The following is a 93,797-nucleotide window of genomic DNA, read 5'->3' as shown; positions in this document are numbered from 1 at the left end:
ACCACGTTGATAGGCCAGGTGTGGAAGTGGGGCGACCCATGAAGCTTACTGGTACTAATAATCCGATCGGTTTGATCGTTTCTCAGCAAAACTCATTCGATGATTGCTCCTTGACCGAAGCAATCTCTGACAATGTCTTCTTCCCTGACCTCAAGTAGCGCGAATGCGCGATAGGTCAGGATTCATGTGTGCTTGGTTGACCTGGTGACTATGTCGGAGGTTCCCCACCCGATCCCATTCCGAACTCGGTCGTTAAGCCCTCCAGAGCCAATGGTACTTCGTCTCAAGGCGCGGGAGAGTAGGTCGTCGCCGGGTCTACCAAGCACACATGATTGTTCGCGCTAACGGCCTTCGGCCGACTTGAGCGCGCTTCTCGAACAGTTCTTCCTCACGAAACTACCGTTTGCCGCGGGATGGAGCAGCCCGGTAGCTCGTCAGGCTCATAACCTGAAGGTCGTAGGTTCAAATCCTACTCCCGCACCCAAATCAAAAAGCCCCGCCTGGTCACAGGCGGGGCTTTCTGGTGGCCAAAACCCCATCCAAAAGAACCCCCGATAAGCCGCGCGAAGGATTTTTGTGTCTATCGCGCAACTATTCGTCACCATCCGTCGGAAATCGGTGCGCGGCGACGATGAGGGGGCTGCGCCAAATCTTTCACCGAACTGTCAAGCCGAAGCCCGAAGCCTGGCGAGCGCGCTTCTGAGGCGAAACAAGAATCGCTTTGAGGTGTTTCGTGCGCCTCAAGCTGGATTTTCAGGAAATATGATCCGAATCACGTCGATTTGACGGCGGGTGCGGTGAGAATAGTTTCCTCCATGCCGGGGTCATTCTTCTGGGACCGGCCGGTTCAAACGCAGTGAACCGGGGGGAAGACGCGGCGTCGGCCAACGGCGTCGTGATCGGATCCACGCTCTTGGGGAGGAGCGTCGAAACCGATTTGTGAGGAGACTATCGTGATCCAGTCGACCAAGACGCGCGTCTTCGGATGCGCCAGCGCCTTGGCCCTGCTTGTCGCCGCGCCGGCTCTGGCGCAGACGGCGGAGCCCGCATCATCTCAGACCGGCCAGGTGGACGATATCGTCGTCACCGCTTCGCGCGTCGTTCGCGACGGTTTCCAGGCGCCGACCCCGACGACCGTCGTCACCGCTGAATCCCTGGCGCTGCAGGCGCCGCTCAACGTGGCGGACGCCCTGAATCAGCTCCCGGCCTTGCGCCCCACGCTTTCGCCTTCGGCCACCACTTCGCTGAGCTCGCATGGCGGCAACTACCTGGATCTGCGTGGTCTGGGCGCGACGCGCACGCTCGTGCTGGTGGACCGCAAGCGTTACGTCAATTCCCAGGTCATGGGCGGCGTCGACATCGGCCAGATCCCGCAGGCCCTGATCGCCGGCGTGGACGTCGTGACCGGCGGCGCCTCGGCCGCCTGGGGCTCGGACGCTGTCGCCGGCGTGGTCAATCTGCGTTTCGACCATTCGCTCGAGGGCTTCAAGGGCTCGATCCAGGGCGGAATCAGCGGGGAGAAGGACCGCGAAAACTATCTGGGTTCCGTCGCCTTCGGCCATCGGTTCCTGAACGATCGCGCCCACGTGCTGCTGGCGGGCGAGATCTCCGAGAACAACGGCATCGAGCATCTGTCGGACCGTGACTGGGGCAAGGGCTACGCCGTCATCTCCAATCCGGCCTACACGCCACAAAACGATGAACCGCAGAACCTGTTCGTCTCCAACGCCCGCTATGCGAACATGTCGCCGGGCGGAGTGATCAACTCGGGGCCGCTGCGCGGCACTCAGTTCGGCCCCAATGGCGCCCCCTACGCCTTCCAGTACGGCGACCTGGCCAGCAGCTCGACCATGGTGGGCGGCAGCGGTTCAGACTACGGCAGCTATATTCCGCTGGAGCCGTGGATGGCGCGCAAGAGCGTCTATGGCCGCCTGGCCTATGACGTCACGCCGTCGATCACCGCCTATGCCGAGGCCTCGCATGCCGAGTTCCAGTATGACTCGGGCAGCGGCAATACGGTCAGTTCGTTCACGATCCGTCGCGACAACGCCTTCCTGCCGTCCAACATCGGCGCGGCGATGGACGCCAACGGCATCTCGACCTTCTCCATGGGCCGGACCTTCCACGAGCAGTATCCGAAACTGCAGAACGACATCACGGCCCAGACCGATCGTTTCGTCGTCGGCGCCGACGGCGACCTGCCGGGCAGTTGGAGCTGGAGCGCCTATGCGACCTATGGCGAGGCCGAGAACGACCAGCAATTCTCGAACAACCGGCTGACGGCGCGCTTCACCCAGGCGGTGGATGCGATCATCGATCCGGCGTCCGGAAACGCGATCTGCCGCAGCGCCACGGCGCGCGCCGACGGTTGCGTGGCCTTCAATCCGTTCGGCGACAACTCGGTGTCGGACGAGGCCTATGCCTGGGTGTTCGGGTCAGGCTCGCGGACCTATTCGACCAGCCAGAAGGCGGCGTCCTTCAGCATCAACGGCGAGCCGATCTCCACCTGGGCCGGTCCGGTGTCGCTGGCGACCGGCGTCGAATGGCGTCGAGAGGAGGCGGGAGCGACCTCTTCCGAGCGGGCGATCAATCGCGAGTTCGCCAGCTACAACACGGCGCCCTGGAACGGGGTGGTCGAGGTCAAGGAAGTCTTCGCGGAAACCGTCGTGCCGTTGGCGGCCGATCAGGCCTGGGCCAGGTCGCTGGACCTGAACCTGGCGGGACGCGTCACCGACTACAGCACCTCGGGGCGGGTCACGACCTGGAAGGCCGGCCTGACCTGGGAGCTGAACGACGACATCCTGTTCCGCACGACCCAGTCGCGCGACATCCGGGCGCCGTCCCTCGAAGAGCTGTTCGGGGCCCCGACCAACCTTTACGCCACAGTCCTGGATTCGAAACTGGCCCAGAGCTATTCGACCCAGACCCTGACGGCGGGCAATGCGGACCTGGTTCCGGAGGAAGCGGACACCTTCACGGGGGGCGTCGTCTACAGACCGTCGTTCGCGCCGGGTCTGAAGCTGTCGGTCGATTACTATAGTATCGAACTGACCAATGCGATCATGACCTTCAACGCCGCCACGATCGTTGATCGCTGCAACAGGATCGGTCAGCTGTGTGAGCAACTGGATCGTGATCCGACCACCGACCTGATCACCTATATCCGCAATACGCCGCAGAACCTGCAGTCGCTGGAAACCTCTGGCGTCGACTTCGAGGCGGCCTATGACATGCCGCTGTTCGGGGGCGATCTGGGTCTGCGCAGCCTGATCTCCTATGTCGACAAGACGACCATCGATGATGGCGAAGCTGTCACAGAACTGGCCGGCGCCTCGCTGCAGATATCGACGTCAGGCCTGGGGGGCGTGCCGAACTGGCGCTATAATTCCTCGGCCGTGTTCAAGAAGGGGCCGGCCACCCTGGGCGTTACCTGGCGCTATATCGGCGGGGCCAATGTCAACAACGCCTATACTTCCAAGAACCTGAATATCCTCGAACACGAGGGGCAGAGCATCGTCGATCTGTCGGGTTCCTGGGATCTGCAGGTGGACGGCCGCGAGCTGGAGCTGTTCGGCCGCGTCGGCAATCTGTTCGACGAGGATCCGCCCCTGACCGGCGTCAGCACCTACGGCACCACCCGGTCCCTCTATGAGGTGATCGGCCGGACCTTCACGGCGGGCATGCGGTTCCGCTTCTGATCGAGATCCATCATCGCGGGCGGCCTTCGGGCCGTCCGCTTTTTCAATTCTGCAGTACACGGAGTATCAACATGCGCAGTCATCTGGGCGTTATCGCAGTCGCCGTCGGCGCGGTCCTGGCGGCGGGGCAGCCCGCCCAGGCCCAGGACGCGGCCTATCATCCGGCGCCCGAGCCGCTGCACGCCCTGCTGGCGGCGGCGCCGACGCCGGAACTGATCGTCGCCCCGGGCGGTCGCCAGGCCCTGGTGGCCCAGCCGCTGGGCGCGCGCTCCATCGCCGAACTGTCCGAGCCCGAGTTGCGGCTTGCGGGCGCGCGATTCAATCCGCTGAGCTGGACCGCGACGCGCGTGCCTTACGGGTGGAGCTACTACAGCGGCCTGTCGATCAAGACCCTGCCGACCGGCGCGGCGCGCCCGGTCACGGGGCTGCCCGAAGGCGGCAGGATCGTCACCCTGGCCTGGTCGCCGGACGGCAAGAAGGCCCTGGCCACCATCACCGCCTTTGAGGCGCGCGGCGGCGGTCATGGGGTGTGGATCATCGACGCCGCCAGCGGACACGCGCATCGTCTGACCGACCTGTCGGTCAATTCGGTTGCTGCTCCGGGGGAGATGGAACCGGCCTGCGTCTGGCTGTCCGGCAGCGCCGCTGTCGTCTGCCGCACCGTGGCGACGGATCGTGGCGCGGCGCCGTCCGGCGAGGCTGCGCCCGTGCCGGCCATCCAGCAGTCCGAGGGGCGCGCCGCGCCGGGCCGGACCTATCAGGATCTTCTGACCTCGCCCAAGGACGAGGCGATGTTCGCCTATCACGACGCCACCCAGATCGCGGTGATCGGTCTGGACGGAAAGGTGACCAAGGTCGGGTCGGTCGGGGTGCACGACATGGCCAAGCCTTCGCCCGACGGCGAATGGGTGTTGATCAGCGAACGTCGCGCGCCTTTCTCCTATCAATTTCCGCTGAACAAGTTCGCCCAGCGCTATACGGCCGTGCGCATCGCCGACGGTCATGAGGTGGTGCTGGCCGACAAGCCGCTGGAAAGCGACGTGCCGATCTCGTTCGACGCCGTCGGCAAGGGGCGTCGCGAGATGCAGTGGCGCGCCGATGCGCCGGCCGAACTGTTCTGGGTCGAGGCGGCCGACGACGGCGATCCGCGCGTTGAAGCCGAGGTGCGCGACCGCCTGTTCCTGCAGGCCGCGCCCTTCGTCGGCGAGGCCCGTCCGGTCGGCGGCCTGGCCAAACGGTTCGCCGGCGTCGCCTGGGGCGAGAATGGGGAGGCCCTGGTCGAGGAGGGCTGGCGCGCCACGCGTCTGCGTCGCATCCAGGCGCTGAACCTGTCCGACCTTTCGATGAAGGCCCTGTATGAGGGCTCCAGCCAGGACGCTTACGGCGACCCCGGTCATCCGCTGATGGGGGCCAACGCCCAGGGCGCGCCAGTGTTCGAGACAGCCGCAGACGGCGACGTCTGGTTCACCGGCGAAGGCTCGACCCCCGAAGGAGACCGTCCCTTCCTGTCGACCATGGACATGAAGACCGGCCAGCGCGACATCGTCTGGCGGTCGTCGGCGAGCCGGTATGAAGAGGCCGAGGATGTTCTGGCCGACGGCAGCGTCCTCATTCGCCGGGAGGGCGCCGAGACGACGCCGAACTATTGGCTGGTCAAGCCGGGCCGGACGACGGAGCAGGCGGTGACCGATTTCGCCAACCCCTATGGCGACGTGGCTCTGCCGCGGGGCCAGGTGTTGACCTATAAGCGCGCCGACGGCGTGCCGCTGACCGCCGTCCTGTTCACCCCGCCGGGCTGGAAGCCCGAGGACGGCCCTCTGCCCACGATACTGCACGCCTATCCGGTGGAATATGTATCGGCGGACGCGGCGGGGCAGATGACCGGCTCGCCGAACCGTTTCCCGGCCTATGCTACGGACTGGAGCTCGATCGTCCAACTGATGACGCTGCGCGGCTATGCGGTGCTCTACAACACCAGCCTGCCGATCGTCGGCGCCGAGGGCAAACAGCCCAACGACACCTATGTCGAGCAACTGGTCGCGGGCGCCAAGGCCGCCATCGACGAGGGCGCCCGCCTGGGTGTGGTCGATCCGAACCGAATGGGGGTGACGGGGCACTCGTACGGCGCCTTCATGACCGCCAACCTGCTGGCCCATTCGGACCTGTTCAAGGCCGGGGTGGCGACCTCGGGCGCCTATAATCGCACCCTGACGCCCTATGGCTTCCAGCGCGAGGAGCGGACCTACTGGCAGGCGCCCGAGCTTTATTACGAGATGTCGCCCTTCTCCTATGCGGACCGGATCAAGGCGCCCCTGTCGCTGATGCACGGGATCAACGACGACAACCAGGGCACCTTCCCGGTGCAGAGCGAGCGCTTCTACGCCGCGCTGAAAGGGCAGGGGGCGACGGTTCGTCTGACCATGCTGCCGCTGGAGGCCCACCGCTACGCCGCCTCGGAATCCCTGAACCAGATGGTCTGGGAGTGGGACGACTGGTTCGGCCGTTATGTGAAAAACGTCGCACCTGCGGCGGCCGGCCAGTAGGGGCGAGCGATGTTGAGAGCAAGCCTTCTCGCCCTGCTGATGGCGACCTCGGCGTCGGCGACCCTCGCTACCGATTCCTGGGCCGCCGATCCTCAAGCGGCTCTGGATGCGACCTTCGCTCGCTGGAACAGCGACGCCGCGCCAGGTTGCGCCGTCGGCGTCGCCGAGAACGGCGTCACCGTGGCCCGCCGCGCCTGGGGCATGGCCGAGCTGGAACACGGCATCAAGGCGACGCCGGACACCATCTACGAGGCCGGCTCCGTCTCGAAGCAGTTCACGGCGGCGGCGATCATCCTGCTGGCGCAGGATGGCGCGCTGAGCCTGGACGACGACATTCGCCGCTTCCTGCCGGAGATGCCGGACTATGGGACGCCGATCACCCTCAGGAACCTGATCAACCACACCAGCGGTCTGCGCGACTGGGGTTCGATCGGGTCTCTGGAGGGGTGGCCGCGCAGCTCGCGGGCGGCCGGCAACGACAATGTGCTGGAGATCGCGGCCCGACAGAAGGAGCTGAATTTCGCGCCGGGTTCGCACTACCTCTACAGCAACACCGGCTACAATCTTCTGGCCATCGTGGTTCAGCGCGCCAGCGGCCGAAGCCTGTCGGCCTTCACCGCCGAGCGAATATTCAAGCCGCTCGGCATGACCCATTCCCGTTGGCGCGACGACTATACCGCCATCGTGCCGGGCCGTGCGGCGGCCTATGACCGGGAGGCCGACGGCTATCACGAGGCCATGCCGTTCGAGAACGCCTATGGCAACGGCGGCCTGCTGACGACCGTCGACGACCTGCTGATCTGGAACCAGGCCCTGACGGACGACAAACTGGGCGTGGCCTTCACCGAGGCCATGCTTCAGCGCGGCGAGGTCACGCCGCATCGGCCGATCGCCTATGCCTCGGGTATTGTCCACCTGGAGCATCGGGGGTTCGAGGAGTTGTCGCACAGCGGCTCGACCGGCGGATACCGCGCCTGGCTGGCCCGTTATCCGGCGCAGAAGCTGTCGGTGGCCATGTTGTGCAACACCGGCGAAGCGGGCTCCGTGCGTCTGGGCCGGGCCATCGCAGACGCCTTCCTGCCGACGACGGCGGCGACCTCCTATACGCCCGCCGCGCCGGCGCCGACCGGCCTTTACGCCGAGGGACGGACGGGCGAGCCGCTGTTTGTCGCGACCGGCGCCGACGGCGGCGTCACGGCGGACGGCGAGGCTCTGGTCCCGATCGGGCCCGGTCGCTGGACCATGGGCGCCGATGTTCTGGAGTTCGACGCCGACGGCGGCCTGGTCCGGGTGACGCGAGAGGGCGAGCGTCTGCCCTATGTGAAGCGTGACGCCGTCACGCCGACACGCGCGGTGCTGGCGGATATGGTCGGCGCCTTCGTCAGCGACGAGGCGATGTCCCGTCTGTCCGTCGCCCAGACGGCCGAGGGGCTGTCCATCGGTCGGGTCGGCTGGCCCGCGACATCGCTGACGCCCGCCTATCACGACGTCTTCACCGGCCACATCGGCGTCGTTTCGTTCGAGCGGGATTCGGCCGGCAAGGTGACCGGGCTGCGCATCAACAATGGTCGCGCCCAGAACGTGCTGTTCGTCCGCCAGCCGTCCTGAGACGTCAGCGCGCCGCCGTCTGGTCTGGTCCTCGGATCGGCGGCGGCGCCAGTCCGACAGCAGGTCCTGGCGTCGCTGCTGGTCATGATTGGCCAGCAGGCTGGGGCCGACGCGGATCGGTCGACTGCGGAGGTCACGTTCGGCGATGTCGGGCGAGATGTCCGTCCGGACGGGCGCGATCCGCTCCTGAGCCAGCAGACGCTGGCCCTCGCGCGACAGCATATAGTCCAGAAACAGCCGCGCGGCGTTGGGATGCAGGGCCTCGCGGTTGATGAAGGCGACACGCGAGACGACGATATAATAGTCCTCGGGCCGCACCACGACGATGTCCGGATTGGCCGCTGCCCGTTGCGCGGCATAGGCCTCGACTACATTATAGGCGAACCGGTGCTCGCCGCTTTCGACCCCGGCCATCATGGCTCCAGCCGCGCGATAGAGGCCCGGCTGGCTGGCGGCGATGGCCGCGTACAGGGCTTTCCCATCGGGATAGAGCTGGAGGTCCTGGCTCATGTAGAGCAGGCCGACGCCGCTGGTTTCCGGATCGAACAGGGTCACGGCGCCGCGCCACCGGTCGGGCTCGGACTGCAACCGTTGCAGGAGCTGCGCATGGCTTCGTGGGGCCTCGGCGTCGGATGTCAGCCTGCGGTTATAGGCGAACAGCACCGGTTCGGCGGAGACGCCGTAACCCTGGTCGCGCCACTTGGCCCAGCCGGGCAGGGAGCCGGCCTCGGGAGACCGATAGGTCAGGGCGTGGCCGTCGTTGATCAGCTTGATCTGGATGTCCATCGCGGAGTTCCAGACCAGATCCGGAGGGGCGATTCCAGGCGGGGGCCCGTTGGCGATCTGACGCTGGATGTCCTTGGAGCCGATGTTCAGATAATCCACCGCGATCTCTGGGTAACGACGTCGAAAGCCGGCGACCATGGTCTCGCCCAGGCTGGTGTTCGAATAGATGCGGACCGCACCCTCGCGCCGAGCCGCCGACTGAACCAGGACGCTGGTATGGGGGCCGTCGCCCCGGTCGCTGCATGATCCGGTCAGGACCAACGCAGCGCCGAGAAAAAAGCCAGAGAGCAATCCGCGTGCGTGTCTGGCGGCTATCTGGTGCAGACGATGGCTCTGACGAGGCCTCATTCAGCGAGTTTGAGGCATAAACGCCTAAAATGTCGAGGCGGTTCGCTCCGGTTTGAAGTCGATTCACATACGGTTGATCGGGCCCGCAGGTACAGGGGAAGACGCGCCGAGGTCCCGAAGAAGGCGCTTATCGAGTCGGGGACGGTTCGCCTGTCCCTCACGACGATCTTCGGATGACGCCTGTTATCTTTTCTTTATGCCGGCCGCCTGAATCCGCATCGCGTCATTACGTCCCTCCGTGGTGTCTCCGCTCATCTTCAGCGTGAGGAGGCCGACGTGGCCGACATGATCTTTTTGGCGATCGGGGCAGGGGCGTTCATCGCCTTCGCCGCGCTCGCCGCAGCCTTGAAGCGGGTGTGACGATGATGGTCGCCATACTCTGGGGCGTCGGCGCGGTCGCCGTCGCCGTCTATATGGTCGCGGCTCTGCTGCGGCCCGAACGGTTCTGAACGGGGCCGATCGCAATGAATATTCAAGGATGGGGCGAGATCGCCCTGACCCTAGGGCTGGCCGTTCTGCTCGGCTGGCCCATCGGCGTTTACATGTCGCGCGTCTGGAACGGCGAGCGGACCTGGCTGGACCCGGTGCTGAAGCCGGTCGAGGCCGTCTTCTATCATACGGCCGGGGTCGATCCGAAGCGTAGCCAGGGCTGGCTGGGTTACGCCGGGGCGCTGCTGGCCTTCAATCTGGCGGGCTTCGTCCTGCTGTATGGGATCCTGCGGCTGCAGGGCGTGCTGCCGCTGAACCCGCAGGGGTTCGCAGGGGTGTCGCCGCACCTGGCCTTCAACACCGCCGTCAGCTTCGTCACCAACACCAACTGGCAGAGCTATGGGGGCGAGGCGACGCTGTCGACCTTCACCCAGATGGTGGGTCTGACGGTGCAGAATTTCGTGTCGGCCGCCACCGGCGCGACCATTGCGGCGGCTCTGGCGCGGGCCTTCGTCGCCAATCGCGGCGAGGGCGTCGGCAACTTCTGGGCCGACCTGACGCGCACCACCCTCTATGTGCTGCTGCCCCTGTCCATCGTCCTGGCCGTCGTTCTGGCGGGCCTGGGCGTGGTGCAGAGCCTGGCGGCCAGCGCCCATGCCGCCACGGTCGAGGGCGGATCCCAGACCCTGCCGCTGTTCCCGGCGGCCAGCCAGGTGGCGATCAAGCAGTTGGGCATCAACGGCGGCGGCGTCTTCAACGTCAACGGCGCCCATCCGTTCGAGAACCCGTCGCCCCTGACCAATCTGATCTCCGCCGTGGCGATCAACCTCATGGGCTGGGCCGCCTTCTTCGCCTTCGGGCGGTCGGCGATGGCCCGGCGCGACATCCGCGCCCTGGCGGCGGCGGCCCTGATCGTCCTGACCTTATCCAGCGCGGCCATGTACGCCATCGAGACCCAGCCGGCCCCGTCGCTGGTCGCCGCAGGGGTCGACGCCTCGGTCAATATGGAGGGCAAGGAGGTCCGCTTCGGCGCGCCCGCCTCGACCGTCTGGTCCGTCATGACCACCGGCGCCTCCAGCGGTTCGGTCAACTCGATGCACGCCAGCTATATGCCCCTGGGCGGCGGTCTGCAGATCTTCCTGATGCAGCTGGGCGAGATCCTGCCCGGCGGGATAGGCTCGGGCATCGCCGTCATGGTGGTGATGGCCCTGCTGTCGGTCTTCGTCGCCGGCCTGATGGTCGGCCGCACGCCGGAATATCTGGGCAAGAAGATCGAGGCGCGCGAGATCCAGTTCGCCATGATCGCCGTGTTGATCCTGCCCCTGGCCATCCTCGGCTTCTCGGCGGTGTCGGCGGTGTTTCCGACGGCGCTGGAGGGGCTGCTCAACGACGGCCCGCACGGCCTGTCCGAGATCCTCTACGCCTTCACCTCGGCGGCGGCGAACAACGGCTCGGCCTTCGCGGGCCTGACCGCCAACGCCCCCTGGTGGAACACCACCTTGGGCCTGGGGATGCTGATGGGGCGGTTCATTCCCGCCGTCGCCGTCCTGGCCATCGCCGGCAGCCTGGTCGTCAAGCCCCGGCTAGCGCCCAGCCCCGGCACCCTGCCCACCGACAACGGCCTGTTCATCGGCTTGCTGATCGGCGTGATCCTCATCCTCGGCGGCCTGCAGTTCCTGCCCGCCCTCGCTCTGGGACCGATCGTCGAGCACTTCCAGGTGCTTGCCGCGGTCGCCGGCGCCTGATCCTCCGGACATACTGACATGACACAAGTCACACTTGATCCCCGTGAGGGCGGCCGTTCGGCGCCGCTCGGGGGCGGTCTCTCGGGGGCCATGATCGGCCGCGCCGTCGGCGAGGCCTTCGTTAAGCTGAACCCCGCCAAACTGGTGCGGAACCCGGTCATCTTCACGACCTGGATCGTGGCCCTGCTGGCCAGCCTGTCGGCGGCTGCGGCCGTCGCGGGCGGCCAGTCGGCCGGCTTCGCCATCCAGATCGCCCTCTGGCTCTGGGCCACGGTGCTGTTCGCCAATATCGCCGAAAGCGTCGCCGAAGGGCGCGGCAAGGCGGCGGCGGACAGCCTGCGCGCCACCCGCGTCACCACCAAGGCCAAGCTGATCGTCGATCCGACGACCGGCGCGGTGGTCCCGACCAACGCCTCAGACCTCGAGGTCGGCTCGATCATCCTGGTCGAGGCCGGGGACGTGATCGCCTCGGACGGCGAGATCATCGAGGGCGTGGCCTCGGTCAACGAGGCCGCCATCACCGGCGAAAGCGCCCCGGTGATCCGCGAGAGCGGCGGCGACCGGTCGGCTGTGACCGGCGGCACCACGGTGGTGTCCGACTGGATCAAGGTGCGGATCACCGCCAAGCCGGGCTCGACCTTCCTCGACCGGATGATCGCCATGGTCGAGGGCGCGGACCGTCGCAAGACGCCGAACGAATTGGCGTTGGCCGTTCTGCTGGCCGGCCTGACCCTGATCTTCCTGATCGCGGTCGTGACCCTGGTCGGCCTGGGCGCCTATTCGGGCGTGGACATCGATCCGCTGGTGCTGGGCGCCCTGTTCATCACCCTGATCCCGACCACGATCGGGGGCCTGCTGTCCGCCGTCGGCATCGCCGGCATGGACCGGTTGCTGAAGGTCAATGTACTGGCCACCTCGGGCCGTGCTGTGGAGGCGGCAGGCGACGTCGACACCCTGCTGCTCGACAAGACCGGCACCATCACCTTCGGCAACCGCATGGCGACCGAGGTCATCCCGGTTCCCGGCGTGCGCCCGGACGCCGCCCTGACCGCCGCCGTCATGGCCTCGCTGGCCGACGAGACGCCGGAAGGTCGCTCCATCGTCGAACTGGGCCGCAACGCCGGGATCTCGGTCGAACAGCCGGCCGGCGCCACGGCCATCCCCTTCACCGCCGTCACCCGCCAGTCGGGTCTGGACGCCGGCGAGGACAGCTGGCGGAAGGGCGCGGTCGATGCGGTGCTGAAGGATCTGGGCCTGACAGACGGTTCGGCCCCCGCCGAGTTCCGTCAGGCCGTGGACCGGATCGCCCGCTCGGGCGGCACGCCCCTGGCGGTGACGCAGAACGGCGTCCTGATCGGCGTCATCCATCTGAAGGACGTGGTCAAGCCGGGCGTGAAGGCGCGTTTCGCCGACCTGCGCCGGATGGGGCTGCGCACCGTCATGATCACCGGCGACAACCCGGTGACGGCGGCGGCCATCGCTTCGGAAGCCGGGGTCGACGACTTCCTGGCCGAGGCGACGCCCGAGGACAAGATGCGGCTGATCAAGGCCGAACAGGCCAAGGGTCGTCTGGTCGCCATGTGCGGCGACGGCGCCAATGACGCGCCCGCCCTGGCACAGGCCGACGTCGGCGTGGCGATGCAGACCGGCGCCCAGGCCGCCCGCGAGGCCGGCAATATGGTCGACCTGGACTCGGACCCGACCAAGGTCATCGAGATCGTCGAGGTCGGCAAGCAGTTGCTGATCACCCGCGGCGCCCTGACCACCTTCTCGGTCGCCAACGACGTGGCCAAATATTTCGCCATCATCCCGGCGATGTTCGTGGTCTCGCTGCCGGCGCTCGGCGCGCTGAACATCATGCAACTGCACAGCCCCGAGAGCGCCATCCTGTCGGCGGTGATCTTCAACGCCCTGGTCATCGTCGCCCTGATCCCGCTGGCGCTGAAGGGCGTGAAGTATCGGGCCATCGGCGCCGGCGCCCTCTTGGGTCGCAACCTGCTGATCTACGGCCTGGGCGGTCTGATCGCCCCGTTCGTCGGCATCAAGCTGATCGACCTGATTATCTCGGCTCTGGGTCTGGCCTGATGCGCCAGGAGGTCGCCCGCATCCTCAATCTCGTCGTCGCGATGCTGGTCATCGCCGCCCTCTGGGGCGTGGCGACCATGCGGCAGACCGACACGCGCGACGGCCCGAACCCCAGAGCCATCCATCCCATTCAGAACGAGAACCCCAATGCGTAAACCCTTCTCCAAGGCGTCCGGCCGCAACGACGCCTGGTTCGCCGCCGCCTGTATCCTCGCCATCGCCGGTCTCGGCCTGTGCAGCGAAGCCAAGGCCCAGGACGTCTCCGCCAATGTCGCCGTCACCTCCGACTATGTCTTCCGGGGCGTCAGTCAGACGCTGGAGGACCCCGCCGTCTCGGCCGGGGTCGATCTGACCCGGAACGGCTTCTACGCCGGCGCCTGGGCCTCGAACGTCGATTTCGGGGACGGGGACACCAAGGCCGAGGTCGATCTCTATGCCGGCTATCGGCCGGAGATCGCCGGCCTCGCCACGGACTTCGGCGTGATCGGCTATCTCTATACGGGCCAGCCGGACGGCGCCGACTACGACTATGTGGAGTTCAAGGCTGCGGCCTCGCGCGCCGTTGGACCGGCGACCCTGGGCGCGGCGGTCTATTATTCGCCCGACTTCTTCGGCGCGTCCGAGGACGAGGCGACATACGCCGAACTGAACGCCGCCGTCAGCCCTGCCGATAAATGGACGATCTCGGGCGCGGCGGGGCGTCAGTGGGTGTCATCGCACCTCGACTACAACACCTGGAACCTGGGCGCGGCCTATCAGCTGACGGACAATCTGGCGGTGGACCTGCGCTATCACGACACCGACGAACACGACTTCGGCGACACCTATGGCGCGCGCGCCGTGGCGACGCTGAAGGCGGTCTTCTGAGGCGATGACGATGTTGAACCAACTTCGACCGGCCCTCGTGATGACGGCCCTCTTCACCCTGGTTCTGGGCCTGGCCTATCCGCTGGCCGTGACCGGGATCGCCCAGGCCGTCTTTCCGAGCCAGGCCAACGGCAGTCTGGTGCGCGACGCAAAGGGAGCGGTGGTCGGGTCGGCCCTGATCGGCCAGAACTTCGCGGGCGCGACCTATCTGCATCCGCGCCCGTCGGCGGCGGGCGACGGCTATGACGCCGCCGCTTCGTCGGGCTCCAACATGGGGCCGCTGAACCCGGATCTGGCCGCGCGTGTGGCGGAACAGGCCCGGGCTATCCGCGCCGAGGACGGGCAGGGCGTCATCCCCGCCGATGCGGTGACGGCCTCGGGCTCGGGGCTCGACCCGGACGTGTCACCGGCCTACGCTCGGCTTCAGGCCGCGCGGATCGCCCGCGCCAGAGGCGTCCCCGTGCAACAGGTCCAGAGCGTGATCGACAGCCAGACCAAGGCCGCCCTGCTGGGTTTCATCGGTCAGCCGCGCGTCAATGTCCTGCTGACCAATCGCGCCCTGGACGCCCGTTTCGGCGCGGAGGGCTGATTGCCCGAAACGGCGACCGATACGCCCGCCGCTTCAGCCGTTCCGCGCCGCAAGCGCGGGCGGCTGAAGGTGTTTCTCGGCATGTCGCCGGGGGTGGGCAAGACCTATGAGATGCTGCGCGCGGCCCGACGTCGAAAGGCGGAGGGCCTCGACGTCGTCGTGGGTCTGGTCGAGACCCACGGCCGCAAGGAGACCATGAGCCTGCTGCGCGGGCTGGAGGTCATGGCGCGCGCGCCGATCGACCGTCGCGGCCGGGCGTTGATGGAGTTCGATCTGGACGGCGCCCTGGTCCGCAGGCCCGAGCTTCTGCTGGTCGACGAATACGCCCACTCCAACGCGCCTGGTTCGCGTCATCCGAAACGGTGGCAGGACGTGGAGGAGCTGCGCGACGCCGGGATCGATATCTGGACGACGCTTAATATCCAGCATCTGGAGAGTCTGTCGGACGTCATCCTGCGGATCACCGGGGTGCGTCAGCGCGAGACGGTGCCGGACAGCGTCCTGACCCAGGCCGACGACATCGAGGTTGTCGACATCACCCCGGAAGACCTGCGGGTGCGCTTGGCCGAGGGCAAGGTCTATGTGCCCGAGACGGCGCGGCTGGCGTCCGAGAATTTCTTCAAGGTCGAGAACCTGACGGCCCTGCGCGAACTGGCCCTGCGCCGCGCGGCCCAGACGGTGGACGATCAGCTTCTGGCCCAGTTGCGAGAGCGGGGCGTACCGGGGCCGTGGGCGGCGGGCGAGCGGATCCTGGTCTTGGTCGGGGGCGACGCCATGTCGGCCTCCCTGGTGCGGACCGGGCGGCGGATGTCGGACATGATGATGGACGCCCCCTGGTCGGTGGCCCATGTCGAGCGGCCGTCAGGTTCGCGCGCCGACGCCGTTTCGGCGACGCGCCTGTCCGACGCCTTCAAGCTGGCGGAGCAGCTGGGCGCGCGGCCGGTGACGATCAGCGGCGACGACGTGGTGCGCGCCGTGCTGGACCACGCCCACCGCAACAACGTCACCCAGATCGTCATCGGCAAGACGCGCGGCGGCCGGTTCAGCGAATGGATGGGCCGCGCCCTGGCGACCGAACTGCTACGCAAGGCCCAGGGCGTCGCCGTCCATGTGGTGACCGAGGGCGATCTGTCGGCGCCGGAGCCGGTCGCCAAGTCGGGGCTGAAGGCGGCGCTGGAATGGCGCGGTTATCCGGCGGGGGCGGTCTTCGTCCTGGCGGCGACGGGCGCGGCCCTGCTGCTGGACACGCGTTTCGAGCGGGTCGATCTGGGCGTCATCTATCTGGCGGCGGTGGTGGCGGCCGGGGTGCTGAACGGGCTGAGGCCGGCGCTGGCGGCGGCGACCCTGGCTTTCCTGACCTACAACTTCTTGTTCCTGCAGCCGCGCTACAGTTTCCTGATCGGGTCGCCGGTCGATGTCCTGACCCTGGTTCTGTTCTGGGGCGTGGCCCTGGGCACAGGCGCCCTGGCGGGACGGGTGCGGGAACAGGCGCGGGCGGCCCAGCGTCGCGCCGCCGCCGTCTCGGCCCTGCTGGCCGCCAGCCAGACCCTGTCGGCGGCGGGGGATCGCGCCGTCACGGCCCGCAGTCTGGCCGAACAGGCCGCCGCCGCCGCCGGGGCCGGGGCGGTGGTCCTGCTGCCGGAAGGGGAGGACATCGCCGTCGTCGCCGCCAGCCCCGAAGGCGTGGTCCTGGGGGCCGACGCCATGGCCGCCGCGCGCTGGGCCTGGACCCACGGCGAGGTCGCGGGCCACGGCACCGGCACCCTGCCGCAGAGCCTCTGGCGGTTCCAGCCGTTGCAGGGCGTGCGTGGTCGTGCGGGTGTCGCGGGGATCGACGCTTCGGCCGTCTCGGCCGGATCGGACGAGGAACGGCTGGCCCTGGCCCTGCTCGATCAGGGGGCGGTGGCGCTGGAACGGGCCGATCTGGCGGGTCAGGCGCTGGCGACCGAGACCCTGCGCCGCGCCGACCGGTTCCGGGGCGCGCTGATGAACTCGGTCAGCCACGACCTGCGCACGCCCCTGTCGACGGTGCTGGGGTCGGCGACCACCCTGATCGACTATGGATCGACCCTGAAGCCCGAGGTGCGCGACGACCTGCTGCTGAGCATCCGCGAGGAGGCCGAACGCCTGTCCCGCTATGTCGGCGACCTGCTGGACATGACCCGGCTGGAGGGCGGGGGCCTGAACGTCCGCGCCGACTGGATCGACGTGCGCGACACTCTGAACGCGGCGGCCGAGCGGGTGTCGCGACGGCTGGGCGGGCGCAGGATCACGCGCGACTTCCCGGCCCAGCTCAGTCTGGTCGAGGTCGACCCCGGCCTGCTGGAACAGGCGGTGGTCAATATCCTTGAGAATGCAGTCGCCTACAGCCCCGACGGCACCGTCATCGAACTGGCGGCCTATGAGGATCGCGGCTCGGTGGTCATCTCGATCGAGGACGAGGGGCGAGGCATTCCCACCGCCGAACTGGAGCGGGTGTTCGACAAGTTCCGGCGCATGGAACAGTCGACCGACCGCACGCCCGACCGCGCCAAGGGCGCCGGCCTGGGCCTGGCCATCGCCAAGGGGTTCGTCGAGGCCATGGGCGGCCGGATCGCCGCCGCCAGTCCGATCAGGGATGGTATAGGCACGCGCATCCTGATCCGTCTGCCCAAGTCCATCGCCACCCATCCGGATCTTCTGTGATGTCCGCCGTCCGCCCCCAGGTCCTCGTCATCGACGACGAGCCCCAGATCCACCGCTTCCTGTCGCCGGCCCTGGACGCCGCCGGCTACGAGCCCAAGCGCGCCGACAGCGGGCAGGAGGGCTTGCGCGCCATCGCCCTGTGGAGCCCCGACGCCGTGGTGCTGGACCTGGGCCTGCCCGACATGGACGGCAAGGATGTGCTGAAACGGGCGCGCGAGTTCTACGAGGGCCCGATCATCATCCTGTCCGCGCGCGACCGCGAGGCCGAGAAGATCGCGGCCCTGGACCTGGGCGCCAGCGACTATGTCGAAAAGCCCTTCGGCGTCGGCGAACTGCTGGCCCGCATCCGGGCGGGACTGCGACAACGCGCGCTGAGGCCGGTTGCGGGCGGGGTGGTCACGGTCGACGGGATCTCCATCGACCTGGACCGACGCATCGTCAGCCGCGACGGCGAGCGGATAAGGCTGAGACCCAAGGAGTACGAGGTCCTGGCCTACCTGGCCCGCAATGCAGGCAAGGTGCTGGGCCACGTCGATCTGCTGACAACAATCTGGGGCGCAGGCCATGTCCACGACGTCCAGTATCTGCGGGTCGTGATCGGTCAGTTGCGGCACAAGCTGGAAATCGATCCAGCCCAGCCAGCCCTCATTCTGACCGAACCCGGCGTCGGCTATCGGCTGTCGATGGAGATCTGACCGGGACGGCGGGGGGGCGGGCCAGAGCGTCCGGGGCGAAGTCGTCGACGGCGACCACATCGGCCACGGCGGCGTCGGCGGCCTCCAGGCTGTCGCGCTCGGCGGCGGTCAGCAAACCCTGATCCCAGGCCTTGCGCCAGTCGCGGATCTTCAACTCCTTCATCCGGTCGTGCAGAGGCTGGGTCTCGACCACCAGACGGAAGGCGTCTTCCAGGCGCCCTACGGCCTGGTCGCCGATATAGACTCGTTCGGTCAGGCGATCGCGCGCCGGGCCGGGTTCCATGATCAGGCGGGCGCAGGCGCGGACCGTGCTGTCGCGCGGGCCGGAGCGGATGACGCCGAAGGGCAGGACGAACACCTTCAGCAGCCAGGCCGCCGGCCGGACCGGGAAGTTGTCGAGGATCTCCTTGAGACGGCGCTCGATCATCAGGAAGCCGTCCTGCATGACATAGTCGAGCAGGGGCAGGTCGTCGGACTGCTGGCCTTCGTCCTCCCACCTCTTCAGGGCGGCGCTCATCAGATAGAGTTCGGACAGGATGTCGCCGAACCGGGCGGACAGCATCTCGCGCCGCTTGAGCGAGCCGCCCATGGTCAGCAGGGCCATGTCCGAGGCCAGGGCGAAGGCGGCGGCGTAGCGGCCCATGCGGCGATAATAGCGGCGGGCCGGGCTGGAGCGGGGCGCGTCGCCGAACAGACCGTCCGTCCAGGCGCGGGTGAAGGCGCGGCGCGCGGTCCGCAGGGTGTGGACCACATGGGTCCAGAAGACGGCGTCGAACTGGGCCAGGCCGGTCTCGACGTCCTTCTCGGCCAGGGCCTGCATCTCCTTGAGAATATAGGGATGGGCGCGGATTGCGCCCTGGCCGAAGACGATCAGGCTGCGGGTCAGGATATTGGCGCCTTCGACCGTGATCCCGACCGGGACCGAGCGATAGAAGTTGCCGATATAGTTGTTCGGCCCGTCGATCACGGCCTTGCCGGCGTGGACGTCCATGGCGTCGTTGGCGGAGGTGCGCATCCGCTCGGTGGCGCCGTGTTTCATGATGGCCGAGACGACCGACGGATGATGGCCCAGGGCCAAACCGGAACAGGTGAAACGCCGCGCGGCGTCCAGCAGATAGGCGTTGGCGGCGATGCGGGCGAGCCGCTCCTGCACCCCCTCGAATTCGCCGATCGGGATGCGGAACTGCTGGCGGACCCGGGCATAGGCGCCGGTGGTCCGCGCCGACAGGGCGGCGCCGGCGGCGGACTGCGACGGCAGGGAGATGCCCCGTCCGGCGGCCAGGGCCGCGTTCAGCATCATCCAGCCCTGGCCGATCCGTTCTGGCCCGCCCAGTATGGCGTCCAGCGGCAGGAAGACGTCCTGGCCCTCGTTCGGACCATTGATGAAGGCCTGCATCGACGGCAGGTGGCGGCGGCCGATGGTCACGCCGGGCGTGTCGGTGGGGATCAGGGCGACGGTGATGCCCAGGTTCTCCTCGCCGCCCAGCAGGCCGTCGGGATCGCGCATCTTGAAGGCCAGGCCCAGGACGGTGCTGATCGGGCCCAGGGTGATGTAGCGCTTCTTCCAGTTCAGCCGCATGCCCAGCACCTTGCGGCCCTGGTATTCGCCCTCGCAGATCACCCCCTCGTCGGTCATGGAGGCGGCGTCGGAGCCGGCCTCGGGACTGGTCAGGCCGAAGGCGGGGATGTCGCGGCCGTCGGCGAGACGGGGCAGCCAGTGGTCACGCTGTGCGTCCGTGCCGAACTGCATCAGCAGTTCGCCCGGGCCGAGGGAGTTGGGGACCATCACGGTGACGGCGGCGGCGACCGAGCGGGTCGAGATTTTCCGCACCACTTCAGAGTGAGCATAGGCCGAGAATTCCAGCCCGCCGTAGCGTTTGGGGATGATCATGCCGAAGAAGCGCTCGCGCTTCAGGAAGGCCCAGACCTCGGGCGACAGGTCCATGTCCTCCCAGGTGATCTTCCAGTCGTCCAGCATGGCGCACAACTGGTCGACCGGGCCGTCGAGGAAGGCGGTCTCCTCCGCGGTCAGGGTCGCCGGCGGGATGTCGAGGAAGGCGTCCCAGTCGGGGTCGCCGGTGAACAGTTCCGCGTCCCACCAGACGTCGCCGGCCTCGATGGCTTCGGCCTCTGTGGCGGACATCTCCGGCAGGACGGTCTTGGCCCAGTGGTAGATCGGGCGGGTGATATGGTCCCGGCGGATGGAGGATGCGGACATGTGGGCTCCCTTGTTTCGTTGCTCAACGAGCCGGGGGCGGCAAAGGTTCAGGCGTCAGATCACCCGGTGAAGGACGGCGGCGGCGGCGATCTGGCGCATGACCGCGTCGCGGCCGGGGGCGTCGAGACGGGTGGACAAGCCTATGGCGCTGCAACCTTCGCGGGCCAGGTCGCAGGCGGCGGCGACCAGATGATCGACCAGGCTTTCAGGGTGAAGCAGGTCGAAGGCGACCAGGGTCTCGACGATGAACTGGCGCTCGCCGGCGGGGGTGACGGCGATGGAATAGGCCAGGATGGCGCGCACCTGGTCGCGCGAAACGGCGGCGATCACGCCCCCGTCGTCGGGGTCGCTGGCGACCACGGCGCGCCAGTCCGCCTGGCTGAGACGGGCATCGGCCATATGGGCCAGGATATAGGCGCGGTCGGCCTCGTCGGGGGCGAGGCGACGATACTGAAAGGGGCTCATCCTTTCGACCTTACGGCTTGGACGAAAGGTCCGCCTTGATCTCCATCAAGAGGGTTTGCGGAACCGGACGGGCGGGCATACCCTGCACGCCATGCTTGAACTCCGGTCCCTCCCCGTCGACTGCGGCAAGCGCAGAAACGACTCGGCCTGCTCCCATTGCGGCGCAAGGGCGTTCAGCGTCTGCAACAGCCTGGACGAGGGCGACCTGGCCGGCCTGGACGCCATCGCCGAACGGGTGGCGCTGAAGTCGGGCGAGGCCCTGATCCGCGAAGGCGATCCGGCGACTCACCTGTTCAACATCACCTCGGGTTCGGTGCGGATCTACAAGCTGCTGCCGGACGGGCGGCGACAGATCACCGGCTTCCTTTTTGCGGGCGACTTCGTCGGACTGGCGACCGGGCAGGACTACGCCTTCTCGGGCGAGGCCATCGAAGACGCGACCCTGTGTCGGTTCCGCAAGAGCGACTATCGCGCCCTGATCCGCGAGCGGCCGTCGCTGGAAGAGGCCCTGCTGGACCGGGCCACCCACGAACTGGCGGCGGCGCAGAACCAGATGCTGCTGCTGGGCCGCAAGACGGCGCAGGAACGGATCGCCTCCTTCCTGCTGGACTTGCCGACGCGCGATCCGTTACGGCCCTCGGCGGAGGACCAGGTGCGGCTGCCGATGACGCGGTCCGAGATCGCCGACTATCTGGGCCTGACCATCGAGACGGTCAGCCGGGTCCTGACCAAGCTGAAGACGACCGGGGTGATCCGTCTGCTGGCGCTGAACGAACTGCGGATCGAACAGCCCGAGCGGCTGCGCGAGATAGCCGAGGGCGAGGCCTGAAACCTGATCCTTCTCCCGTTGGGAGAAGGTGGCCCAAAGGGCCGGATGAGGGGGCAGGCGGTGGGCCAGTTCGCACCAGTGCGCCCCTCACCCTTTCAGGCTTCGCGCTGCTCTTCGGGTCGCGCAAGACCGATCGCTGCGCTCTCGGGCGCTCAAGCCCTCTCCCGCCGGGAGAGGGGGGCGAAATGCGAACCCAGCTTCACCCTGCCGTTTCCATCCAAGCCTTCGATCCGGATCACCCGCCCGCACAGCCGTGTCGGGGCGGGGCGGTGGCTGACGATGATCAGGCCCTGGTTCGCCCGGGTCAGGCGTCGATCGAGCGCGGTCAGGACCTGGGCCTCGGTTGCAGGGTCCAGGCCTTCGGTCGGCTCGTCCAGCACCAGCCAGGGGGCGGGACGCAGATAGGCGCGGGCCAGACCCAGACGACGACGCTCTCCCCCCGACAGACGTTCGCCGTTCGGACCGACGCGCGCGTCCAGGCCTTCGGGATCGGCGCGCACTCGTCCGGCCAGGGCGGCGTCTTCCAGCGCGCCCCACAACACCCCATCCTCGGCCGGGCCGGCCAGCAGCAGATTGTCGCGGATCGTGCCGTCGATCAGGCGGACGTCCTGGGCGGCGTAGGCGAACAGGGGGCGACGATCAGCCGGGTCGATCTCCGCAATGTCCAGACCTGACAGATCGGCCTCGTCGGGCAGGGCGTCACGCAGGCCGACCAGACGTTCGATCAGGGTGGTTTTGCCTGACCCCGACGGACCGATCAGGCCGAGACGGGCCGGCGGGGCGAGGCGGGCGCCGTCGGCGCTCAGGCGCAGGCCCGCATCCAGGCGCGCGGCGGCGTGGCGTGCGCGCGGCTCGCCGGTCAGGGCGTCCAGTCGGCGGGTCGCCTCGACGGCGGCGCCGTTCTGCTGCAGGGCTCCGACCAGACCGGCGGCGGATTCGATCCCCATGACGGCGGCAAGGGTGGCGAGCGCCGTCATCGGCAGTGAGGCGCCCAGGGTGGCGGGAACAACGGTCGCCACGGCGACGGCGGTGACCACGGCCTGCCAGGCGGCCATCCAGCCTCCGGCCTGGGTCAGGGCGATCTGGGCGTAGTCCAGGTCCGCAGCGGCCCTCGCGGCCTCCCCCGCGGCCCAGTGGTCCAGTCCGTAGGCCTTGAGCTCGGGCGCGACGGCCTCCAGCGCGGCGAGGCGATCTTTCAGGCGGCCCGTGGCGATTTGGACATCGCGCCCGGCAGGGGCGGCCAGACGACGGGCGATGAGGCCGGCGCCGGCCCAACTCAAGCCCATGACGCCCAACAGCAGCAGGCCTGCCAGCGGATGGGCCAGTCCGGCCAGCAGGGCGGCGGAGGCGGCGCCCGCGCCCATGGCCCAGGGGGCGGACAGGCGCACGAACAGGGTCTGGACTGCGTCCACGTCCTGCACCAGCCGTGCCGAGGCCTCGCCGGACGACAGGGCCAGGGCGCGTGTGGGAGGGGCGGAGGCCAGGGCGTCGAACAGCTGGGGCCGCAAGCGGGCCAGGGCCTTCAGCGCCGCCTCGTGGCCGGTGACGCGCTCGGCGTAGCGGGCGACGGTGCGCATCACGGCCAGCAGCCGGATGACGGCGCTGGGCATCATATAGTTGAAGGCCTGAACCGCCGCCGATCCGGCGATCCCCGCCAGGGCCGCGCCGGTGATGAACCAGCCGGACAGGCCCAGCAGGCAGGTCGCGGCGACGGTGACCAGGGCTCCGGTCGCGGCGGCGATCTGCAGACGGCCGCGCTGGGCGTGGCGCTGGGCGGCGATCAGGGCGCCGATGCGGGAGGTCGGTTGGGTCATAGGGTCACCACGCGGTCGGCCATGGCGGCGACGGCGGCGGAGTGGGTGGCGATCAGGGTGGTGCGGCCGCGCGTGGCCTGGCGGATCAGGTCCAGCATGGCCTCCTCGGAAGCGGGATCCAGATTGGCGGTCGGTTCGTCCAGCAGCAGGATCGGCGCGCGCTTCAGGATGGCGCGGGCCAGGCCCAGCCGCCGCCGCTCGCCGCCGGACAGGCCGCCGCCGCGTTCGTCGATGACGCGGTCCAGATCGCCGTGCAGACCGGCCTCGCCGGCCGCGACCAGCAGCCGGCCGGGGCAGGCGGACGGATCGGCCAGACGAATATTGTCGCCCAGGGTTCCGGGCACGACGACGGGGGCCTGGCTGGCCCAGGCGATCTGGCCGGCGAAGTCCCCGGCCCGGCTCAGGCGCGCGCCGCCGACCTCGATCTCGCCGGCGGTCAGGGGCGACAGGCCCAAGAACAGGTGCAGCAGGCTGGACTTGCCCGAACCGCTGGCGCCGACCAGGGCGACGATCTGGCCGGGGCGGACGTCCAGGTCGAAATTCCGGATCACAGGGGCGGCCTGACCATAGGCGACCGTGACGCCGCTGAAGCGGATGGCGGGCGGCTCGTCCGGCAGGATGTGGCGGTCGCGTACGACGGGCTCGGGCGTGATCAGGGCGGGCACGGCGGCCTCTGCAGCCTGCCGGTCGTGATAGGCGGCGGCGAGGCGGCGCAGCGGCTGATAGACTTCCGGCGCCAGGGCCAGGACGAAGAAGGCGCGCGACAGGTCCAGCGTCTCCGGCACGGGGATCGGCAGCAGCTTCAGCAGGTTGAAGCCGCAGTAGACGGCGATCAGGGCCACCGACAGGGCCGAGAAGAACTCCAGCACCCCGGACGACAGGAAGGCGATCCGCATGACGCGATTGGTGCGCTGTTCCAGTTCGTCGGAGGCGCGGCCGATCTCTGCGGTGGTGCGGGCGCCGGCGTCGAAGGCCAGGACGGCGGGTAGGGCGCGCACCCGGTCGATGAACAGGCCCGACAGCTGCTCCAGCGCCTGAAACTGGCGGCGGCTCTCATTGGCGGCGGCCGTGCCGGCCAGGATCATGCCGGCGATGAAGGGCAGTAGCGTGAACAGCAGTATGGCGGCCGAGACCGGGCTGGCGACGGCGGCGACGGCGACCAGCAGCAGGGGCGACAGGCCGGCCGCCATCTTCAGCGGGGTGAAGCGGGACATATAGCCGTCCAGAGCAGCGACGCCCTCGACCACGGCGGTCAGTCGGTCATCAGAACGGGCGCCGCGTCCGAACAGGTCGGTCAGCAGTCGGTTGCGCACCTCGGTCTTGATCGACAGGCCCAGCCGGGCGCCGACGACGACGGCCGCCTGACCGATCAGGCCGCGCGCGATCAGACTGACGACCGCCAGAAGCAACCAGGGCAGGGCGGCGAGGGGCGACGATCCGAAGCTGGATATGGCCATGGCCAGACCCGCCGCGAAGCCGACCGCCGGGACCACGTCGGCGACGGCCAGCAGACCGGCCAGGGTCGTCAGCCGACGCCAGGGGGCGGCGACCTGTTTCAGCCATGCCGCCGGAGTGACCGCAGCAGAGGAGGCGTTGATCGGCGCCGATGTCATTCTCGAACTCCAGCGCCGGAGGGGCTCCGTACGCTATTGGGCAAACCGTCGTTGGGCGAAATGTCCAAGGACGATCAGTCCACTACGACCGGGCGCACCAGGGGGCTTTGATCGAAATCAAGGCGACCGTCCCGCCATGCTTCTAGGGCGGATGAAACGTCGGTCGTCGTGGCCGGCGGCTTAGGAGCCCAAGCCATGATCGACCTCGCGGTCGTCGACCTATCCAGGCTGCAGTTCGCGCTGACAGCCCTCTACCACTTCCTGATCGTGCCCCTGACCCTGGGCATGTCCTTCATGCTGGTGATCATGGAGTCGATCTATGTGATCACCCGCCGGCCGATCTGGCGCACCATCACCCGTTTCTGGGGCGTCTGCTTCGGCATCAACTTCGCCCTGGGCGTCGCGACGGGCATCACCATGGAGTTCCAGTTCGGCATGAACTGGAGCTATTTCTCCCACTATGTCGGCGACATCTTCGGGGCCCCGCTGGCCATCGAAGGGCTGATGGCCTTCTTCCTGGAGGCGACCTTCATCGGCCTGATGTTCTTCGGCTGGGAGAAGCTGAAGCCGTCGGCCCACCTGTTCGTCACCTTCATGGTCGCCCTGGGCACCAATCTGTCGGCGGTCTGGATCCTGGTCGCCAACGGCTGGATGCAGAATCCGGTCGGCGCCGAGTTCAATCCGGACTCGATGCGGATGGAGGTGGTCGACTTCATGGCCGTGGTCTTCAACCCGGTGGCCCAGGCCAAGTTCGTCCACACCGTCAGCGCCGGCTATGTCCTGGCCTCGGTCTTCGTGCTGGGCATCTCGGCCTTCTATCTGCTGAAGGGCAAGCACGTCGGCTTCGCCAAGCGGTCAATGACGGTGGCCTCGGCCTTCGGTCTGGCGGCGTCCCTGTCGGTCGTCGTCCTGGGCGACCAGTCGGGCTATGCCCTGACCGATAACCAGAAGATGAAGCTGGCCGCCCTGGAAGCCATGTGGCGCACCGAGCCGGCGCCCGCCGGCCTGACCCTGATCGGCATCCCCAGCATGAAGGACCGCGAGACCCATTACGGCGTCCATATCCCCTGGGTAATGGGCCTGATCGCCACCCGCACCATCGACAAGCCGGTCGAGGGCATCTTCGAACTGGTCGCCACAGCCGAGGATCGCATTGAGTCCGGCGTCATCGCCTATGACGCCCTGGAGAAGGTCAAGGCCAATCCGGCCGACGCCACCGCGCGCGGCGTGTTCGAACTGCACCGCCGCGACCTGGGTTACGGCCTGCTGCTGAAGCGCCATGTCGCCGATCCGCGTCAGGCCTCGCCCGAGCTGATCAAACAGGCGGCGTGGGAGACGGTGCCGAACGTGCCGCTGCTGTTCTGGACCTTCCGTCTGATGGCAGGGATCGGCATGTTCCTGATCGCCATGTTCGCCACGGCCTTCGTCCTGTGCACGATGCGCAAGCACGAGACCAAATGGTTCCTGCGCCTGGCCCTGTTCGCCATGCCCCTGCCGTGGATCGCGATCGAGTCCGGCTGGATCCTGGCCGAGATGGGGCGCCAGCCCTGGGCGGTCGAAGGCGTGCTGCCGACCTTCCTCGGCGCCTCGTCCCTGAGCGTGCCGCAGCTGTGGGCCACCATCATCGGCTTCACCGCCCTGTACGGCGCCCTGGCCGTGGTCATGGTCAAGGTCATGCTCCTCGCCATCAAGAAGGGGCCGTTCCACGAGCAGGAACAGTTCGCGGCGCCTGCGCCTGACGCTCCGACCCAAACACCTGCGGGGCGCCCCGTCGCGCCGGCCGTGGCCTGAACCAGAGAGACTTAGGACATCCGACCATGGATCTTCCCCTCGACTTCGCAACCCTGCGGCTGATCTGGTGGGCCCTTCTGGGGGTTCTGCTGATCGGCTTCGCCCTGACCGACGGTTTCGACCTGGGCGTCGGCTCCCTCCTGCCCTTCGTCGCCAAGACGGATGAAGAGCGCCGCATGGTGATCAACACCATCGGCGCGACCTGGGAGGGCAACCAGGTGTGGTTCATCCTGGGCGGCGGCGCCATCTTCGCCGCCTGGCCCTTCGTCTATGCGGTCAGCTTCTCCGGCTTCTACCTGGCCATGTTCCTGGTGCTGTCGGCCCTGATCCTGCGGCCGGTGTCGTTCAAGTATCGCTCAAAGCGGGACTCGGCGGCCTGGCGGTCCTTCTGGGACTGGGGCCTGTTCATCGGCGGCTTCGTGCCGGCCCTGGTGTTCGGCGTGGCCGTCGGCAACGTCCTGCTGGGCGCGCCCTTCCATCTGGATAGCGATCTGCGCAGCTTCTACGACGGCACCCTGCTGGGTCTGTTCACCCCCTTCAGCCTGATCGCCGGCCTGCTGTCGGTGGCCATGCTGGTGCTGCACGGCGCCGCCTGGCTGTCGGTCAAGGCCGAGCAGGGGCCTGTGCTGGATCGGGCCCGCCTGATCGGCACGGTCGCCGGGGTTCTGGCCGTCATTCTGTTCGCCGTCGGCGGCCTGTTCGTCGCCCAGGGCGGCATGGGCTTCCGCATCGTCGGCGAGGTGGATGTCCAGGGCTTCTCCAACCCGCTGCGCACGACCGTCGAGGCCGCGCCCGGCGCCTGGATGGACAACTACGGCCGCTATCCGTGGATGCTGATCGCTCCGGCGCTGGGCTTCCTGGGCGCCCTGGCGGGGCTGGCGGGGATGTGGACCCGGTCCGCGCCCCTGGCCTTCGGCGGATCCTCGCTGTCCGCGGTCGGCATCATCTCGACCGTCGGCCTGTCGATGTTCCCCTTCATCCTGCCCAGCTCGATCGACCCGCAGTCCAGCCTGACGCTGTGGAACGCCTCGTCCAGCCACATGACCCTGTTCATCATGCTGATCTGCACGGTGATCTTCCTGCCGCTGATCCTGATCTACACCGCTTGGGTCTATCGCGTGCTGTGGGGCCGGACCTCGACCGCCGCCCTCAAGACCAACCCCGACCTGTACTGAGCCAGAGGAGCATCAAGCCATGTGGTATTTCGCCTGGATCCTGGGCCTCGGCCTGGCCCTAACCTTCGGCGTCCTGAACGGCGTCTGGCACGAGTTCCACCTGTTCGACGAGGGCGACCTCGGACAGTCGGTGGATGCAGCGGAAGAGGGCGATGTTCCCCTCTAGTCCCGCAGGCCTCTCGGTGCGTGAGCTGATCGCTCGCTATGACGCCCACGCGCCGCGTTACACCTCCTATCCGACGGCGGCGCAGTTCACGCCCGCCGTCGGGGCGGCCGACTGGGGGGCGTGGCTTCGCGCTGCGCCCCTCGACCGCGCCGTGTCCCTGTATCTGCACATCCCCTTCTGCAAGCGGCTGTGCTGGTACTGCGGCTGCAACACCCGGGCGATGAACCGGGTCGCGCCGATGACCACCTATGTCGACCTGCTGCTGAAGGAGGCCGATCTGGTGCTGGCCCGGATCGGCGATCGCCGCGTGCGGGTCGGTTCGATCCATCTGGGCGGCGGCACGCCCAACATGCTTCCGCCCGAGGAGCTGGAACGCCTGTTCGCCGGGCTGGCGGCGCGTTTCGACTTGGGCGACTGTTTCGAGATCGCGGCCGAACTGGACCCTGAGGTCCTGACACAGGACTGGGCCGAGGCCGCCGGCCGCATCGGCCTGAGCCGCGCCAGCCTGGGGGTGCAGGACCTATCGCCCCAGGTGCAGGCGGCGGTGAACCGTCCCGAATCCTTCGACACCATCCGCTGGGCCGCCGAGACCCTGCGCGCCCAGGGCGTGACCTCGCTGAACCTCGACCTGATGTACGGCCTGCCGCTGCAGGCGGTCGAGAACGTCATCACCACGGTGGCCCAGGTCGCCACTCTGAGGCCCGACCGGATCGCCTTGTTCGGCTATGCCCATGTGCCGTGGATGAAGCCGCACCAGAGGCTGATCCACGACCACGACCTGCCCGGCGCCGAGGCGCGCTTCGCCCAGAGCCAGGCGGCGTCCCGCTATCTGGTGCAGAAGGGTTGGCAGGCCATCGGTCTGGATCATTTCGCCTTGCCGCACGACTCCATGGCCGCCGCCGCGCGGGCCGGACGTCTGCGTCGCAACTTCCAGGGCTATACGACGGACGAGGCGCCGGTGCTGATCGGCCTGGGCGCCTCGTCGATCAGTCGCACGCCCCAGGGCTTCGTCCAGAACCTGACGCAGGAGCGGGACTGGCGCGCGGCGGTGGACGCCGAAGACCTGCCGGTCGCGCGCGGCGTGGCGGTCGATCCGCGTGACGCCTTCCTGGGCGAGATCATCGAACGGCTGATGTGCGACTTCACCGTCGACGTCGCCGAGGTCGCCCGGCGGCGGGGGCGGGAAATCTCCGAAGCCGCCTCGGCCTGGCCGCGTCTGCTGCGGTTCCAGCTGGACGAACTGGCCGAGGTGGACGGTTCGACCATCACGGTCACCGAACGGGGCAAACCCTTTGTCCGGGCGGTGTGCGCCGCTTTCGACCCGGCGGCCGCCGACATCGAGGGACGCCACGCCCGCGTCGTCTGACTGGACAGATTGTCCTACCATCCCAAGGGTTTGCGCTGGATCAAGGTCGGGGTGAAGGATGGGGCGCATCACCCCCTCCAAGACGCCCGGACAGGCCGCATGAGGCGGCAGCGGGCGTCGGGGATGAGCAAGATGAAACTGAAGACCCTGATCCTCTCGGCCGTCGCCGCCGCGGCCTTCGCAGCGCCCGCCATGGCCCAGACCAACACGGCCTGGGAAATGCCCAAGAAGGGCGACTGGATCGTCACAGGCCGCGTCACCGACGTCTTCTCCGAAGCCGACAACGCCATCACCACCGCCGCCGGCGCCGATTCCGGCCTGAAGGTCGATGTGGGCGACAGCGTGATGCCGACCCTGGGCTTCACCTATTTCCTGACCGACCATCTGGCGATCGAGGCGATCCTGGGCACGACCAAACACGAGATCCGCGCCCAGGGCGGCGACACCGACGTGGCCGTTCACGAAACCTGGGTCCTGCCGCCGGTGGTGACGCTGCAGTATCGTCCGCTGACGGAAGGTCGTTTCAGCCCCTATGTCGGCGCGGGCGTCAACTACATGCTGTTCTACAGCGGCGAGGACAAGAACGGCTTCACCGTCGATCTGGACGACGGCTTCGGCTACGCCCTGCAGGCAGGCGCCGACGTGGGCATTCACGGGCCGTGGAGTCTGAACGTCGACGTAAAGAAGGTGTGGTTCAACACCGACGCCGACGTGAACAACGGCGCGCTGAAAAGCGACGTGGATCTGGACCCCTGGGTCGTTTCCGTGGGGGTTGGCCGTAAGTTCTAAACACAATCGGAAATGCGTTCGAAAGAAAGCCCCGCCGGTCCGACCGGCGGGGCTTTCGCCTTTGAACCTGTGCGGTTCGCTCGACAAACGGCCAGACGGGTCTTAGGCGAGGAACGGCCGCATGTTGCGGCGCAACCTTCGAGGAACGCCCCATGCCGTCTGGACTGATCGCCCTGCTCGACGATGTCGCCGGGATCGCCAAGATGGCGGCCGCCTCGATCGACGACGTGGGCGCTGCGGCCGGCAAGGCCTCGACCAAGGCGGCGGGCGTGGTGGTGGACGATGCGGCGGTGACGCCGCGCTATGTCACCGGCCTGGAGCCCAGCCGCGAACTGCCCATCATCGGCAAGATCGCGGTGGGATCGTTCCGCAACAAGCTGATCTTCATCCTGCCGGCGGCCCTTCTGCTGAGCGCCTTCGCCCCCTGGGCCATCACGCCGATCCTGATGTGCGGCGGGACCTATCTGTGTTTCGAAGGGGCCGAGAAGCTGCTGGAAGCCTTCGGTCACGGCGGCCATGAGGAGGCCGCGCCGAAGACCGGAGACGCGGCGGCGCTGGAGAAGACCACAGTGTCGGGCGCGGTTCGCACCGACCTCATCCTTTCGGCCGAGATCATGGCCATCGCCCTGGCCGACGTGGCCGCCCAGCCGATCCTGACCCAGGCGGCGGTGCTGGCGGTGGTCGGCGTGGCCATGACCATTGTCGTCTATGGCGTGGTCGGCCTGATCGTGAAGATGGACGACATCGGCCTGCATCTGGCCCAGCGTCCGAACGGCGGGGTGCGCGCGCTCGGACGCGGCCTGGTCAAGGGCATGCCCATGGTGATGAACGCCCTGTCTGTCATCGGCACCGCCGCCATGCTGTGGGTCGGCGGCGGCATACTGGTGCACGGGACCCACACGCTGGGCTTGCATTGGCCGGCCGAGCCTCTTGAGCATCTGGCCCATTCGTTCGGCGCCGTCTTCGGTCCTCTGCATGGCGTCATGAGCTGGCTGGTCACGGCTCTGGGATCGGCGATCATCGGCGTGATCGTCGGCGGTTTGGTCGTCCTGCTGGTTCACCAGATCGGCCGGCTGCGATCGCGGGAATCGCACTAGGGAACCGCCGCCGGGGCTGTTGCTGTCACGCTACTGCAATCCTCGCCCGCTAGAGCCCCGGTCGCCCGTCGTTGGAGTAAGCTGATGTCCCTGCCGCGTACCGCCGCCCTTGCGGCCCTGGCCGCCCTCTCGCTGGGAGCCGTCACGGCGCCCGCTCTGGCTCAGACCGCGCCGGTTTCGCAGGCTTCCGCCGCCGCCCTGACGCCGCCCAAGCTGATCGTGACCATCGTGGTCGACCAGTTCAGCGCCAATCTTTTCGACCAGTATCGCGGCCGCTACACCGGCGGCCTGCGTCGCATGGCCGATCAGGGCCTGGTGTCGATCAACGGCTATCAGACCCACGGCTTGACCGAGACCTGCCCCGGCCACTCGACTGTCTTGACCGGCATGCATCCGGTCGAAACCGGCATTCCGGCCAACGACTGGATCGACGGCAAGACCGGCAAGGAGGTCTATTGCCTGGCCGCGCCGCAAAACCATCTGGCGCACGGTCGGGACGACACCGACAACGGCCCGGTCGGGACCGAGCAGTTGCGCGCCACGACCGTGGGCGACTGGCTGAAGTCGGTCAGCCCGGACAGCAAGGTCTTCGCCGTCTCGGGCAAGGATCGCGGCGCCATCAACCTGGCCGGTCATCAGGGGCAGGCCTTCTGGTTCACCGACGGCTTCGGCCTGACCACCTTCGTCGAACCGGGCCAGACGGCAGAGGCCAAGCTGGCGCCCGTCGTCGCCTTCAATACGAGGTTCAACGCCTGGATGGCGGCGAACCCGGTGCGCTGGGACTATCAGAACGAGGGCTGCCGCGCCCTGGCCGGCGACTGGACCATCCGCGGCCAGACCTTCCATTCCCAACTGCCGCCGGCCGGACTCAAGTTCGACAACTCGCCCCTGCTGGACGAGCAGACGCTGAAGGCCGCCGAATATTTGATGGACAGCCAGAAGCTGGGCCAGGGCGCGGCGACGGACATGCTGGGCGTCAGCCTGTCGGCGACCGACCGCATCGGCCACGCCTACGGCACCCAGGGGCCGGAAATGTGCGAGCAGATGTATCGTCTGGACGCCGCCCTGGGCGCCTTCCTCGACAAGCTGGCCCAGGTGCCGGGCGGCGCCCTGATGGTGCTGACGGCCGATCACGGCGGTTCGGACTTTGTCGAACGCCTGCACGCCCACGGCTATCCGCACGCCCGCCGTCTGGATGTCGACGCCATCCAGGCGGTCAACACGACGCTGAAGACCCGCTTCAATCTGGCGGCCGATCCGCTGCAGATGGGCGGCAGCGGCCTGATGGTGGCCGACGCGGACCACAAATCCCTGCCGGATTCGTTGCGGACCCAGGTGGCCGAGGCGGCGGTCGAGATGCTGCGCGTTCTGCCTGACGTCGCCTTCGCCGAGACCCGCGATCGTCTGCTGGCCGAACCGATCCCGGACAGCCGCCAGCCCGAGATGCTGACGATCCGCGAACGGATGCGCCTGTCGACCGTGGCCGAGCGGTCGCCGGACATCCAGTTCGCCCTGGCCCAGAACGTCAACGGCGGCGGCCGTGTCGGCGGCACCCTGTCGGGGCACGGCACGCCCTTCGAGTTCGATCGCCGCGTGCCGATCATCTTCTGGTGGCCGGGCGCCCACGGCGAGGAGCGGTTCCTGCCGATCCGCACCGTCGACATCGCCCCGACCCTGGCCCATGTCATGGGCGTTCCTGCACCTGAGGTCGAAGGCCGCTGCATCGACCTGAACGGCTTCGCTGTGGCCGACTGCCCGGCGACGGAATTGACGCCGGGGCGATAAACTCTCGTTTCGCGCTCGTAAACTCGTGTTTCCCGGCGGGGGCACGACCTTACGTTGAGGGCGTTTCATCGGCAGAAGGGGGCAAATCGTCCAGGTCGTCTCGTCTCGGGCGGCCCCCAGAAGCGAAAACAGGAAACGTCCCATGAACAGAGCCCGCCGCGCGCGCATCGTCGCGACCCTGGGTCCCGCAAGCCGCGCCCCCGGCACGGTCAAGGCTCTGGCCCAGGCCGGTGTCGACGTGTTCCGCCTGAACTTCAGCCATGGTTCGCACGAGGACCACGCCGCCGCTCTGAAGGCCGTGCGCGGCGCCGAGATGGCGCTGCAGCGGCCGCTGGGCGTGCTGGCCGATCTGCAGGGGCCGAAGCTGCGTCTGGGCCGGTTCAAGGACGTCGAGATCTCGGTCAAGCCGGGCCACACCATGCGCTTCGATCTGGATCCGACGCCCGGCGACGCGACCCGGGTGCAGATGCCCCACCCGGAAATCTTCAAGGCCCTGCGCGAGGGCATGCTGCTGCTGCTGGATGACGGCCGCGTGCGGCTGCGCGTCGGCAAGCGCGCCGACGACTGGGCCGATGTGACGGTCGAGAGCGGCTCGAAACTGTCGGATCGCAAGGGTGTGGCGGTGCCGGAGGCGGTGATCCCGGTCTCGGCCCTCACGCCCAAGGACCGCGAGGATCTGGCCTTCGCCCTGCGTCAGGGCGTGGACTGGGTGGCGCTGAGCTTCGTGCAGAAGCCCGAGGACATGGCCGAACTGAAGCGGATCGTGAACGGTCAGGCCGCCTGCCTGGCTAAGATCGAGAAGCCGGCGGCCCTGGCCGATCTGGAGGCCATCCTGGATTATTGCGACGGGGTCATGGTGGCGCGTGGCGACCTGGGCGTCGAACTGGACCCCGAGGACGTGCCGGTGGCGCAGAAGCAGATCGTTCGCGCCGCCCGTAATCGCGGCGTGCCGGTGATCGTGGCCACGCAAATGCTGGAGTCGATGACCAGCGCCCCGGCCCCGACCCGGGCCGAGGCGACCGATGTGGCCAACGCCGTCTATGAGGGCGCCGACGCCCTGATGCTGTCGGCCGAGACGGCCTCGGGCGACTACCCGCTGGAATCGGTGGGCATCATGAGCCGGATCATCGAGCGGGTGGAGAAGGACCCGATGTGGCCCAAGCTGATGGGGGCCGAGCACGCCGATATGGACGAGCACGACGTCGACGCTCTGGTGGCGGCTGCGGCCAAGGCGGCGAACGCCCCCTCGACCGGTTGCATGGTGGTGTTCACCACCCTGGGCGGCACGGCGCGGCGGATGGCGCGCGAGCGGCCGCTGAAACCGATTCTGGTGCTGACGCCCAATCCGAACACGGCGCGGCGCCTGGCCCTGGTCTGGGGGCTGGAGCCGCGACTGGGTCAGCAGCCGGACTCGCTCGAGGCCGTGACCGACGATGCGGTGAACAGCGCGGTCAAATATGGCCTGGCCGATCCGGGGCAGCGCATCCTGATCCTGGCCGGAACGCCGTTCGGGGCGCCAGGGGCGGCCAACCTGCTGCGGCTGGCCCATGCGCCGGCGGCCAAGGCCAGGGCGCGCAAGAAGTAGGCGCGGGCTGCGTCGTCTTGGGCTGGTAAGGGTAATGCTGGCGCACGGAACGTATGGCGCTACTGTGCCGGGATGAATCGGCGGCCTGCATGATCAAGTACATCGGCTCCAAGCGCGCCCTGCTGGGGCATGTGACCGGCGCGGTGGCGGGGGTGCTGCCGCAGGGCGGGCGGGTGTGCGATCTTTTTTCAGGCACGGCGCGGGTCGGGCACGCGTTGAAGAAACAGGGGTTCCAGGTCTGGTCCAACGACCTGAACGCCTATGCCCATATGCTGGCCACGGCCTATGTCCAGGCGGATCGTGAGCGGTGGATCGACAAGGCCGAGACGGTGCTGGACGAGCTGCGCTTGGTAAAGCCCGAGGCCGGCTGGTTCACTCAGGCCTTCTGCCACGACGCCCGCTTCTTCCATCCCGATAACGGGGCGGTGATCGACGCCATGCGCGACCGGATCGAGGTCATGGATCTGGAGCCCGAGTTGAAGGCCGTCGTCCTGGTCAGTCTGATGGAGGCGGCCGACCGCGTCGATTCCACGGCCGGGGTGCAGATGGCCTATATGAAGCAATGGGCCCCCAGGGCGCTGAAGCCGCTGGTGTTGCGTACGCCGGATCTCCTGCCGGCCGTAGGCGGGCCGTGCCGGGCGACGCGGGGGGACGCAGTCGAGATGGCCGAACAGGTCGAGGCGGACCTGGTCTATCTGGACCCGCCCTACAATCAGCATTCCTATTTGGCCAACTACCACTGCTGGGAAAGCCTGGTGCTGTGGGACCGGCCGGAAACCTATGGGATCGCCAACAAGCGGGTTGACGTGAAGACCCGCAAGAGCGCCTTCAACAGCCGACCCGGCATCGGCCCGGCCCTGCGGTCGGTGGTCGAGCGGATCAGAGCCCCCAATCTGATCGTCAGCTTCAATGACGAGGGCTATCTGAGCCGCGCCGATCTGGTCGAGATGCTGTCGTCGCGCGGTCATGTGCAGGTGGTGGAGATCGCCCACCCGCGTTACGTCGGCGCGCGCATCGGCATCCATAATCCCAAGGGGGTCAAGGTGGGCCAGGTGGGGCGTCTGAAGAACGTCGAACACCTCTTTGTGGTGACCGACCGGCCGTTGGAGTTGCCGGTCGCCGCCTGATTTCCCTTAAATCTACAGCCATCTGTGATGGGAACCCGACTCACGGGAGCCCGTTGTCACGGCATGGAAACGAGAGCGACATCCACAACCAGGCCCGCCCGCGAAGACGATTATCGCGTGGGTCCGGCCGCGCCGGGCGGCGAGGCGAAGTCGTGGGTCTCGGATCGGCCGGCCTCGCCGGAGGCCGTGCGCGAGCGGCCGCGGGTCTATACCCATACGGCCGAGAATTTCGGACGTTGCGACGCGATCAACGCCGAGAAGACTGAGGTTCCGGATGTCGAGCCCAGCCTGCGCCCGCCGCCGCAATGGATGTTGCTGCTGGCCGGTGCAGCGGTCGCGGCCCTGATGGGCGCCCTGCTGGGCGGAATGATGCACATCTGACTAATCGCTCCCGGCCGATCAGGGGGGGCGACCGATCTTGGCGACAAGGTCTCGCTCACAGACCGCTCGGCGACGCGTCGAGTGCGGTTCTCATGCTCGTTCCAGCAGCGTCTTGATCGGCGCCCAACTCCGACGGTGAGCCGGGCAGAGGCCCAGGGCGTTCAGGCCCGCTGTATGGGCGGGGGCGTTGTAGCCCTTGTGGCCGGCGAAGCCGTAGCCGGGATACTGGGCGTCCAGGTCGATCATCAGTCGGTCGCGGGCGGTCTTGGCCAGGATCGAGGCCGCTGCGATCGACAGGGACAGACCGTCGCCGCCGACCACGGTCTGGATCTCGCACGGCAGCTTGAACCGATAGTTGCCGTCCACCAGGGCGGCGACCGGCTGTAGCGTCAGGGACTCGATGGCGCGGCACATGGCCAGGCCCGTGGCGTGCAGGATGTTGAGTTCGTCGATCTCCTCGACCGAGGCGAAGCCGACGCCCCAGGCCAGAGCGCGGGCCTTGATCTCGGGCTCCAGTGCGGCCCGGCGTTTTTCGGTCAGGGCCTTGGAGTCGTCTATGCCCGGCGGCAGGTCGTCGGGGTTCAGGATCACCGCCCCCGCCGAGACCGGGCCGGCCCAGGGGCCGCGCCCTGCCTCGTCCACCCCGCAGACCAGACCGCCGACACGGGCGGACAAGGCGGTTTCCAGCAACAGGGTGGGGGGCGTCTTAAGCAGAGTCTTACGCGGGGTCTGGGCCATGGCCCGCCATCGCACGAACCTGGGCGTGGCGGAAGCAGGTCGTCTGGTGGTCGTTGATCATGCCGACCGCCTGCATGAAGGCATAGACGATCACCGGGCCGCAGAAGTTGAAGCCGCGCTTCTTCAGCGCCTTGGCCATGGCGACCGATTGCTCGGTCTGGGTCGGAGCCTGGCGGAAGTCGGCGTAGGGGGTGTGGATCGGTTCGCCGCCGACGAAGGACCACAGCCATTCGGAAAAGTCCTCGCCATTGTCGCGCATCTCCAGCCAGATCCGCGCGCCGTTGATGGCGGCGTTGATCTTGGCGCGCGAGCGGATGATGCGGGCGTCGCCCAGCAGCCGCTGGATGTCGTCTTCGCCGTAGCGAGCGACGATCTCGGGATCGAAACCGTCGAAGGCGTCGCGGATGCCCTCGCGCTTGCGCAGGATGGTGATCCAGGCGAGGCCGGCCTGGAAGCCGTCCAGCACCAGCTTCTCCCACAGGGCGCGGGCGTCGCGCTCCGGCACGCCCCATTCGGTGTCGTGATAGGCGACATAGAGCGGGTCGGTCCCGCACCAGCCGCAACGGCCCTCTGTGATCGAGTCGGTCATGATGCGATGTTGCTGGTTTGTTCGCGATATTCAAGACCCTCTCCCGCTTGCGGGAGAGGTAGCCCGGCGTTCGCGAAGCGAACCAGGGCGGAGAGGGGAGTTTCGCGAAACTCCCCCGATCGTCAGCCGTCTCGCTGCGCTCGCCGAGCTGCTGCTTCCCCCGCAAGCGGAGGAAGGTCTTCCTGCCTCAATCCCGCACCAATCCCCCGTCCACGACCAGGTTCTGTCCCGTCACCGCCCGGCTCCACGGCGAGGCGAAGAACAGCACCGCGTCGGCGAACTCCTCCGGCGTGGTCACTGACCGCAGCGGCGTCATGCCGGCGATCAGGTCGAACACCGCGTCCGGCGTCGCGGCGCTGGCGTCGGTGGTCCGTAGCAGGCCGCCGGAGACCATGTTGACGGTGATCCCCTCCGGCCCCAGGTCGGCCGAGGCAGTGCGGGTCAGGCTCAGCAGGGCGGCCTTGGCGGCGGTGTAGTCGTGATAGGGCACGACCGGGTTCTGGAACAGGTTGGTGCCGATATTGACCACGCGGCCGAACCCGCCGGCGGCCATGCCGGGCACCGTGGCCTGGATCAGGTTCAGGGCGCCGCGCACCACGGTCGAGAACTGGGCCGCCAGCTCGTCCCAGCCGATGTCGGTCATCTGGGACCGGGCGTCGCCGTTGAAACTGTAGTCCAGGGCGTTGTTGACGACGGTGGTCACGGGGGCGCCGAACCGGGCCTGGGCGGCGGCGACCATGGCGTCGACGGCGGCGCGGTCGGCCACGTCGGCCTGCAGCGCTACGGCGCGGTCGCCGATCTCGACGGCCAGGGCTTCGGCCGCATCCCCGCTGGCGCGCCAGTTGATCACGACGCGGGCGCCTTCACGCGCGAAGGCCCGGACGGCGGCGGCGCCGACGCCGCGCGCGCCGCCGGTGACGAGGACGATCTGGTCGGCGATCTTCATGGGACGACTCACGCGTTGGAGGAGGGGACCATGTCGTCGCCCATCCAGGCGGGCCGACGCAAGCGCACCGGACGGCCGTCGACGGTCAGGTCGCCGTCGATCCGGTCCAGCCGCACCAGGGCCATGACCGATCCGTCGCGCCCCGACAGAACCTCGCCCGCCCGCAATTCGCCCTTCAGCACCTCGGCGCCGAAGGCAGGCGGCGGCCCGTCGAAGTCGAGCGGCAGCATCCGGTTCTTGATCACGCCCCGCCGCTTCATCCGCGAGGTCGTCTCTTGACCGACGAAACAGCCCTTGTGGAAGTCGATGCCGTTCAGCAGGTCGAAATCGGCCTCGATCGGATAAGTCTTGTCCTGAGGCGCATCGGCGGCGGGGTCCGGCACGCCGACCGCCAGGCGGTGGACCTGATAGTCGGCTTCACTGGAGTCCGGAGCGGCCTCGCCGTACAGGCGGCCGCCCATCAGCGGGGTGCGGGGATCAGGGACAAAGCCCGGCGCGGGATCAGGCCAGGCGGCGAAAACCGGGCGTTCGTCGGCCGCGACCTCGACCTTGGCGCGAAGCCTGTACATCGACAGTCGCTGCAACAGGGCGTCGCGGCGTTCGGCGGCGACGTCCAGCAAAACGCCGTCGGCCTCGCCCAGAATGAACAGGTCGAACAGCAGGCGGCCGGGCGGCGACAGCAGGGCGGCGAAGCGGAGCTCGCCCGTGTTCAGCGTCTCCACATCCTGGGTCAGCAGATTGTGCAGGAAGGGTTTGGCCTCGTCGCCCGTAACGGAGATGAGGGCGCGGGTGTCGAGACGGGCGATGGGCATGGGGTCAAGATAGGGGCCGAGGTTCGGCTTCAGAAGCCTGTGGCGAGAGAAAAGCCGGCCGAGCGTGCGGCCGTGGGGAGCCTGCACCGCCGTGGCGCGTTGAGAGTGAATAGCGATACGCGAGAGACCTCATGTCCGAGCAAGCATCCGTCATCGAAATACAGGCCGAAGAGGCGGCGCTGAACCGGCTTTGGCTCAGCCACGGGTTCGGACAGCCGCCCGTGGATCACCTGGACATGAAACGCCAGTTCCTCAACCGGATCGGGGTGGGCGACGACCAGATCCAGGCCCTGGTCTGCCGAGAGATCGCCAGGTTCGAGGCCGAAGCCGCCGAATAGGGGGCTCAGGCGACGGCGGCGGCGTCCTGAGGCAGGGCGTTGCGCCAACCGCTGGCGGCCCAGGTCAGGACCAATTTGGTCAGTTCCAGGATGTTGATCGGCTTGGCCATGCAGTCATCCATGCCGGCCGCGGCGTACTCGGCCTTCTGTTCCGCCAGGGTGTTGGCGGTCAGGGCGATGATCGGCGTGGCGCCGCGATGGCCCGGCAGGGCGCGGATCGCGCGCGCGGCTGAAACACCGTCCATGACGGGCATCTGGATATCCATCAGGATCAGGTCCCAGTCGCCGCTTCGGGCCGCCTCCAGCCCCTGAGCGCCGTCCTCGGCCGTGGCGCAGACGATGCCCTGGGCGCCCAGGACCGCGACGACCAGGGCGCGGTTGCTGTCGTGGTCGTCGACATAGAGGACCTTGAGGGCGTCGACTTCATCATCCGCCTGGACCGTATCGACGGTCGAGGAATCCTGCAGGAAGGGCAGGGGCAGCAGGTCGTCGGCGTTCGGGTCGGCCGTGGGGTCGGCGGGCGCGTCGCCGACAGACAGGTCGATCATCTCGTTGACCACGGACAACAGGCGCTGCCCGGCGGTATTGATGCGGCCGACATGAGCGGCCTGCTCGAGGTCGAGGTCCGAGGTCGAGAGCAGGTCGGAGAAACCGATCACCGTGTTCAGCGGCGTGCGCAGTTCGTGCGACATGTCGGTCAGGAATTTCTGGCGCGCCTCGGCCATGGCGGCCTTCTGTTCAGCGGCGACGCGGGCCTGTTCGGCCTCGACTCGTTCGGTCACGTCGCGTTCGTTAAGCAGCACGCCGGACTGGCCCGTGACCGGATCGATGACGGGGCGAACGTCCAGATGGTGCCAGCGCAGGCCTTCGCGCGTGACGATCTCGCACACGTCGGTGGCGACGCGCCCGGCCAGGGCGGCGGCCAGCATGGGCTGGGCGCGTTCCGGCTCGGCGAACCGGGCCTCGAAGGCGTGTTCGGTCGAGCCGTAGGCGGCGAAGGCGGCGGGATTGGAGAAGACCGGGCTGCCCTGGCCGTCGAACAGGGTGATCAGGGTCGAGGTGTGGCGCAGGGCTTCGACGGCCCGGCGCTCCTCGCTCTCCACTTCGATCGGGGCGGCCTCGAACAGCAGGACCGGGGTGCCGTCGTCCAGCCTGTGGGTCGAGATGATCGCCGAGACCGTCAGGGGCTGGCCCTTTGGATAGAAGGTCCATTGTTCGGAGACGGTGTCGCCATAGGCGGTGACGCGGGCCAGGCGTTCGGTCCGGGCCAGGACCGCAGGCGACAACTGGCTGAAATCGCGGGCCAGCAGGGCTTCAAGCGTATCGGCGCCCCACAGTTCCAGCGCTGAGGCGTTGGCGTAGACGCCGCGCAGGGCCACGGGGTCGAACAGCCAGATCGGGCGGTGCAGGGCGTCCCAGGCATGCATTGGCGGCGCGCCCTTTCCGGACGGGATGGAAACCAAAGCTTACCCTGGGCGAAAGCTCTTAAGGATCGGCTAAACCGGGGTTAAGGGGCCGCGCCTAATGTCGTCCGGTCAAACGACGGCATAGCGGGCGGTGACGCCGTCCGGCTGGAAGTCGTGCTCGGCTAAAGTGTCCAGCGAGCGCAGGACACGGTCCAGGAAGTCGCCGGGATCGCCGGCCTCGACCGCCGGGCGCAGCCAGTCGGTGACCACGGCGCGGGCCGGATAGGTTCCGACCGGGCCGGGGATGCTGAGCGCAACCTCGATCCCCTCCGCGATCCAGCCGGCGAGGGTGGCGAAGAACTCTGGCGAGGCCAGGAAATCGGACGGGCGCAGGACGTAGAGGGTGATGATTCCGTCCTCGACGCCGTCGGGGCGGACGATGACGCCGCTGCGGTCGGGCCGCCAGTCGTCGGACAGTTCGACCACGCGCCACAGGCAGAACCAGACGCGACAGGTCTGGGGGCGGATCTCATGGACCGCGCAACCGGCGCCGTCGACGCAATAGGCGCACAGTTCGCCGGTCGGCTTGGCCAGTTCGGGCAGATCCAGCGGGATGACCCGGCAGCATTCGACGCAGCCGCCGCAACTCCGGTCCGGCAGCAGGGGCAGGCTCACCCTGCGTCATGCTCCAGACGGGCGATCCGGCGGTCCATGTCGGCGACGACGCCCTCCAGCCGGGCCTTCTCCGAGACCATGTCGACCGGCGTGCCGTCCTCGTAGGAAATGGTCGCGCCCTTGGCGATCAGGTCCAGCCGATAGATGGCCGTGACGCGCTGGGCCTTGAAGCGTTCCAGGGCGGCCTGGGCGGTCGTGTCGAGGGGGCTGGTCATGCGCCGCCCTGTAGAACATCGCGGCCTCGGGGGAAACCGGCTGTGGATAGGGGCGTTTGGCGCTGAACCTCTGATAGAATCCCTGTATCCGTGAGCTGATGATCGGGCGCTTTCCCATCCTCTATATCGCCGAGGCCGACGCCGAGGACGCCGTCCTGTCGTCAGGCGTGCTGGCGCATCTGGTCGAGAGCCTGCCCAACGCCAGCTTCACCGTGGTCGGTTCCGCCGCCAGCGCCCCTCTGTTCGCCGACACGCCGCGTCTGTCGAACCTGATCGTGCTGGAGCGCGAGGGCCATTTCGAATGGATCGCCCTGTGGAACCAGGTGCGGGGGACCAAGTGGGGCCTGGTCGTGGACATGCGCGGCTCGACCCTGTCGGGCAGGCTGAGGCGGGAACGGCGGGCGGTGCGCGGCGCCGACGCTCCGGGTCTGCATGCGGTCGAGGCGGCGGCGGCCGTGCTGAAGCTGGAACCGGATGAGATTCCGTCGCCCCGGCTCTACTGGTCCGACGAGACGATGAGACAGGTCGAGGCCCTGATCCCGACTGGCGGCGGCGACGGGCCGATCCTGGCGGTCGGACCGGGCGTGGAATGGATGGGCAAGCGCTGGCCGGCCGAACGCTACGCCAAGGTGGCGACCAAGCTGCTGGCCGACGACGGGCCTTTGGCGGGCGGACGGCTGATGATCGTCGGCGAGGAGATCGACCGCGAGGCGGCCCACACCATCCGCTACGCCGTGCCTCGGGCGCGGGTGATCGAGTTGCAGGGGAAACTGACCCGGCTGCAGACGGTCGCGGCCCTGTCGAAGTCGGTGTTGTATGTCGGGGCCGACTCGATCTGGACCCATCTGGCCGTGGCCTCTGGCGCGCCTGTGGTCGCCGCCTTCGGCCCGTCCGACGAGACGAGGCGTGGCCCCTGGAAGGGCGAGGCGGTGCGCGGGCCGCGCAGCTTCGACGAGTTCAAGGCGCTGGATCCGCGGCTGAACCAGGCGATCCAGCACATGATGGATCTGCCGTGGGAACGGGTGCTGAAGGCCTCGATGCGAATGCTGAAGGCGCGAGGCTGAGGTCTCTCTTTTTCCGCTCATCCCCGCGAAAGCGGGGGCCCGGTTTTTTCGTTCGCAGATTGTGTCCGGGATTGCCTGGCGAGGCTCGCCTGGACATTGGAGCGCCCAAACCACTGGGTCCCCGCTTTCGCGGGGATGAGCGGATATGTAGTAAGGCCCCAAACCTTCTCATCGGAGCCGCCCCATGACCCAGACCTATGACCTGATCGTCCGTGGCGGCGAGGTGGCCAACCACGCGGGACGCGGCATGGCCGACGTCGGCGTGATCGACGGCAAGATCGCCTTCATCGGCGACCTGTCCCAGGCCTCGGCCGGCGAGGTGTTCGACGCCACGAGCCTGACGGTCCTGCCGGGCGTCATCGACACCCAGGTCCACTTCCGCGAGCCGGGCCTGGAGTGGAAGGAGGATCTGGAGACCGGATCGCGCGCGGCCGCCCTGGGCGGGGTCGTCGCCGTGTTCGAGATGCCGAACACCAATCCCAACACCACCGATCCCGACACCATGGCCGACAAGCTGGTCCGGGCGAAGGACCGGATGTGGACCGACCACGCCTTCTACGTCGGCGGCACGCATGAGAACGCCGACTATCTGGGCGAACTGGAGCGGCTGCCGGGCTGCTGCGGGGTCAAGGTCTTCATGGGCGCCTCGACCGGCGATCTGCTGATCGCCGACGACGACGGGGTGCGCAAGGTCCTGTCGAACGTGCGCCGCCGCGCCACCTTCCACTCCGAGGACGAGTATCGTCTGGTCGAGCGCCGCGCCCTGGCCCGCACCGGCGACTGGGCCAGCCACCCCGAGGTCCGCGACGCCGAGAGCGCCATCCGCTCGACCCGGCGTCTGGTCGGCCTGGCCAAGGAGACGGGGGCGCGCATCCACGTCCTGCACGTCACGACGAAGGACGAGATGGAGTATCTGCGCTTCCACAAGGATGTCGCCACCGTCGAGATCACGCCCCAGCACCTGACCCTGGTCGCGCCCGAGGCCTATCAGCGTCTGGGCTCCTACGCCCAGATGAACCCGCCGATCCGGTCACAGGAGCATGTCGACGCCCTGTGGCTGTGGGGCATGCAGCAGGGCGTGGCCGATGTGTTGGGCTCGGACCATGCGCCGCACACCAAGGAAGAAAAGGCCAAGCCCTATCCGGCCTCGCCGTCCGGCATGCCGGGGGTGCAGACCCTGGTGCCGCTGATGCTGACCCATGTGGCCAATGGGCGTCTGAGCCTGGAGCGGTTCATCGACCTGACCTCGGCCGGCGCCCAGCGGGTGTTCGGCACGGCCAACAAGGGGCGGATGGCCGTAAGCTATGACGCCGACCTGACCATCGTCGATCTGAAGGCCAAGAAGACTATTACCCACGACCAGCAGGCGACCCGCTGCGGCTGGACCCCGTTCGACGGCGTCGAGGCCACCGGCTGGCCGATGGCGACCATCGTGCGTGGTCGGGTGGTGATGAAGGACGGCGAACTGATCGGCTCGGCTCACGGTCAGCCGGTGCGGTTCATGGAGACGCTGTGAGTTTGATCTCCAAACAGGTCGTCACCCTCGGGCTTGTCCCGAGGGCCCACCTGTCCGCGTCTTCAGTTGGATGGGATCACGCGTCGGTGCTTCCGCGCCTTGGGTTGCGGGATTTCCACCGTAGGCCCTCGGGACAAGCCCGAGGGTGACGGAGACGAAGCAAAAACTCGGCCTGATCGGCTTCGGCGCCTTCGGGCGTCTGACGGCGCGGCATCTGTCGGACTGGTTCGAGGTGATCGCCCACGACCCGGTCGCGACCGATGGAGAGGGTGTCGCGACCCTGGCCGATCTGGCGACCGCCGCCGCCTGTCCGACGGTGATCCTGGCCGTGCCTGTCGAGGCGCTGGAGGCGACCCTGGGGGCGATCCGGCCGCATCTGGCGCCGGACGCTCTGATCATCGACGTGGGCTCGGTGAAGGTGAAGCCGGCGCAGGCCATGAAGACCCTGTTGCCGCCTGGCTTGCGCATCGTCGGCACCCATCCTCTGTTCGGGCCGCAGAGCGGCAAGGATGGAGTGGCGGGCCTGCGGATCGCGGTGTGCGAAGTGCGGGGGGCGAAGGACGCGCGTCGTGTCGCCGCCTTCTGTCGCTTGGCCCTGAAGCTGAAAGTGTTTCAGGTCACCCCCGAGGCGCACGACCGCGAGGCGGCGGTGGTTCAGGGCCTGACCCATCTGATCGCGCGGGTCCTGCTGCAGATGGAGCCCCTGCCGACGCGGATGACCACCTCCAGCTTCGAACGGTTGATGCAGGCGGTGGACATGGTCCGTCACGACAGCCCCGCCGTCTTCCGCGCCATCGAACGCGACAACCCCTTCGCCGCCGAAGTGCGCGAACGGTTCTTCGCCCTGGCCGACGAGGCGAGGGGGGAACTGGACTAGGGGCGGCTCGGCGCCTGGCAAGGGCTAGGCACGGAGGCGAGCCGGTAGAATGAGCCGACAGGGGTGTCGTAGCGGCGCAAGGCCATGTCCTCGCCGATCAGGCAGGAGATGCGGCGGTACACCTTGACCCTGGCGAGACGACCTTCGACCTGAACCATCGCCGCCGGTGCGTCACCTCGTCTGCTCGAGGCGATGTCGAACGACACCACCCGGCCCGTTGTGGACTGTGGCGCCTGCACGAAGATCAGGCCCGCCGCGATTACGGCGATTAAGGCGAATGCGACCAGCACTATGCCCAGAGGCGCATGATGGAGTGTCCAGAACAGTCTGATCTTGTGCAGCATGGTGGCTCAGGTCTCGTCAGGCGCTCTTCGCGCCGGATCGCAGCGACAGGCAATAGCCCACCGTCACCGCAATCCCGCCCAGCACGGCGCCGCAGCCGCCCGCCACCGCCACCGGGATCGGAGCAAAGGCCCAGAGGGCGGCGTAGATCAGGCCGCTGACCACCAGGGACCAGGCGGCGACGCGCCGGGCCTGGCGGGCGCAGGCGCCGGGGACGAAGGTCTTGGGCATTCGATTGCCCATCCAGGCGATCATCAGGCCGTTCAGGCCGACGACCACCCGCGTGGCCGTGTCGCCGTCCACATAGCCCAGTCTACGCGCCAGGGCGCCGGCCAGGGCGATGGCGACGATGGCGCCGGCCCAGGCGAAACTGCCGATCAGATCCCTGTTCATTTCATGCTCTCCCTCTTGGGCTCCGGCGTCTCCGCGTCGAGGCCGAACGACTGGACGAAACCCAGCAGCGCCTCTTCGAGCACCGAGAGTTTCAGGTGATAGAGGACGGACTTCCCGACCTTTTCCGCATGGACCAGGTCCGCCTCCTTCAGCACCGCGAAATGAGCCGACATGGTCGGCTTGGAGACGTTGAACCGGTCGCTGATCTCGCCCGCGCTCATCGGCCCCTGGCGAAGGAGCTGGAGCACCCGGCGACGGGTGGGATCGGACAGGGCCTTGAACACCGAACTCATGATATGATGATTAGCTAATCGTCGAAATGAGTCAAGCGGCGGTCGGTTGATTGCGCGTCCGAGGGTTTGCGGACATCAATCCATCCTGAACCGGAGGAGGACTTGATGGCTGACGAGAAGATCAAGGGACCGGCGTCCTATTTCCCCTCCATCGAGAAGACATACGGCCAACCGATCTCGGTCTGGCAGGGGCATGTGCGCGCCGCCTATCCCGCAAAGCACATGGAGTTGGTGGCCCTGCTGAAGGAGGCGCACGGCCTGGGGCACGGACACGCCAACGCCGTCGTCGCCTACACCCTGGCGGAGGACGGGCTGAAATAGGCGGGGGTCAGGGTGCGGTGTTCGCCCGGATGAAGACGCCGACGTCCTCGGCCACGCCGGGCGCGAGCGGCAGGGCCGGATCAGCATAGGTCGGCAGATTGAAGAGGCGATCGGCGGGAGCCGTCTTCAGCACGTGGTTCACGCCATCCCATAGTTTCAGCGTCGCCTCCGGATCGGCGGCGGCCAGCGCCTCGGCCTCGGAGACGGTGATTTGGAGGTCGGTGGTTCCCTGCCCGATGAAGACCGGCCCGTCATAGGCGGCGAGCAGGGCGGCTGGGTCCAGCGGCAACCAAGAGATCAGATAGGGCTGGACCGAGGGACGGAACAAGGCGGCCAGGGCAGCCGGCGGATCGGCGACGGTGCGGCCGGCCTCAAGCTCGGCAAGAACGGCATAGGCTTGGGTCTTTAGCGGTTCAGGGACAGGTGTCAGTTGTTCACGTAGAACCGCGCCGGCCGGGCGGCCTGCGCCGGATAGCAGGATCAGGCCGCACACCTTGTCGTTTCCGCCCTCGACCGCCTTCAGCGCGACCAGGGCGCCTTCGCTGTGGCCGATCAGCCAGGCGCAGGGGCGGCCCGTCAGCCGCGCCGCCTCGGCGGCCCAGGCGCGGGCGTCGGAGGAATAGTCGGTGAAGCGCAGGTCCGACTCGGTCGGGCCGGCGGCGGCGCTGGCGGCGACGCCGCGCTTGTCGACGCGGACCGTGGCGATGTCCTGAGCCGCCAGGCCTTCGGCCAGCAGACGGTAGGTCGAGGCGGCGACGCCCAGGGGGCTGTTTCCGTCGCGGTCGGTCGGGCCTGATCCCGGAATGATCACGGCGACCGCCGTTGCGGCCTCGGGCTTCAACAGGGTTCCATGCAGAGACGCGGGTTGCGAAGGCAAGGCGACTTCGGTGGCGGCGGGCGTGGAGGCGAGGGCGGCGGCGAGGGCGAGGCTCAGCATGACGGGCTCTGGGTTGTGAGACCACACCCTGTCACACGTCATCCGGTGCCGCCATATGGGACGGCGACTGTCGCTCATACGTCACATCCCGCCATTGCAAACCAGTCGCATCAGGGCGTATGGACCGCGCCATCTCCCTGCACTTGAGAATATGTTGCAAATCATGGTTCGCTCGACCCGCCTTGCCTGCGCCGCCAGTCTTCTGGCCCTGTCCATCGCCGTCCCCGCCCTGGCGCAGGAGGCGACGCCGACCCAACTGGACGAGATCGTCGTAACCGGCTCGCAGGTGCGTCTGACGGGGGCGGCCGCCGGCGGCCAGGTGGCCAGGGGCGGGCGGGTCGGTCTGCTGGGCAATATGGAGGTGATGGACACCCCCTTCTCGACCAGCAACTACACCGAGAAACTGGTCCGCGATCAGCAGTCGCGCAGCATCGGCGACGTGCTGCAGAACGACCCGACCGTGCGGGTGTCCAAGGGCTTCGGCAACTTCCAGGAGCTTTATGTGGTCCGGGGCTTCCCGGTCTATTCGGACGACATGAGCTATAACGGCCTGTACGGCGTGCTGCCGCGCCAGTTCGTGGCGGCGGAACTGGTCGAGCGGGTCGAGGTCTTCCGCGGCGCCAGCGCCTTCCTGAACGGCGCTGCGCCGGGCGGGACCGGCGTAGGCGGCGCCTTCAACCTGACGCCGAAGCGCGCGAACGGTCCGCTGACCCGTCTGACCGCCGGCGTGTCGGGCAATGACGAAATCTACGCCGCCGCCGACCTGGCCCGCCGCTTCGGCGCCGAGGAGGAGTGGGGCGCGCGTCTGAACATCGCCAGCCGCGACGGCGAGGGTTCGGTCGAGGACGAGAACACCCAGATGCGCGTCATCGGCCTGGGCCTGGATCGTCGCGGCGACCGCGCCCGCTTCTCGGCCGATCTGGGCTGGCAGGACCACCGCATCGACGCGCCGCGTCCCAGCGTGACGCCGGGAACCGCCATCCCTGACGCCCCCTCGGCCGACAAGAACTTCGCCCAGCGCTGGACCTACACCGACGAGGAGCAACTGTTCGGCGCCGTGCGCGGCGAGTTCGACGTCACCGACAGCATCACGACCTGGGCCGCCTTCGGCGGTCGTCAGGGCAAGGAAGAGAATGTTCTTGCTAACCCGAACGCAAACGCGGCCGGCGTGCTTACCGCCAACCGGTTCGACAATGTGCGTGAGGACACTATCTGGTCGGGCGACGTCGGTCTGCGCGCGGACCTGATCACCGGTCCGGTCAAGCATCGGCTGGTCGCCTCAGCTTCACAAGTTCAACTGAAATCCCGCAATGCTTGGGCCGGTAATTTCGGCGGCTTCGCAGTCGGCACGCTGGACAATCCGGTCTTCATTGCACCGCCGACCAACGTCAGCACATCGGGCGACTTCAACAACCCGCAGATTACCGAGCGGACTCGCACGTCCAGTTTCGCCTTGGCTGACATGATGTCCTTCCTGGATGGCCGCCTGCTAGCCACGGTCGGCGTCCGCTATCAAGAAATCAAAACCGGTTCTTACAGCTACACCGACGGCTCATACGGCTCGGGCTATTCCAGCGATGCGACGACCCCGGCCTTCGCCTTGGTCTACAAGCCCAGCGACAAGATCTCGCTGTACGCCAACTACGCCGAGGCCCTGGTGCCCGGAAAGACGGCCCCGACCCTGGTCAGCAGGGTGGTCGAAGGCTGGGGTGCGACCCCTGTCGCCGTGACCGTCACCAATGGCGGCGAGGTGTTGGAGCCGTTCCGCGCCGAACAGGCCGAGGTGGGCGTGAAGTATGACGCCGGTTCGTTCGGCGGCACGCTGAGCCTCTTCCGCACGACCCTGCCCAGCGAACTGTTCACCGTCACCTCGAACGGCAATCCTGCGACGGACGTGCGTCCGACCGGGGTCTATTCCGACGGCGGCGAACAGGAAAATCAGGGCGTCGAACTAACCGTCTATGGCGAGCCGGTAACTGGCCTGCGCCTCGTCGGCGGCGCGACCTGGCTGAACGCCGAGATCAACCGCTCGCTGACCGCCGCGAACGAGGGCAATTCCCCCATCGGCGTGCCGGACTTCCAGGCCAACCTGAACGTAGAATGGGATGTGCCTATGGTCACCGGTCTGACAGTCGAAGGCCGCGCGATCCACACCGGCTCGCAGGCGGCCAGCGCCGACAACAGCCTGGAACTGGAGAGCTCCACCCGTTTCGACGCCGGCGTGCGCTACGCCTTCGTCGCCGGCGGCAAGGATCTGACGGTTCGCGCCCGGGTCGAGAACGTGGCGGACGAGGATCAGTGGGTCGCGGTCGGTGGTTACCCCGGCTACAACTATCTGACTTTGGGCGCGCCGCGCACCTTCCGTCTGTCGGTCTCGGCCGAGTTCTGATTGCGGCGGGACCGACAGGTCCCGTCCATAGCGACACCGTGACGCCCCGGCCGAAGCCCGCCAAGGTTCCGACCGGGGCTGAGCCGTTCTAGAGACGACCGATGCAAGCCCGAACGATCCGCGCCTGGTCCTGGACGCACAAATGGTCGAGCCTGATCTCGACCCTGTTCCTGCTGATGCTGTGCGTCACGGGCCTGCCTCTGGTTTTCAGCCACGAGCTGAACGAGGTGCTGCTGCACGAGCCGTGGGAGCCGAAGAACCCCGACGGTCCGATGCTGAACCTGGACGAAGTGCTGGGGGCGGCTCTGGCCCTGCATCCGGGCGAGGTTCCGGCCTTCATGAGCTTCGATGTGGACCGGCCGGTGGTGAACGTCACCACCCGCGATCCGAACGGTCCGGCCGGCAAGTTCAACTTCGAACCGATCGACCAGACCAGCGGCGAGGTCGCCCCCCTGGTCGCCGGCCATCCGGTGATGGAATTCCTGCTTCAGCTTCACACCGACATGTTCCTGGGCCTGCCGGGAATGCTGTTCCTCGGGGCGATGGGCCTGCTGCTTGTCGTGGCGGTGGTGTCGGGCGTGGTGCTGTACGCCCCCTTCATGCGTCGCCTGCCGTTCGGCACGGTGCGGGTTGAGAAGGCGGCGCGGACGCGGTGGCTGGACTATCACAACCTGCTGGGCGCGGTGACCGTGGCCTGGGTGCTGGTCGTGGGCGTGACCGGGGTGGTCAACACCCTGGCGACGCCGATCCTGGCCTATTGGAAAGAGACCTCGTTGAAGGAGCTGACCCAGGCCTATGACCATCCGGCGCCGGCGGGGCGGAGGGCGTCGCTGGACGCCGCGGTGCAGCGGGCCAAGGAGGCCCTGCCGGGGATGCAGGTCCAGTTCGTGGCCTTCCCGGGCACCGACTATTCGACCGACCACCATTACGCCGTCTTCTTCCACGGCGACACGCCGCTGACGACCCATCTGACCACGCCCGCCCTGATCGACGCCCGTACCGGCGAACTGGCGGCCGTCACCCCCGCGCCCTGGTATGTGAAGACCCTGTCGCTGTCGCAGCCGCTGCATTTCGGCGACTACGGCGGACTGGCGCTGAAGATCCTGTGGGCCCTGCTGGACGTGGCCACCATCGTCATCCTGGTGTCGGGGCTCTACCTCTGGCTGGCCAAGAAGGGGCGCAAGTCATGAGCCGCCCAAACCCCAAGCGGAAAGACTTCAGCCTCTGGCGGATCTTCCGCATCCCCATCGTCCTGTTCGTCCTCAGCCTGGTCGGCCTGGTCGGCGCCCTGTTGGGGGATGGGGCGTGGGACGGGCTGTTCTCGACCCTGCTGGCCTCGACCGTCGTGGCGACGGCCTGGGCCCTGGTCAAATCGAAAAGCTGACGCCGCAGCCGCAGCTGGAGGCGGCGTTCGGATTGCGCACCACGAACTGAGCGCCGGCCAGTTCGTCGACGTAGGCGATCTCGGAATTCTTCAGGAAAGGAACCGAGACGGGGTCGATCAGGGCCGCCTGGCCGTCGGCCTCGATCCGCAGATCGTCATCCTCGGCCGTCTCGACCAGTTCGAACCGGTACTGGAAGCCCGAGCAGCCGCCGCCGTCGACCGCGACGCGCAGCATCAGGGTCTTGCCCTCGGCCGCGCCCAGTCTGGCCAGGCGTTTGGCGGCGCTGGCGGCCAGGACGATGCCCTCCGGCGCGCGCGTGGCGACCGAGAAGGCGGGTGTGGACGGTTCTGTGGATTGGACGGTGCTCACGCCTGTCTATATGAGGCGCGTAAGGCCATTCGCAAAGGCCCCCCGCGACAAAGCCGCTGCAAAGTTGATGACTTGAGCCAGATCGAACTCGCCTCCTACGCCGAACGCGCCGACCTGACCAAGGGGCGCCGCTATTTCGAGCCGCCCAGTCGCACCCGCACGGCCTTCGCCCGCGACCGGGACCGGATCATCCACGCAACGGCCTTCCGTCGGCTGAAAGAGAAGACCCAGGTCTTCGTGGCGCACGAGGGCGACCACTACCGCACCCGCCTGACCCATTCTCTGGAGGTGGCCCAGATCGCCCGGTCCCTGGCCCACGCCCTGCGGCTGGACGACGATCTGGCCGAGACCATCGCCCTGGCCCACGACCTGGGCCATCCGCCCTTCGCCCATGCCGGCGAGGACGAGCTGGTCATCCAGATGGCCGACCACGGCGGCTTCGACCACAATGTCCAGAGCTTCCGCGTCGTGACCGAGCTGGAGAACCGCTATCCGCAGTTCGACGGGCTGAACCTGAGCTGGGAGACCGTCGAGGGCGTCATCAAGCACAACGGCCCGGTGTCACACCGGCTGGACGAACCGGCCTGGTCGGTGGTGCGCCCCTATCGGACGGGCGGTGAGGCGGGCTGGGACCTGCGTCTGGACAGTTTCGCCTCGCTGGAGGCCCAGTGCGCCGCCATCGCCGACGACATCGCCTACAACAACCACGACGTCGACGACGGGGTGCAGGCGGGGCTGATCACGCTTCAGGACCTGGACCAAGTGCCGCTGATCGGGCCGATGCTGGCCGAGGTGCGGCGCGACTGGCCGGCCATCGACGATCGGATGCTGCGGATCGAGGCCGTGCGGCGGATGATCGGCGTCATGGTCGAGGACGTGCTGGCCGAGACGGCGCGGCGACTGGAAGAGGATCGGATCGTCACGACCGAGGACGTGCGGACGGCGAAACGGACCCTGGTGGATTTCTCGCGGCCGATGCACGCCGACCTGGCGATCCTGCGCAAATTCCTGTTCGAACGGATGTATCGCCACTACCGCGTCAACCGCACGCGCAGTCAGGCGCGGCGGGTGTTGTCGCAGTTGTTCGAGCTGTTCATGGCCGAGCCCGAGGTGATGCCGCCGGAATGGGGCGTGCCGGCCCTGACCGAGGATCGGACCCAGAGGGCGCGGGCCGTGTGCGACTATATCGCCGGCATGACCGACCGGTACGCCATAGAAGTGCACCAGAAACTGTTCAGCCTCGACCTCGCGCTCGATCTGTGATTCGAAAGATGACGGCGGGGCGTTAGGATAAGGGTTCGGCGCGCCGATTCGCGCGGCCGGACAGACGGCGGAGCGCGACATGTCTTTCGATGATGAAAACCGACCGGGCCGGGGCGCCTATACGCCCCCGACCGACGACGATCTGCCGTTCCGTCGCAATTCCTATGATCCGCGCGGGGGCGGACGCAATGTGGGTTCGGGGGGCGGCAAGGCGCCGCCGGTCACCCTGATCATCAGCGCGGTGGTTCTGCTGCTGCTGATCGTGGCCGTGATCTTCTTCTATCGGTCGGGGATGCGGTCCTCGACCGATGCGCCGCCCGCCGTCGGCCAGCCCGTGGGCGAGATGAAGACGGCCCCGCCCGTTGACGCCCAGCCGGTCGATCCGGCCGCCGGCGTGCGCGTCTATCGCGACGAGGCGGAGACGACCGACGCCCCGGTGACCTTCACTCCGCCGCCGGAAGCGCCGGCGCCGCGACCCGCTGCGCCGCCTGTCGCCGCGCCGACCGGCCAGGGCCTGCCGCCGGCCAAGGCCGCGACCCCGACTGCACCCGCCGCGCCTGCGCCGCGTCCGGCCACGCCGCCGGTTGCGACGACGCCCGCGCCGGCTGCTCCGGCTGCGGCGACTGGTACCGCTTCGGTGCAGATCGGCGCCTTTTCTTCGACCGAGATCGCCGATCGCGAATACGCCGCCGTCGCCGGCCGCTTCGGTCAATTCGCCTCGGGCGCCCAGAAGCGGGTGACCGAAGTCAGCACCTCCAGCGGTTCGACCCTGTACCGCACGGCCTTCTCGGGCCTGTCGCGCGAGCGGGCGGTCGCCTTCTGCAACGCGCTGAAGGCCGCCGGCCGGGACTGCATCGTTCGGTGACATCGGCCGCAATCTACGGCTGCGCCGGGCATCGGCTGACGGAGGACGAACGGGCCTTCTTCGCCGAGGCGCGGCCGTGGGGTTTCGTCCTGTTCCGGCGCAACATTGATACGCCGGAACAGGTGCGGGCGTTGACGGACGAACTGCGGGCCGTCGTCGGTGATCCGGACGCGCCCATATTGATCGACCAGGAGGGCGGGCGGGTCCAACGAATGGGGCCGCCGCACTGGCCCAAATATCCGCCGGGCGACGCCTATCTGAAGGCGACAGACGACCCTGCCCAGGCGCGTGAATTGGCCCGGTTGGGCGCACGGCTGATGGCGCATGATCTGCGCGAGGTCGGGATCAACGTCGACCTGCTGCCGGTGCTGGACGTGCCGGTGCCCGGCGCCCACGACATCGTCGGCGACCGCGCCTACGGCCAGGATCCGCAGACCGTGACCCTGCTGGGCCGAGCGGCGGCGGAAGGGCTGCTGGCCGGCGGGGTTCTGCCCTGTATCAAACACATGCCGGGTCATGGCCGGGCCTTCGCCGACAGCCACAAGGATTTGCCGACGGTCCATGCCGATTTCGAAACCCTAGACGGCTGGGACTTCGCCCCGTTCAAGGCTCTGTCGGACATGCCCTGGGCCATGACGGCGCACATTGTCTTCGACGCCGTGGACCGCAAGCGACCGGCGACCCAGTCGAAGAAGACCGTGCGGCTGATGCGCGAGCATCTGGGCTTTTCCGGCCTGATCATGACGGATGACCTGTCGATGCAGGCGCTGAAGGGATCGCTGGGCCAACGGGCGAATCAATCATTGAAGGCGGGCTGCGATCTGGTCCTGCACTGCAACGGGGACATGGCCGAGATGAAGGCCGTCGCCGAGGCGACCGGCAGGCTGAAGGGCAGGGCCAGGGCGCGCGCCGAGGCTGCGATGGCGAGGATCGTGCGGACGCCGGAACCACTGGACTCGGTCGCGGGCCACGAACGCTTCTCCCGCGCCATGGCGGGACGGGTCGAGGCGGCCAAGGGGCCGGACGTGGGAGAGGCCCAGGCCTGATCCCGCATGAGCGAAGCCTTCCAGCCCAATCTGGACTTCACCGCCGTCGCCGAGGTCGAGGAGCGCGAAGCCTTCGTCGTGGATCTGGACGGTTATGAGGGGCCGCTGCACGTTCTGCTGGCCCTGGCGCGGAACCAGAAGGTCGACCTGCTGAAACTGTCGATCACCCAGTTGGCGGAACAGTATCTGGCCTTCGTGCACGAGGCGCGGCGCAGGAACTTCGCCCTGGCCGCCGACTATCTGGTGATGGCCTCGTGGCTGGCCTATCTGAAGTCTCGCCTGCTGCTGCCGCGCACCGACAAGGGCAAGGGCGAGGAGCCCCCGGCCGAGGAGATGGCCGCCGCCCTGGCCTTCCGCCTGCAGAAGCTGGAGGCGATGCGCAAGGCGGTCGAGCAGTTGATGGCCCGTCCCCAGCTGAAGCGTGACGTCTTCACGCGCGGCGATCCCGAGGCGAAGGTTATCGTCCCGTCCGACCGGATTGACGCCAGTCTGTATGAACTGATGAGTGCCTATGTGGTGCAGCGGCGGCGCGAGGAGGCCAGACGCTATGCGCCGGGCCAGCGGGTCGAGGCCTTCCAGCTGGAAGCCGCGCGCGACTGGCTGCGCGAGATCATGCCGAAACTGGCCGACTGGACCCCGCTGGACCAGATCGCCCCGCACCGCGAGGACGGGGACGGCCCGACCCAGGCCAGCTATACGGCCTCGACCCTTTCGGCCAGTCTGGAACTGGTCAAGGAGGGGGCGATGGACATTCGACAGGCGCAGGCCTTCGCGGACCTGTATCTGAAGCGGCGCGGTCAGGGGCAGCCGCTGGAGCTGACGCCGTGAGCGATCTCTCCTTCCAGCCCGACGAGGCCGAGATCGAACGCCGGGTCGAGGCCCTGCTGTTCGCCGCCGCCGGCCCGCTGACCGCCGCCGAGATCGCCGCCCGCCTGCCGGAGGGCTGCAACGTCGCCCGCGCCATTTCCGGTCTGCGCGCCCGCTACGAGGGGCGGGGGGTGGAGCTGGAATGCGTCGCCGACCGATGGCGGTTCCGCACCGCCCCGGATCTGGCCTTCATGATGACCGAGGAGCGCGAGGAGCCGCGCCGCCTGTCCAAGGCCGCGTTGGAGACCCTGGCCATCATCGCCTATCATCAGCCCGTCACCCGCGCCGAGATCGAAAGCGTGCGGGGCGTGACCATCTCCAAGGGCACGCTGGACCTGCTGCTGGAGATGGGGTTCGTGCGGCTGCGCGGGCGTCGGCGCACGCCGGGGCGGCCGGTCACCTATGCGACGACGGACAAGTTCCTGGAACATTTCGGCCTGGCGACCCTGTACGATCTGCCGGGCGTGCAGGAGATGAAGGCGGCGGGCCTGCTGGACCTGTCGCTGCCGGTCGGGTTCGAGGTGCCGGACCCCAGCCGAGCGTCCGAGGCCGACGACGAGGACGGGAGCCTTCCGCTGGACGACGAGACGCCCGAGTTCGCCCAGGATTTCGTCGGCGAGGAACGGTAAGCCCCGTATCCACCCATTCATCATGTCTTATCTGACGTCGGGTAAGGCTCGGCGTCATGAGTGGCGTCGCATGGAAGTCTGGCAAGGGCGCCTGGGGGGCGTTCAGGATCGCCGTGATCCTGATGCTGGCGACCGTCATCGGCATGATCGGGGTTCTGGCCATCGTCAGCCGGGGCATCGACGCCCATCAGCGCGAGAAGGAAACGGCCCTGGTCGGCCTGCGGCTGGCGCGGTCGCTGGAAGTCGTCGGCGAGGATCTGACATCCGCCACCGTATGGGACGAGGCCGTCGAGAAGATGCGGGCGCCGACCGACGGCGCCTGGTTCGATCGGTTCCTGGGGGGCTATTACGCGGCCCAGCATCACCATTTGGCCACCCTGGGCTATGACGAGACCGGTCGGTTGGCGAAGGCCAGCCACGGGGGGCAACCGGCGCAGCCGGACGTCCGGGATCCCTTTGCGCAGGCCGCACGTCCCCTGATCGACCGGCTGCGCGCCGAAGCCCAGGGACGGGACCGTTCGACCCACGCCCTGGCGGGCGTTCGCGTGAAGGGCGCCTTTGTCGGTATCGACGGCGCGGTCTATGTGTTGGGGGCCTCCACCATCGTGCGTCACACGGCCGAGGGGCCGACGCCGGCGTCCGATCCGATGGTGGCCTCGTTCAAGCCCTTCCTGCCCGAACTCGCCGTCTTGCAAACCCGTCTGGCGCTGGGCGACCTTCATTTTCAGCCGGGGGCCGCCCCTGCGCCGGACGGCATGGCCGGCGTCCAGGTTCTGGACGCGGCGGGCAAGACCCTGGGTCAAGTCGTCTGGCGGCCCGAGCGACCCGGCTATCAGATCCTGACCGAGGCCGGGCCCTTGTTGCTGCTGTTGTTGGCGGTGCTGACGGTCGGCGGCGGCATGCTGCTGGGGCGGACGGCGTCGGACGTACGTAGCCTGCGCGCTTCGGAAACCGCCCTGTCGGCGGCGCTGGAGCGGGCCGAGGCGGCCAATGCGGCCAAGACGCGCTTCCTGTCCAACGTCAGTCACGAACTGCGGACGCCGCTGAACGGGGTGCTGGGCATGGCCGAGATCATCGGCCAGGATCTGGTCACGCCGAAGCAGCGCGAGCGGCTGGAAATTCTGAAGGCCTCGGGCCACCAGCAGCTGCGGATGATCGAGGAACTGCTGGACGTCGTGCGTCTGGGCGACGGCGCCGTCACCCTGGACGAACGCGCCTTCCGGCCCGACGCCCTGTTGCGCCGCCTGACGTCCGAGAACCGGGGGGCGGCGGCGACCCGGGGGCTGACCCTCAGATTCGAGGCCATGAAGGGCGAATGGCTGGGCGACGCCCTTCATATAGAAAAGCTTCTGTCGGCCCTGATCCACAACGCCATCCGCTTCACCACGACCGGCGGCGTGACGCTGCGCGCCATCGTTCACGACGGCCTGACCTTCGAGGTCCAGGACACCGGGCCGGGCATGACCCGGGCCGAGGCCTCGCGCCTGTTCGAGGCCTTCGCTCAGGGCGACGAGAGCAGCACCCGCGTCGCCGACGGCCTGGGTCTGGGCCTGACGGCCGCCCATGGCCTGGCGCGGCTGATGGGCGGACGGATCGAGGTCGAGAGCACGCCGGGCGTCGGCAGCATCTTCCGCGTCGTTCTGCCGCTGACGGCGGTGGTCAGGTCGTCAGCAGACGCGGCAGCTTGAACGTCACGGTTTCGCGGGCGCCGCCGTCCTCGGTCACCGTGGCGTCGAACCGTTCGGCGATGGCGTCCACCAGGGCCGCGATCAGCGGTTCGGGCGCCGAGGCGCCGGCGGTCACGCCCACGGTCTGAACCCCGTCGAACCAGGTCCAGTCCACTTGAGAGGCGTCATCGACCAGGCGTGCGTCGCGGGCGCCGGCCCGCATGGCCACCTCGACCAGCCGGGCCGAGTTGGACGAGTTCTTGGATCCGACCACCAGCACCAGTTCGCAGCCCTCGCCCAGCACCTTGACCGCGTCCTGGCGGTTGGTCGTGGCGTAGCAGATGTCTTCCTTGTGCGGGTCGGGCAGTTCGGGGAAGCGCCGCTTCAGCACCTTCAGGATACCCGCCGTGTCATCGACGGACAGGGTGGTTTGGGTCGCATAGGCCAGGGGGGCGTCGCCGGGCCGTTCGAATGATTCGGCGTCGGCCTCGGTCTCGATCAGGCTGATGGCGCCCTCGGGCAGCTGGCCCATGGTGCCGATCACCTCCGGGTGGCCGGCGTGGCCGATCAGAATGATGTGGCGGCCGGCGTCATGGTGGCGCTCGGCCTCGACATGGACCTTGGACACCAGGGGGCAGGTGGCGTCGAGGAACAGCAGCTCGCGCGCCCGGGCGTTGGCGGGCACCGACTTGGGCACGCCATGGGCCGAGAAGACGACCGGCCGGTCATCCGGGCATTCGTCCAGTTCCTTGACGAAGATCGCACCCATCGACTTCAGGCGCTCGACCACATGGCGGTTGTGGACGATCTCGTGGCGCACATAGACGGGCGCGCCGAACTTCTCGATCGCCCGCTCGACGATCTGGATGGCCCGATCCACCCCGGCGCAGAAGCCACGCGGCGTCGCCAGCCGCACCGCGATGGGACGGCGTTCAGGCGAGGGGGAGGGCACGTGCATATTCATGTGCGCCAACCTAGTCGTTCGCGCGCCATATCGCCATGCGGAGCGACCGAATCCCGCATATCGGACAGCGACGCATCGCCACGGCCAGGCTGTTTGAGACGAAAGTCTAGGCTGAACAAAGATTTAGCATCCGATCACGACGCCTTGACCAACCGGCCGCTCACGATTAGTTTCCGCGCCGAATTCAGACCCGCCCGGACACATCGTCTGGGCGCTGAACGCACAGGTCCTGTCCCCTATGTCGGAATCGCGCGAAGAGGCGATCAAACGCCTCCAAGACAGCGCATCCGCATTGGAGGCGCGGACGGCGGTGGAGAAGTCCGCCGAACTGACCGGCCACCAGGTGGCGGGACAGGCCTACAAGATCATCGCCGAGCTTCTCGGCGGCGTTTTTGTGGGGCTGGCGTTCGGGGCTATCGCGGATTGGGTCCTTGGGATCCGCCCGTGGGGTTTGATCGGCGGGGTCCTTCTGGGCTTCGCCTTGTCGATTTATATGGCGCGTCGCACAGCCAACCGGCTGATGGCGCAGGCTAAGGCGCAAGGAACGTCGGCTCCGGCCGAACCCTATGTCGAGGCCGACGAAGACGGGGAACGATAGGCTCGATGGCCGATCCGATTCATCAGTTTCAGATTCAGAAGGTCGTCGACCTTCCTGACGTGACCCTGCCTGTCCTGGGCACGGTCGATCTGGCGATCACCAATTCGCATATCGCGATGACGGCCGCCTTCGTGCTGATCGTCGGCTTCCTTGCCGCCGTGACATCCAACGCCCAGGTCGTCCCGGGCCGCCTGCAGTCCGCCGGCGAGGGCCTGTTCGGCCTGATCGACAATCTGGCCGACTCCATCATCGGTCACGATGGTCGCAAGTATTTCCCGTTCGTCTTCACCCTGTTCATCCTGATCCTGGGCATGAACATCCTGGGCCTGTTCCTGACCTTCACGGCGACCTCGCAACTGGCCATCACCGCCACCTTCGCCCTGATCACCTTCGGCCTGGTCCTGGTCGTCGGCTTCGCCAAGAACGGTCTGGGCTTCTTCAAGCTGTTCTGGCCGATGGGCGCGCCGCTGGCGCTGCGCCCGGTCGTCGGCCTGATCGAGTTCGTCTCCTTCCTGCTCCGTCCGGTCACCCTGGCGCTGCGTCTGTTCGGCAACATGCTGGGCGGCCACGTCGCGCTGAAGATCTTCGCCGGCTTCGTCGTGTCCCTGGGCCTGCTGGGCCTGGGCGGCGGCATCGGTCTGCTGGCCTTCCCGGTCGCGGCCCTGTCGCTGGGCATGGTCGTCGCCCTGACCGCCCTGGAGTTCCTCGTGGCCTTCCTTCAGGCCTTCGTCTTCGCCGTTCTGGCCTGCATCTATCTCAATGATGTGGTCAACCTGGACCACGCCCACTAAGGGCCGGACCAGTCTCTTCACCCCAACCACCAACGACTTTAATCTAGGAATACAATCATGGACGCTGAAGCCGCGAAGTACATCGGCGCTGGTCTCGCCACCCTGGGCATGATCGGTTCGGCCCTGGGCGTGGGCAACATCTTCGGCCAGTTCCTGGCCGGCGCCCTGCGCAACCCGTCGGCCGCCGCCGGCCAAGTCGGCAACCTGTTCGTCGGCGCCGCCCTGGCCGAAGCCCTGGGCATCCTGGCCTTCGTGCTCGGCATCCTGATGATCTTCGGCTGATACCAGCCGATACCGGCGCGCGGGGTTCGCCCGCGCGCCGTTTCATCTGATCCTGCAGTAGACGGTTCATGGCCAGCACCCACACCATCGACGCGGTCCCCCCTTCGGTCGAAGCGGACCTGCACGCCGAGACGGCGACCGCCGCCGAGCACGGCTCGGGCGGCCTGCCGCAATTCCAGTTCGAACACTGGGCGGGCCAGATCGGCTATCTGCTGATCCTGTTCGTCGTCCTGTACGTCCTGGTCTCCAAGGTCTTCGCGCCGCGCCTTCGCAAGGTGATGGACGAACGGGCCGACACCATTTCCAACGCCGTGGCCACCGCGCGTCAGGTCCAGGCCGAGGCCGCCGACCAGGCCGCCCAGGCCCAGGCCGAGGTCGCCAAGGCCCGCGCCGACGCCCGCGCCATGGCCGCCGCCGCCAAGGCCCGCGTCACGGAAGACGCCAACGCCCGTCAGGCTGCGGAAGAAGCCGTGGTCAACGCCCGCATCGCCGAGGCCGAGGCTGCGATCGCCAAGACTCGCGACGCCGCCATGGCCAATGTCTCGACCATCGCCGCTGACGCCACCGCCGCCATGGTTGAGCGCCTGACCGGCAAGGCCGCGACCGCAGCCGAGCTCGCCGCCGTCAAGGGAGCCGCCTGATGAACCTGATCTTCGAACACGGCATCTGGAGCTTCGCCAATGCGGAGATCTGGGTCGGCATCGGTCTGATCCTGTTCTTCGGCATTCTGGTCGCCGTCGGCGTGCCGAAGATGGCCGCCGCCGCCCTGGACGCCAAGGGCGCCAAGATCCAGGCCGATCTGGACGAGGCCGCCCGTCTGCGCGCCGAGGCCGAGGCCCTGCTGGCCCAGATCCGCAAGGAGAAGGCCGAGGCCGAGGCCCAGGCCGCCGAGATGATGGCCCAGGCGGAAGCCGACGCCCGTCGTCTGGAAGTCGAATCCAAGGCCAAGCTGGAAGAGACCCTCGCCCGTCGCCAGAAGATGGCCGAAACCCGTATCGCCCAGGCCGAGGCGCAAGCCTCCGCCGAGGTGAAGGGCGCCGCCGCCGACTTGGCCGCCAAGGCCGCCGAACAGATCCTGACCGCCCGCCTCGCCGGGAACGCCAAGGATCCGCTGCTGGACGCCGCCATCGCCCAGATCGGCGATCGCCTGAACTGACATCCGGCCTGACCGGCGAACAAAAAAAGGGCCCCGGCGTCGTCGGGGCCCTTTTCTTATGCGTGTACGATTGCGCTCAGTGCGCGGGGGCTCCGCCCACGAAGTCGGCGGCGTGGCGCTTTTCGCGCGTCACCAGCCGGGCATAGACATTGCCCAGGACTATGCCGAACACCGCATGGGTGACCAGCAGCCAGGCGATGGTGCCGAAGCCGGAGCCGGCCGTGAAGGTCCGGTAGTTTCCGAACATCACTATGGCGGCCATCATCACCAGCCAGGCGCCGACGGCGAAGACGATGCCCTTGGTCTCGGGCGTGTCGGTCGGCAGGCGGGGACACAGGACCGCGAACAACGGCCCCAGGATGAAGATCCCGCTGACGACATGGATGGCCCAGCCGACGGCCAGGTTGCCCGGCATGCCGATCATGCTGGCGATGACCCCCTGGAAGGGATCGAACCAGTTGAGGAACATGTTCGGGATCTCAAGCAAGGAAACGGCCACGGTCGCGGCGACGCCCGCGATCAGACCCTTTTGTACGCGTGACATCATGACCTTAGCGCCTCCCAACGCTTTAGTGGTTCTCTGATAACGCCCACACAGGATACGCCTGACCGGGGAGGACGGCGTTCACGTTCCTGTGGTTAGCGGTTGCGGCATCGCAACCGCGAAATCGTTCGCTAACTAGCGGAACATCTTCCGGAAATACCGGCGCAGACCCTTGCGGCCGCGGGTCAGGCGGCGACGCGACCGTTTCAGCACCATCTTTTCGGCGCGCAGGGCCTGCTGCCAGAAGACCGGGGCGAACTCGGGCTTCTTCCGCATGAGTCGGCGGAAGGGATAGATCCACTTGGGTCGGGCGTACTGGGCGCGGATGAACTGACGCTTGGCCCAGAAAGAGCTTTTCAGGATCAGCATCAGGCCGACGGCAATGACGGGAACGCCGCCGGGGCCGGGCAGGGGGGCGATCAGTATGCCCAGCAACACCACGAACAGGCCGCCCGCCATCAACGCCCAGCGCTTCACCGTCCGCAGCGTGCGGCTGCGAGGCTTGGACGGCTGGAAGAGGGCGAGGGGTGCGTAGGTCACGGATGCGCCAGATGGGGAGGAGGTTGGCCTGTGACAACGACCGCCACGTCCGACCGATCCCCTGTGATCAAAGGAAAGGTCGACCGTGGCGAGGCTGCCACATCCGCATATCCTCCCGAACTGGTGGCCGATCCATGTCCAAGGCATGAAGCTTTGGTCATGATCCGACACCGGTCGCGAATGTTGCCGTCAGGCCACGGAAATCAGCTCCAGCAGACGCCTGTCAGGGTTTCCGAGGCCTCCCACAGGCGGCGGGCGACGTCGGGGTCCAGCGCCTGGGACTTGATGACGGCGCGGCCTGGCCGCCCGGTCGATTCCTGGAAGCCCGTCGGGCCGTAGTAACCGGCGGGTGCGACCTGGGGCAGGGTGGCGGCCATCAGGATCGGCAGGGCGCCGTCGGCGGCCGAATGGCTGGCGACCACCGAAAGCAGCCGCGCCACGCGGGCGAACAGACCGGTGCGACCATCGACGGCGCCATTGGCGATCAGGTCGGTGCGGGCGAAGCCGGGGTGGGCCGCGACGCTGGTCAGCCCCCAGTCCTGGGCGTCGCTGCGACGCTGCAACTCGATGGCGAACATCAGCATGGCCAGTTTCGACTGCTGATAGACCGGCCACGGGCTGTACCCCTGCGCGTGGTTGAGGTCGTTCTGGCGGATGCGCCCGCCACGGTGCGCCATGCTCGACAACTGCACCACGCGCGCGCCTTCCTCCCGCGTCGGGCCGGCCGCCAGCAGGGGCAGCAGACGGCCGGTCAGGGCGAAGTGGGACAGGTAGTTTGTGCCGAACTGCAGCTCGAACCCGTCGACGGTCGTGTGGCGCGTCGGCACGGCCATGACGCCGGCGTTGTTGATCAGGATGTCGATGGGCCGTCCCGCCGCCAGATGCCGATCAGCGAAGGCGGCGACTGAGGCCAGATCGGCGAGGTCCAGCAGGTCGAACCTCACATCGGCGCCCGGATGACGGGCGCGGATCAGCCGTTCGGCCTCGGCGCCCTTCTGCGGATTGCGCCCGGCCAGCACCACCTCGGCGCCCTTTGCGGCCAGCACCAGGGCGGTCTCCAGCCCCAGTCCGCCGGTCGCGCCTGTGATGACGGCCAGCTTGCCGCTCTGGTCCGGAATATCGGCTGTCGTCCACGTCGTCATTGGCGCTATCCTATTTCCGAAGAGACTAGCCTCGAAAGGCTCCGGCTTGCATATCTGCATCCGGTGCAAATATGCAAGAAGTGCAAGATAACATTTTCCCCAGTGAACCCGGCCTGCGCGCGCGCAAGCGTCAGGAGACGCACGCCCGGATCCAGGCCGAAGCCATGCGGCTGTTCATCGACAGGGGTTTCGAGGCCACGACCCTGGACGAGGTCGCGGCGGCGGCGGACGTGTCGCGCCGCACCCTGCTGAACTATTTCGGCTCGAAGGAGGAGATCGTCCTCTCGACCAAGGCGGACTTTCCGCAACTGATCGTGGACGCCGTGGCGGGCCGCCCCAGGGACGAGCCGCTTCTGGACATGGTCGAGGGCGCTTTGGGCGAGGTCGCGGCCCGGTTCCAGACGCCCGAGACCCTGGCCCTGACTCGTCTGATCCACGAGACGCCCAGCCTGCAGGCCGGCGACCACGCCAAATACGAACGGGTGGAGCGCGTGCTGGCCCAGGCCCTGGCGGCGCGCAAGGAACTGGCGCCGGACGACGTCGCCTGCCGGGTCGTGGCCGGAACGGCCGTCAGCATCATGAAACTGGCCGGAGAGGCCTGGTTGGCCCATCCGGAGCAGGGGCCGGAGATGTTCGGGCGTGAAGCCTTCGCGGCCTTGCGGCGGGTCGCGGGCTAGAGATCGCAACCATTCAAGATCGTCATCCTCGCCCTTGTGGCGAGGATCCATACTTCCGTTGCGTCCACAGGGCGCACGGCCTTCAAAAACCGGGAGTATGGATCCCAGGGACAAGCCCTGGGATGACGGAAGTGAATAGCGAGCGAGTCCGCCTCAGGCCGCCTGGTTGGAACCCGCCGGAGCGGACCAGCGCAGCACCGGCGAGCGGGCCGCGCGGGTTTCGTCCAGACGACGCAGCGGGGCGTGGAAGGGCGCGCCCTTGAAACGATCTACGTCGCCGGCCTTGGCGGCTTCGGCCAGCAGGCGCATGGCCTCGATGAAGCGGTCCAGTTCGGCCTTGGACTCGGTTTCGGTCGGCTCGATCAACATCGCCCCATGGACGACCAGCGGGAAATACATGGTCATCGGGTGGAAGCCCTCGTCGATCATCGCCTTGGCGAAGTCGAGCGTGGTGATGTCCGTGCCCTTCAGCCATTCGTCGTCGAACAGGGCCTCGTGCATGCAGGGGCCGTCGGGGAAGGCCGGGCTCATCAGGTCCGACAGGCGGGCCTTGATGTAGTTGGCGTTCAGCACCGCGTCCTCGGCGACCTGGCGCAGGCCGTCCGAACCGTGGCTCATCATGTAGGACAGGGCGCGGACATACATGCCCATCTGGCCCTGGAAGGCGCACAGACGGCCGAAGGCCTGGGCGGCCTCGTCTTCCTCGCGCTCGACCAGCTTGTAGCCATTCTGGTCATGCACCACCCAGGGGGCGGGCGCGAAGGGCGCCAGGGCTTCCGACAGCACCACCGGACCGGCGCCCGGACCGCCGCCGCCGTGCGGCGTCGAGAAGGTCTTGTGCAGGTTGATGTGCATGGCGTCGACGCCCAGGTCGCCCGGGCGGACCCGGCCGACGATGGCGTTGAAGTTGGCGCCGTCGCAGTAGAAATAGGCGCCCGCCTCGTGCGTCAGGCGGCTGATCTCCAGGATGTCGCGCTCGAACAGGCCGCAGGTGTTGGGGTTGGTCACCATGATGGCGGCGACGTCGTCGCCCAGCTTGGCCGCCAGATCGGCCACGTCCACGCGGCCGTCCTCGGTCTGGGCGACCTCGACGACCGAATAGCCGACGAAGGCGGCCGTGGCCGGGTTAGTGCCGTGGGCGCTGGTCGGGACCAGGACCTTGCGGCGCTTCTCATGCTGGCCAGAGGCCTCGTGGGCGGCGCGGATAGCCATCAGGCCGCACAGTTCGCCGTGCGCGCCCGCCTTGGGCGACAGGGCGACGGCGGGCATTCCGGTCAGGGTCTTCAGCCAGTGGGCCAGGGTGTCCATCAGCTCCAGCGCGCCCTGCACCGTCGAGATGGGCTGCAGCGGGTGGATGTCCGAGAAGCCGGGTAGGCGGGCCATCTTCTCGTTCAGGCGCGGGTTGTGCTTCATCGTGCACGAGCCCAGCGGGTAGATGGCCAGGTCGATGGCGTGGTTCTTCTGCGACAGGCGCACATAGTGGCGCATGGCTTCCGGCTCCGACAGGCCGGGCAGGCCGATCGGATCCTTGCGGACCAGATCGCCCAGGTCCGAGGCGTCGGTCTTGGGTTCCGGCAGGTCGACGCCGGTCTTGCCCCAGCCTTCGCCCTCGAAGATCAGGGCTTCATTCTGCAGCAGGCCGCGGCCGCCGGTCAGGGTGGCGGGCTTCGAGGCGACCTGGTTCGGGGCGGTCGGGCGGCCGACGGTGTTCATGGTGCTCATGGTCTTGTCTCCGCTCAGGCCGCCAGCACCTTGGCGAGCACGCTCGCCAGGAACTTGATGTCGTGATCCAGGGTGGTCTCGGTCGCGGCGACCAGCAGGACGTCGTCCATGCCGGCGTCCGGCGCCAGCCGGCTGTAGGGCACGCCCGCCAGGATGTGATGGCCGGCCAGGGTGTCCACGACCTCGGCCGCGTTCTTGGGCAGGCGCACCGCGAACTCGTTGAAGAAGCGGTCGGTCAGGATCTCGACGCCGGGAATGGCGGCCAGGGCGTCGCGGGTGGCGACGGCCTTCTCGTGGTTCAGCAGGGCCAGTTTGCGCAGGCCCGTCTCGCCCAGCAGGCTCATGTGGATGGTGAAGGCCAGGGTGCAGAGACCCGAGTTGGTGCAGATGTTCGACGTCGCCTTGTCGCGGCGGATGTGCTGTTCGCGGGTCGACAGGGTCAGGACGAAGCCGCGCTCGCCGTCGGCGTCCACGGTCTCGCCGGTCAGGCGGCCGGGCATCTGGCGGATCAGCTTCTCGCGGGTGGCGAACAGGCCGACATAGGGGCCGCCGAAGTTCAGGGCGTTGCCGATCGACTGGCCCTCGGCCGCGACGATGTCGGCGCCCATTTCGCCGGGCGATTTCAGCAGGCCCATCGACACGGCTTCCGTCACCACGACGATCAGCAGGGCGCCGGCGGCGTGGGCGGCCTCGGCGATCTTGGTCACGTCGGTGGCGGTGCCGAAGACGTTGGGGGTCTGGACGACGACACAGGCGGTGTCGGGACCGATCTGGTCGATCACGGCGGCCTCGGCGTCGACGGCGGCGGGCAGGGCCTGGGTCTCGACGCCGACGGCGTGGACCACGGTCTCGGTCGCCTTGACGTAGTGGGGGTGGACGCCGCCCGAGATGATCGCCTTGTTGCGGCGGGTCACGCGGGTCGCCATCAGCACGCCCTCGGCCATGGCGGTCGAACCGTCATAGAGGCTGGCGTTGGCCACCGGCATTCCGGTCAGGTTCGCGACCTGAGTCTGGAACTCGTACAGGTATTGCAGCGTCCCCTGCGCGATTTCCGGCTGGTAGGGGGTGTAGCTGGTCAGGAATTCCGACCGCTGGATCACATGGTCCACGGTGGCCGGGACATGGTGCTTGTAGGCGCCCGCGCCGCAGAAGAAGGGCACGGCGCCGGCCGTGGCGTTCTTGGCGGCCATGGCGGACAGGGCGCGTTCGACCTCCAGCTCGCCCGCGACGCGGGGCAGGTCCACGGGGCCGTCCAGACGCGCGCTCTCGGGCACGTCCACGAACAGGTCGTCGATGGATTTCGCGCCGATGGCGGCGAGCATCGCCGTGCGGTCGTCGGGCGTCAGGGGGAGGTAACGCATTTTCTAATCCGCTCATCCCCGCGAAAGCGGGGACCTAGTGCTTTGGGCGACCGATGTGGCCGGAGGAGTTTCCGCCCATCCCAGCACTGTTCTCGCGAAAGAACTGGGTCCCCGCTTTCGCGGGGATGAGCGGAAGAGGAAAATCAGAGGGTGGCGAGGAAGGCGTCGTAGGCGGCCTGGTCCATCAGGGCGTCCAGTTCCGAGGCGTCCGACACCTTGATCTTGGCGAACCAGCCGTCGGCCTCGGCGGCCGAGTTGACGGTTTCCGGGGCGGTCGACAGGGCGTCGTTGGCCTCGATCACCTCGCCCGAGACGGGAGCATAGACGTCCGAGGCGGCCTTGACGCTCTCGACCACGGCGAAGCTGTCGCCCTTGGAGACGGTCTTGCCGACTTCCGGCACTTCAACGAACACCACGTCGCCCAGGGCGTCGGCGGCGTGTTTGGAGATGCCGACGGTGGCGATGTCGCCGTCCAGGCTGACCCACTCGTGATCCTTGGTGAACTTCATCTGTCTGTCCTCGCAAGACCCGCCAGGCGGCGGTCTGATTGTCTAACTCGTCATCCTAGGCCTTGTGCCTAGGATCCAGACTCCCGGTGTCGGAAGTCGTGATCCGACGGCGGGCGTCGGTGTTTCTGGATCCTGGGCACAAGGCCCAGGATGACGGAAGGAGAGGGCGTTACGCCTTCGGCTTCCGGTAATAACGTTGCGCCACGAAGGGCATGGCGACGACCTCGGCGGCGGCGGTCTTGCCGCGCACGATGACCTTCAGATCCGTGCCCAGCGCAGCGAAGGCCGGGGGGACGAAGCCCATGGCGATGTTCTTGCCCAGGGTCGGCGAGGGGCCGCCCGAGGTGACCTTGCCGATGACATTGCCGTCTGCGTCGGCGATCTCGGCGCCTTCGCGGGCCGGGGCGCCCTCCTTGACGATCAGGCCGACGCGGACGCGCGACGGGCCTTCAGTCAGTTCCTTCAGGATGCGCTCGGCGCCGGCGAAGTCCGCGCGTTCCTTGCGCGACTTGGACAGGGCGAAGGTCAGGGCGCCTTCGACCGGGCTGGTGGTCGGGTCGATGTCGTGGCCATGCAGCGGCAGACCGGCTTCTAGCCGCAGGCTGTCGCGAGCGCCCAGGCCGATCGGCTTGACGCGAGCGTCTTCCAGAATCGTGCTCCAGACCCACTCGGCCTGGTCGGCCGGGACTGAAATCTCGTAGCCGTCCTCGCCGGTGTAGCCCGAGCGCGAGACATAGCAGTCGACGCCGAACAGCATCAGCCGGGCGCATTCCATGAAGCCCATCTCGGCAAGGATCGGCTCGTGGGCGGCCATGACCTCGGCGGCCTCCGGTCCCTGGATGGCGATCAGGGCGCGGTCCAGCACGGTCAGCTTGGCGTCGCCTTCCAGGTTCGCGTCCCAGAAGGCGAAGTCCTCGTCCTTGTTGCCGGCGTTGACGACGACGAACAGGCCGTCATGGTCGGGGCGGCCGGCCATCAGGTCGTCGATGACGCCGCCCTCGGCGTTCAGCAGCAGCGAATATTTCTGCTTGCCGGCCTTCAGGATTTCGTAGTCGCCGGGCACGAACCGCTCGAACTGGGCGGTGGCGTCGGCGCCGGTGATCTTGCACTGGCCCATGTGCGAGACGTCGAACAGGCCGGCGTGTTCGCGGGTCCAGCGGTGTTCGGCCAGGACGCCCTCATATTGAACCGGCATGTCGTAGCCGCCGAAGCCCACCATGCGAGCTCCCAGGGCGCGGTGCGCGGCGTTCAGGGGCGTGGTCTTCAGAGCTTGGTCGGTCATGGTTCAGGCTTTCGCGGTCGCGTGTTGTGGCGGAGCTCCGCCGTCCTCGCGCCCCCGCTGTCCTGAAGCCTGAGAGATTCCGGCGGTCAGACCACCTTGCTCCGTCGGCGCGCCATGATCCCGGTAAGGGGGCGACTTTCCAGCGTCCGTATGCTGTCGCGGTCCGTTTGCCTGAGCGTTTCCGGGGCGGTTGCGCCTTCGGCGTCGAGCCCGGCGTTCCGGTCCCGATCTCTCCCGCGAGAGCGATCGACCTAAGCCATCGACTCTGACCTCAAGTCAAGCGGCGGCGGAACAAGCCTGCGTGGGGCGGGTTGTCGTGGGGAGCCCTCATCCAGACCCCAGGAATTCAAAAATGTCGATTATAGACAAGCTGTTCGGCGAATCCGACAAGCCGCGCACCCACCCCGCCAAGCCCGATATGCCGATGCAGAAGGTGTTGGATGAACTGGCCTCTCTCGGCGGCAAGCCGATCGAGACCCTGTCGCCGGCCGAGGCCCGCCAGCAGCCGACCCCGACCGACGCCGTCCATGCCCTGCTGCGCAAGGCCGGCAAGGAGCCCAAGGCTGACAATCTGGGCGTGAAGACCACCGACATCACCATCCCCGGCGCCGCCGGCCCGATCCAGGCCCGCATCTACAAGCCGCACGACCATTCCGAGGACAAGCTGCATCCGGTCGTGGTCTATTTCCATGGCGGCGGCTTCGTGATCGCCGATCTGGACGTCTATGACGGCGGCCCGCGCGGCGTGTCGAAGATGGCCGACGTCATCGTGATCTCGGTCCACTATCGTCAGGCGCCGGAACACAAATTCCCGGCCGCTCACGACGACGCCCTGGCCGCCTATCGCTGGGTGTTGGACAACGCCCAGAGCTTCCACGGCGATCCGCAGAAGGTGGCGGTGATGGGCGAGAGCGCAGGCGGCAACCTGGCCATCGGCGTGTCGATCATGGCCCGCGACGCCGGGCTTCCGGCGCCGGCGCACCAGGTTCTGGTCTATCCGGTCGCGGGCGTGGACATGGACAACGCCTCCTATGTCGAGAACGCCACGGCCAAGCCGCTGAACAAGCCGATGATGCAGTGGTTCGTGAAGCACATTTTCGAGAACGAGGCGGACGCCCAGGATCCGCGCATCAATCTGGTCGAGAACGCCGACCTGATCGGCCTGCCGTCCTCCACCGTCATCTGCGCCGAGATCGATCCGCTGCGCACTGAGGGCGAACTGCTGGCCGAGAAGCTGGAACAGGCCGGGGTGGAGGTGCGGCACAAGACCTTCCACGGCTCGACGCACGAATTCTTCGGCATGGCCCTGGTCCTGCCGGACGCCATGGCCGCCCAGACCTTCGCCGCGCACGAGCTGAAGCGCGCGTTCGACACGGCCATCCTGCCGATCTGACGACCTTCTTTCCTTCTCCCATCGGGAGAAGGTGGCCCGAAGGGCCGGATGAGGGTTGGGCGGTGGGCCAGTTCGCACCACCCGACCCTCACCCTTTCGCGCCAGAACGACGGCTTCGCCGCCGTGCGCTCAAGCCCTCTCCCGATGGGAGAGGGGGGCGCGTTAGCTTGGCCCTTGCCCTCGCGGCATCCGCCCGCCAAGAACGGGGGACGCTCCCAGCCGCACCGGACCGACCGCATGACCGCCGACCGCACCCGCCTCGACGCCCATATCGCCGCGCTGGACGCGCCGGACGGCCTGAAGACGGTTCTGACCGTCGTCGCCGCCACCTGCGCCGAGATCAGCGACGTGGTCGCCGGCGGCGCCCTGGCCGGGGCCCTGGGCGCTTCGGGCCAGATCAACGTCCAGGACGAGGATCAGAAGAAGCTCGACGTCATGACCAACGACATGCTGACCGACGCCCTGCTGGCCAGCCCCGCCGTCGCCGGGGTCGCTTCGGAAGAGATGGACGAGGTCCAGCCCGCCTCCAATCCGGCCGGCGAATATCTGGTCCTGTTCGACCCGCTGGACGGCTCGTCCAACATCGACATCAATGCTCCTGTCGGCACCATCGTCTCGGTGCTGAAGTCCGCCACGCCTTCGCCGACCGAGGCCGACTTCCTGCAGCCCGGCCGCAGTCAGGTCGCCGCCGTCTACGCCGTCTATGGGCCGCAGACCATGCTGGTGCTGACGACCGGCGCCGGGGTGAAGGGCTTCACCCTGTCGAACGACGGCGACTGGCTGCTGACCCACGACGATATCGCCATCTCGCCTGACACCAAGGAGTTCGCCATCAACATGTCGAACCTGCGCCACTGGTCCGAGCCGGTGCAGACCTATGTCGGCGACCTGCTGAAGGGCGCGGAAGGGCCGCGAGGCAAGAATTTCAACATGCGCTGGGTCGCCGCCATGGTCGCCGACGTCCACCGCATCCTGATGCGCGGCGGCGTCTTCCTGTATCCGTGGGACAAGCGCGAGCCGAACAAGCCCGGCAAGCTGCGTCTGATGTACGAGGGCAATCCGATGGCCTTCCTGGTCGAACAGGCCGGGGGCAAGGCCACGACGGACGGAACCCAGCCGATCCTCGACGTCCAGCCGACCCAGTTGCACCAGCGCATCCCGGTCGCCCTGGGCTCGGCCAACGAGATCGACGCCTACGCGGGCGCCTGATGCTTATCGGTCCCGCCGACGCCCTTCTGGTCATCGATCCGCAGAACGACTTCTGCGAGGGCGGTTCGCTGGCGGTCGAGGGCGGGGCCGGGATCATGCCGCTGATCGACCGGCTGGCGGCGCGGTTCGACCGGGTGGTCGTGACCCAGGACTGGCACACGCAGGACCAGATCAGCTTCGCCTCCAACCATCCGGGGGCTGCGCCCTTCACCGAGATCGAGGTCGTTTACGGCCGCCAGATGCTGTGGCCGGACCACTGTATCCAGGGAACGTCGGGCGCCGACTTCCATCCCGATATCGCCTCGACGGTCAGGAAGGCCCTGGCCGTGATCCGCAAGGGCTACAATCCGGCGGTCGATTCCTATTCCGGCTTCTTCGAGAACGACCACCGCACCCCGACGGGGCTGGCCGGCCTGTTGCGCGAACTGGGCGTCAAGCGCGTCTTCCTGGCCGGTCTGGCCTTCGACTATTGTGTCCGCTTCACCGCCGAGGACGCGGTGCGCGAAGGCTTCGAATCCGTGGTGATCGCCGACGCCAGCCGCGCCATCGCGCCGGAGACCGAGGCGGCGGCGCGCGAGAGTTTCCTGCGGTCGGGGGTGGCGGAAGTGTCAGCCTACCGACTTCTCACCTGACGCGCCTTTCCGTCATCCTCCGCCTTGTCCCGAGGATGACGGCTAGGCAAGCGGCGACGTCAGTGAGCCGTCGCGTAGGCCTCCAGCTCCGCGATCCGCGCCGCCTTCTGCGCCTCGCCCAGGAACGATCCCTCGAAACTGTTGCGCGCCATCAGGGTCACCTGATCCTTGGTCAGGCCCACCGCGGCCGCCAGGCGGCTGTAGTTGTCGTTCACATAGCCGCCGAAATAGGAGGGGTCGTCCGAGTTCAGGGTGACGTGCAGGCCCCGGCGCAGCATCTCGGGCACGGGATGGTCCTTCAGGTCGTCGACGACGCACAGCTTCAGGTTCGACAGGGGGCAGACGGTCAGGGTCATCTGTTCGGCGGCCAGCCGCGCGACCAGGGTCTCGTCCTCCATCGACCGATTGCCGTGGTCCATCCGGTCGATGTGCAGCAGGTCCAGCGCCTCGTGGACATAGGCGGGCGGGCCTTCCTCGCCGGCGTGGGCGCACAGTTTCAGGCCCAGGTCGCGGGCGGCGGCGAAGACCCGCTGGAACTTGGACGGCGGATGGCCGACCTCGGACGAGTCCAGCCCGACGCCGATGAAATGGTGCAGATAGGGTTTGGCCATGTCGAGGGTGGCGAAGGCTTCTTCCTCGGTCAGGTGGCGCAGGAAGCTGAGGATCAGGCCGCTGCTGACGCCCAGTTCCGTCTTCGCCCGGTCCATGCCCGCGATCAGGCCCTCGACCACGACGCCGAAGGGCACGCCCCGGTCGGTGTGGGTCTGGGGATCGAAGAAGATCTCGGCGTGGCGGACATTGTCGGCGGCGGCGCGCTGGAAATAGGCGAAGGCCAGATCCTCGAAATCCTGTCTCGTCAGCAGGACGGCGGCCCCGGCGTAATAGATGTCCAGAAAGTCCTGCAGGTTCGAGAAGTCATAGGCCGCCCGCACCGCCTCGACGCTGTCGTAGGGGATGGAGACCCCGTTCCGCTGCGCCAGCTCGAACATCAGCTCGGGCTCCAGCGAGCCCTCGATATGCAGATGCAGTTCGGCCTTGGGCAGGCCGGCGATATAGGCGTCGAGCGACATCGGGAATCCTTCGGGAGAAGGCTTCAATTCGACACCACCAGCGTCAGATGTCCAGCCTTGGATGACGACGGCGGAACCGGCGACGGCGGCGGCGCGGGATCGGGCGGCGGAGGCGGGGTCGGCGGGGCGGTCCAGGCCAGGGGGCGTTCGACCCAGCCCTGGGCGGTCTTCAGCCGGTCGGGCAGCATGGAGCGGGCGACCAGATTGGGGCCGATCCCGACCAGTTCGTCGGACCAGTCGGCGATCTGGCGATTGTGGATCCGGCCGGGCGGGGCGACGCTGACGACCCGTTTGTCGGGCGCAGTCTCCTTGACGAAACGGGCGGTGGCGGCGTGGTCGCCGTCGGTGGTCAGGATATAGGCGGTGTCGAACCGGTCGGCCGCCGCGTCTGACGCCACGGCCAGGGCCATGTTGACGTCGCTCTGTTTCTCGGTCGCCGACATCCAGGTGTGGCCGCAGGCGCGGCAATGGTCGGGATGGACGACGAAATGGCCCATCAGGCAGCGCACCCGCCGGGCTCGCAGCGCCTGTTCGTAGCGGAACATGGCCTCCATTCGCCCGCGATGCTGGGGCCGGTGGGCGGCGACCCAGGTGACGCCGGCCAAGGTCTCCATCGGGTCGATCAGGCCTTGCGCCATGGCCCGCAGGTCCAGCCACAGCCATTCGGGGCGCCCCTGGTCCAGCAAGGCGTGGAACAGGTTGAAGCCGTCGACATAGAGGGCGGCGCGGCGTTTCAGGAACGGCGGCGTGACGTCGCCCAGGCCGAAGCCGCGCACCTGGGCGTCGGCCTGGCGAATGCGTCCGCGATGCTGTCCGGTCTTTCGACCGCCGGGTTTCCCCATCCGACCGCCCCCTGTCCCCGGCAAAGGTTAATCAGAGGAAACGGCGGGTGTCAGCGGTTTTCGGATCACATCGGTCTGGAAGATCACGCCATCAGGTCCAGGGCGCGATCCAGGTCCGGGCTGGCGCCGACCCGGTCCTGCAGGACCTCGGCCGCCAGACCCAGTTCGTTGTGATCCAGCCAGTCCAGAACCAGAGCCGTCTCATGGTCGTTCAGGGCGGCTGCATGATCGCGCAGAACCTGCCGCAGCAGGGTCTCGATCGTCAGCCAGTCCCCGACGCGGTCGGCCGTCACATCCGTTCGGGCGTCTCTATGCCCAGCAGGGTCAGGGCCGTTTCGAGCTGCAGCAGGGCGGCGGCCGACAGGGCCAGGCGCGACCGCTTGGTCGCCTCGTCCGGCGCGACCAGCACCGGGCAGGCGGCGTAGAATTTCGAGAAGGATTGCGCCACGCGATAGGCGTGTTCGGCCACCAGGTGCGGCATCCGCTTGTCATAGGCGTCCGACACGGCGGTCGAGAAGGCGTCCAGCGTCAGGGCCAGATCGCGTTCGGCCGGTTCGGCGACGACGATGGCGCCCGGCGTCAGTCCCTGTTCGGCGCCCTTGCGCAGCAGGGATTTGATGCGGACCGACTGGTACAGCAGATAGGGGCCGGTCTTGCCCTCGAAGCTCATGAACCGGTCCAGGTCGAAGACGTAGCTGGTGGTTCGGGCGTTCGACAGGTCGGCGAATTTCAGGGCGGCGATGGCCACCTTGTGGGCGATGGCCTCGAACTCTTCCGGCGAAAGGTCGTCGCCCAGCTTGGCTTCCTTCAGACGCTCGCGCGCCTTGTCGGTGGCCTGATCGATCAGGTCGCGCAGCTTCAGGACGCCGCCCGCGCGGGTCTTGAAGGGCTTGCCGTCCTGACCGTTCATCGTGCCGAAGCCCAGATGCTCCAGCCCGCCCTGTTCGGCGTAACCGGCCAGATAGGCGGCGCGGAAGACCTGTTCGAAATGCTCGGCCTGACGTTCGTCGACCACATACAGGGCCAGGTCCGGCGACAGGGCCTTCTTGCGGTCCAGGATGGTGGCCAGGTCGGTCGTGCCGTACATGGCCGAGCCTTCAGAGCTGATCACCAGCAGGGGCGGAGGCGAGGGGGCCTCGATCACCGAGCCGTCGGCCAGCTTCTTCTTGCGGGTCTCGCCGGGGCGGGCGACGTGGACCACCTGGGCGCCGTCGTCCTCGACCAGCAGGCCGGCTTCCTTCAGATGCGCCAGCATTTCGGGCATCAGGGGATCGGCGTCGCTCTCGCCGTTCCACAGGTCGAAATCGACCGACAGATCGCCGTATTCGCGTTTCAGCGCCTCGCGGCTGACCGCCACGAAATGCCGCCAGAGGGCGCGATAGCCGGGACGGCCGTTCTGCAGCTCCGCCGTCGCCTTGCGGGCGCGGTCGCGGAAGGCGGGATCTTCCTTGGCCTTGCCGGCGGCCAGCGGATACAGCCGATCCAGGTCGGCCAGGGTCACAGGGCTGTCCGCCGGGAAGGGACCGTCGCCCTCGATCATGAAGCCCTCGGCCAGGCCTTCGTCGCCGCAGGCGACGATCAGCAGACCCATCTGGAAGCCCCAGTCGCCGAAATGGGCGTCGCCGGTGACGTGGTCGCCGCGGAAACGGAACAGCCGCTTCAGGCTCTCGCCGATGATGGCGCTGCGCAGGTGGCCGACATGCATCGGCTTGGCCACGTTCGGACCGCCGTAGTCGATCACCACCTTGCGCGGATCGGCCACGGTGGCGGCGCCGGCATGGGCGGCGTCGGCCGCGACCTCGGCTGCGCGTTCGGCCAGCACGGCGTCGGCGATCTTCAGATTGATGAAGCCCGGCCCCGCCACCTCGACCGAGATGAAGCGCGGATCGGCCGTCAGGCGTTCGGCGATCCGGCTGGCCAGGTCGCGCGGATTGGCCTTCAGCGCCTTGGCGGCGGCCAGGGCGCCGTTGGACTGGAAGTCGGCTAGGTCGGGGCGGTCGGAGGGGGTGACGCGGGCCAGGGCCGCATCCACGCCTTCGGCGGCGAAGGCGGCGGCGACCGCTTCGCTGAGGACGGTCTTCAGATCAGCCATTTATTCGCTCGGCGCGGGGGCAGGGGCCGGAGCGGCCGGGGTCGCGCCGGCGTTGACGCGGAAGCGGCTGCCCGAACGGTTGAACTCGGCCATTTCAGGCGTGACGTCGAAGCCGATCAGGACCTCGAAATTGCCGCCGCTGGTGTCGATGCCCGCCCGCGGAATCATGATGGTGCGTTCCTCGTGGACCGAGGTGGTGCGCTGGCCGTCGAACTTCACCGGCAGGTCGAAATATTCCTTGGCCAGGATGGCGCTGTTGCGCTCGGTCACCGCGACCCAATAGCGATAGGTCTTCTGGTCGCCCGCCGCCTGCTCGCCGCGGCCCAGGTTGAACAGAACGTCCATGTCCAGGCGGATCGGATCGGCTTCGCGGTACTGGCAATCGGCGGACACGCCCTCGATCTCGCCGGTGTAGCCGACGTTGGAGATGGCCGCACGGCCGCCTTCCAGCTCGACATAGCGGGCGGCGTCGTACAGCACCTTCACGAAGGGGCAGGGACCGGCGTTGGCGCGACGGCGCAGCGGCGCGATTCGGGGCGCGCGGCTTGACGGAGCATTCTCGGACCCATCGGCCTGCTGGCCGCTGGAGCCCCGGTCACGTTGGCGCTGCTGAGTCTGGGCCTCGGCGGCGGCGGGCAGGACAGAGGCCGCGATGGAAACGGCGGCCAGGGCGGAAAGCACGCGACGCATCAGTTATCTTCCGACAGCGAGAGGACCAACGCCGTGGCAGGCGTCCGAGAAGGGTTCGACGAGTCTTACAGGCCCGGCAGCTTGAAGCCGCCGCTGCGACGCGGCGTGATGGTGATGGCCTGCTGGCCGCCGGTCAGGGCCTGCAGACGGGCCGCCTCGGTCGTGGCGTCGATCGTCTGCTGGCCGTCGGCGGTCTGGCGGACGGTCGGGGCCTGGGTCGCGGCGTCGTCCTTGCGCCAGAACATCAGGCGATCGGCGAAGCTCTCGTCCTTGTGGGCGATGTCGCCGAATTCGTCGTCGACGACGTAACGGGCCAGGGGATCGGCCTGTTCGGCGCCGGCCTGGGCCACCAGGGCCTGTTCGCCGGCGGTGCGGGTGACGGACTGGCGCTGACCCAGCAGAATCTGGCGGGCGGCGCTCTCGGGGGCCAGCTCCTGCGGGCGCGGCTGGCCCGGCGCCGGCGGGCGCAGGCCGTATTCCGGCGGCACGCTCAGCGGGGCGGTGGAGACGGTGACGAATTCATCCGGCACGACCTTGGTCAGGCCGATGCCTTGCTTGATGCTGCCGCAGGCCGACACGGCGAGCGCGGCGGAGGCGGCGAGGGTCAGGACGGCGACGCTGCGGATACGCATGGGTTCAGGCTCGACTCGGCTGATGCACGAAACGCCTCTGCGGGCGTTGTTGGCATAGTGAAGACGGGGTGATTACGACTTTTCGGGGGCCGCGCCAACCTTGGCGGCTTTCTCGGACAGAAGGCTGTCGATAATCAGCAGGACGACGCCGATGGTGATGGCGCTGTCGGCGATGTTGAACACCCACGGGAAGACGCCGGTGCCGGAAAAATCGATGAAGTCGACGACATAGCCGAACCGGACACGGTCGATGACATTGCCCAGGGCGCCGCCCATGACGAAGCCGATGGCGGTGATCAACAGGCGGCGGTTCGACTGGGTCGCCCACCAGGCCAGGCCCGCCGAGACGACGACCGAGAATATGGTCAGCATCCACCGCGCCTCGCCGCCGCCGAACAGGCCGAAGCTGACGCCGGTGTTCTGGACAAAGGTGAAACGCAGGATCGGCGGCCAGACCTCGGCGAAGACATAGCCGACGGGAATCTGTTCGATCGACGCCACGTCCGGCACGCCCAGCACCCAAGCCTTGGTCAGCTGGTCCAGCACGATGATCAGAAGGGCGAAGCCATAGGCGGTCAGGGCGATGCGAGTGATCTTCATGCGGCGGCGGTTAGCAGGAAGCGGCGCCGGGGCGAAGCGGAAAACCGCCGACGACCGTCAGAACAGGTTCCCTTGTCCCGGCGCGGGCGGCTTCGGTTTCGCCGCGGGCTTCGGCGCCGGGGGCGTCGCAGAGCGCGGTTCGCCGCCATCGATGGTCGCATCTCTGGCGCCGTCGCCGAACACCAACCGCACCGCCTGACCGGCCTCCAGCGTCGCCGCCGCAGTGATCCAGTCCCCCTCCGCGTTCTCCACCCGGGCGAAACCGGGCTTGGGTCGGCCGGGGTCCAGGGTCGCCAGCGCCCGCGACAGGGCGTTCAGACGGTCCCGGTCGCGGGTCAGCCGGCGCTCGACCGTGGGTTTGAACCGGGCGGCGACAGCGGACAGCCGGTCGCTGCGACGCTCCAGCGCCCGCTCCAGCAGGCTGGGGCCCAGTCGTGCTCCGACGCCGGCCAGGCGGCGCTCGTGAACCGAGACGTTGCGTTGAAGCCCCGAACCCAGTCGGCTCGACACATGGTCCAGACGCTGCTGCGCCAGGGCCAGCAGGTCCTCGGGCCGCGCGGGCAGACCGCGCGCCACGGCCCTCAGCCGGGTGCGCCGGTCCTCGATCAGTCGCCCGCCCGCCAGGACCAGGCGTCGGTCCAGGTCGGCGACGGCGTATCTCAGGTCCGCCAGCACCGGGGTCGCCATCTCGGCCGCCCCGGTCGGCGTGGGCGCGCGCCGGTCGGAGACGAAGTCGATCAGGGTGGTGTCCGTCTCGTGCCCTACGGCCGAGATGATCGGGATGCGCGCCGCCGCGACGGTGCGGGCCAGGGCCTCGTCGTTGAAGCACCACAGGTCCTCGACCGACCCGCCGCCGCGCGCGACGATCAGCAGGTCGGGGCGCGGGATCGGGCCATCGGCCGTCATGGCGTCGAAGCCCCGGATGGCGTTGGCCACCTGGCCGCTGGCCGCCTCGCCCTGGACCACGACGGGCCAGACGATCACGCGACAGGGCCAGCGCTCCGCGATCCGGTGCAGGACGTCGCGGATCACGGCGCCGGTCGGGCTGGTGATGACGCCTATGGTGCGCGGGAACTGGGGGAGGGGTTTTTTGCGGCCCAGCTCGAACAGGCCCTCGTCGCGCAGCCGGACCTTCAACCGCTCCAGCTGGGCCAGCAGGGCGCCGGCGCCGGCCGCCTCCATGCTCTCGATCACGATCTGGTACGACGACCGCGCTGGATAGGAGGTGATCTTGCCGGTGACAATGACCTCCAGCCCCGCTTCAGGCTGGACCCCCAGGCCACGCACCGAGCCTTTCCAGATGACGCCGTCGATGGCGGACTTGTCGTCCTTCAGCGTCAGATAGACGTGGCCCGAGGCGTGGCGATTGACCTTGGAGATCTCGCCCCTCAGCCGCACATGGCCGAAGCGCTCCTCCAGGGTGCGTTTCAGGGCGAAGGACAGTTCCGAGATCGACAGCGGCGGATTGTTGTCGCGGGGAACAGGGGCCTCGGCCGGGCCTTCGAACACATAGGAGTCGTCGCTCATCGGCCTAGTCTAGCCTGCGTCGATCCGCGCGGGAACGGCGTGCGCGTCCCGCCGTTCGTCTTTCATGCCCGCCGACCCTCGAGGAACCGATCCAGACGACCGCGCGCCCCGCGAACGCGGCCTGACACGCCGCAGCGGCGGAGGCGGGGCCATGAGCCCTTGGCTGATCATCGGCTGCATCGGCCTGATCGGCCTGGCCGTCTATGTCCTGTCGGCGCTGTTCTGACTTCAAGAAAGACATCCATGAACCGCATGATTTCTCTCGCCGTGGCCGCCGGCTTCCTCGGCCTGACGGCCTGTTCGGACAGCGGCGACGACGTCGTCCAGGCGCCGGCGCCAGACGCGGCGCCTGTCCCCGTCGCCGGAACCCGGGCCGACGCTGCGACGACGGACGCCGCCCTGGCCTTCGGCATGAGCCGCAGTCAGTTGGAGGACGCCGATCTGCTGTCGCGCGACAACACCGATCTGGGCGACGTCGAGACCCTGATTCTGGATCCGCGGGGGCGGCTGACGCATGTGGTCGTCGAATTGGAGGGGCCGGGCGACCTGAAGGTCCAGGTTCCGCTGGGCGACGTCGCGTCGATCGACCAGAATGGCGAGAAGGATCTGGTCACCGATCTGACCCTGGCCCAGCTGCAGGCCCTGCCGGCCTGGATTTCTCCCGCACGCTGATTTCGCGCCTGATCGCCCATTAAGCCTGACGGACGCTTGACCGGCCGCGATGGGCCGGTCATTGCCGGGTTCCATGAACATTCTTCTCGTCGGATCCGGCGGGCGCGAACACGCCCTGGCCTGGAAGATCGCCCAGTCGCCGCTGGTCACGCGGCTTGTCGCCGCGCCCGGCAATCCCGGGATCGAGAAACTGTGCGAGCTTCGCCCGGTCAAGGCCGACGACGCCGAAGGGCTCGCCGCCCTGGCCCGTGAGATCAAGGCTGATCTGGTCGTGGTCGGCCCCGAACTGGCCCTGGCCGCCGGCCTCGCGGACCGTCTGGCCGCTGCGGGCATCCCCTGTTTCGGTCCCACCGCCAAGGCGGCCCAGCTGGAGGTCTCCAAGGCCTTCTCCAAGGCCTTCCTGGAACGTCATGCGATCCCCACCGCCGGCTACGGCGTCTATGATACGGTCCAGGACGCCAAGACCGCGCTGGACGTCTTCAAACCCCCTTATGTGATCAAGGCCGACGGCCTGGCCGCCGGCAAGGGCGTCGCGATCAGCCCCGACCGCCGCGACGCCGAATCCGAGATCGAGCGCATGCTGGGCGGCCGTTTCGGCGCCGCCGGCGCCCGCGTCGTGATCGAGGAGTTCATGGACGGGGAAGAGGGTTCCCTGTTCGCCCTGTGCGACGGCAAACAGGCCCTGTTGTTCGGCGGCGCCCAGGATCACAAACGCGCCTTCGACGGCGACCTGGGACCCAACACCGGCGGCATGGGCGCCTATTCGCCCGCCCCCGTCTTCACGCCGGACCTGGTTCAGCAGGCTGACGAACTGATCGTTCAGCCGACCATCCGCAAGATGGCCGAAGAAGGCGCTCCGTATCGTGGCGTTCTGTACGCCGGTCTGATGGCCACCGAGGACGGCCCCAAGGTGGTCGAATTCAACGCCCGTTTCGGTGATCCGGAATGCCAGGTGCTGATGATGCGAATGGCCGGGGACATCGTCCCCTATCTGCTGGGCTGCGCGCGCGGCGACGTTTCGGGCCTGCCGTCCCCGGCCTTCAAGCCCCAGACGGTGATCTGCGTGGTCATGGCCGCCAAGGGTTATCCGGACAGCCCGCTGGAAGGCTCGATCATCCGCGGCGCCGAGCAGGACTTCGGTCCCCACGTCCAGGTCTTCCACGCAGGCACCAAGCGCCGCGACGACGGTCTGCTGTGCGCCGCGGGCGGCCGCGTCCTGAATGTCTGCGCCCAGGGCGACGACATCGCCCAGGCCCGTGAACGCGCTTATGAGGCCATCCGCAAGATCGACTGGCCGGGCGGCTTCAACCGCACCGACATCGGCTGGCGGGCGCTGGACCGGCAATAGGTTCCAGCGCCCGGCCGCCTGTTTTTAGGCCGCGAAACTGTCCACGCCCCAGGGGTGCCAGGCCGACAGGTGGGAATCCGTGGCCATTTGCCCATGGATTTCGGCCATCGAACTGGATGTCTGAACGATATCCACACTTTCGATGGCCTGGGTCGCATATGCCGTGTGAGCCGCCTCGTTCAACGCGATGTCCAGGTGGTCGATCGTGAGCGAGCCGGCGCCAGACACGACCTCCGCGCCCAGTTCGACGGAGGCGAGATATTCGTCGGAGGACACGATGCCGATGTCTATCAGATAGTCGAAAAGATCGCGCATATCGATCTCACCCGCCTTCATGTCCTCGTTCAACACGACGGCCGTATAGTTTTCCGTGTGGTAAACGCTCGCGGAAAAGTTGTCGGTGACATAGGAACCGACGAGCGAGCCGTAGGGCGAGAAGTCTCCCTCGTGCACCCAGATCATAATCTCGTTGCTTACGGTTTTGGCGCCGCCGCCTTCGACGTTGGTGAGCCAGATGTCGAAGGCGACATTGAAGCCTCCGGTATTTCCAGTGAAATCCACGGCGTAATCCAGCGTCAGATCCTTGATATCCGAAACCTGTACGGGGAAGACGCCGCCGACGTCGCTGGCCTTCTGGCCGCCGCCCATGGGGGCGGGACCGAAGATCACTTCGGGAAAGGCGCGGATGGTCGCATAGGCCTCGGTCGCAAAGGGGAACGACCATTGGAAGGTGGTGTCGTGATTGGGGGCGTCTGCGTGGTAGGTGCTGCTGACCGTGTATTCCTTGTTCTCGATCAGATGTCCCGGGTTCCAGACGTTGTTGACGACATACCAGCCGTCCGCAGTGTAGCCCTTGCCCGCGCCAGTCATCAGCGTTTCGCCGGCGCCGGCCTTCAACGTCTCCATCTTCAGCGTGAAGTCGAAGGCGTTGAGGTCCTTCAAGGCGACTTTCTCAATGATCAAGGTTTCCCCCTTGGGGAGGTTGATCCTGACGTTTTCGCCCACCTGTTGGGCCATGGTCTTCAATTTCGCGAAGCTGCTGATGCCATAACCGCTCAGATTGATGGCGTCGAAGCCCGGCTGGAAGCCGACGATCGTGTCGGAGCCGTTGCCAGCCTTGACCACGAACAGATCCGCGCCCGCGCCGCTGACGAGCACATCGTCGCCGCCCAGGCCGTTGAGCGTCGCCGCGTACTTTCCTGCGGTGATTACATTGTCCAGGTCGTTACCGTAACCCTTGTTGGCGCCATAGCCATCCAGGATCAGGTTTTCGATGTTGCTCCAGAGGTAGACCGCACCCTGACGATGGCTGATGACAGTATCGATGCCAGAGTTCGCTTCTTCTTTCGCGGACGATTTCGCATCCCAGAAGTGATAGACGTCGTCGCCTGCGCCGCCATACATCCGGTCACTGCCGGAATCGTAAAGGATGTCGTTCAGGGCAGTGCCCTTGACGGTCTGTCCTCCGGCCTTGCTGCCGATCGAGTTTTGTGCGGCTCCAGACAGCGCCAGAACCTTACCTTTTGCATTGATATACATTTGCCCACCTCCGGTCGCGGAGATGTAGGCTTGCGAGTGTGAAGTGGAGGTTCAGTAGTCTAGTTTATGGCGCGGTAACCAAGGAAAAAGTCTAATGAATTCTGTTAATCGGTAGGTAGTCGTACCTAGTCTTTGCAGTAATCAATGGGCGGATCTTTTCGATTTCATCGCTCTGACGCGGATCGGGCGCGAGTGTTCGGCGGTCGCTTGACCGCTTGATCAGGCCTCAAATATCGAAAAACAGGCCCGACCTGCGGAGCCGCCTACCTTAAGCCCAGGCGAACAGCAGCCGGCCTTCACCCATCCGTTCGCGCAGTCCCGGCAGGTCGGTGTGGGCGACCGAGAAGCAGCCGTAGGACCGACCCAGCTTGCCTTCACGCGCCAGGAAATCCGGGTCGGCGTAATCGGCCCCATGGATGATGATGGCCCGTTCACGCGCCTTGTCGTTCGAATACTCCAGCCCGTCCAGCAGGACGTTCGGCCCTTGCTGACGGCCCCAGTTGGCCCCGGCGGTGGCGTAGGCGCCGACCGATGACATGTTGGAATCGGGGGTATTGGAGAAGCGCTCGGCATAGCCGGAGTGGCGGGGGTCGGAGCCGCGGCCGTGGCAGGTGCGCAGGACCTTGACCTCGCCCGCGATAAGATCGACTTCGTAAAGCCGTTCCTCACCCGAGTATTTCTTGAAGTCGACCAGATACATGCGGTCGCGCAGCGGAATCTTTTGGTGATGGACGTCCAGCGCCGTCATGGCGCGCTCCATCAGTTCCTTGCGGACATGGCCGCGCGGGTCGAGGGGCGGGGGTGTCGCGCTGGCGGCCTGCAGCACCGGGGCGGGCGCGATCGTCACCACTGGCGGCGTGATGGCGGCCGTGGTCAGCGGCGCCTTGGCGCTGGCGCAACCGGCCAGCATGGCCGATCCGCCCAGAATGAGCCCTCGTCTCGATAGCCGCATGCGACGCCCTCGTTGCGGTTTGTTCTTGGGCGGTGTTTGTTTCAGTTGGTAACCATCGAGGCAACCTGAGCCTTGTGGGGCATTTTTGCGGCGCCGCGCCGCGGGGGAGAATTCGATGAAGCGTTTCGGTCTGGCGCTGGCGGTGCTGATGGCCTCGGTCACGGCGGCTTCGGCGCAGCAAACCCCCGCCGGCTCTGGGGTTTCTCCCGCTCAGCTTACGACCTTTGTCGAGGCCGGCCGTCTTCTGGCGGATCCGTCGAACGGCGTTGTGCAGCGCGATAAAACTCTCGTGATCAGAGGGAACCAAGTCGTCGAAGTGCGCGACGGCTTCGTCGGCGACCCTTCCCAGGGCAAGGTCTTGGACCTTCGCAGCGGTTTCGTCCTGCCCGGTCTGATCGACAGCCACGTCCATCTGACGGGGCAGCAGAACCCCAATTCGCGCCTGGAGAACGTCACCGAGTCCAATGCGACCCAGGCCATGGTCGGCGCCCGCTACGCCCGCCGCACCCTGATGGCCGGCTTCACCACGGTCGCTGATTTGGGCGCGACCAACGAGTCGATCTTCGCCCTGCGTGACGCGGTGAAGGCCGGCGACGTGCCGGGACCGCGCATCATTGCTGCAGGTTCGGCCGTGTCGATCCATGGCGGGCACGGCGACATCAACGGCTACCGCGACGACGTCATGCACCTGCTGTCGTCCGAGAGCATCTGCTCGGGACCCGAGGACTGCATGAGGGCCGTCCGCACCCAGGTCCGCGCCGGCGCCGACATCATCAAGATCACGGCGACCGGCGGCGTTCTGTCCAATACGGCGGCGGGTCTGGCCCAGCAATTCAGCGATCCGGAACTGACCGCCATCGTCGAAAGCGCCCACCGGATGGGCCGTCAGGTCACCGCCCACGCCCATGGGGTGGACGGGATCAACGCCTTCCTGCGCGCGGGCGGGAATTCCATCGAGCACGGCACCTATCTGGACGACCAGTCGATCCGCCTGTTCAAGTCGAACGGCGCCTGGCTGGTGCCGACCCTGCTGGCCGGCGACTTTGTCGCTCGCGTCGCTTCGGGACCGAACAACTTCCTGACCCCGGCCCAGACCGCCAAGGCGCTGGAGGCCGGGCCCAGGATGCTCGACATGGCCCGACGCGCGCATGAGGGCGGCGTGAAGATCGCCTTCGGCACCGACACCGGCGTGTCCGCCCACGGCGACAACGCCCAGGAGTTCGCCCTTCTGGTCCGCGCCGGCCTGACCCCGCTGGAGGCCATCCAGGCCGCCACCGTCGGCGCCGCCGAACATCTGCGCATTTCGAACGAGGCGGGCCGGATCGCGCCGGGCATGCCGGCCGACATCGTCGCCGTCGCGGGCGACCCGCTGACCGACGTGACCGAACTGGAGCGGATGAGGTTCGTGATGAAGGGCGGCGTGGTCTACCGCGCCGACTGAATCCGGTCTGTCAGGAAGGCGGCGAAGCCTGGCTGATCCTCGAACCGGGCGACGACCGGCCAGGCCGCCACATCGGCGCGCTGCTCGGGCGTCAGCCGCACCCAGTCCTTTTCCGTGGTGACCAGACCGGCCTGATAGACAGCCGCCCGGTCCCGCAGGAAACCCATGTCCCGGGCGCTATAGGCGGCGTGGTCGGGGAAGGGGACGAAATCGACCAGGTCGCAGCCCGCCGCCTTCAGCGACCGCTCGACCTTCCACGGCTTGGCGATGCCGGCGAACCCGACCTGGGCCCCCGACGGCGGCGGACCTTCGGGCGTCAGTCGGGCGATGAAGACGGGCAGGCCGCTGAACAGGGCCAGCAACTCGGGATCGGCCGTGGCCACATCGGTCGGCAGCATCACCACCACGGCGTCGGCGCGAGCCAGCCCGGCCTTCAGCGGCTCGCGCATCGGGCCGGAGGGGAAGACAGAGCCGTCGCCGAACGGCCATTCGTCGCCGCGTGTCTCGCCGTCGACGACGATCAGGCTGATGGTCTTCTGCAACGCCGGGTTCTGGTGTCCGTCGTCCAGCACCAGGACCTGGGCGCCTTGGGACGCCGCCGCCCGCGCCCCGGCGACCCGGTCGCGCGCGATCCAGGCGGGGGCGCCCTGCGCCAGCATCAGGGGTTCGTCCCCGACGTCTTCGGCCGCATGGGTCTGAGGATCGACCCTCACCGGGCCTTCCAGCCGCCCCCCATAACCGCGCGACAGACCCTGCGCCTCGACGCCCGCCGTCCGCAGCAGCCGCAAAACCTCGCGGGTCACCGGGGTCTTGCCCGATCCGCCGACCGTCAGATTGCCGACCGAGATGACCGCGCAACCCGGATCGACCGGCGCCGTCCGGGCGATCCGGCGCGCCGTCGCCCCGGCCCAGATCCAGCCCAGCGGCTTCAGCACGGTGCGGGTCATCCGCGCATGATTGCTGTCGCGGACATACCACCAGCGGGGCGTGTTGAGCTTCATCGGCCCGGACCCTTGCGGGGCGCCGCCTTCGGCGTCAGCGGGGACAGGAAGCTCCACAGCCTGTCTAGACCGCCGCCGGCGTCGGCGGCGGCGCGCCGGGCGCGCTCGCCCATGGCCCTGGCCGCCGACGGATCGGCCAGCAGCGGCTCGACCGCGCCGGGCAGGTCCCACGGCGCCTGGACCAGGATCAACCCGCCGGCTTCGGCCAGGGCCGAGGTGACGGTGGCCCAGTTGGAGGCGTCGGGCCCGGTGATCGTCGGCCGCGCCAGCCGCGCCGGCTCCAGCGGATTGTGTCCGCCGACCGCCGGCAGGCCCAGGGCCGGGGCGAAGGAGCCGCCCATCACCACCACGTCGGCCAGACGCAGGAACAGGCCCATCTCGTTCAGGGTGTCGGCCAGATAGATGTCGGTGTCGCGCCCGATGGTCTCGCCCCGTGACCGCATGGCGAAGGCGTAGCCTTCGCGCTGCAGGGCGGTGGCTATATGCGGTCCCCGCTCCGGGTGGCGCGGCAGCAGGATCAGACAGGCCCGGTCGGCCAGCTTGTCCAGAGCGCGGACGATGGCCACCTCCTCGCCCTCATGGGTGCTGGCGGCGACCACCACGGGCCGGTCGCCGATGGCGGCGCTCAGGCGGCTGAAGGCGGCCTGATCGTGGGGCAGGGGCTCGCCCGCCAGTTTCAGATTGACCAGGCCGTCCACCCGCGCGCCCAGCCGTCGCAGTCGTTCGGCCGAGGCCTGATCCTGCGGCAGGACCAGGTCGAAGGCGGCGGTGACCGCCCGCGCCGAGGCCGGGAACCGCACCCAGCCGTCGACGGTCTTCTCGGTGATCCGGGCGCTGACCAGGGCCAGCTTCACTCCGCGACGATGCGCTTCCAGCAGCATGTTGGGCCAGAGTTCGCTTTCGACGAAGATGGCCAGGCCGGGCCGCCAATGGTCGAGAAAGCGGGCCACGACGCCCGGCCCGTCGACCGGCGCATACTGGTGGATCACCCCCGGCGGCAGCCGGTCGGCCAGGATCCGCGCCGAAGTCACCGTGCCCGAGGTGACCAGAACCGTCAGATCCGGCCGCGTCCTGACGAACCGCTCGACCAAGGGCAGCAGGGACACGGTTTCACCCACGCTGACGCCATGCAGCCAGACCAGGTCGCCCTCGGGCCGCTCGGCGCGGGTGAAGCCCATCCGCTCGTCGACGCGGACCGGATCCTCCTTGCCCTTGTTCGCGCGGGCGTCGAGCAGGCGCGGCGCCAGCGGCTCCAGCGCGCGGGTCAGCAGCCGATAGGCCAGCAGCGGCAGGGGCGTCATGACGGGGCGCTCACGGCTTCAGGCCCGTGATGGCGTCGGCGCGCGCCTCGACGGCGTTCAATCGCTCGGCCCAGTCCAGCCGCACATGGTCCAGGTCCTCGCCGTTCGGATAGTCGGCCACGTCCCAGACGATGGCGCCCCGACCGAAGGGCAGGGGGATGATGGCCCGATCCCAGCTGTTCAGCCGGATCGCCGGGCTGCAGGACATGCCGATGAACAGGGTCGGGACCTTCGAGATCTTGGCCATCATGGGCAGGCCCTCGGCCATCTGGCGCGCGGGGCCGCGCGGACCATCGGGCGTGATGGCCAGGGCGCCGATCTTCAACTGACGCAGGCCCGCGCGCAGGGCCTGTGATCCGCCCTTGTCGCGGTCGGTCTTGTCCTTGTTCGAGGACGAACCCCGGATGGCGGGAAAGCCCTGCAGCGCCACGGCCTTGGCGATGAATTGGCCGTCTGCGGACAGCGAGATCAGGGCCTTGGCCGGCTGGGCCTTCTTCAGGGGCCAACAGGCCGGGGACAGGGCGATGCGCGAATGCCAGAAGGCGCACAGCACGCCGCCGCCCCGGGTCCAGACGTCTTGCGCCACCGTCTGGTTCTCATGCGTCCAGCGGATGGTGGCGAAGCAGAACTGCATCCACTGGGCCAGGATGAAGGACAGGGCCGCCTGGACGGCGGGTATGCGCAGCGGTCTCAAGCGACGGTCTCGACGGTGGGGGCGCCGCCGTCCAGCGACTGCTGGCGGGCCAGGCGGGAATAGAGGCCGCCCTGGGACACCAGGGCGTCGTGCGATCCCTGCTCGACCACGCGGCCGGCCTCGATCACATAGATGCGGTCGGCGTTGCGCACGGTCGACAGGCGGTGGGCGATCATCAGGGTGGCGCGGCCTTCCATCAGCCGCTCCAGCGCGGCCTGGACCAGGGCCTCGCTCTCGGTGTCGAGCGCGCTGGTCGCCTCGTCCAGCAGCAGGATGGGCGCGTCCTTGACGAAGGCGCGGGCGATGGCGATCCGCTGGCGCTGACCGCCGGACAGGCGCAGGCCCGCCTCGCCGGCGCGGGTGTCATAACCCTCGGGCAGGGCGGTGATGAAGTCGTGGGCGGCCGCGGACCGGGCCGCATCCTCGATCTGGGCCTGGGTCGCACCGGGTCGGCCATAGGCGATGTTGTTGGCGATGGTGTCGTCGAACAGGAAGGGCTCCTGGGTCACCAGGGCGATATGGTTGCGCAGGTCGCTGATCCGCACCTGACGGATGTCGATCCCGTTCAGCCGCACCGCTCCCGCCGTCACGTCATAGAAGCGCGGCAACAGGCTCAGGATTGTGCTCTTGCCGCCTCCGGACGGACCGACCAGGGCGATGGTTTCGCCCGGCGCGACGCGCAGCGACACCTGATCCAGCGTCGGGGCGTCGGTCCCGGCATAGGCGAAGGAGACCTGGTCCAGCGCCACCTCGACCGGACCTGAGGGCAGGGCGGCGGCGGTCTCGGCCTCGCGGATCTCGGGCTGGATGTCCAGGGCGCCGAACAGGCGGCGGGCGGCGGTCAGGCCCTCGCTCATCACTGTGGCCAGGTTGGTCACCTGACGCAGCGACTGGCCCGCCGCCAGCAGCAGGCCGATGAAGGCGGCGAAACCGCCCACGGTCATCTCGCCCGACTGGGCCCGCCATCCGGCGTAGGCCATGACGGCGGCGACGACGATATAGGCGACCAGATCGCTGGACGGACCGGCGAAGGCGCGGGCGTTGGCGCCCTTGATGACGTGGCGCTGGCGGCGCGACACCACCTCGCCGACGCGGGCCTCCTCGGCCGCCTCGCGGTTCTCGATCTTGATCAGCCGGACCCCGTCCAGATTCTCCATCAGGGCGGTCGACAGGTTCTCGGTCTCCTGCATGGCGCCGACGGCGGCCTTGCGGGTCTTGCGGCCGAACCGGCGCAGCACCAGGGCCACCATCGGCACGCCCAGCAGCACCACCAGCATCAACTGCCAGTCGATCACCGCCATATAGATCAGGGTGGCGACCAGGGTCAGGCCGTTCTGGGTGTAGGCCACCACGCCCGAGGTGAAGGCCTCGCGCACCAGATTGGCGTCGAACAGGACCGACGAGACGAAACCGCCCGAATGCTGGCTGCGCAGCCGCGCCAGATCGGCCCGGATCATCGAGGCGAACAGCCGCACCTGGATGTCGCCGACGATGGAGTGGCCCAGCCGGTTGACCAGGGCCGCCTGTCCCAGGGCCGCCAGGGTCCGCACCACGGCCACGCTCAGGATCGCCGCCGGGATCACCACCAGGGCCTGAGACGCCGGGAAGGTCGCGACGCCGAACAGGCTGATCGGCTGGTCGCCGCCCAGGAACAGGCCGTTGATCGCCGGTTCCAGCAGTTTCAGCAGGGCGGCGGTCAGCAGGCCGGTCGTGGCGGCGCAGATCACCGACAGGACCAGAGAACCCTTGTGATGGCTCAGATAGTCGCGCCAGATCCGCGCCAGAAGGACGCGCAGCGGCAGGGTGTCGGCGGTTTCGCTCATTGGCCCTCGGTCGTCCGCCTCGGTGGGGAAGTCAAGGCTTGAAGCCGGGGCGGGCCGTATCTAGCTATGGGGTGCGGGTACGCCCGCAGTGTTCTCAGGGCGGGGTGCAATTCCCCACCGGCGGTAAGGCGGCGACGCCAAGCCCGCGAGCGCTCTCCGAAAGGGGAGGTCAGCAGATCCGGTGCGACTCCGGAGCCGACGGTATAGTCCGGATGAAAGAGAACGGGATATTGCGCCGGACCGGCGCCGTCGTCCTTCGCTGGGCGGCGGCGCGGCCTGTCGTCTCCCGTAGCCCCGAGGAAACTGGTTACGGAAAGGGACGACTGTTGCGCTCGAATACACTGCCCAGCCACCGCACCGCCGCCTTGGGCGCCCTGCTGATGCTCGCCGCCAGCCTGGTGTTCGCCGGCGGCAATATGCTGCAGTCGATCCTGCCGCAGCACTACGGCATGAGCTCCACCGGCATGGCCTTCTGGCAATATCTGATCGCCTCGGTGCTGATGCTGCCCATCGTGCTGCGGATCGGCATCGGCAAGTTCAGGACGCGCCGGCCCCTGGCGCATCAGGCGCGCGCCCTGGCCTCGGCCCTGGGCGTCCATGTCTTCGTCTACGGTTTCGCTTCGGGCGTGCCGATCTGGCACACCGGGCCTCTTTTTGTCGTCATCGGCTCGACCCTGTTTCTGGGCGAGCGGGTGTCCAGTGCGCGCATCGGCGCGGCCCTGGTCGGGTTCGTCGGCGCGGTGATCGTCTCGGGCGTCGGCGCCGAGCGGCTGGACTGGCCCGCCCTGACGCCGATCCTGGCCGCCGCCCTGTGGGCCACCACGGACGTCCTGACCCGCTGGCTGGCGCGCGACGAGACGGCCGAGACCCTGACCGTGTCCCTGCTGGTCCTGATCACCCCCAACCATCTGGCCATACTGCTGGCGGCGAACGCCCTGGCCTTTGTCCTGCCCGCCGGTGTGGCCGCGGGCCTGCCCTTCGCCCTGCCTTCGGGCGCAGGACTGGTGCTGCTGCTGATCCTGGGCGGGTTGACGGCGGCGGCGCAATATCTGCTGGCCTCCGCCTACCGCTCAGCCGACGCCGCCTATCTGCAGCCGTTCGCCGATCTGAAGGTGCCGCTGGCGGGTCTGCTCGGCTGGATATTCCTCGGCCAGACGCCCTCTATCTGGTTCTGGCCGGGCGCGGCCCTGATCGTCGGCGCCTCCATCTTCATCTTCTGGGCGGAGAACAGGCTGCCCCAGGGCGGCCAGGCTTCGTCTCAGGTCGCAGGCTGAGGATGACGCGGCGGCTTTGGATCGCTATCTGACGCCCATGACGCGCTTCGACCTCTCGACCGCGATGGGCCGGTTCCAGGCGCATTGGCATTATTTCTGGGCCGACCACGCCTTTCTGCGCCTGGCCTTTTCCAACGCCCACTGGCTGGGGCCGGACCTGGTCCGCACCAACCAGCCGTCGCCGCGCCAGCTGGCCTACTGGAAGAAGAAGGGCGTCCGCACCGTCATCAATCTGCGGGGCCAGCGGGACGAGGGCTATTACTGGCTGGAGCGCGAGGCCTGCGAACGTCTGGGCCTGACCCTGATCGACGCCCCGCTGGATTCACGCGACCCGCCTCAGACGGACCGCATCCACCGCGCCCGCGACCTGTTCAAGACCATCGAATACCCGGTCCTGATCCATTGCAAGTCCGGCGCGGACCGGGCGGGGATGATGGCGGTCTTCTATCGCCACTTCCATCTGGGCGAGCCGATCTCGACAGCGATGAAACAACTGTCGAAGAAGTACCTTCACTCGCGCGAGGGCCTGACCGGCGTGCTGGACTATACGCTCGAGAAATACGTCGACGAGATCGAACCGCAGGGGATCAGCTTCATCGACTGGGTCGACAGCCCCGACTACGATCCCAAGGCGATCCGGGCCGAGTTCAAGGCCGGCTGGTGGGGCACGTTGCTGACCGACAAGCTGCTGAAGCGCGAGTAGCGCGCCCATGCCCCGCGATCGGTAGGGGGCTTAGCTCCAGGGGCCTTTGGGGGCGTCGTCGCCGGACGAGGATTCACCGGCTTCCGCCGCCAGTTCGGCGTCGCGCCGGGCCTTGCGGTCGGCTTCCCACTGCCTGAACCAGCGGCGGTAGTTGATCTTGTCTCGCAGCGAGAAGCAGAACAGGACCAGCACGGCCAGAAGACTGACCAGTTGGAAGGTCTGGGCGGGTTCCAGATTCATGCGCGATTCTCTCGATGCTCTTGCGGCAGGGGCACGCCGGCGAAGGGATCGACCGGCTCGACCGGCGCCGCGGTCAGCTCGGGGGAGGGCGGATCGTTTGCGGCGATGTCCCGCTGGATCGGTCGAGGCTCAACCAGGTGTGGACGACGGCGCGTGGCCCACAGGACGATGCCGACGCCCAGCGCCAGAATGGCCGCTACGATCAGGATCGCCGTGATCATCGTCTCGATAGAACTCCTGCCTGGAACAGCTGTTCAGCGTTCCGACGTCGGGCGGGGTTCCCCCCGCCCGGGATGGATCAGGCGTCGCCGCGCGGATCGATCAGCTTGTGCG

91 protein-coding genes, 1 tRNA gene, 2 rRNA genes, 2 pseudogenes and 2 riboswitches (1 of these 98 cut by a window edge) are annotated in these 93,797 nt (G+C 67.9%); of the genes and pseudogenes, 54 read left to right on the top strand and 42 right to left on the bottom strand.

The genetic code is table 11. The features are described 5' to 3' along the window. From ACIQ1T_RS11850 to ACIQ1T_RS11825, 6 genes are all read left to right on the top strand, one after another. Positions 1-79 (top strand): 23S ribosomal RNA (locus ACIQ1T_RS11850); the annotation flags it as partial. A 121-nt stretch (positions 80-200) separates the two neighbouring features. Continuing rightward, positions 201-315 (top strand): 5S ribosomal RNA (gene rrf / locus ACIQ1T_RS11845). A 92-nt stretch (positions 316-407) separates the two neighbouring features. Next, a tRNA-Met gene (locus ACIQ1T_RS11840) sits at positions 408-484 on the top strand. A 469-nt stretch (positions 485-953) separates the two neighbouring features. Then, positions 954-3,698, top strand: a complete 2,745-nt coding sequence (locus ACIQ1T_RS11835; RefSeq protein WP_395944748.1) for a TonB-dependent receptor domain-containing protein — start codon at positions 954-956, stop codon at positions 3,696-3,698. 71 nt (positions 3,699-3,769) lie between these two features. Next, entirely contained in the window at positions 3,770-6,241 is a 2,472-nt protein-coding gene (locus ACIQ1T_RS11830; protein ID WP_395944747.1) for a prolyl oligopeptidase family serine peptidase, read from the top strand. A 9-nt stretch (positions 6,242-6,250) separates the two neighbouring features. After that, positions 6,251-7,849: a serine hydrolase domain-containing protein gene (locus ACIQ1T_RS11825; RefSeq protein WP_395944746.1), complete on the top strand. Its 1,599-nt coding sequence runs from the start codon at positions 6,251-6,253 to the stop codon at positions 7,847-7,849. 216 nt (positions 7,850-8,065) lie between these two features. Here the strand turns inward: ACIQ1T_RS11825 and ACIQ1T_RS11820 are convergent. Continuing rightward, a pseudogene (locus tag ACIQ1T_RS11820) lies at positions 8,066-8,773 on the bottom strand (ABC transporter substrate-binding protein); the annotation flags it as partial. A 572-nt stretch (positions 8,774-9,345) separates the two neighbouring features. On the opposite strand from ACIQ1T_RS11820, the gene ACIQ1T_RS11815 reads away from it, so the two are divergent. The 8 genes from ACIQ1T_RS11815 to ACIQ1T_RS11780 all read left to right on the top strand — a co-directional run bounded on the left by ACIQ1T_RS11815 (position 9,346) and on the right by ACIQ1T_RS11780 (position 18,078). Next, complete coding sequence (locus ACIQ1T_RS11815; RefSeq protein ID WP_395944754.1) at positions 9,346-9,432, top strand: potassium-transporting ATPase subunit F; 87 nt, start codon at positions 9,346-9,348, stop codon at positions 9,430-9,432. A 15-nt stretch (positions 9,433-9,447) separates the two neighbouring features. Then, positions 9,448-11,157: a potassium-transporting ATPase subunit KdpA gene (gene kdpA, locus ACIQ1T_RS11810; RefSeq protein ID WP_395944745.1), complete on the top strand. Its 1,710-nt coding sequence runs from the start codon at positions 9,448-9,450 to the stop codon at positions 11,155-11,157. 18 nt (positions 11,158-11,175) lie between these two features. Further along, positions 11,176-13,242, top strand: a complete 2,067-nt coding sequence (gene kdpB / locus ACIQ1T_RS11805) for a potassium-transporting ATPase subunit KdpB (protein ID WP_395944744.1) — start codon at positions 11,176-11,178, stop codon at positions 13,240-13,242. Next, on the top strand, positions 13,242-13,397 hold the full coding sequence (locus ACIQ1T_RS11800; protein ID WP_395944743.1) for a hypothetical protein: 156 nt from the start codon (positions 13,242-13,244) through the stop codon (positions 13,395-13,397). Before kdpB ends, ACIQ1T_RS11800 begins: the two co-directional genes overlap by 1 nt. Next, complete coding sequence (locus ACIQ1T_RS11795) at positions 13,390-14,109, top strand: TorF family putative porin (RefSeq protein ID WP_395944742.1); 720 nt, start codon at positions 13,390-13,392, stop codon at positions 14,107-14,109. The genes ACIQ1T_RS11800 and ACIQ1T_RS11795 overlap by 8 nt, the downstream gene beginning before the upstream one ends. Before the next feature lie 10 nt (positions 14,110-14,119). Next, the gene (gene kdpC, locus ACIQ1T_RS11790; protein ID WP_395944741.1) at positions 14,120-14,698 is read left to right on the top strand and encodes a K(+)-transporting ATPase subunit C; all 579 of its coding nucleotides are present in this window, start codon (positions 14,120-14,122) and stop codon (positions 14,696-14,698) included. An 81-nt stretch (positions 14,699-14,779) separates the two neighbouring features. After that, entirely contained in the window at positions 14,780-17,383 is a 2,604-nt protein-coding gene (locus ACIQ1T_RS11785; RefSeq protein ID WP_395944753.1) for a DUF4118 domain-containing protein, read from the top strand. Continuing rightward, positions 17,383-18,078: a response regulator gene (locus tag ACIQ1T_RS11780; protein ID WP_395944740.1), complete on the top strand. Its 696-nt coding sequence runs from the start codon at positions 17,383-17,385 to the stop codon at positions 18,076-18,078. Before ACIQ1T_RS11785 ends, ACIQ1T_RS11780 begins: the two co-directional genes overlap by 1 nt. Here ACIQ1T_RS11780 and ACIQ1T_RS11775 read toward each other — a convergent pair. After that, positions 18,029-20,296 carry an acyl-CoA dehydrogenase gene (locus tag ACIQ1T_RS11775; RefSeq protein WP_395944739.1) on the bottom strand — a complete coding sequence of 756 codons (2,268 nt, stop codon included), beginning with the start codon at positions 20,294-20,296 and terminating at the stop codon, positions 18,029-18,031. The two genes, ACIQ1T_RS11780 and ACIQ1T_RS11775, sit on opposite strands and share 50 nt — an antisense overlap. A gap of 54 nt (positions 20,297-20,350) precedes the next feature. After that, positions 20,351-20,761 (bottom strand): hypothetical protein, encoded by a 411-nt coding sequence (locus ACIQ1T_RS11770; RefSeq protein ID WP_395944738.1) that lies wholly within the window; start codon positions 20,759-20,761, stop codon positions 20,351-20,353. 91 nt (positions 20,762-20,852) lie between these two features. Here ACIQ1T_RS11770 and ACIQ1T_RS11765 point away from each other — a divergent pair, with 91 nt between their 5' ends. Further along, positions 20,853-21,590 carry a cyclic nucleotide-binding domain-containing protein gene (locus tag ACIQ1T_RS11765; protein ID WP_395944737.1) on the top strand — a complete coding sequence of 246 codons (738 nt, stop codon included), beginning with the start codon at positions 20,853-20,855 and terminating at the stop codon, positions 21,588-21,590. Positions 21,591-21,742: 152 nt separating this feature from the next. On the opposite strand, the gene ACIQ1T_RS11760 is transcribed toward ACIQ1T_RS11765, so the two are convergent. Together ACIQ1T_RS11760 and cydD are read right to left on the bottom strand one after the other, a co-directional pair. Continuing rightward, positions 21,743-23,404 carry an amino acid ABC transporter ATP-binding/permease protein gene (locus tag ACIQ1T_RS11760; RefSeq protein WP_395944736.1) on the bottom strand — a complete coding sequence of 554 codons (1,662 nt, stop codon included), beginning with the start codon at positions 23,402-23,404 and terminating at the stop codon, positions 21,743-21,745. After that, on the bottom strand, positions 23,401-25,017 hold the full coding sequence (gene cydD / locus ACIQ1T_RS11755; protein WP_395944735.1) for a thiol reductant ABC exporter subunit CydD: 1,617 nt from the start codon (positions 25,015-25,017) through the stop codon (positions 23,401-23,403). Before cydD ends, ACIQ1T_RS11760 begins: the two co-directional genes overlap by 4 nt. A 198-nt stretch (positions 25,018-25,215) precedes the next feature. Between cydD and ACIQ1T_RS11750 the strand changes: the two genes are divergently transcribed. From ACIQ1T_RS11750 to ACIQ1T_RS11705, 10 genes are all read left to right on the top strand, one after another. Beyond that, positions 25,216-26,808 (top strand): cytochrome ubiquinol oxidase subunit I, encoded by a 1,593-nt coding sequence (locus ACIQ1T_RS11750; RefSeq protein ID WP_395944752.1) that lies wholly within the window; start codon positions 25,216-25,218, stop codon positions 26,806-26,808. 26 nt (positions 26,809-26,834) lie between these two features. After that, positions 26,835-27,983, top strand: coding sequence for a cytochrome d ubiquinol oxidase subunit II (cydB, locus tag ACIQ1T_RS11745; RefSeq protein WP_395944734.1), 1,149 nt, complete (start codon positions 26,835-26,837; stop codon positions 27,981-27,983). Between the two features lie 19 nt (positions 27,984-28,002). Continuing rightward, positions 28,003-28,149 (top strand): cytochrome bd-I oxidase subunit CydX, encoded by a 147-nt coding sequence (cydX, locus tag ACIQ1T_RS11740; RefSeq protein WP_395944733.1) that lies wholly within the window; start codon positions 28,003-28,005, stop codon positions 28,147-28,149. Beyond that, a complete protein-coding gene (gene hemN, locus ACIQ1T_RS11735; RefSeq protein ID WP_395944732.1) occupies positions 28,136-29,515 on the top strand; it encodes an oxygen-independent coproporphyrinogen III oxidase in 1,380 nt (459 codons plus the stop codon). Before cydX ends, hemN begins: the two co-directional genes overlap by 14 nt. 123 nt (positions 29,516-29,638) lie before the next feature. Then, a complete protein-coding gene (locus ACIQ1T_RS11730) occupies positions 29,639-30,304 on the top strand; it encodes an OmpW family protein (protein WP_395944731.1) in 666 nt (221 codons plus the stop codon). 152 nt (positions 30,305-30,456) lie between these two features. Then, on the top strand, positions 30,457-31,401 hold the full coding sequence (locus ACIQ1T_RS11725; RefSeq protein WP_395944730.1) for a DUF808 domain-containing protein: 945 nt from the start codon (positions 30,457-30,459) through the stop codon (positions 31,399-31,401). A gap of 84 nt (positions 31,402-31,485) precedes the next feature. Then, positions 31,486-33,186: an alkaline phosphatase family protein gene (locus tag ACIQ1T_RS11720; protein WP_395944729.1), complete on the top strand. Its 1,701-nt coding sequence runs from the start codon at positions 31,486-31,488 to the stop codon at positions 33,184-33,186. A 142-nt stretch (positions 33,187-33,328) separates the two neighbouring features. Then, positions 33,329-34,771, top strand: a complete 1,443-nt coding sequence (pyk, locus tag ACIQ1T_RS11715; RefSeq protein WP_395944728.1) for a pyruvate kinase — start codon at positions 33,329-33,331, stop codon at positions 34,769-34,771. 89 nt (positions 34,772-34,860) lie between these two features. Further along, positions 34,861-35,898: a DNA adenine methylase gene (locus tag ACIQ1T_RS11710; protein ID WP_395944727.1), complete on the top strand. Its 1,038-nt coding sequence runs from the start codon at positions 34,861-34,863 to the stop codon at positions 35,896-35,898. 117 nt (positions 35,899-36,015) lie between these two features. Then, a complete protein-coding gene (locus ACIQ1T_RS11705) occupies positions 36,016-36,279 on the top strand; it encodes a hypothetical protein (protein WP_395944726.1) in 264 nt (87 codons plus the stop codon). 90 nt (positions 36,280-36,369) lie between these two features. On the opposite strand, the gene ACIQ1T_RS11700 is transcribed toward ACIQ1T_RS11705, so the two are convergent. The 4 genes from ACIQ1T_RS11700 to ACIQ1T_RS11685 form a co-directional block, all read right to left on the bottom strand. Further along, on the bottom strand, positions 36,370-37,017 hold the full coding sequence (locus tag ACIQ1T_RS11700) for a ribonuclease HII (protein ID WP_395944725.1): 648 nt from the start codon (positions 37,015-37,017) through the stop codon (positions 36,370-36,372). Continuing rightward, positions 36,998-37,606 (bottom strand): DNA-3-methyladenine glycosylase I, encoded by a 609-nt coding sequence (locus tag ACIQ1T_RS11695; protein WP_395944724.1) that lies wholly within the window; start codon positions 37,604-37,606, stop codon positions 36,998-37,000. Before ACIQ1T_RS11695 ends, ACIQ1T_RS11700 begins: the two co-directional genes overlap by 20 nt. 187 nt (positions 37,607-37,793) lie before the next feature. Next, complete coding sequence (locus ACIQ1T_RS11690) at positions 37,794-38,552, bottom strand: 3-oxoacyl-ACP reductase (protein ID WP_395944723.1); 759 nt, start codon at positions 38,550-38,552, stop codon at positions 37,794-37,796. An 8-nt stretch (positions 38,553-38,560) separates the two neighbouring features. Continuing rightward, positions 38,561-39,364 carry a YgfZ/GcvT domain-containing protein gene (locus ACIQ1T_RS11685; RefSeq protein ID WP_395944722.1) on the bottom strand — a complete coding sequence of 268 codons (804 nt, stop codon included), beginning with the start codon at positions 39,362-39,364 and terminating at the stop codon, positions 38,561-38,563. A gap of 131 nt (positions 39,365-39,495) precedes the next feature. On the opposite strand from ACIQ1T_RS11685, the gene ACIQ1T_RS11680 reads away from it, so the two are divergent. Next, positions 39,496-39,702, top strand: coding sequence for a hypothetical protein (locus tag ACIQ1T_RS11680; protein WP_395944721.1), 207 nt, complete (start codon positions 39,496-39,498; stop codon positions 39,700-39,702). A gap of 5 nt (positions 39,703-39,707) precedes the next feature. Here the strand turns inward: ACIQ1T_RS11680 and ACIQ1T_RS11675 are convergent, their stop codons facing one another. The 3 genes from ACIQ1T_RS11675 to ACIQ1T_RS11665 all read right to left on the bottom strand — a co-directional run bounded on the left by ACIQ1T_RS11675 (position 39,708) and on the right by ACIQ1T_RS11665 (position 41,998). After that, on the bottom strand, positions 39,708-41,129 hold the full coding sequence (locus tag ACIQ1T_RS11675) for a response regulator (RefSeq protein ID WP_395944720.1): 1,422 nt from the start codon (positions 41,127-41,129) through the stop codon (positions 39,708-39,710). A 108-nt stretch (positions 41,130-41,237) separates the two neighbouring features. Further along, complete coding sequence (locus ACIQ1T_RS11670; protein WP_395944719.1) at positions 41,238-41,783, bottom strand: hypothetical protein; 546 nt, start codon at positions 41,781-41,783, stop codon at positions 41,238-41,240. Beyond that, entirely contained in the window at positions 41,780-41,998 is a 219-nt protein-coding gene (locus tag ACIQ1T_RS11665; protein ID WP_395944718.1) for a hypothetical protein, read from the bottom strand. The genes ACIQ1T_RS11670 and ACIQ1T_RS11665 overlap by 4 nt, the downstream gene beginning before the upstream one ends. A 98-nt stretch (positions 41,999-42,096) precedes the next feature. Here ACIQ1T_RS11665 and ACIQ1T_RS11660 point away from each other — a divergent pair, with 98 nt between their 5' ends. The 3 genes from ACIQ1T_RS11660 to ACIQ1T_RS11650 all read left to right on the top strand — a co-directional run bounded on the left by ACIQ1T_RS11660 (position 42,097) and on the right by ACIQ1T_RS11650 (position 45,455). Continuing rightward, positions 42,097-43,062, top strand: a complete 966-nt coding sequence (locus tag ACIQ1T_RS11660; protein ID WP_395944717.1) for a glycosyltransferase family 9 protein — start codon at positions 42,097-42,099, stop codon at positions 43,060-43,062. Positions 43,063-43,246: 184 nt separating this feature from the next. Then, on the top strand, positions 43,247-44,578 hold the full coding sequence (locus ACIQ1T_RS11655; RefSeq protein WP_395944716.1) for a dihydroorotase: 1,332 nt from the start codon (positions 43,247-43,249) through the stop codon (positions 44,576-44,578). Positions 44,579-44,723: 145 nt separating this feature from the next. Then, a complete protein-coding gene (locus ACIQ1T_RS11650; protein ID WP_395944715.1) occupies positions 44,724-45,455 on the top strand; it encodes a prephenate dehydrogenase/arogenate dehydrogenase family protein in 732 nt (243 codons plus the stop codon). On the opposite strand, the gene ACIQ1T_RS11645 is transcribed toward ACIQ1T_RS11650, so the two are convergent. From ACIQ1T_RS11645 to ACIQ1T_RS11635, 3 genes are read right to left on the bottom strand one after another with little or no spacing between them, the layout of a single operon-like run. Continuing rightward, entirely contained in the window at positions 45,452-45,799 is a 348-nt protein-coding gene (locus ACIQ1T_RS11645; RefSeq protein WP_395944714.1) for a hypothetical protein, read from the bottom strand. The genes ACIQ1T_RS11650 and ACIQ1T_RS11645 overlap by 4 nt on opposite strands. Positions 45,800-45,815: 16 nt before the next feature. Continuing rightward, positions 45,816-46,190, bottom strand: coding sequence for an ammonium transporter (locus ACIQ1T_RS11640; RefSeq protein ID WP_395944713.1), 375 nt, complete (start codon positions 46,188-46,190; stop codon positions 45,816-45,818). Continuing rightward, complete coding sequence (locus ACIQ1T_RS11635) at positions 46,187-46,483, bottom strand: autorepressor SdpR family transcription factor (protein ID WP_395944712.1); 297 nt, start codon at positions 46,481-46,483, stop codon at positions 46,187-46,189. Before ACIQ1T_RS11635 ends, ACIQ1T_RS11640 begins: the two co-directional genes overlap by 4 nt. 105 nt (positions 46,484-46,588) lie before the next feature. Between ACIQ1T_RS11635 and ACIQ1T_RS11630 the strand changes: the two genes are divergently transcribed. After that, positions 46,589-46,804 carry a DUF4287 domain-containing protein gene (locus ACIQ1T_RS11630; RefSeq protein WP_395944711.1) on the top strand — a complete coding sequence of 72 codons (216 nt, stop codon included), beginning with the start codon at positions 46,589-46,591 and terminating at the stop codon, positions 46,802-46,804. A 7-nt stretch (positions 46,805-46,811) separates the two neighbouring features. Here the strand turns inward: ACIQ1T_RS11630 and ACIQ1T_RS11625 are convergent, their stop codons facing one another. Next, positions 46,812-47,741, bottom strand: a complete 930-nt coding sequence (locus tag ACIQ1T_RS11625) for an alpha/beta hydrolase (RefSeq protein WP_395944710.1) — start codon at positions 47,739-47,741, stop codon at positions 46,812-46,814. 163 nt (positions 47,742-47,904) lie between these two features. Between ACIQ1T_RS11625 and ACIQ1T_RS11620 the strand changes: the two genes are divergently transcribed. From ACIQ1T_RS11620 to ACIQ1T_RS11610, 3 genes and pseudogenes are all read left to right on the top strand, one after another. Next, positions 47,905-50,130 (top strand): TonB-dependent receptor, encoded by a 2,226-nt coding sequence (locus ACIQ1T_RS11620; RefSeq protein ID WP_395944709.1) that lies wholly within the window; start codon positions 47,905-47,907, stop codon positions 50,128-50,130. 98 nt (positions 50,131-50,228) lie between these two features. Continuing rightward, positions 50,229-51,320, top strand: a pseudogene (locus tag ACIQ1T_RS11615) (PepSY-associated TM helix domain-containing protein); the annotation flags it as partial. Next, complete coding sequence (locus tag ACIQ1T_RS11610; RefSeq protein ID WP_395944708.1) at positions 51,317-51,514, top strand: hypothetical protein; 198 nt, start codon at positions 51,317-51,319, stop codon at positions 51,512-51,514. The pseudogene ACIQ1T_RS11615 and the gene ACIQ1T_RS11610, both read left to right, overlap by 4 nt. On the opposite strand, the gene erpA is transcribed toward ACIQ1T_RS11610, so the two are convergent. Continuing rightward, entirely contained in the window at positions 51,498-51,815 is a 318-nt protein-coding gene (gene erpA, locus ACIQ1T_RS11605) for an iron-sulfur cluster insertion protein ErpA (RefSeq protein WP_395944751.1), read from the bottom strand. The two genes, ACIQ1T_RS11610 and erpA, sit on opposite strands and share 17 nt — an antisense overlap. Positions 51,816-51,956: 141 nt before the next feature. Here erpA and ACIQ1T_RS11600 point away from each other — a divergent pair, with 141 nt between their 5' ends. From ACIQ1T_RS11600 to ACIQ1T_RS11575, 6 genes are all read left to right on the top strand, one after another. Then, positions 51,957-53,147, top strand: a complete 1,191-nt coding sequence (locus ACIQ1T_RS11600; protein WP_395944707.1) for a deoxyguanosinetriphosphate triphosphohydrolase — start codon at positions 51,957-51,959, stop codon at positions 53,145-53,147. 79 nt (positions 53,148-53,226) lie between these two features. After that, complete coding sequence (locus ACIQ1T_RS11595; RefSeq protein WP_395944706.1) at positions 53,227-54,012, top strand: SPOR domain-containing protein; 786 nt, start codon at positions 53,227-53,229, stop codon at positions 54,010-54,012. Next, complete coding sequence (gene nagZ, locus ACIQ1T_RS11590; RefSeq protein ID WP_395944705.1) at positions 54,009-55,058, top strand: beta-N-acetylhexosaminidase; 1,050 nt, start codon at positions 54,009-54,011, stop codon at positions 55,056-55,058. The genes ACIQ1T_RS11595 and nagZ overlap by 4 nt, the downstream gene beginning before the upstream one ends. A gap of 6 nt (positions 55,059-55,064) precedes the next feature. Continuing rightward, entirely contained in the window at positions 55,065-55,886 is an 822-nt protein-coding gene (locus ACIQ1T_RS11585) for a segregation and condensation protein A (RefSeq protein ID WP_395944704.1), read from the top strand. Continuing rightward, the gene (scpB, locus tag ACIQ1T_RS11580; RefSeq protein ID WP_395944703.1) at positions 55,883-56,554 is read left to right on the top strand and encodes an SMC-Scp complex subunit ScpB; all 672 of its coding nucleotides are present in this window, start codon (positions 55,883-55,885) and stop codon (positions 56,552-56,554) included. Before ACIQ1T_RS11585 ends, scpB begins: the two co-directional genes overlap by 4 nt. 56 nt (positions 56,555-56,610) lie before the next feature. Continuing rightward, positions 56,611-58,242, top strand: a complete 1,632-nt coding sequence (locus ACIQ1T_RS11575; protein ID WP_395944702.1) for an ATP-binding protein — start codon at positions 56,611-56,613, stop codon at positions 58,240-58,242. On the opposite strand, the gene ispH is transcribed toward ACIQ1T_RS11575, so the two are convergent. Then, on the bottom strand, positions 58,214-59,185 hold the full coding sequence (gene ispH / locus ACIQ1T_RS11570) for a 4-hydroxy-3-methylbut-2-enyl diphosphate reductase (protein WP_395944701.1): 972 nt from the start codon (positions 59,183-59,185) through the stop codon (positions 58,214-58,216). The two genes, ACIQ1T_RS11575 and ispH, sit on opposite strands and share 29 nt — an antisense overlap. A 238-nt stretch (positions 59,186-59,423) precedes the next feature. On the opposite strand from ispH, the gene ACIQ1T_RS11565 reads away from it, so the two are divergent. The 5 genes from ACIQ1T_RS11565 to ACIQ1T_RS11545 all read left to right on the top strand — a co-directional run bounded on the left by ACIQ1T_RS11565 (position 59,424) and on the right by ACIQ1T_RS11545 (position 62,012). Continuing rightward, the gene (locus ACIQ1T_RS11565; RefSeq protein WP_395944700.1) at positions 59,424-59,783 is read left to right on the top strand and encodes an AtpZ/AtpI family protein; all 360 of its coding nucleotides are present in this window, start codon (positions 59,424-59,426) and stop codon (positions 59,781-59,783) included. Positions 59,784-59,788: 5 nt separating this feature from the next. Continuing rightward, complete coding sequence (locus ACIQ1T_RS11560; RefSeq protein ID WP_395944699.1) at positions 59,789-60,574, top strand: F0F1 ATP synthase subunit A; 786 nt, start codon at positions 59,789-59,791, stop codon at positions 60,572-60,574. Positions 60,575-60,631: 57 nt separating this feature from the next. After that, entirely contained in the window at positions 60,632-60,856 is a 225-nt protein-coding gene (locus ACIQ1T_RS11555; protein WP_008261286.1) for a F0F1 ATP synthase subunit C, read from the top strand. 68 nt (positions 60,857-60,924) lie between these two features. Next, positions 60,925-61,497, top strand: a complete 573-nt coding sequence (locus ACIQ1T_RS11550) for a hypothetical protein (protein WP_395944698.1) — start codon at positions 60,925-60,927, stop codon at positions 61,495-61,497. After that, entirely contained in the window at positions 61,497-62,012 is a 516-nt protein-coding gene (locus tag ACIQ1T_RS11545; RefSeq protein ID WP_395944697.1) for a F0F1 ATP synthase subunit B, read from the top strand. Before ACIQ1T_RS11550 ends, ACIQ1T_RS11545 begins: the two co-directional genes overlap by 1 nt. Positions 62,013-62,088: 76 nt before the next feature. Here ACIQ1T_RS11545 and ACIQ1T_RS11540 read toward each other — a convergent pair whose 3' ends face one another. The 3 genes from ACIQ1T_RS11540 to ACIQ1T_RS11530 form a co-directional block, all read right to left on the bottom strand. Beyond that, a complete protein-coding gene (locus ACIQ1T_RS11540; RefSeq protein WP_395944696.1) occupies positions 62,089-62,559 on the bottom strand; it encodes a DUF6789 family protein in 471 nt (156 codons plus the stop codon). Positions 62,560-62,691: 132 nt separating this feature from the next. Further along, positions 62,692-63,096 carry a hypothetical protein gene (locus ACIQ1T_RS11535; protein WP_395944695.1) on the bottom strand — a complete coding sequence of 135 codons (405 nt, stop codon included), beginning with the start codon at positions 63,094-63,096 and terminating at the stop codon, positions 62,692-62,694. Positions 63,097-63,299: 203 nt separating this feature from the next. Continuing rightward, positions 63,300-64,238, bottom strand: a complete 939-nt coding sequence (locus ACIQ1T_RS11530; RefSeq protein WP_395944694.1) for an SDR family oxidoreductase — start codon at positions 64,236-64,238, stop codon at positions 63,300-63,302. A 71-nt stretch (positions 64,239-64,309) separates the two neighbouring features. Between ACIQ1T_RS11530 and ACIQ1T_RS11525 the strand changes: the two genes are divergently transcribed. Then, positions 64,310-64,915 (top strand): TetR family transcriptional regulator, encoded by a 606-nt coding sequence (locus tag ACIQ1T_RS11525; protein WP_395944693.1) that lies wholly within the window; start codon positions 64,310-64,312, stop codon positions 64,913-64,915. Positions 64,916-65,068: 153 nt separating this feature from the next. On the opposite strand, the gene gcvPB is transcribed toward ACIQ1T_RS11525, so the two are convergent. The 4 genes from gcvPB to gcvT all read right to left on the bottom strand — a co-directional run bounded on the left by gcvPB (position 65,069) and on the right by gcvT (position 69,789). Beyond that, positions 65,069-66,637 (bottom strand): aminomethyl-transferring glycine dehydrogenase subunit GcvPB, encoded by a 1,569-nt coding sequence (gene gcvPB, locus ACIQ1T_RS11520; protein WP_395944692.1) that lies wholly within the window; start codon positions 66,635-66,637, stop codon positions 65,069-65,071. A gap of 14 nt (positions 66,638-66,651) precedes the next feature. Next, complete coding sequence (gcvPA, locus tag ACIQ1T_RS11515; RefSeq protein WP_395944691.1) at positions 66,652-67,998, bottom strand: aminomethyl-transferring glycine dehydrogenase subunit GcvPA; 1,347 nt, start codon at positions 67,996-67,998, stop codon at positions 66,652-66,654. Positions 67,999-68,141: 143 nt separating this feature from the next. Next, entirely contained in the window at positions 68,142-68,507 is a 366-nt protein-coding gene (gcvH, locus tag ACIQ1T_RS11510; RefSeq protein ID WP_314120914.1) for a glycine cleavage system protein GcvH, read from the bottom strand. Between the two features lie 169 nt (positions 68,508-68,676). Continuing rightward, the gene (gcvT, locus tag ACIQ1T_RS11505; protein WP_395944690.1) at positions 68,677-69,789 is read right to left on the bottom strand and encodes a glycine cleavage system aminomethyltransferase GcvT; all 1,113 of its coding nucleotides are present in this window, start codon (positions 69,787-69,789) and stop codon (positions 68,677-68,679) included. 149 nt (positions 69,790-69,938) lie between these two features. Then, positions 69,939-70,036: riboswitch (glycine riboswitch) on the bottom strand. A gap of 105 nt (positions 70,037-70,141) precedes the next feature. Between gcvT and ACIQ1T_RS11500 the strand changes: the two genes are divergently transcribed. The 3 genes from ACIQ1T_RS11500 to ACIQ1T_RS11490 all read left to right on the top strand — a co-directional run bounded on the left by ACIQ1T_RS11500 (position 70,142) and on the right by ACIQ1T_RS11490 (position 73,023). Further along, positions 70,142-71,182 carry an alpha/beta hydrolase gene (locus tag ACIQ1T_RS11500; protein WP_395944689.1) on the top strand — a complete coding sequence of 347 codons (1,041 nt, stop codon included), beginning with the start codon at positions 70,142-70,144 and terminating at the stop codon, positions 71,180-71,182. A 237-nt stretch (positions 71,183-71,419) separates the two neighbouring features. Then, the gene (locus tag ACIQ1T_RS11495) at positions 71,420-72,391 is read left to right on the top strand and encodes a class 1 fructose-bisphosphatase (RefSeq protein WP_395944688.1); all 972 of its coding nucleotides are present in this window, start codon (positions 71,420-71,422) and stop codon (positions 72,389-72,391) included. After that, entirely contained in the window at positions 72,391-73,023 is a 633-nt protein-coding gene (locus tag ACIQ1T_RS11490) for a nicotinamidase (RefSeq protein WP_395944687.1), read from the top strand. Before ACIQ1T_RS11495 ends, ACIQ1T_RS11490 begins: the two co-directional genes overlap by 1 nt. A 59-nt stretch (positions 73,024-73,082) precedes the next feature. On the opposite strand, the gene ACIQ1T_RS11485 is transcribed toward ACIQ1T_RS11490, so the two are convergent. From ACIQ1T_RS11485 to xseA, 8 genes are all read right to left on the bottom strand, one after another. Then, on the bottom strand, positions 73,083-74,093 hold the full coding sequence (locus ACIQ1T_RS11485; protein WP_395944686.1) for an adenosine deaminase: 1,011 nt from the start codon (positions 74,091-74,093) through the stop codon (positions 73,083-73,085). 23 nt (positions 74,094-74,116) lie between these two features. Beyond that, the gene (locus ACIQ1T_RS11480; protein WP_395944685.1) at positions 74,117-74,935 is read right to left on the bottom strand and encodes an NYN domain-containing protein; all 819 of its coding nucleotides are present in this window, start codon (positions 74,933-74,935) and stop codon (positions 74,117-74,119) included. Between the two features lie 83 nt (positions 74,936-75,018). Further along, positions 75,019-75,228 (bottom strand): hypothetical protein, encoded by a 210-nt coding sequence (locus tag ACIQ1T_RS11475; RefSeq protein ID WP_395944684.1) that lies wholly within the window; start codon positions 75,226-75,228, stop codon positions 75,019-75,021. Then, positions 75,225-77,027, bottom strand: a complete 1,803-nt coding sequence (argS, locus tag ACIQ1T_RS11470) for an arginine--tRNA ligase (protein WP_395944683.1) — start codon at positions 77,025-77,027, stop codon at positions 75,225-75,227. The genes ACIQ1T_RS11475 and argS overlap by 4 nt, the downstream gene beginning before the upstream one ends. Further along, on the bottom strand, positions 77,028-77,717 hold the full coding sequence (locus ACIQ1T_RS11465) for a Tat pathway signal sequence domain protein (protein ID WP_395944682.1): 690 nt from the start codon (positions 77,715-77,717) through the stop codon (positions 77,028-77,030). It abuts the gene before it with no gap. A gap of 65 nt (positions 77,718-77,782) precedes the next feature. Beyond that, on the bottom strand, positions 77,783-78,349 hold the full coding sequence (locus ACIQ1T_RS11460; protein ID WP_395944681.1) for a DUF3035 domain-containing protein: 567 nt from the start codon (positions 78,347-78,349) through the stop codon (positions 77,783-77,785). Positions 78,350-78,421: 72 nt separating this feature from the next. Further along, the gene (gene lspA / locus ACIQ1T_RS11455; protein WP_395944680.1) at positions 78,422-78,949 is read right to left on the bottom strand and encodes a signal peptidase II; all 528 of its coding nucleotides are present in this window, start codon (positions 78,947-78,949) and stop codon (positions 78,422-78,424) included. A gap of 57 nt (positions 78,950-79,006) precedes the next feature. Continuing rightward, complete coding sequence (gene xseA / locus ACIQ1T_RS11450; RefSeq protein WP_395944679.1) at positions 79,007-80,476, bottom strand: exodeoxyribonuclease VII large subunit; 1,470 nt, start codon at positions 80,474-80,476, stop codon at positions 79,007-79,009. A 64-nt stretch (positions 80,477-80,540) separates the two neighbouring features. Between xseA and ACIQ1T_RS11445 the strand changes: the two genes are divergently transcribed. From ACIQ1T_RS11445 to purD, 3 genes are all read left to right on the top strand, one after another. Then, positions 80,541-80,702: a hypothetical protein gene (locus ACIQ1T_RS11445; RefSeq protein ID WP_395944678.1), complete on the top strand. Its 162-nt coding sequence runs from the start codon at positions 80,541-80,543 to the stop codon at positions 80,700-80,702. Between the two features lie 17 nt (positions 80,703-80,719). Further along, positions 80,720-81,148 carry a hypothetical protein gene (locus ACIQ1T_RS11440; protein ID WP_395944677.1) on the top strand — a complete coding sequence of 143 codons (429 nt, stop codon included), beginning with the start codon at positions 80,720-80,722 and terminating at the stop codon, positions 81,146-81,148. 73 nt (positions 81,149-81,221) lie between these two features. Beyond that, positions 81,222-82,496 (top strand): phosphoribosylamine--glycine ligase, encoded by a 1,275-nt coding sequence (gene purD, locus ACIQ1T_RS11435; RefSeq protein WP_395944676.1) that lies wholly within the window; start codon positions 81,222-81,224, stop codon positions 82,494-82,496. A 24-nt stretch (positions 82,497-82,520) separates the two neighbouring features. On the opposite strand, the gene ACIQ1T_RS11430 is transcribed toward purD, so the two are convergent. Beyond that, positions 82,521-84,035, bottom strand: coding sequence for a hypothetical protein (locus ACIQ1T_RS11430; RefSeq protein WP_395944675.1), 1,515 nt, complete (start codon positions 84,033-84,035; stop codon positions 82,521-82,523). Positions 84,036-84,303: 268 nt separating this feature from the next. Beyond that, positions 84,304-84,987 (bottom strand): murein L,D-transpeptidase catalytic domain family protein, encoded by a 684-nt coding sequence (locus ACIQ1T_RS11425; protein WP_395944674.1) that lies wholly within the window; start codon positions 84,985-84,987, stop codon positions 84,304-84,306. A gap of 115 nt (positions 84,988-85,102) precedes the next feature. On the opposite strand from ACIQ1T_RS11425, the gene ACIQ1T_RS11420 reads away from it, so the two are divergent. After that, on the top strand, positions 85,103-86,428 hold the full coding sequence (locus ACIQ1T_RS11420) for an amidohydrolase family protein (protein WP_395944673.1): 1,326 nt from the start codon (positions 85,103-85,105) through the stop codon (positions 86,426-86,428). Here ACIQ1T_RS11420 and lpxK read toward each other — a convergent pair. The 4 genes from lpxK to ACIQ1T_RS11400 are packed head-to-tail and all read right to left on the bottom strand — an operon-like array spanning position 86,413 to position 91,247. Continuing rightward, the gene (gene lpxK / locus ACIQ1T_RS11415) at positions 86,413-87,429 is read right to left on the bottom strand and encodes a tetraacyldisaccharide 4'-kinase (protein ID WP_395944672.1); all 1,017 of its coding nucleotides are present in this window, start codon (positions 87,427-87,429) and stop codon (positions 86,413-86,415) included. The genes ACIQ1T_RS11420 and lpxK overlap by 16 nt on opposite strands. Then, the gene (locus ACIQ1T_RS11410; protein WP_395944671.1) at positions 87,426-88,730 is read right to left on the bottom strand and encodes a 3-deoxy-D-manno-octulosonic acid transferase; all 1,305 of its coding nucleotides are present in this window, start codon (positions 88,728-88,730) and stop codon (positions 87,426-87,428) included. The genes lpxK and ACIQ1T_RS11410 overlap by 4 nt, the downstream gene beginning before the upstream one ends. Positions 88,731-88,740: 10 nt before the next feature. Next, positions 88,741-89,424 (bottom strand): lysophospholipid acyltransferase family protein, encoded by a 684-nt coding sequence (locus tag ACIQ1T_RS11405; protein ID WP_395944670.1) that lies wholly within the window; start codon positions 89,422-89,424, stop codon positions 88,741-88,743. Beyond that, positions 89,421-91,247, bottom strand: coding sequence for an ABC transporter ATP-binding protein (locus ACIQ1T_RS11400; protein ID WP_395944669.1), 1,827 nt, complete (start codon positions 91,245-91,247; stop codon positions 89,421-89,423). The genes ACIQ1T_RS11405 and ACIQ1T_RS11400 overlap by 4 nt, the downstream gene beginning before the upstream one ends. 86 nt (positions 91,248-91,333) lie before the next feature. Beyond that, positions 91,334-91,475: riboswitch (FMN riboswitch) on the top strand. Positions 91,476-91,573: 98 nt separating this feature from the next. Between ACIQ1T_RS11400 and ACIQ1T_RS11395 the strand changes: the two genes are divergently transcribed. Together ACIQ1T_RS11395 and ACIQ1T_RS11390 are read left to right on the top strand one after the other, a co-directional pair. Continuing rightward, on the top strand, positions 91,574-92,521 hold the full coding sequence (locus ACIQ1T_RS11395; protein WP_395944668.1) for a DMT family transporter: 948 nt from the start codon (positions 91,574-91,576) through the stop codon (positions 92,519-92,521). Positions 92,522-92,558: 37 nt separating this feature from the next. Continuing rightward, a complete protein-coding gene (locus tag ACIQ1T_RS11390; RefSeq protein WP_395944667.1) occupies positions 92,559-93,224 on the top strand; it encodes a protein tyrosine phosphatase in 666 nt (221 codons plus the stop codon). 30 nt (positions 93,225-93,254) lie between these two features. Here ACIQ1T_RS11390 and ACIQ1T_RS11385 read toward each other — a convergent pair whose 3' ends face one another. From ACIQ1T_RS11385 to ACIQ1T_RS11375, 3 genes are all read right to left on the bottom strand, one after another. Beyond that, on the bottom strand, positions 93,255-93,464 hold the full coding sequence (locus ACIQ1T_RS11385; RefSeq protein ID WP_395944666.1) for a hypothetical protein: 210 nt from the start codon (positions 93,462-93,464) through the stop codon (positions 93,255-93,257). Next, the gene (locus tag ACIQ1T_RS11380) at positions 93,461-93,685 is read right to left on the bottom strand and encodes a hypothetical protein (protein ID WP_395944665.1); all 225 of its coding nucleotides are present in this window, start codon (positions 93,683-93,685) and stop codon (positions 93,461-93,463) included. Before ACIQ1T_RS11380 ends, ACIQ1T_RS11385 begins: the two co-directional genes overlap by 4 nt. A gap of 77 nt (positions 93,686-93,762) precedes the next feature. Next, positions 93,763-93,797, bottom strand: the 3' portion of a protein-coding gene (locus ACIQ1T_RS11375; protein WP_395944664.1) for a DUF4170 domain-containing protein. 208 nt of this gene lie beyond the right edge of the window; 35 of the gene's 243 nt are visible here — the last part of the coding sequence; its start codon lies off the right edge, out of view — the gene reads right to left on this strand; the stop codon is at positions 93,763-93,765.

The organism is Brevundimonas sp. (assembly GCF_044336875.1).
Taxonomy (GTDB): domain Bacteria; phylum Pseudomonadota; class Alphaproteobacteria; order Caulobacterales; family Caulobacteraceae; genus Brevundimonas.
Note: the sequence above shows the minus strand (reverse complement) of the source record. Positions and strands in the feature narration are given on the sequence as shown.

Bases quoted from the DNA above. Each gene is read 5' to 3' on its own strand.
- ACIQ1T_RS11780 (WP_395944740.1), top strand. From the start codon at position 17,383: ATGTCCGCCGTCCGCCCCCAGGTCCTCGTCATCGACGACGAGCCCCAG.
- lpxK (WP_395944672.1), bottom strand. From the start codon at position 87,429: ATGAAGCTCAACACGCCCCGCTGGTGGTATGTCCGCGACAGCAATCAT.
- ACIQ1T_RS11680 (WP_395944721.1), top strand. From the start codon at position 39,496: ATGTCCGAGCAAGCATCCGTCATCGAAATACAGGCCGAAGAGGCGGCG.
- ACIQ1T_RS11675 (WP_395944720.1), bottom strand. From the start codon at position 41,129: ATGCATGCCTGGGACGCCCTGCACCGCCCGATCTGGCTGTTCGACCCC.
- argS (WP_395944683.1), bottom strand. From the start codon at position 77,027: ATGGCTGATCTGAAGACCGTCCTCAGCGAAGCGGTCGCCGCCGCCTTC.
- ACIQ1T_RS11530 (WP_395944694.1), bottom strand. From the start codon at position 64,238: ATGACGACGTGGACGACAGCCGATATTCCGGACCAGAGCGGCAAGCTG.
- ACIQ1T_RS11800 (WP_395944743.1), top strand. From the start codon at position 13,242: ATGCGCCAGGAGGTCGCCCGCATCCTCAATCTCGTCGTCGCGATGCTG.
- ACIQ1T_RS11660 (WP_395944717.1), top strand. From the start codon at position 42,097: ATGATCGGGCGCTTTCCCATCCTCTATATCGCCGAGGCCGACGCCGAG.
- ACIQ1T_RS11785 (WP_395944753.1), top strand. From the start codon at position 14,780: ATGTCGCCGGGGGTGGGCAAGACCTATGAGATGCTGCGCGCGGCCCGA.
- ACIQ1T_RS11635 (WP_395944712.1), bottom strand. From the start codon at position 46,483: ATGAGTTCGGTGTTCAAGGCCCTGTCCGATCCCACCCGTCGCCGGGTG.
- ACIQ1T_RS11655 (WP_395944716.1), top strand. From the start codon at position 43,247: ATGACCCAGACCTATGACCTGATCGTCCGTGGCGGCGAGGTGGCCAAC.
- ACIQ1T_RS11700 (WP_395944725.1), bottom strand. From the start codon at position 37,017: ATGGCCCAGACCCCGCGTAAGACTCTGCTTAAGACGCCCCCCACCCTG.
- ACIQ1T_RS11695 (WP_395944724.1), bottom strand. From the start codon at position 37,606: ATGACCGACTCGATCACAGAGGGCCGTTGCGGCTGGTGCGGGACCGAC.
- gcvPA (WP_395944691.1), bottom strand. From the start codon at position 67,998: ATGCGTTACCTCCCCCTGACGCCCGACGACCGCACGGCGATGCTCGCC.
- gcvH (WP_314120914.1), bottom strand. From the start codon at position 68,507: ATGAAGTTCACCAAGGATCACGAGTGGGTCAGCCTGGACGGCGACATC.
- ACIQ1T_RS11410 (WP_395944671.1), bottom strand. From the start codon at position 88,730: ATGACGCCCCTGCCGCTGCTGGCCTATCGGCTGCTGACCCGCGCGCTG.
- ACIQ1T_RS11770 (WP_395944738.1), bottom strand. From the start codon at position 20,761: ATGAGCCCCTTTCAGTATCGTCGCCTCGCCCCCGACGAGGCCGACCGC.
- ACIQ1T_RS11725 (WP_395944730.1), top strand. From the start codon at position 30,457: ATGCCGTCTGGACTGATCGCCCTGCTCGACGATGTCGCCGGGATCGCC.
- ACIQ1T_RS11425 (WP_395944674.1), bottom strand. From the start codon at position 84,987: ATGCGGCTATCGAGACGAGGGCTCATTCTGGGCGGATCGGCCATGCTG.
- ACIQ1T_RS11610 (WP_395944708.1), top strand. From the start codon at position 51,317: ATGAGCCGCCCAAACCCCAAGCGGAAAGACTTCAGCCTCTGGCGGATC.
- ACIQ1T_RS11620 (WP_395944709.1), top strand. From the start codon at position 47,905: ATGGTTCGCTCGACCCGCCTTGCCTGCGCCGCCAGTCTTCTGGCCCTG.
- ACIQ1T_RS11490 (WP_395944687.1), top strand. From the start codon at position 72,391: ATGCTTATCGGTCCCGCCGACGCCCTTCTGGTCATCGATCCGCAGAAC.
- ACIQ1T_RS11760 (WP_395944736.1), bottom strand. From the start codon at position 23,404: ATGACCCAACCGACCTCCCGCATCGGCGCCCTGATCGCCGCCCAGCGC.
- ACIQ1T_RS11560 (WP_395944699.1), top strand. From the start codon at position 59,789: ATGGCCGATCCGATTCATCAGTTTCAGATTCAGAAGGTCGTCGACCTT.
- purD (WP_395944676.1), top strand. From the start codon at position 81,222: ATGAACATTCTTCTCGTCGGATCCGGCGGGCGCGAACACGCCCTGGCC.
- ACIQ1T_RS11380 (WP_395944665.1), bottom strand. From the start codon at position 93,685: ATGATCACGGCGATCCTGATCGTAGCGGCCATTCTGGCGCTGGGCGTC.
- ACIQ1T_RS11440 (WP_395944677.1), top strand. From the start codon at position 80,720: ATGAACCGCATGATTTCTCTCGCCGTGGCCGCCGGCTTCCTCGGCCTG.
- ACIQ1T_RS11525 (WP_395944693.1), top strand. From the start codon at position 64,310: ATGCAAGAAGTGCAAGATAACATTTTCCCCAGTGAACCCGGCCTGCGC.
- ACIQ1T_RS11575 (WP_395944702.1), top strand. From the start codon at position 56,611: ATGAGTGGCGTCGCATGGAAGTCTGGCAAGGGCGCCTGGGGGGCGTTC.
- ACIQ1T_RS11685 (WP_395944722.1), bottom strand. From the start codon at position 39,364: ATGCCCATCGCCCGTCTCGACACCCGCGCCCTCATCTCCGTTACGGGC.
- cydB (WP_395944734.1), top strand. From the start codon at position 26,835: ATGGATCTTCCCCTCGACTTCGCAACCCTGCGGCTGATCTGGTGGGCC.
- kdpA (WP_395944745.1), top strand. From the start codon at position 9,448: ATGAATATTCAAGGATGGGGCGAGATCGCCCTGACCCTAGGGCTGGCC.
- ACIQ1T_RS11430 (WP_395944675.1), bottom strand. From the start codon at position 84,035: ATGTATATCAATGCAAAAGGTAAGGTTCTGGCGCTGTCTGGAGCCGCA.
- ACIQ1T_RS11815 (WP_395944754.1), top strand. From the start codon at position 9,346: ATGATGGTCGCCATACTCTGGGGCGTCGGCGCGGTCGCCGTCGCCGTC.
- ACIQ1T_RS11825 (WP_395944746.1), top strand. From the start codon at position 6,251: ATGTTGAGAGCAAGCCTTCTCGCCCTGCTGATGGCGACCTCGGCGTCG.
- ACIQ1T_RS11730 (WP_395944731.1), top strand. From the start codon at position 29,639: ATGAGCAAGATGAAACTGAAGACCCTGATCCTCTCGGCCGTCGCCGCC.
- ACIQ1T_RS11565 (WP_395944700.1), top strand. From the start codon at position 59,424: ATGTCGGAATCGCGCGAAGAGGCGATCAAACGCCTCCAAGACAGCGCA.
- ACIQ1T_RS11390 (WP_395944667.1), top strand. From the start codon at position 92,559: ATGACGCGCTTCGACCTCTCGACCGCGATGGGCCGGTTCCAGGCGCAT.
- kdpC (WP_395944741.1), top strand. From the start codon at position 14,120: ATGTTGAACCAACTTCGACCGGCCCTCGTGATGACGGCCCTCTTCACC.
- ACIQ1T_RS11765 (WP_395944737.1), top strand. From the start codon at position 20,853: ATGCTTGAACTCCGGTCCCTCCCCGTCGACTGCGGCAAGCGCAGAAAC.
- ACIQ1T_RS11775 (WP_395944739.1), bottom strand. From the start codon at position 20,296: ATGTCCGCATCCTCCATCCGCCGGGACCATATCACCCGCCCGATCTAC.
- ACIQ1T_RS11625 (WP_395944710.1), bottom strand. From the start codon at position 47,741: ATGCTGAGCCTCGCCCTCGCCGCCGCCCTCGCCTCCACGCCCGCCGCC.
- hemN (WP_395944732.1), top strand. From the start codon at position 28,136: ATGTTCCCCTCTAGTCCCGCAGGCCTCTCGGTGCGTGAGCTGATCGCT.
- ACIQ1T_RS11665 (WP_395944718.1), bottom strand. From the start codon at position 41,998: ATGACCAGCCCCCTCGACACGACCGCCCAGGCCGCCCTGGAACGCTTC.
- ACIQ1T_RS11555 (WP_008261286.1), top strand. From the start codon at position 60,632: ATGGACGCTGAAGCCGCGAAGTACATCGGCGCTGGTCTCGCCACCCTG.
- ACIQ1T_RS11545 (WP_395944697.1), top strand. From the start codon at position 61,497: ATGAACCTGATCTTCGAACACGGCATCTGGAGCTTCGCCAATGCGGAG.
- ispH (WP_395944701.1), bottom strand. From the start codon at position 59,185: ATGAATATGCACGTGCCCTCCCCCTCGCCTGAACGCCGTCCCATCGCG.
- ACIQ1T_RS11720 (WP_395944729.1), top strand. From the start codon at position 31,486: ATGTCCCTGCCGCGTACCGCCGCCCTTGCGGCCCTGGCCGCCCTCTCG.
- gcvPB (WP_395944692.1), bottom strand. From the start codon at position 66,637: ATGAGCACCATGAACACCGTCGGCCGCCCGACCGCCCCGAACCAGGTC.
- ACIQ1T_RS11585 (WP_395944704.1), top strand. From the start codon at position 55,065: ATGAGCGAAGCCTTCCAGCCCAATCTGGACTTCACCGCCGTCGCCGAG.
- ACIQ1T_RS11480 (WP_395944685.1), bottom strand. From the start codon at position 74,935: ATGGGGAAACCCGGCGGTCGAAAGACCGGACAGCATCGCGGACGCATT.
- gcvT (WP_395944690.1), bottom strand. From the start codon at position 69,789: ATGACCGACCAAGCTCTGAAGACCACGCCCCTGAACGCCGCGCACCGC.
- ACIQ1T_RS11630 (WP_395944711.1), top strand. From the start codon at position 46,589: ATGGCTGACGAGAAGATCAAGGGACCGGCGTCCTATTTCCCCTCCATC.
- ACIQ1T_RS11460 (WP_395944681.1), bottom strand. From the start codon at position 78,349: ATGCGTATCCGCAGCGTCGCCGTCCTGACCCTCGCCGCCTCCGCCGCG.
- ACIQ1T_RS11420 (WP_395944673.1), top strand. From the start codon at position 85,103: ATGAAGCGTTTCGGTCTGGCGCTGGCGGTGCTGATGGCCTCGGTCACG.
- ACIQ1T_RS11550 (WP_395944698.1), top strand. From the start codon at position 60,925: ATGGCCAGCACCCACACCATCGACGCGGTCCCCCCTTCGGTCGAAGCG.
- ACIQ1T_RS11485 (WP_395944686.1), bottom strand. From the start codon at position 74,093: ATGTCGCTCGACGCCTATATCGCCGGCCTGCCCAAGGCCGAACTGCAT.
- ACIQ1T_RS11795 (WP_395944742.1), top strand. From the start codon at position 13,390: ATGCGTAAACCCTTCTCCAAGGCGTCCGGCCGCAACGACGCCTGGTTC.
- kdpB (WP_395944744.1), top strand. From the start codon at position 11,176: ATGACACAAGTCACACTTGATCCCCGTGAGGGCGGCCGTTCGGCGCCG.
- ACIQ1T_RS11495 (WP_395944688.1), top strand. From the start codon at position 71,420: ATGACCGCCGACCGCACCCGCCTCGACGCCCATATCGCCGCGCTGGAC.
- ACIQ1T_RS11500 (WP_395944689.1), top strand. From the start codon at position 70,142: ATGTCGATTATAGACAAGCTGTTCGGCGAATCCGACAAGCCGCGCACC.
- cydD (WP_395944735.1), bottom strand. From the start codon at position 25,017: ATGACATCGGCGCCGATCAACGCCTCCTCTGCTGCGGTCACTCCGGCG.
- ACIQ1T_RS11385 (WP_395944666.1), bottom strand. From the start codon at position 93,464: ATGAATCTGGAACCCGCCCAGACCTTCCAACTGGTCAGTCTTCTGGCC.
- ACIQ1T_RS11400 (WP_395944669.1), bottom strand. From the start codon at position 91,247: ATGAGCGAAACCGCCGACACCCTGCCGCTGCGCGTCCTTCTGGCGCGG.
- pyk (WP_395944728.1), top strand. From the start codon at position 33,329: ATGAACAGAGCCCGCCGCGCGCGCATCGTCGCGACCCTGGGTCCCGCA.
- ACIQ1T_RS11645 (WP_395944714.1), bottom strand. From the start codon at position 45,799: ATGCTGCACAAGATCAGACTGTTCTGGACACTCCATCATGCGCCTCTG.
- ACIQ1T_RS11465 (WP_395944682.1), bottom strand. From the start codon at position 77,717: ATGCGTCGCGTGCTTTCCGCCCTGGCCGCCGTTTCCATCGCGGCCTCT.
- ACIQ1T_RS11445 (WP_395944678.1), top strand. From the start codon at position 80,541: ATGCCCGCCGACCCTCGAGGAACCGATCCAGACGACCGCGCGCCCCGC.
- xseA (WP_395944679.1), bottom strand. From the start codon at position 80,476: ATGAGCGACGACTCCTATGTGTTCGAAGGCCCGGCCGAGGCCCCTGTT.
- lspA (WP_395944680.1), bottom strand. From the start codon at position 78,949: ATGAAGATCACTCGCATCGCCCTGACCGCCTATGGCTTCGCCCTTCTG.
- ACIQ1T_RS11710 (WP_395944727.1), top strand. From the start codon at position 34,861: ATGATCAAGTACATCGGCTCCAAGCGCGCCCTGCTGGGGCATGTGACC.
- ACIQ1T_RS11690 (WP_395944723.1), bottom strand. From the start codon at position 38,552: ATGAAGATCGCCGACCAGATCGTCCTCGTCACCGGCGGCGCGCGCGGC.
- ACIQ1T_RS11540 (WP_395944696.1), bottom strand. From the start codon at position 62,559: ATGATGTCACGCGTACAAAAGGGTCTGATCGCGGGCGTCGCCGCGACC.
- ACIQ1T_RS11595 (WP_395944706.1), top strand. From the start codon at position 53,227: ATGTCTTTCGATGATGAAAACCGACCGGGCCGGGGCGCCTATACGCCC.
- cydX (WP_395944733.1), top strand. From the start codon at position 28,003: ATGTGGTATTTCGCCTGGATCCTGGGCCTCGGCCTGGCCCTAACCTTC.
- ACIQ1T_RS11830 (WP_395944747.1), top strand. From the start codon at position 3,770: ATGCGCAGTCATCTGGGCGTTATCGCAGTCGCCGTCGGCGCGGTCCTG.
- ACIQ1T_RS11640 (WP_395944713.1), bottom strand. From the start codon at position 46,190: ATGAACAGGGATCTGATCGGCAGTTTCGCCTGGGCCGGCGCCATCGTC.